Origin of the sequence: Amycolatopsis sp. NBC_01286 (assembly GCF_035982555.1) — a bacterium.
Taxonomy (GTDB): Bacteria; Actinomycetota; Actinomycetes; order Mycobacteriales; family Pseudonocardiaceae; genus Amycolatopsis.
Genome location: NZ_CP108428.1, coordinates 4,752,501 through 4,867,843 on the forward strand (window position 1 = coordinate 4,752,501; position 115,343 = coordinate 4,867,843).

The following is a 115,343-nucleotide window of genomic DNA, read 5'->3' on the forward strand; positions in this document are numbered from 1 at the left end:
AGGGTTCCTGGGCCAGGCTAATCCGCCCAGGGTAAGTCGGGACCTAAGGCGAGGCCGACAGGCGTAGTCGATGGACAACGGGTTGATATTCCCGTACCCGAGCATGTGCGCCCATGACGAGGCGTTTGATACTAACCACCCAAAGCGTGCCGGTGATGCCTTCGGGCGGAGTTGGCATTGTGGAGCGTGGGACCTGATTTCGTAGTAGTCAAGCGATGGGGTGACGCAGGAAGGTAGCTCCGCCAGGCGATGGTTGTCCTGGTGTAAGCGTGTAGGAGAAAGCATAGGCAAATCCGTGCTTTATATACTCTGAGACGTGATGCGTAGCCGTTTGAGGTGAAGTAGAGTGATCCTATGCTGCCGAGAAAAGCCTCTAGTGAGTGCATGCACGGCCCGTACCCCAAACCAACACAGGTGGTCAGGTAGAGAATACTAAGGCGATCGGGTGAACTGTGGTTAAGGAACTCGGCAAAATGCCCCCGTAACTTCGGGAGAAGGGGGGCCAAACATCCTGAAGTCCTTTACGGACTAGGGGTGGGTGGCCGCAGAGACCAGCGGAAAGCGACTGTTTACTAAAAACACAGGTCCATGCGAAGTCGCAAGACGATGTATATGGACTGACGCCTGCCCGGTGCTGGAACGTTAAGAGGACCGGTTAATCCCTTCGGGGGTGAAGCTGAGAATTTAAGCGCCAGTAAACGGCGGTGGTAACTATAACCATCCTAAGGTAGCGAAATTCCTTGTCGGGTAAGTTCCGACCTGCACGAATGGCGTAACGACTTTCCGGCTGTCTCAACCACAGGCCCGGCGAAATTGCACTACGAGTAAAGATGCTCGTTACGCGCGGCAGGACGGAAAGACCCCGGGACCTTTACTATAGTTTGGTATTGGTTTTCGGTTCGGCTTGTGTAGGATAGGTGGGAGACTGTGAAGCGGTGACGCTAGTTACTGTGGAGTCATTGTTGAAATACCACTCTGGTCGAATTGGGAATCTGAACCTCGGGCCATGATCTGGTTCAGGGACAGTGCCTGATGGGTAGTTTAACTGGGGCGGTTGCCTCCTAAAGAGTAACGGAGGCGCCCAAAGGTTCCCTCAGCCTGGTTGGCAATCAGGTGTTGAGTGCAAGTGCACAAGGGAGCTTGACTGTGAGACAGACATGTCGAGCAGGGACGAAAGTCGGGACTAGTGATCCGGCACCACCTGGTGGAAGGGGTGTCGCTCAACGGATAAAAGGTACCCCGGGGATAACAGGCTGATCTTGCCCAAGAGTCCATATCGACGGCATGGTTTGGCACCTCGATGTCGGCTCGTCGCATCCTGGGGCCGGAGTAGGTCCCAAGGGTTGGGCTGTTCGCCCATTAAAGCGGCACGCGAGCTGGGTTTAGAACGTCGTGAGACAGTTCGGTCCCTATCCGCCGCGCGCGTAGGATACTTGAGGAAGGCTGTCCCTAGTACGAGAGGACCGGGACGGACGAACCTCTGGTGTGCCAGTTGTCCCGCCAGGGGCATGGCTGGTTGGCCACGTTCGGAAGGGATAACCGCTGAAGGCATCTAAGCGGGAAGCCTGTTCCAAGATGAGGTATCCCACCCTTTGTGGGTTAAGGCCCCCAATAGACCATTGGGTTGATAGGCCAGATATGGAAGCACAGTAATGTGTTGTCGAGTTGACTGGTACTAATAGGCCGAGGACTTGTCTACGAAGGTGTTACGCATCCACTCTACGGTTCTGAAACACCACACGGCCCTCGTGTTTTTGGGGGGTGTGGGTGTTTGATAGTGTTTCGGTGGTTTTAGCGTCAGGGAAACGCCCGGTCCCATTCCGAACCCGGAAGCTAAGCTTGACAGCGCCGATGGTACTGCAACCGAAGGGTTGTGGGAGAGTAGGACACCGCCGAACATTTCGTTGGGAGAGGGCCTGGCCCGGTCGAGAACACTAGTTCTCCCGGGCCAGGCCCTTTCTTTATGCCCAAAACCGGGTCGCCGGCACCGCAGCACCCGGTCGACCCCAGCCGTGTCGCTTCTCCCATCACACGTGTCGGCTCCTGAATCACGCGAGCCGGCTCTCCAATCACACGAGTTGCCCCTTCAAGCACGCGGGCCGGCGGTCTGGCCGCGTGGTGACCCGTGAATCACGGGTGTTGACTGCCTGATCATGGGTGTCGACTTGCGGATCGCAGGTGGCCGGCGCTTCGGTCGCGGGAGCCGACCATCGAGGTACGCGAGCCGACCGTCTAGATACGCGGGCCGACTGTCTGAGTACGCGAGCCGACCGTTCGGGAGGTGAGCCGACCGGCCGGGTACGTGAGCCGACTGCCTGGGTACGCGAACCGACCGGCTGAGTACGTGAGCTGACCAGCTGGGGACACGAGCCGACTCTTCGGGCGCGCGAGCTTGCTCTCGCGCGGTGCGCGAGTTCCGTCCTCAATCACGCGAGATCCGGCCAGAATCACGCGGGATCCGTGCGGGATCACGCGAGTTGCGGCTCCGATCATCCCGGCACCCGGCACCCGGCACCCGGCACCCGGCACCCGGCACCCGGCACCCGGCACCCGGCACCCGGTCTCACGCCCTCACGATTCGAGTGATGCCCGCCGGATCACCGGTGATGCCCGCCCAGTCACGAGAGACGCCCCGCGGATCACGTGTGACGCCCATGGGATTACTTGAAACTGGCCTTCCGCTGCTCGGAGCTGGGTCTCCGGCACCCGAATCCTTTGCCAGTAAGCGTGATCCGCGTGATCGGACACGGTATTGACGTGATTGCCGGCGGAACTCGCGTGATCCGAGACGGAACTCGCGTGATTGGGCGGGCATCTCGCGTGATCCGAGGCGGATCACACGTGATTGGAGGGGCATCTCGCGTGATTGGCGGGGCATCACCTGTGATTGGGGAGCCGACACGGGTGCCTGGAGTTGACCCGGGTGATTGGGAAGACGACATGCGTGATGAGAAGTCGGCGTGGGTGATGGGAAGTTGGTGCGGGTGATGGTGGGGCGAGCGGAGGACTGGGGTTAGGGGGTGGGGCGGCGTAGGAGGTAGGTGTCCATGATCCAGCCGTGGTGTTCTCGGGCCGCCGTGCGCGTTTCGCGGATTTTGGTTGCCAGCGCGGGAGTCAGTGGGCCTGAGATGAGGATTTCGTCTGGGGTGCCTACGTACGCTCCCCAGTAGATCGTCAGGTCGTGTGATGTATAGCGGTCGAAGGTCGTGTGGGCGTCCAGGAGGACGAAGACGTCGTCGACGTCGGGAGGCCAGCCTGTTGCCAGGAGTCGGCCTGTCGTGAGCTGGACTGCTCGGCCGATCTGGTTCATCGTTGTGCGGTGGCGGGCCACCAGCGCCGAGATGCTGCTGATGCCCGGGATCACCTCGTACTCGAACGTCACCCGGCCGCGGGCCAGCACCGTCTCGATCAGTGCGATCGTGCTGTCGTACAGCGATGGGTCGCCCCACACCAGGAAGGCGCCCGTCTGAGACGTGGCCAGCGAAGAGAGGATCACGCTCTCGTAGACCTCGGCGCGGGCCGCGTGCCAGTCGGCTACCGCTGCTCGGTAGTCCGCCGGCTTGCGGTCGCGGGGTGGGTCCGCGACCAGGACCACGCGGTACGGGCGCGTCACGTACCGGTCGAGGATCTCCTCGCGCAGCCGCACCAGGTCGGCCTTCTCCTCGCCCTTGTCCAGCACGAAGAACACGTCGACGCGGTTGAGGCGATCCACCGCCTGCACCGTCAGGTGCTCCGGGTCGCCGGCGCCGATCCCGATCGCGTAGATCTTCCGCATCCCGCGAGTCTGCCGGGGCCGGTGGAACACCCCTACCCCCGATGGGTATAAAGGAGGGAGAACGAAAGGAGCCGTCGATGACCGAAGCGACGTACACCGTCGAGGGCATGACCTGCGGACACTGCGCCACCTCCGTGCGCGAGGAGGTCTCCGAGCTCGCCGGGGTCAACGGCGTCGACGTCGACGTCGAGAGCGGGCGCGTCACCGTGACCAGCGACACCCCGCTGACGACCGACGCCGTCGCGGCCGCGGTCACCGAGGCCGGCTACCGCCTGGTGGCCTGAGCGCCATGACCACCGCGCAGTCCGAACGCGTCGAGCTCGCCATCGGCGGGATGACCTGCGCCTCCTGCGCGTCCCGCGTCGAGCGCAAGCTCAACAAGGTCGGCGGCGTGACGGCGACGGTGAACTACGCCACCGAGAAAGCCCAGGTCAGCTTCCCCAGCGGCCTCTCGGTCGGCGAGCTCGTCGGGGTCGTCGAGGCCGCCGGGTACTCGGCCCGGGTACCGGAGGCCGACGCGGCCGACGACTCGACGTCGCTGCGCAAACGTTTGCTGCTCTCCGCCCTGCTCACCGTCCCGGTGCTGGCGCTCGCGATGGTGCCCGCCTGGCAGTTCGACTACTGGCAGTGGGTCTCGCTGGTCCTCGCCGCCCCGGTCGTGACGTGGGGCGCGTGGCCGTTCCACCGCGCCGCCGCGGTCAACCTGCGGCACGTCACCGCCACCATGGACACCCTGATCTCGCTCGGCGTGCTCGCGTCGACGGCCTGGTCGCTGTACGCGCTCCTGTTCGGCATGGCCGGCGAGATCGGCATGCGCCACGAGTTCACGCTGGTCAGCTCGGGCATGACCGGCGACAGCCTGTACTTCGAGGTGGCCGCCACGGTCACCACGTTCATCCTGGCCGGCCGCTACTTCGAAGCCCGGTCCAAGCGCCGCGCGGGCGCCGCCCTGCGCGCGCTGCTGGACCTCGGCGCGAAGGACGTCACCGTCCTCCGCGACGGCGAAGAGCGCCTGCTCGCGGCCACCGACCTGCGCGTCGGGGACGTCTTCGTCGCCCGGCCCGGCGAGAAGATCGCCACCGACGGCGTCGTCACCGAAGGCCGCTCCGCCGTCGACACCAGCATGCTCACCGGGGAGTCGACGCCGGTCGAGGCCGGTCCGGGGGACGCGGTCACCGGCGCGACCGTGAACGTCGGCGGGCGGCTGCTCGTCCGCGCGACGCAGGTCGGCGCGGACACCCGGCTCGCGCAGCTGGCCCGCCTGGTCGAGGCCGCGCAGACCGGCAAGGCCCAGGCTCAGCGCCTCGCCGACCGGGTGTCGGCGGTGTTCGTGCCGGTGGTCGTCTTCGCGGCGCTCGCCACGCTGGTCGTCTGGCTGGCGACGGGCGGCCGCGCGGATCAGGCGTTCACCGCGGCCGTCGCGGTGCTGATCATCGCCTGCCCGTGCGCGCTCGGCCTCGCGACGCCGACGGCGCTGCTCGTCGGCACCGGCCGCGGCGCGCAGCTGGGCATCGTCATCAAGGGCCCCGAGGTGCTCGAGTCCACCCGCCGCGTCGACACCGTCGTGCTCGACAAGACCGGCACCGTCACCACCGGCCGGATGACGCTGGTCGAGGGGGACGGCGAGGTCCTGCGGCTGGCCGGCGCGGTCGAAACGGCGTCCGAGCACCCGGTCGCCCGCGCGATCGTGACGGCCGCCCGGGAGCGGTTCGGCCCGCTCCCCGCCGTCACGGGCTTCCGCAGCACCGCCGGGCTCGGCGTCACCGGCGTCGTCGAAGGCAAGCAGGTCAGCGTGGGCCGGGGGTCGTTCGTCGGGGCGGCCGGGACGTCCGGCGTGCACGTCGCCTGGGACGGCGAGGTCCACGGGACGCTGACCGTCGCCGACACGATCAAGCCGACGTCCGCCCAAGCCGTCGCCGAGCTGCGCGCGCTCGGCCTGCGGCCGGTGCTGCTGACCGGGGACGACGCCGGCGTGGCCCGGGCGATCGCGGCCGAGGCGGGGATCGACGAGGTCGTCGCCGAGGTGCTGCCCGAGGGCAAGGTCGACGTCGTGAAGCGGCTGCAGGCCGAAGGGCGCGTGGTCGCGATGGTCGGCGACGGCGTCAACGACGCGGCGGCGCTCGCCCAGGCCGACCTGGGGCTGGCCATGGGCACCGGCACCGACGCGGCCATCGAGGCCGGCGACCTGACGCTCGTGCGCGGCGACCTGCGCGCCGCCGGTGACGCGATCCGGCTGGCCCGCCGGACGCTGGCCACCATCAAGGGCAACCTGTTCTGGGCGTTCGCCTACAACGTCGCGGCGCTGCCGCTGGCCGCGCTCGGCCTGCTCAACCCGATGATCGCGGGCGCGGCGATGGCGTGTTCCTCGGCCTTCGTCGTGAGCAACAGCCTCCGCCTGCGCCGGTTCCGCTGAGTCACCCCGCCCGATACGTGGGGTGGGTATACTCGGTCGCGGAGGATTGCCGACAGACGCGGGGACGGGTGGGCCATGACGGGTTACGGCAACGAGCGAGAGGCCTACCTCAAGCGCCTGCGCCGCATCGAAGGGCAGATCCGCGGGCTGCAGCGCATGGTCGAGCAGGACAAGTACTGCATCGACATCCTGACCCAGGTCTCCGCGGCGACGAAGGCCCTGCAGTCGTTCTCGCTGGAGCTGCTCGACGAGCACCTCGCGACCTGCGTGGTCCAGGCCGCCGCGGCCGGCGGTGAGGAAGCCGACCTGAAGGTGCGGGAAGCCTCGGACGCGATCGCGCGGCTCGTGCGCTCCTGACCAAGGCCGAGTCGTGAGTGGTTAGGGCGGTTAGAACCGCCCTAACCACTCACGACGAGCCGCGGCAGATCAGCGGACCAGCACGGCGAGGGTCAGGCCGCCCGCGTTCGTCGTGAAGTGGACGATCACCGACGCCAGCACTCCGTGGCCCTTGTGGCGCCACCAGTGCAGGAGGATGCCGGCGGCGCCCGCCGCGGCCATCGCCAGGATCTGGAGCACCACCACCGGCGTCGTGCCGAACACCGCGTGGACCGCCGCGTTGCGGCCGATCGCCAGGGCCGGCAGGTAGTGCCAGAGGCCGAACAACGCCGCCGCGCCCAGGATCGGCGGCCAGCGCCAGCGGTCGTCCCGCGCGCCGAGCAGGGCCGGCAGCACGCCGCGGAACGCGATCTCCTCGATCAGCACCGTGCCGAACAGGATCCGGCCGCACGTCAGCCAGATCAGCTGGCCGAAGTCGGGGGTGCCGACGCGGCCGTCCTGGTAGACCGTCCGCAGCGCCGGCACGGCCAGCGCGATCCCGAACACCACCGCGACCAGCCCGGCTCCGGCCAGTCCGACCAGGGCGGACCGCCGGAACGAGCGCAAGCCCAGGTCGGACCACGACAACCCGGCCCAGCGCGCCAGGCCGATCAGCACCGACGCGGCCACCAGCCCGCACACCGGGTACGCCCAGCCGGGCAGCACGCGGTTGGCCAGTGTGGTCGACGCGGCGAGCGTCACGACCGCCGCGACCAGGGCGAACGCTCGGATCAAGGGATGATGTCCCGCGAGTCGAGCGCGTCGGTCAGCCGTTCGCGCAGCTCGGCCGCGGTGGCCCGCGGGTCGATCTCCGACGGCGGCGAGAGCACCTTCGAGATCACCGTCGACAGGTTCTGGTACGCCGGGGTCAGCGGCCGGACGGCGGCGTCGGACAGCGCGGCCAGGATGTCCGGCTTCATCGGGAACTGGGCCGCCATCGTCGAGCCGGCGTCGGCCGGGTCGAGCGGCGCCGGGTCGTCGTAGACCGAACGGGTCGTCGGGGCCAGGCCGTCCTCGATCGCCTGGTACTTCTGGCTCGCCGGGCTGCGCAGGCACAACGCCGCGTCGAACGCCTCCGCCCGGTGTGGCGAGTACGTGCTGATCGCCAGGTTGAAGCCGCCGATCGTGACGCGGCTCGCGCGCCCCGGCACCACCGACGGGTATCTGGCCCACTTCACGTGCGCCAGGTCCTGCGGCTTCTCCTTCGCGTAGGACGCGTAGACGTACGGCCAGTTCAGCTCCAGCGCACCCTGCCCGCGCTGGAACGCCTGCCGGACTTCGTCCTCTTTCGAGTTGCCCAGCGACGGGTCGGTGATCCCGGCCGTGGTGAGCGTCTTCAGCAGCTCCAGCGCGCGGACGGCGCCGTCGTCCATGAGCACGGACTTGCCGTCGCCGGACAGGATGTGCCCGCCCGCCGACGCGACCAGGGTGTTGTAGAACACCACCAGCCCCTCGTACTGGGCGCCGGTGAACAGGATGTTCGCCGGCTTCCCGGCCGCTTTCAGGGCCTGGGCCTGCGTGATCATCTCGTCGAACGTCTTCGGCGGCGACGGCGTGAGCCGGTCGTCGTACCAGAGCAGCTGGACGTTCGTGTGCTTCGTCGCCGCGTACAGCTTGCCGTTCCAGCGCGCGGTCGAGAGCGGTCCGGGCAGGACGTCCCGCGTCGCCTCGGCCTTGGCCGCGCCGGTCCACGGCACCACCCAGCCCGCCTCGGCGAACTCCGGCACCCAGGTGACGTCGAGGCCGAGCACGTCCAACGACGGGTCTTCCGCGGCGAGCCGGCGCACCATCTGCTCACGCTGCCCGTCCGCGCTGCGCGGGAGCTTGTGGTACTCGATCCGGTAGCGGCCGGCGGCGGCCGCGTTGCAGGTGTCGACGACGTGCTGGAGGTTGTTCTCCGGCGAGACGTACAGGTTGATCGTCAGGCCGGAGCCGCTGCCGCACGCGGTGACGGTGCCCGCGACCAGCACAGCGGCCAGCGTGATCGTCGTCGAGCGCATGGGCGTCCCCTCACCTCGGCCGGGCGATCACCCGATCATGGGTGCTGCCCGGCCGGGGGACAAGGGGTCACCCGACCGCGTCGGAAAGATCGTCGGCCGGTGAGCGTCGCTGGACGGGCACCCGCTTGGCCATCGGCAAGGTGGCTTCGGGGTCGGACGGCCCCTCGTCGAGGGCGACGGCCGCTTCGGCCAGCAGGCCCCGGCAGCCGAGGAGGCTCGCGTGGAGCTTGTCGCGGACGTCGTTGAGGGCCGCGACCTCGCGTTCCGCGGCCGTGACCAGGGTTTCACCCTTTCGGGTGGCGTCGGTGATCAGCTGCCCGGCCGTGGCCCGGGCCGTGGCGAGCTCGGATTCGCCCGTGGTGACCAGGGTTTCCTTGCGCCGGGTGGCTTCGGCGACCAGCTCGGCGGCCTTCGCGCGGGCGGCGGCGTCCTGCTCGGCCAGCTCGCGCGTGGCTTCGGTGCGGCGGGCCGTGATCGCTCGCGTGTGATCCTCTTCCTGGCGGGCCCGGCGGTGCGCCGCGGCTTCGTCGAGCTCACGGCGGCGCTGCTCGGTCGCCCGCAGGAGTTCCTCGTGCTCGACGCGCTGCTGCGCCCGCTCGGCTTCGGCCAGAGCGAGGACTTCGTGTTCCTTCTCGGTGAGCCGGACGGCCTCGAGCTCGGCGTCACGGCGGATCCGTTCGGCGTTTTCCCTTGCCCGCCCGGTGATTTCGGTCGCTTCCTCGCGGGTGAGCTCGATCATCCGGCGCGAGCGCTCCTGCAGCGCGTCCGGTGCGATCGGGGTCCGGCTGATCCGGTCGATCTTGACCCGGAGCTCACGGTTCTCGTCGGCGAACGCGGCCGCGCGCCGGGCCGCGGCGTCGCGTTCGTCGGTGAGTCTGCGGATCTCGGCCTCGGCCCACTCGACGTATTCGACGACCTGCGCGCGGTGGAAACCGCGCCACGCCTGGTCGAATCCGGGCTGCGTGCGCGCCACGTCCTCGCCACCGCCGGGGGCCATGCCTCACCTCCGAATTGGATGGTTTCTCCTCGGCCGCACGTTTTCCTTGTGGTGCCGGGGATTTCCGTGTGCACCCCAGTGTGCCGCAAACCGGCCCCCGCGCGCTGCCCGGGCGGGCGATCATTCGTCGAGCGGTTCCCCGGCGCCGGTGGACGTGCTCCGGACGCCGGGCAGTTCGGCCAGTTCGGCGGCGAGGTCGTAAAGATCACCCCGGCCGTCGAGGCGCAGGGTGACGACCGCGATCCGTTGCCCCTCCTCGGAAGTAGACTCGTGGTCGACCTCCACGTGGTGCACCGACCAGCCGCGTCCGGTGCACGTGGCGAGCGCCGCGCGGAGCACGCCTTGGCCGTCGACGTAGCTCAAGCGCACCACCGGCGGCTCCTTGCGGTGGCGGGCGACGAACCGCTGCAGCGGCGGCAACCCGCGCGTCACCACGAAGTGCCCGATCGTCGTGCCGACCGCGAGCACCGGCAGCCCGGCACCGCACGCCGTGCCGACCGCGGCGGTGAGCCAGATCGTCGCGGCCGTGGTCAGCCCGCGGACGGCGTCGCGGCGCACGAAGATCAGCCCGGCGCCGAGGAAGCCGATGCCGGACACGATCTGCGCGGCGATCCGCGACGGGTCGAGCGCGATGCCGCTCGTCGTGAGCAGGTCGGCGAAGCCGTACTTCGACACCAGCATGAACACGGCCGAGCCGACGCCGACCAGGCTGTGCGTCCGCAGGCCGGCGGCCTTCATGCCGGCTTCGCGTTCGAGGCCGATGGCGACGCTGAGCAGCAGCGCGAGCACCACCGGCGGCAGCAGCTGCCACTGCGCCGACGTGGACCACAGAGTGGTCAAGATCACTACCTCCCGAGGTCTTCGGTGCCGGCACGCGGGGAGAACCGCCGGGGCCGTCACCAGGGGATACTGGGTCGAGAGCACCGATCGTGCCAGGGTGGGGTGGAGCGCGTGACAGCGAGTCGGCCGGTTCCGGCCCCGGACTTCGTGGGCTACCCGGAGGTGCGGCGCGGCGTCCGCGCGCTGCTGGAGGCGCGGCCCGGCACCCACCTGCGCCCGGTGCCCGCGTGCCGGGAGTGGACCGTCACGGACCTGGTCGCCCACGTCGTGGAGATCGCCGAGCGGGTCCTCGGCCAGGGCGGCACCCCGTTGCCCGCGCCGGCCGTCCCGGCCCTGCTCGACCGCTGGGACGACGTCGGCGAGCAGCTCGACCGCCGGCTCGCGGCGGCGGACGGGCGCAGCGGCGAGATCATGGTGATGGACGCCTACACCCACGAGCTGGACCTGCGCGCGGCGCTGGACGTGCCGCCGCCGGCGGAGCACCTGGCGTGGGCGCCGAGCTTCGAGGTGCTGGTCAGGGGCTTTTCCGGCGCCGTGTCGGCCGGTGGTCTCCCGGCGCTGCGGCTGCGCACGACCGGCGGTTCGGAGTGGACGGTCGGGCGCGGCCGGGTGGCCGGGACGCTGACGGCACCGGCGCACGACCTCTACCGCGCCCTGGCCGGCCGCCGGTCACCCGCGCAGCTGGCGGCGTTCGAGTGGACCGGGAACCCGGCGTGGTGGCTCCCGGCTTTCACCTGGGGCCCGTTCGTGCCGCCCGCGCACCCCGGGGTGTAGCTGGACCGCTGGTCGAATGCGGTTGCCGACGGGCGTCGATGCGCTGTGTGAACTAGAACCTGCTGGTCAGCGGCTTGCCGGTCGCACGTGTCGTCGCGGAAGCGGAACCGAAAAGACCGCGCACCCGGGGCAGGCCCGGGGTGCGCGGTCTTCGGCTTGGTTCAGGCGGCTTCGGCGGCGGTGCTCGCGACCGCGGTCAGGCGGACCGGGAGGGTGCGGTGGCCGTTCATGATGAACGTCGGGAGCGGGGGCAGCTCCTCGGCGGACACGGCGAGGGTCAGCGCCGGGAAGCGGTCGAACAGGGCGGACAGGCCGACCTTGGCCACCATCCGGGCGATGCCCGCGCCCAGGCAGTAGTGCGGGCCGTAGCCGAAGGACAGGTGCTCCTTGTCCTCGCGGGCGATGTCGAACGTGCAGCGCGACTCGCCGTGCAGCTCCGGGTCGCGGCCGATCGCGGCGTAGTTGACCAGGATCGGGTCGCCCTTCGGGATGACGACGTCGCCCAGGTCGATGTCCTCGACGGCGTAGCGCAGCGGGAGGTTCGCGATGGGCGACTCCAGCCGCAGCACCTCGTCGATGACGGCGTCCCAGTCGGCCTCGCCGGACTTGACCAGATCGAGCTGCTCGGGGTGGCTGAGCAGCAGGGTGATCGCCTTGTCGAAGAAGTTGATCGTGGTCTCCGAGCCGGCGCCGAGGATCGCGAAGATCGTGTCGGCCAGCTCCTGCTCGGACAGCCGGGAGCCGTCCTCGTCGCGGGCGGCGATCAGGTCGCTGGTGATGTCCGCGCCCGGCTCGACGCGCTTGAGCGCGACCAGGTCGGCGATCGCGGTGCGCCAGCCCACCAGGACCCCCTGCGCCTGCTCCGGGGTGATCGTGGTGTCCAGCATGACGTCGAGGACCTTCGCGGCCGCGACCCGGGCCTCCTCGGACATCCCGATCAGGTCGGCGACCAGCATGCCGGGCAGCGGGTAGGCGAACCGCTCCTTGAGGTCCACGACCTCGCCGGGCGGCACCGCGGCCAGCGCGTCCAGCAGCACGGTCGCCAGGTTCTCCACGTGCGGGCGGATCTCTTCGGTCCGCCGCGAGGTGAACGCCTTGCCGATCAGCCGGCGCAGCCGGTGGTGGTCGCGGCCGTAGGTGGTGGAGACGTTGTCCATCGCCACCCAGCTGATCAGTTCCCAGTCCGGGCGGAGCTCCCCGTTGGTGAACGCCGGCCAGTGGTTGCGGGCGCTCTTGGTGACGTTCGGGTCGGTCAGCAGCTTCTTGATGACGTCGTGGCTGTTGACCGACCAGACGAGCACGTCGCCGGGCAGCGTCACCTGGACGGCGGAGCCCTGCGTGCGCAACTCGTCGGCCTGGCCGTGGATGTCACGGCCGCTCGGATCCAAGGCGGGACAACGGTTTTCCATGGGGTGACTCCTGAATCTGTGCGGACCTGTCAGACCGTTCGCTCGGCCGTCACGAACACGAAGATGCCGGCGGCGAGCCACTGCCCGCCGATGTCTTGTTCCGATCCTGCCGAGGCCGGTCCGGGAGCTCGTCTTCATTGTTGCGAATTCCGTTGTGTCACAAGGAGAATGCGCACTGTTCCGGCGTGAACGGCCAGCGCAAGGCGGGAGATGCGGCGTGCGGCGCCGGGGTGTGACGCTGGCCGCATGACTGAGTTCAAGGGCAGGACAGTTCTCATCACCGGCGGTGGGAGCGGCATCGGTTTTGCCACCGCGAAAAAACTGGTCGAAGCGGGCGCGAACGTGGTGCTCGCCGGGCGGCGCATCGAGAAGATCGACGCCGCGGCAAAGGATCTGGACCCCAGCGGCGAGCGGGTCCTCGCCGTGGGCACCGACGTGTCCCGGCTGGACGACCTGGACGAGCTGGTCGAGCAGATCAAGCGTCGTTTCGGCCGGCTGGACGGCATCTTCGCCAACGCGGGAGTGGCCATGGCCTTCTCCATCCCGCGGGAGTTCACCGAGATCGAGTTCGATCAGATCGTCGGTACGAACTTCAAGGGCGCCTTCTACACGATCCAGAAGGCCTCGGCGCTCTTCGACGAGGCCGGCGGCGCCGTCGTGGTCAACGGCACCGTCCTCGTGCAGCACGGCATGGGGCTGGCCATGGGGCTGGCGACGGCCTACTCCACGACGAAGGCCGCCGTGACCAACCTGGCCCGCGCCCTCGCCGCCGACCTCGGCAGCCGGGGGATCCGGGTCAACGCGGTCACCCCCGGGTTCATCGACACGGAGATGTTCGACGAGCTCGCCCCGATCGACGAGGTGCGGGAGATCTGCCGCCGCCAGGTGCCGATCGGCCGGCTCGGCCAGGCCGACGAGGTCGCCGACGCGGTGACCTTCCTGCTGTCGCCGCGCGCGGCGTACATCACCGGGCAGGCGCTCGGGGTCGACGGTGGCCTCGGTGGCTCCCTGCCGATGAGTGGCGCCGCGGCCTGACCACCCCTCGGCGTACTCGGGCCGGAGCCGTTCCAGCGACGTCCCAGCGCGGGGCGCACGGGGAACGAATCCACACGGTCACAACGAGTACGAGACGAGGAACAACATGCCAAACCGTCGGGACTTCCTACGACTGGGCGTAGGTGCCGGCGCGGCCGCGGTGCTCGGCACGACCGCGGCCGCGGCCGCGAGCGGCGCGGTGTCGTCCGGTCGCGGCCGAGCGATCGACTGGAAGGCGTTGCGTCGCCACGTCGCGGGCGACGTGGTCCTGCCGGGTGAAGCGGACTACGACCGGGCTCGCGTGGGGGCGAGCTCGCAGTTCGACGCGATCCGGCCGCAGGCGGTCGCGTACTGCGAGTCGAGCGCCGACGTGGCGACGGTCCTGCGCTTCGCCGGGGACAACGCGCTGCACCTGGTTCCGCGCAGTGGCGGGCACAGCTTCGGCGGCTACTCGAACACGACCGGGGTCATCCTGGACGTCTCCCGGATGAACAGAATCCAGGTCAACGGCGCCACCGTCACCGTCGGCTCGGGGACGCAGCAGATCGACGCGCTCGCGGCGCTGTCCCCGCGCGGGCTCATGCTCGCCGGCGGCCAGTGCGCGACGGTCGGGGTCGGCGGTTTCCTGCAGGGCGGCGGGATCGGGATGCTGACCCGCAAGGCGGGCCTTGGCGCCGACCGGATGGTCGGCGCCGACGTCGTGCTGGCCGACGGCCGGAAGGTGCGCGCGTCCCAGCAGGAGAACCCCGACCTGTTCTGGGCCCTGCGCGGCAACGGCGGCGGCAACTACGGCGTGATCACGAGCTACGAGCTCGCGCCCGTGCCGGTCACCTCGATGGTCAACTACACCGTCGCCTGGCCGATCGACGTGGCGAAGCAGGTCATCGAGACCTGGCAGCCGTGGGCGATCGGCGCGCCGTGGGACCTCGCCGCCTCGATGTCGGTGTACACCCCCGACGCCGCGACCGTGCCCTCGGCGGTGGTCGCCTACGGCGCGTGGTTCGGCACCCAAGCCGCGCTCGAGAGCCTGCTCGACACCCTCGTCGCGCAGGTCGGGGTCGCGCCGACCGCCCGTGTGGTGGGCCAGAAGGCCCCCCGTGACGCGATGCTGGAGTGGTACGGCTGCAGCCAGCTGACCACCGACCAGTGCCACCGGGTCGGCTACTCGTCCGCGGGGCAGATGCCGCGGACGAACTTCTACCGCACCCGCAACCGGATGTTCGGCGGTCCGGCGCCCTCGGTGGACGCGCTGCTCGCGGCCTACGAAGCCGACCCGCGCCCCGGGCAGTTCAAGATGCTGTACTTCGAGACCCTCGGCGGCCAGGCCGGCGTCCCGGACCGGCGCGCGACCGCCTACGTCCACCGGAACAGCCGGATGCTGTGCGGTTACTCGGTTTCGCTGAACAACCCGAACTACGTCGCCGAGGACGCCGCGGCCGGCGAGCAGTGGCTCACCGGCGGCTTCGCCGCGCTGGACCGGCACTCCCTCGGCGAGAGCTACCAGAACTTCATCGACCCGGCGCTCCCGAACTGGCAGGCCGCCTACTACGCGGAGAACTACCCGAAGCTGGTCGCGGTCAAGCGGCGCTACGACCCGCACCGCTTCTTCCACTTCGACCGCGCCATCGGCTGAAGTCCCGCACCACAGCAACGAAAAGACCGGCCGGCCCGAGTGGGCCGGCCGGTCTTTTCTTCGTACCGCGGTGTTTCCGGATCAGACCACGTGCACGTCCGGCACGTACAGCAGCCACTTGCCGCCGTCCGCGACGAACTCCTGCTCCTTGGCCATGATCTCCTCGGCGTGGTTCCACGCGAACAGCAGCGCGTAGTCGGGCCGGTTCTCGGCGAAGTCCGACGGCGGCCGCACCGGGATGCGCTGCCCCGGCGTGACGAGCCCCTGCTTCGCGTCCGTCGAGTCGCTGATGTACTCGACCAGGTCCGGTCCGATGCCGCAGAAGTTGAGCACCGTGGCGCTCTTCGCGGTCGCGCCGTAGCCGACCACGCGAGCGCCCGCGGCGCGCAGCTCGGTCAGCTTCGCGACGAGGGCGGTCCGGATCTCCAGCACGCCCTCGGCGAACGTCTGCAACGTCGCGGGGGACGTGAGCTCACGCTCGGCCTCCTCCGCCAGCAGCGCCTCGACCGCCGCCGACGGCGTGCGCGCGCCGAGCCGGGCGATCGTGTAGCGCACCTCGCCGCCGTGCACCGGCAGCCGCCGCACGTCCACGAGGTCGAAGCCGAACCGGTTCGCCGCGGCCCGCACCGAGCGCGCGGAGAAGAGGTAGAAGTGCTCGTCGTAGATCTGGTCGAACGACCGCTTCGCGACGATGTCGCCGAGGTAGGGGTCCTCGAAGACGAACACGCCGTTCGGCGCGAGCAACGCGTCCACGCCGCGGAAGATCGAGTCCAGGTAGGGGATGTGGCAGATCGTGTTGGCCGAGTAGATGACGTCGGCCGGCCCGTCGGCGGCGGCGGTCTCCCGGGCCGTCGACTCCTCGAAGAAGTCGCCGCGCACCCGGATGCCGGCCGCCCTGGCCATCTCGGCCGGGTGACCGGACGGCTCGAAGCCGAGGTGGCGGACGCCGGCGTCCCGGATGGTCCCGAGCATGACGCCGTCGTTGCTGCCGATCTCGACGATGAACGGGTCGTCGCCGGCCAGCTCGGTCTCCAGGAAGTCCCGGGCCACGCCGCTGAAGTACTCGGTCATGTACCGCGAGCCGGACGAGGTGAACGGGTAGTCCTCGTGGAACATCTCCTCCCGCGGCACCTCCTCGACCAGCTGCACCATCGTGCACGTCGTGCAGTGGCCGACGGCGAGCCGGAAGAAGAACTCGCCGGAGGTGTCCTCCGGGGTGCGGAAGCGCTGGGATACGGGCTGGCTGCCCAGGTCGAGGAACTCCTCGACCTGGCCGCCGCACACCCGGCAGCTGACGTCGGATGGGGTAACGCTGTCCCGATCGGTCACGGGGTAATCCTCCTCGTCGTTCGTTCGATGGCGCGGCTCAGAGGTCCGCGATCACGTCGCGGAGCGCGCCGATCACCTTGTCCTGGGTGTATTCGGGCAGCGACGGGTACATGGGCAGCGAGAAGATCTCGCCGGCGAGCCGTTCGGTGACCGGCAGCGAGCCGGTGGCGTAGCCGAGGTGGGCGAACCCGGTCATCGTGTGCACCGGCCACGGGTAGCTGATGTTGAGCGCGATGTCGTAGGCGGCCAGCCGTTCGATGATCGTGTCGCGCTGCGGGTGGCGCACGACGTAGACGTAGTAGACGTGCTCGTTGCCGGGCGCGGTGACCGGCAGCCGCAGCCCGGGGAGGTCGCCGAGTCCCTCGGCGTAGCGGTCGGCGATCGCCCGCCGGGCCGCCACGTAGTCGTCGAGGCGGCGCAGCTTGCGGCGCAGGATCTCGGCCTGCAGCTCGTCGAGGCGGCAGTTGTGGCCCGGCGTGCCGACCACGTAGTACTGCTTCTCCATGCCGTAGTAGCGCAGCCGGCGCAGGTTTTCGTCCACTGTGGAGTCACTGGTGAGCACCGCGCCGCCGTCGCCGTACCCGCCGAGGACCTTGGTGGGGTAGAAGGAGAACGCGGCCGCGTCGCCCATGGTCCCGGCCGGGCGGCCGTGGTGGCGCGCGCCGTGCGCCTGCGCGCAGTCCTCGAGCAGCACCAGGCCGTGCTCGTCGGCCAGCCGGCGCAGCGGGGCCATGTCGGCGCACTGGCCGTAGAGGTGCACCGGCAGCAAAGCCTTGGTGCGCGGCGTGATCGCGGCCGCGACCTGCCCGACGTCCATCAGGAAGTCCTCTTCCCTGATGTCCACGAACACCGGTGTCGCGCCGGCGCCGTCGATGGCGAGGACGGTCGGGGCCGCCGTGTTGGACACGGTGATCACCTCGTCACCTGGGCCGACGCCGAGGGCCTGCAGCCCGAGCTTCACCGCGTTGGTCCCGTTGTCGACGCCCGCGCAGAGCCCGCCGCCGTGGTAGTCGGCGAACTCCGCCTCGAACCCGCTCACGCTCGGCCCGAGCACGAGCTGACCCGACTCGAAGACCGTCGTGACCGCGTCGATCAGCTCGGCCTTCTCCATCTCGTATTCCAGCAGGTAGTCCCAGACCCGAGTCGTCACGTGAGCTCCTTCTTCGTCGCCTCCGCGGACCGTGCGGCCCGGACGTTCATGTAGTTGCTGTCGTGATCGAGCCCGAGGGCCTGCGCGCTGAGGTAGTCGACGGCGTCCGGGTAGGTGTAGGGCTGCATGAAGCAGCCGGCGCGGGCGTCGCGGTAGAGCCGGGCGAGCGGGTGCCCCGCGGTGAACGAGGCGCCGCCGGTCAGCGTGAGGCAGTCGCCGACGATGTCCGGCACCACCTTGTTGACGTGCTGCTTGGCGTACTGGAACGGGAGCATCATGAGCCGGCCCCGCTCGTCGAGGTCCCCGCTGAGGTCCACGTTGGCGATGTCCGCGTTGGCCAGTGCGGAGCCGACGGTGGCGCGGACGCTGTAGAGCCGCGTGTCGATCTCGGCGACGAGCGTGCGGACCGCCGCGGCCGGGGTACCCTTCCGGCGCGCCACGGCCGCCACCGCGATGTCGCGCGCGGCCTGGGCGACCCCGACGTAGACGCCGAGGTTCGCGCAGGAACTGACCGTCTGCCCGGCGAGCCCCACGTCGCTGCGCGTCCCGACGACCCCGCGCAGCAGCACGTTCTCGTCCGGCAGCAGGCAGTTCTCGAAGACGATGTCCACGGTGCCGGACGCCCGCATGCCGAGGCCGTCCCAGTTGTCGATGATCGTCATCCCCGGGGTGTCCGCGGCCAGCACCGGCGCGGCCAGCCGGTGCGGCTCGCCCTCGACCCGCGTCTCGGCGGAGACGATCACGTGCTTGGCGATCCCGGCCATGGTCACCAGCGTCTTGCGGCCGTTGAGCACCCAGCCCTCGCCCGACCCGGCCCGGGTCAGCGTGGTGACGCCCGAGTGGTGGTCCTTCACGCCGCCGCACACCGGATCGCCCGCGGCCATCAGCTTCAGCACCTGCGCGGCCAGCTGCTGGGCCGCCGGGGAACCGTGCTTCCACTCGTACTGGAAGGTCAGGCCGCGGCTGAACTGGGCGTGCAGCACGAGGGCCGTCGACGCGTCCGCCTCGGCGACCCGGCTCAGCGCGACGGCGACGTCGTAGAGGCTGCGCACCCCGAGGCCGCCCAGCTCGGCCGGCACCGTGCCGCCCAGCACGCCGTTGCGGCCGTACGCCTCGATGACGTCGACCGGCAGCGTGCCCGCGCGGTCGTGGTCCGCCGCACCGGCTCGCACGGCCGGGAGGTGCTCGTCGATCAGGTCGAGCAGCGCGCGCCCCTCCTCGGTGACCGGCTGGTAGAGCGCGCCGGATGCCCGGTGGATCACGGTTTCGGTCAGCATGTCGTCCCCACAGCTCCTTGTGCGCGGTCCGCGCTCAGTCGAAGAGGCGCACGGCCCCGGTGTTGATGGCCGCCAGCAGCGTGCGCGCCTGGATGTTCACGTAGTGGCCGTGCCGCATCAGCGAGCTGAGCTGGTTCGGCGTCACCCACTGGTAGCCCTCCGGCGGCTCCAGCGGCGCCTGTGCTTCGTCGGCCTCGACGATGAGGTAGCGGTTCTCCGCGTTGAGCAGGCGGCCGCCTTCCTCGGACTGCACCGAGGTGTAGCGGACGCGTTCCGGTGCGGCGTCGAGGACCAGGTTGAGGAACCGCGACCGGGACGACCCGTCGAGCGGGTGGTACTGCGGGGTGCACTGCACCGTCGGCCCCATCTCGACGCCGTTGCGGAACCCGCCCTCGGCCCGCGCGTGCACCAGCAGGTGCGGCACGCCGGCGAAGTGGCGCAGCACGAAGGCGGTGAGTCCGAAGTGGACGGGCTCGAGCAACGGCTGGCTCCACTGGGTGACCTCCCGGCTGTCGGCCCGCACGGACACGGCGACGACCCGGAAGTACCAGTCCCGCTCGTGCTTGACCGTCCACTCGTCGCTCGTCCAGTCGCCGACGTCGTTGAGCGGGATGTGCCGGGCGTGCACGTCGTAGCGGGACCGCTCCGCGGTGAACCACGAGAGCACGTCGGCGTCGGAGTGCAGCGCGCCGTCCTCGGCCACGTTCGCCGGGGCGCAGGCCAGGACGGTGCGGGTGTCCATGTTGATCACGTTGTCCTGCCACAGCAGGTCGCCGGCCTGGCCGAGGGTCAGCCAGCAGAAGTCCTCGCGCGCGGGGACGTCCTCGTCGACCTCGATGATCATGTTCCGGTTCACCTTGCGGGAGAACCAGGAGCCGTGCTCGGACTGCAGCACGTCCGCGATCACCTTGCCGCGCCCGGGATCGAGGAAGTACTCGAGGTAGGGCACCGAGGCGCCCTTGTGCACGCCGGTGTAGTTGCTGTGGGTGGCCTGCACGGTCGGCGAGAGCTGCAGCGGGTTCGGGTTGCCCGGCTCCATCTTGGCCTGCAGCAGGCAGTGCAGGACGCCGTCGAACTCCTTGACGAGGATGCCGAGGATGCCCACTTCGGGCTGCACGATGATCGGCTGCTGCCAGTGCCGGTAGGAGCTCGGCGAGCCGCCGTCCACCGTGACGTCGAGCCCCTCGATGGTGAAGAACTTCCCGCTGCGGTGCGCGAGGTTGCCGGTCTCGGGGTGCGTGGACCAGCCGTCCAGCTCGGTGAACGGGATCCGGTCCACCTGGTAGCGGTGGGCCCGCGCGCGGCCGGCGAGCCAGCCGGTGACGTCGGCGGTGTCGTGCAGGTGGTCGCCGTGCTTCGCCGCGGCGGAGCGGGCGAGCCGATCGGGCAGCGACAGGTCCTCGCGAGGCTCGAGCCGGACCGGCGCCGCGGCGCGCTCGCCGGGCGGCACGATCCGGGCGAACCGGCCGACCACGGAGTCGCTCAGCGCGGTGCCCCGGACCGACGCGCCGTCGAGCACGATCGAGTCCGTGAGCGTGGCCGCGTGGATCACGCAGTCCTCGCCGACCGCGGTGTTCGGGCCGATCTCGCTTTCGGCCACGACGGTGTGGGCGCCGACGATCGCCGGCCCGACGATCCGGGACCGGACCACCCGCGCCCCGCGCTCGACCACGACCGGGCCGACCAGCTTCGTCTCGGCGTCGACGGCCCCGGCGACGTCACGGTGCAGTTCGCCGAGCAGGTGCCGGTTGCACTCGAGCACCGCGTCCGGGGACTCGACGGCCCGCCAGAAGCCGAAGTACTCCTGCGCACCGACTTCGACGCCCCGCTCGTGCAACCAGCGGATCACGTCGATGATGCCGGGCTCGGCCGCGTCGCCGGCGGCGGCGGAGACGGCCGCGGCGGCGTCGTGGATCCCGGCGGTGAAGAAGTACGCGCCGATGACGGCCAGGCCGTCGCCGCCGGCGTCCGCGAGGTGCTCCGGCAGGCAGCGCACGAGGCCGTTGTCGCCCACTTCGGCCACGGCGAACGCGCTCGGGTCCGGCACCTTGTGCACGAGCAGCTGCGCCACCGGCCGGGTGGAGCGGAACTCCGCGGCCGCCGCGCCGAGCCCGTCGGCGAGCAGGTTCGCGCCGGAGTACAGCAGGAAGTCGTCACCGTCGAGGAAGTCCCGGGCCGCGGCGAGGGCCGGCAGGATCCCGGGTGGACCGTCGTGGGGGAGCACGCGCACGCCGTTGCCGACCGCGCCGAAGTTCTGCGACTCGCGGTCGTCGATGACGATCCCGATGTCGCTCACCCCGATGTCGCGGACGGTCTCCAGGACGTAGTCGAGCAGGGGCTTGTTGGCGATCCGGACGAGCTGGGCGGGCGTGGACCGATCGAGCGGGTGTCGCCAGTCGTCCCAGCCGCCCGGCAGCACCAGAGCCTTCATTAGCCCGTCCCTTAGTCGCCGTTACGGAGGAGAACTTCCTGTACACACAGTGAACTCGCCGGTGTTCGGCAGGCATCTCCCGACTTGCCTTTCGTCCACGGCAACGACTTCTCGCGACAGCGCAACTCCGGAGATGCCCGGGACAGCGCCGGGAAGAAGGGTGGTGGCATCTGCCCGAGAAGAGGAGCGATCCCCATGACCGAGCCAGAACGTCCACTCGTCGCCGTGCTCGGCGCGTCCGGCTTCATCGGCTCGGTGGTGACCGCGGCGCTCGCCGAGCGGCCCATCCGGCTGCGCGCGGTGGGTCGCACCCGCAGCGTCGTGCCGGCCGGCGGCGCCGCCGACGTCGAGATCCGCACCGCCGACCTGACCGTCCGCGAGGAACTCGCCGACGCGGTGGCCGGCGCGGACGCGATCGTCCACCTGGTCGCCCGCACCACCGGCTGGCGCGAGCCCGGCGCCGAGGCGGCCGGCGAGCGCGTGAACGTCGGCGTGCTGCGCGATCTGCTCGACGTGCTGCGCGAACGGCGGGACCCCGGCAAACCCGCGCCGGTCGTCGTCTACACCGGATCGACGTCCCAGGTCGGAGTGCCGCCGCGGACCCGCCTCGACGGCACCGAGTCCGACCTGCCGGAGATCCCGTTCGACCGGCAGAAGCTCGCCGCCGAGCAGCTGCTGCTGGCGGCCGGCGCGGCGGGCGTCGTCCGGGGTGTGTCGCTGCGCCTGCCGACGGCGTTCGGGCACAGCCCCGTCACCGGCGCGCTGGACTCCGGGGTGCTCACCTTCATGGCGCGCCGCGCGCTCGCCGGCGAACCGATCACGATGTGGCACGACGGGACGGTGCAACGCGACCTGCTGTACGTGCGCGACGCCGCGAGCGCGATCGTCGCCGCGCTGGACCACGCCGACGCGCTGGCCGGGCGGCACTGGCTGATCGGCACCGGCGTCGGCGCGCCGCTCGGCGACGTCTTCCGCACGATCGCCGCGCTCGCCGCCGAACGGACCGGGACCGAGCCGGTGCCGGTCGTGTCGGTCGAGCCGCCCGGCGTGGTGTCGGAGACCGACCTGCGCAGCGTGGTCATCGACGCCGGCGCGTTCCGGGCGCGCACGGGCTGGCGCCCGGCGGCCGACCTGAACGAGGCGTTGCGGGCCACCGTCGAAGCCGCCTGACGCACACCAGGAGACGTCCGGGTGGACGTCCCGGTGCTGGACTGACCGCACGAAAGCCCTGCAGGAGGAGCCACGCATGCGAGTTCTCTTCGCGCCCGTCCGCCACCCGAGCCGCTCGCCACAGCTCTTCCCGCACCCCGGGGCGCTTCCCGCCCTCGCCGAACTCGCCACCAAGCACCGGAGCGGATCGTGACCGAATCGGACACCTCGCAAACGCTGTCCCTGCAACAGGAATTCATCAACGCGCTCGACAAGGGCGACGAGATGGGCTCGTTCGGCCCGGCCTACGTGCTGGCTTCGGCGTGGCGGCTGCGCGGGCCGGTCGACCCGGCCGTGCTGGCCGGCGCGCTGGACGACGTCGTGGCCCGGCACGAGATCCTGCGTACTCCGGTGTCGCGCGGGACGTCCGTCGCGCTGCCGGCGGACCCGGCGCCGGCGCCGGTGCAGCTCGCCGTGCACGACCTGAGCGGGACGCCGCTCGACGAGCGCGACCTGCGCGGTGAAGAGCTGCTCAACGCCGTCGAGGCGGGGCGCTACCCGGCGACCGAGCTGCCGCACCTGCGTGCCGCGCTGGCCGTGTTCGCCCCCGACGACGCCGTGCTCGTGCTGCTGGTCCACCACCTCGTCGCCGACGGCTGGTCGATGGGCGTGCTCATGCACGACGTCGCCCACTTCTACGCGGCACGCAGTGGTCACGACGTGCCCGCGCTGCCGCCGGCCCGGCAGTACCACGAGTTCGCCGCCGCGCAGCGCGCCGGCCTCGGGGACAAGTCGGTCGCGAAGGCCGTGGCGTACTGGGGCGAGCAGCTGGCGGGCGCCGAGATCTCGGTGATCCCCGCCGACCGGCCGTTCGCCGGGAAGACCGCGGTCTACGCGGCCCAACGCTTCCTGCTCGACGCCGAGCTCACCACCGCGACGTCCAAGCTGGCGAAGTCGCTGCGCGCCTCGCCGTTCATGGTGTTCCTCAGCGCGTACAACCTCCTGCTGCGCGAGCTCACCGGCTCCGACGACATCGTGGCGGCGTCGTTCAGCGCGGGCCGCGGGCTCGGCGACTTCCACCACGCGGTGGGCCCGTTCCTCAACTTCGTGCCGCTGCGCACGAAGCTCGCCGGCAGCCGCACGTTCGCCGACGTCCTCGACCGCACCCGGACGTCGTGCCTCGGTGCCTACAGCCACGAGCTGCCGTTCCCGCTGATCGCCGGGGCGGCCCCCGATCTGATGGGGCCGGCGATGGCGCCGGAGCGCGACCTGCCGGCGTTCGAGCTCCTCCAGTTCCCGGCGGACAAGAGCAGCGAAACGGTCGGCGGGCTCGCCGTCACCGAGCTGCGCCGGCGGCTGCTGTCCCAGGACGTCAGCAGCGGCATCCCGGACGGGATCGTGTGGGCCCTGGACGTGCTGCCCACCGGGGAGACCGTCGCCAGCCTGAAGTTCGACACCAACCTCTTCGACGCGGACACCATCCGGAGCTGGGGGCACACGTTCGAGCGGATCCTGCGCGCGGCGGTGACCGATCCGGACGCCGCGTTGCCCGAGTGGTCGCCGGCCGTTGCGGAGACAACGGAAACGCTCGCCGCCAACCCGGCCGCCGCGGCCCTCGCCGCCGCGCTGATCGAAGCCGAGGACGCCCGCAAGGGTGAGCTGGCGATCCTGCTCGGTCTCGCCGTCGAAGCCGAAGAAGGACAGCCGGCGGGTCCCGTGACCGCCGCCGTGCGCGCCCACCTCGACGGTTACCTGTCGATCTGGCGGGAGACCACGGACGAGGCGCTGTCGCTGGCGCTGCTGTACCTGGTGGCGCACTTCCCCCAGGACCGGTCCCGGGTGCTCGACACGGCGACGACGTTGCCGCTCGACCCGGAGGACCTGTCCCGGCTGGGTCGCGCGCTGGCCGAGCTGGACCCGGACGACCCGGACATCGGCCGGGTCTTCCCGCACCCGGCCGCGTGGGAGCTCGACGAGGCCGCGCGCCGGTTCGACCGGGCGCGGATCAGCGCCCTCGGTGCCGAGAAGATCGCCGAACTCTGGCAGGAGGACACCGAAACCGTGCTCGGCCACCTCGGCGTGAAGGCGCGCTGGGCGGTCCGCAACGGACCGGTGCTGCCCGCGTCGTCGGACTCCGTGCCGGACCGCGACCTCCAGCCGGCCGCCGCCGGAGCGGAACTGCTGGCGCAGCACGCGGCGGCGTTCCGCTGCCCGGGCTGCGGTGGTTCGCTGCGGCTCGAGGGCAACCTCGCCACGTGCGAGGCGTGCTCGAACGCCTACCCGGTCGAGAAGGGTATCCTCGACCTCACCGCCCGCGTCGGCGAGACCGGTGACGACTTCCTGCTCAAGCTGGCGCAGGTGCCGAGCATGGGGCACTACTACGAGGCGCACGCCCGGCCGAACTTCGTGCGGTTGTGCGGATCCAACTGGGCCGGTCAGGTCCTGCCGTCCGACGAGGACGACTACATCGCCACGCACGTGCGTCCCGTCGACGGCCCGGTGCTCGACCTGGCGGCCGGTGCGGGCCGGTGGACCGAGGTGCTGGCGAAGACCGTCGGCCCGGAGCGGGTCATCGCGCTCGACCTGCTGCTGCCGATGCTCGTCACGTTGCGCGGCCGGCTTCCCGAGGTGCCCGCCGTGCTGGCGAGCGCCGCCACGTTGCCCTTCGGTGACGCGTCGCTCGGCGCCGTGCTGTGCTGGAACGCGTTGCAGGCCTTCCCGGCCCAGGCCCCCGCGGCCATCGCCGAGGTGGCCCGCTGCCTGCGCCCGGGCGGGACGTTCACGGTGCTGACGTTCCGCAACTCCGACGACCCGGTCTACCGGTACTTCGCGCGCCGGCACCGGTTCCCGGCGCACAACGACGGCCTGACGCTGTTCGACCGGGACGAGCTGGTCGGCTGGCTGACCGACGCGGGGCTGGAGATCGAGGACGAGACGACGCCCGGCACGTTCCTGATCATCAACGCCGTGCGTCCGTGAGATCCACGGTCCCGCGGGGGCAGCAGCGCAAACCCCGGCCGCCGGCCACACTTGCCCGCCCGATCGAGCATCGGGTGTGGTCGTGGCCGGTGGCGGGGCTGCTGCTGCTCGCCGCGGGCGTGGTGCTCCACCTGAGTTTCATGTTGCCGCACTTCCTGCCGGAGTTCGTCGACCCGGCCGTTCCCGCGGTCCGGGTGCTGCACGGCTCCTTCGGCATCCTGGCCGTGCTCACCGCGTTCGTGCAGATCTGGCCGGGACTGCGGCGGCGGTGGCCGCGCCTGCACCGGTGGAGCGGTCGCGCCTACGTCTTCGCGGGCGTGCTGCCGTGTTCGGTCATGCTCGTCGGGTTGCTGTTCGCCATCGGCAACCCGGCGAACACGGCCAGCTTCTTCTGGGGCACGGTGTGGGCGGTCACGACCGCGATCGCCTGGCGGGCCGCCCGGCGGGGCCAGATCGACAAGCACCGGCAGTGGATGTCCTACAGCGTCGCGCTGACCCTGGTGGTCACCACGAGCGCCGGGCTCGTCGTCGCCGCGCCGCTGCTCGCCCCGCTGGTCAGCCCAGCCCTCGTCGTCGACTCGATCGACTGGCTGCCGTGGGTGCTGCACCTCGCCGTCGCCCACTGGTTCGTGGTGCGTGGCAAGAGCGCGTCCCGGGCGAAGAGCGTGCCGGTCGCCGGTGACCCGGTCGTCATCGACCTCGCGCAGCGAGCCGCCGGCCGGCGGCGGCGTCCGGGCGAGCACGAGGCAGCCGCGGCGTGACGGCACCCGCGCGGCGGGCCGGCGCAAGGCTGGAGACGCCGCGCGATCTCGAGAGCAAGCAGACTGAACACCAGTTGGTCCACGAGGCGAGGAGCGGATGATGCGGCACACCTCGATCCCGCACTGCTTCGTCGAGCAGGTGCACCGGACGCCGGACGCGGTCGCACTGTCCGAAGGGGACACCCGGCTGACCTACCGCGCACTGAACGAACGCGCGAACCAGGTCGCCCACCGGCTGCTGGACGCGGGCGTGACCGCCGGGGAGCCGGTCGCGCTGGCGATGACGCGGTCGGTCGAGCTGGTGGTCGCGATACTGGGCGTGCTCAAGGCCGGCGCGAGTTACCTTCCGGTGCACGAGGCCTATCCGGTCGAACGCGCGCAGGACATCCTCGACCGCGCGAACGGCCCGCTGCTGCTGGCCGACGCGCCGGCCCGGATGCGTGGCCTGCCGCGCGCGGAGCGGGTCGTCTTCGCCGACGACCCGGCGGAGTTCGCCGGACAGTCCACAGTGGACCCCGTGCTCGCGGACGCGGACGGCGGCCAGGTCGCCTACGTCATGCACACGTCCGGGTCGACCGGTGAGCCGAAGGGCGTCGCCGTCACGCACCGCGGCGTGCTCGGCCTGGCCCTGGATTCGTGCTGGGACACCGGCCACCACGAGCGGGTGCCGATGCTGGCGCCGCACGCCTTCGGCGTGTCCACCTACGAGATCTGGGTGCCGTTGCTGCGCGGCGGGACCATCGTGCTGCCGCGTGTCGCGCTCGACGTCGACGGGTTGCGCACGCTGGTCGCCGAGGAGTCGATCACCGCGATGCACCTGACGGCCGGGTTGTTCCGGGTCGTCGCGGACGAGGCGCCGGAGGTGTTCGCCGGGGTCCGCGAGGTGCTGACCGGCGGCGACGTCATCGCGCCCGCGGCCGTGCGACGCGCCCTCGAAGCCTGCCCCGAGCTCGTGGTCCGCGCGATGTACGGCGCCACCGAACTGTCCTCGTTCGCCGCGCACTTCCCGATGACCGCGCCGTTCGCGGAGCCCCGGACCATCCCGATCGGCTACCCGATGGACGACGTCCGCCCGCACGTGCTCGACGACGAGCTGCGGCCGGTCGGCCCGGGCAAGGTCGGCGAGCTCTACATCGGCGGCCCCCGGCTGGCGCTCGGCTACACCGGTCGGGACGACCTGACGGCCGAGAAGTTCCGCGAGGACCCGTTCGAGGGGCCGGGAAACCGCGTCTACCGCACCGGGGACCTGGTGCGGACGCGGACCGACGGCGTGCTCGAGTTCGTCAGCAGGGCGGACAGCCAGGTCAAGATCCGCGGCTACCGCGTCGAGCTCGGCGAGATCGAGTCGACGCTCGCCACGCACCCGTCGGTCGTGCACGCCACGGTCGTCACGCGCGAGACCGAGCTCGGCGGGCACCGCCTGATCGCCTACGTGGTGTTCCCCGCCGGGACGGACCCGGTGCCGGCGACCGTGGAGCTGCTGGCCGACGCGGCGCGCCGGCTGCCCGACTACATGCTGCCGTCGGTCGTCGTCCCGCTCGACCGGCTGCCGTTGACGCCGAACGGAAAGCTGGACCGCGCCGCGCTGCCCGAACCGGACTCCGGGACGTCGGCGAACTACCGGCCGCCGGTGACCGAGCGCGAGGCGGTGCTGTGCGCGGTGTTCGAGGAGGTCCTCGACGTCGGCCGGGTCGGCATGGACGACAGCTTCTTCGATCTCGAGGGCAACTCGCTGCTCGCCATGCGGCTGATCAGCCGGATCGTCACGCGGTTCGACGTCGAGCTCACCATCGCCGACTTGTTCAACGCGCCGACCGTGTCCGACCTTTGCAAGCTCCTCGACGACCGGGGAGTGACCAACGATGAGTGAGCGACGGGCCGACCCGGCCGAAACGGGAGGAAATGTGAGCGCGGAGTCTGTGAACGACGTTTGGTACGTGAACGGCGTCGAAATGAGGCGGGGGATCGCCGAGGATTTCCGGAGTGCGCGCGACGCCGCCCACATCTACAACTCGGCCGTGGCCGCTTGGGCGATCTGCGCGGCCTGGGAGGTCGGCGCGCTGGACGAGCTGAACGAGAACCGCAAGCTCGACTCCGCGGAGTTCGCCGAGGCGCACGGCCTCGACCCGCTCTCCACGCTCAGCATGTTCCGCGCGCTGGCCTCGGTCGAGATCGTGCGCCGGATCGAGACCGTCGTCATCGCGACCGAGAAGTTCGACGAGATCTACCGGACCAAGTCGTTCTTCCACTGGCTGAACCGCGGCAGTGCCGCGTTGTTCCGGCAGATGCCCACGGCGCTGGTCGAGAAGAACCGCGTCGGTGACTACTACGAGCGGGACGCCGCGGCGATCGCGTACGCCTGCCGGGACATCAGCGCCATCACCTACGACCAGACGTTCTACGCGGCGCTGAGCCGCATCGACTTCCCGTTCACCGTGGTCGCCGACCTCGGCTGCGGCAGCGGCGGCCGGCTGATGGACATGCTCCGCCGCCATCCCGGCACCACGGGGTTCGGCATCGACATCGCCGAGCCGTCGCTCCAGGTGGCCCGGGCCGAAGCGACGGAAGAGGGCTTCGGCGACCGCGCCCGGTTCTTCCAGGACGACGTGCTGAACCTGCAGGAGCGGCCGGAGTTCCGCGAGGTCGAGGTGCTGACCTGCTTCATGATGGCGCACGACTTCTGGCCGCGGGAGCAGTGCGTCGCGACCCTGCGCCGGCTGCGGGAGCTCTTCCCGAACGTCAAGCGGTTCCTGTTCGGTGACGCGACGCGGTCGGTCGACGTCCAGGACACCGATCTCGGCGTGTTCACCCTCGGCTTCGAACTCGGGCACGACCTGATGGGCACGTTCCTGCCCACCCTGCGCGACTGGTGCTCGGTCTTCGCCGAGTCGGGCTGGGACCTGTTGCGGGTCAACAGGATCGAGGTCGCGGCCGGCGAAGTGATCGCGGAACTCGCCTGACTGACGGGGAGCCCCAGTGACGACACTCGCGGCGGCAGTAGCCCACGAACTCGCGGCCGGCGGCGTCCGGCACGCGTTCGGCGTCGTCGGCGGCGGGAACATCCTGGCCGCCGCCGGCCTCATCGAACGTGGCGTGCACTACGTCGCCGCCCGGCACGAGGGCGGGGCCATGGCCATGGCCGACGCCTACCACCGGGTGAGCGGCGCGGTCGCGGTCTGCACGACCTCCCACGGCGCGGGCATCGCCAACACGGCGACGGCGCTGGCCGAGGCCGCGCGGCACGGGAGCGGCGTCGTGGTGCTGTGCGGTGACAGCCCGGTGGGCGGCCTGCGCCGCTGCGACGTCGACCAGACGGTGTTCGCGCGGGCGCTCGGTGCCGAGGTCGTGCGGGTGCAAAACGCAGGCACCGCGCGGGCCGACGCGGCCGAGGCGCTGCGCCTGGCCCGCACGCTGAACCGGCCCGTGCTGCTGTGCCTGCCGAACGATCTGCTGAACGCCGAGGTGCCGGGCGGCCCGGTGTCCGTGACAGCCGTCTTGGCTGCCGAGGCCGAGCGGGTGCCGGCCGCGCCGGCGGCGGGTGACGTCGGCGCGGTGCTGGATCTGCTGGCCACCGCTCGCCGCCCGCTGATCCTCGCCGGGCTGGGGGCGTGGCGGGCCGGCGCCGCGAAACCCCTGGCGGACCTGGCCGCCCGGACCGGCGCGCTGCTGACGACGACGGTGATGGCGAACGGCCTGTTCGCCGGGAACCGGTACGCGCTGGGGATCTGCGGCGGCTTCGCCGCGCCGCCGGCCGTCGAGCTGATCGGCCAGGCCGATCTGGTGCTGGTGTTCGGCGCCGACCTCGACCCCTTCACCCTGCACGGCGGGCGGCTGCTCGATCCCGGGGCGACGGTGGTCCGGGTCGACACCGCGGCGCGCATCCGCACCGCCCCGGTGTCGCTCGAGATCACCGCCGACGCGTCCGTCACGGCGTCGGCGCTGACCGACGCGGTGAACGCGGCGAACCTGCCCGCGTCGGGCTGGCGGGAGGCGACCGAGGACCTGCTGCCGTGCGGGACCTGGGCCGATCAGGCCCACCCGGACGCGAGCACGCCCGGCCGGATCGACCCGCGCACGCTGACCGAAGCCCTCGGCGAGCTGCTGCCCGCCGAACGGACGGTCGTCTACGACGGCGGGCACTTCATCAGCTGGCCGTCGATGTACTGGTCCGTGCCCGACCCGGCGGCGATGGTGTTCATGGGCGGCGCGTTCCAGGCCATCGGGCTCGGCTTCGGCGGCGCGGTCGGGGCCGCCGCCGGGCGTGCCGACCGGCTGACCGTGGTGGCGCTCGGCGACGGCGGCTCGCTGATGGGGCTGCCCGAGCTGGACACCCTGGTCCGCGCCGGGTCACCCGCGCTCGTGGTCGTCTACGACGACGCTTCTTACGGTTTCGAAGCGCACCTGTACACCCCGCGGGGCGCCGATCCGCGCACCGCGTCGTTCGCCGACACCGACTTCGCCGGCGTGGCCCGGGCGCTGGGCGCCGAAGCGGCCGTGGTGCGCACGGTGACCGACCTCGACGCCGTGCGCGACTGGCAGGCCCGCGGCTCCCGCGGCGTGCTGGTGCTCGACTGCAAGGTCGTGCCGGACGTCATCGCCCCATTCCTGTCCGACCTGATCGCCGGGCACTGACCACACGGAAGGAGTCCGCGATGGCACCGAAGACCGTTTCGCTCCCGCACGAGCCGGGTTTCGCAGAAGCCACCCAGGTCTTCAACCTCGCCGCCGTGCCGGAACCGGCGGCGGCGCTGACGGCGCACACGATCGACGACATCCGCGCGGCGCTGCGGTACGCCGAGGCCACCGGAGCGCCGGTGCGGATCCTCGCCACCGGGCACACGGCGGGCGCGCAGCGTCCGATGGCCGGCGCGGTGCTCGTCAAGACCGCCCTGCGCGGCGAGGTCGAGATCGACGCCGCCGCCCGGGTCGCCCGGGTGCCGGCCGGCACCCGCTGGGGAGCGGTCGTCGAGGCCGCCGCCCCGCACGGGCTGACCGCCCCGCACGGCTCCTCGCCGACCGTCGGCGTCGTCGGGTACTCGCTCGGCGGCGGGATGAGCGCCTACGGCAGGCGGTTCGGCCTGGCCGCCAACAGCGTCCGGGCGATCGAGCTGGTCACGGCGGACGGCGAGCTGCGCCGGGTGGACGCCGGCACCGACGCCGAGCTGTTCCGGGCGTTGCGGGGTGGTGGCGGCGGCTTCGGCGTCGTCACCGCGATCGAGATCGCCCTGTTCCCCGCGTCGTCGGTGCACACCGGCGCCGCGTTCTGGCCCGCGAAGCACGCCGCCGAGCTGCTCGCCGCGTGGCGCGCGTGGACGCTGACCGCGCCGGACGAGGTGACGACGTCGCTGCGGGTGCTGAACCTGCCCCCGCTCCCCGACGTGCCACCGGTCCTGGCCGGCGGGCCGGTCCTCTGCCTCGACGGCGCGGTGCTCAGCACGGACGACGACCACGAGGCCACGGCCCGGCGGCACACCGCCGAGCTGCTCGACCCGTTGCGCGCGATCGCCGAGCCGGTCATGGACACCTGGCACCGGGCCGAACCGGCCGCCGTACTGGCGGCGCACATGGATCCGACGGATCCGGTCCCCGTCGTCGGCGAGCACATGCTGCTCGGCGAGCTCGACGACGGTGGTGAGGCCGCGTTCCTGCGGGTGCTCGGCGAGGGCTCGGGCTCACCGCTCGTGGCGGCCGGGCTGCGTCAGCTCGGCGGCGCGTACTCGCGGCCGGACCCGGCCGGCGGCGTGCTGAACCACCTGGACGCCCGGTTCTCCTACGCCGGGTCCGGGGTGCCGATGGGGCCGGTGACCGTCGAGGCGCTGCGGAAGCACGCCGCGGTGGTGCGCGCGGCGCTGAGCAAGTGGGACACCGGGCGGACGGTACCGTCGTTCGTCGAGCACGTGGAGCAGCCGCAAGGGCACCTCAGCCCGGAGCAGATCGCCGAGGTGGACGCGGTGCGCGAGCGGGTCGATCCCGCCGGCCGGTTCCGCGGCGACATAGCCCCGAATGCCACAGCACTCGGCTAAGTGGAGTACACCGCAATTTCGGAGAAGAATCAGTTGGCCACAGACGGTACAACAGGAAGGGCGCACAGAAGGGTGTGATCCCACGGGGCCGCTCGCGGGACCCGACGACGCGAAAGAGTGCATCATCATGGACACAAGCGCTGGACCGACCGGGTTGGCCGGTCGGAAAGAGTTCATCGGGCTGGCGGTGCTGGCCCTGCCCACCATTCTGGTGGCGCTCGATATGAGTGTGCTGTATCTGGCGCTGCCGCATTTGAGTGGTGATCTCGGGGCCAGCAGTGTGCAGCAACTGTGGATCACGGACATCTACGGCTTCCTGGTCGCCGGCCTGCTCATCACGATGGGGAACATCGGCGACCGGATCGGCCGCAAAAAGCTGCTGATGATCGGCGCGGCCGCGTTCGCCGTCGTTTCGATATTGGCGGCGTACTCCACGAGCCCGGAGATGCTGATCGTCATGCGGGCCCTGCTCGGGGTCGCCGGATCCACGATCATGCCTTCCACCATGGCGCTCATCGCCGCCATGTTCCCGAACCCCAAGCAGATGTCCATGGCCATGGGCGTCTGGATGGGTTGCTTCATGGGTGGCACCGCGCTCGGGCCGATCATCGGCGGCGGGCTGCTCGAGTTCTTCTGGTGGGGTTCGGTGTTCCTGATCGGCGTGCCGGTCATGGTCATCCTCCTCGTGGTCGGACCGAAGGTGCTGCCGGAGTTCAAGAACCCGGCCGCGGGCAAGATCGACCCGGCCAGCGTCGTGTTGTCGCTGCTGGCGATCCTGCCGGTCATCTACGGCCTCAAGCAGATCTCGCACGACGGGCTCTCGGCGGTGTCGATCGTCGCCGTCGTCGTCGGCGTGGCGTGCACGATCACGTTCCTGCGCCGGCAGAAGCGGATCGACAGCCCGCTGCTCGACCTGACGCTGTTCAAGAACCGGACGTTCAGTTCGGCACTGAGCATGACGGTCGCCTCCGGGTTCATCGCCGGCAACCAGCTCTTCGTCTACATGTACCTGCAGTCGGTCTCCGGGCTGTCGCCCGTGGCGACCGCGCTGTGGCTGGTGCCGCCCGCGCTCTGCACGCTGGTCATGATCCAGCTGGCGCCGCTGATGGCCCGCCGGATCCCGCCGGGCCGGCTGATGGCGGTGGGCCTGGTGGTCTCGGCCATCGGGTACCTGCTGCTGACCCAGCTGGACAGCACCGGCAACAACATCCCGTTGCTGCTCACCGGTCTGATCATCGCGAACATCGGCATGGGCCCGCTGGCCGGGCTCGGCGCCGCGCTGGCGATGCAGTCGGCTCCGTGGGAGAAGTTCGGTGCGGCGGCCGGGATGACGTCGACCTCGGGCGAGTTCGGTGTGGCGATGGGCGTCGCGGTGCTCGGCACGGTGGGTACCACGCTGTACCGGAACACCGTCGTGGTCGATCCGGCCATCCCCGCCGCACAGGCGCACGCGGCCGGGGAGAGCATCGCCGGTGCCCAGTCCGTCGCGGGCAGCCTGCCCCCGGCGGAGTCCGGGAACCTGCTGAACAGTGCCTACGAGGCCATCACGAGCAGCGTGCACGGCACCGCGATCGGCAGTGCGATCATCATCGCGGCGGCCGCGGTCATCGCCGCGGTCGGGCTGCGGCACCTGCCGGCCACCGGGCAGCAGCAGGCGCCCGCACCGGAAGCGGCCGCCGAGCCGGACGCCGAGGCCGCGGACACCGCGGACACGGCCGCCGAGCCGGCGGCGCGAAGCTAGAAAGCGCGTGCGGGCGGGGAATCCGGTGGCGACGTCGTCGCCGGGTTCGACCCGCCGGCACCTGTGCACCACCCTGAGGCCGTCGCTCGCGAAGGGCGGCAGCCGCCGGCTCAAGGACCGCGACCTCGGTCGCGGTCCTTGAGCCAGTGCAACCGAAGAACCGAAGATCACCACAGGCGAGAAAGGACATGCGATGGCTGACGCGTCATCAGCGACCACCAAGGAATTCGGGTTCACCCGGATCATCGACGCCCCGCGCGAGCGGGTCTTCGAGGCGTGGACCGACCCGGACCAGCTCGCCGCGTGGTGGGGCCCGACCGGGTTCAGCACCGCGCGGTCCACCGTGTCGATCGACGCCCGGCCCGGTGGCGAGTGGGCCGCCACGATGAAGTCCGACGGCGAGGACGGCACCGAGGTTCCGTTCCACGGCGTGTACAAGGACCTGGAGTCCCCGTCGGTGCTGTCGTTCACGCTGATCGACGACAACCACGTCGACGCGGACAACGCCGAGCTGATCGTGGTCGCGTTCAACGACCAGGGTGAGAAGACCGAAATCGTCTTCAAGCAGATCGGGCACCTGCCGGACGAGCAGATCGAGCCGAGCCGTCAGGGCTGGCTGAGCTTCATGGAGTCCCTGGCCGACTACCTCGCGCAGGCCTGAGCCGACCGGTGCTTTGGTCGGTGTGCGCTCATCGCACCCGATCAAAGTGCCGGGCTCGTCCGGCAATCGTGGAGATGTCCGGTCCGGTCCGGCCGTGTGACCATGTGGGTGTCGCTTTCCGGGTTACGCGGTGAGGAGCTCGAATGGGCAAGGTCGTGATCGACGTATGGGTGCCGGACAATACGTTTCCGGGCTGGATGGAGCGCTGGTACCAGATCGGCGCCGAATTCGAGAAGCTGCACCCCGAATACGCCATCAAGGTAACGGCCACGAGTTTCTGGAACGCGCCGCTCGAAGTCGCGCAGGCCGCCGCGCAGGGTAACCCGCCGGCCGTGTCCGAGCTGTATTCCTACCTGGGCCAGTCGGCCCGCGACATGACCCGCCAGGACGGCCGTCCGCTGTTCACCTCGCTGGAGAAGGCGATCGACGGCCGCACCGAGATCGGCGGCGAACCCGTCGTGGCGGGCGACGTCATCGCACCGTTCCGCGACTACTTCAGCCACCAGGGCGACCTGTTCTCGATGCCGTCGGTCGGCACGACGAGCCTGCTGTTCGCGAACACCCGCCTGCTCGAGGCCGCCGGTATCACCCGGCTGCCGGAGACGTGGGACGAGGTCACCGCCGCGTGCGAAACGCTTGCGGGCGCGAAGAACCCCCCGAAGCACCCGATCACCTGGGCGAACCACGCCATGCTGTTCCAGCAGGCGGTGGCCACGCAGGGCGGGCAGCTGGTGAACAACGACAACGGGCGCTCCGGCCGGGCCACGAAGATCGAGCTGGCGTCGAAGGAAATGCTGACCTGGGTCGAGTGGTGGCGCGAGCTGCACCGCGACGGTCACTACCTGCACACCGGCGCGATTCCCGGCTGGATGGAGAGCTTCGCCCCGTTCGCCGAGCAGCAGGCCGCCATCCGGCTCTCGTCGTCGAACGACATCAACTACACGCTGCGCGCGGCGGAAGGTGCCGGCTTCGACCTCGCCGTCGGCATCTTCCCGTTCAACGACCACGTTCCCTACGCCGGCAACCACGTCGCCGGCACGTCGCTGTGGCTGACGAACGGTCTCGACAAGGCCACCGAGGACGGCGCGCTCGCGTTCACGCAGTTCCTGCACAACCCGCGCAACGCCGCGGACCGGCACAAGGACAACAGCTTCGTCCCGATGACCTACGGCGCGTTCGACCTGCTCGAGAGCGAAGGCTGGTTCGCCGAGCACCCGTACCACCGGGTGGCGAGTGACCACCTCCACGCCGCCCCGGCGAAGGCGACCCCGGTCGCGAGCGGGGTGCCGAAGGTGCGGGGCGCCGTGTTCGGCAACTTCGCGGGCACCCAGGACGTGATGAACCGGGCCGTGCAGGACGTGCTGGAGACCGAGATCGACCCGGCCGAGCGGCTCGCCGCGGCGACGCGCGAAGCGCAGGGCCTGCTGGACGACTACAACGCCTGGGCGACGGGTCCGGCGCCGCGCGACCCGGACGCGGCCCCGCACAGCAGCCTGAAGGTGGAGCACTACGCCGGCGTGGTGGCCGGGAAGGACTACGGCGGCCGCGACCTGGAACGCATCGTCAACAAGGACTGACGCGGTACGGAACCGACCGGGGCGCGACATCCCACACGAGAACGGGCCTGACCGGCTGGTCAGGCCCGTTTTCTCATGTCTAGCCGGCGACCCAGTCCATGTGCTCGATCCAGTGGTCGAGCGACGCGCGGTCGCCGTAGAGGTCCAGGTTCCGCGCGGCGTCCAGGGGACGGCGCCGGGTCAGCACGAGCAGCAGCTCGGCGGCCGGCCCGCGGACGGTGGCGTCGGCTTCGGCGTGCGCGCGCTCCAGGACGACCAGGTCCGGTGTCCGGCGCACGAGCCATTCGTGCGCGGTGTCGGTGGCGTGGAAGTGCAGGACCCGGCCGGTGTCGCGGATCGCGTCGACGAACTCCGGCCGCGCCTGCGCGTAACCCGGCGACGTCATCGTCTCCAGCCAGTCGTCGATGGTCGCGGCGGCGTGGTCCGGCGACACGTCGTAGTGCTCGCCGAGCGCGCCGGCGGCGTCGGCGCGGTGCACGGTGATCTCACCGAACAGCCGCCGCGCCCAGAACGGCACACCCGAGTCCCCGCCGGAGGGGTCCCACACCGGCGTGCTGTCGTCGACCGAGCCGAACGCGTCGGCCGCCGCGGCCGCGGTGCCGGTCAGCCACGCGCGCCAGCCGGCCGGATCGGCGGGCCCGGTGTCCATGGCGGCCAGCGCGGCACTGGGGTCGGTCAGCCGCTGCCCCACCAGCGTCGCCACCATCCGCTGCGTGCCGCCGACGTGCCCGACGAGCTCGGCGAGACTCCACTTCGGGCAGGTGGGCACCCGGGTCGCCGGGTCCTGGCCCTGCACCCACTCGGCGAACGTCTTCGTCTGCGCGACGACGGATTCCAGGTGCGCGGAGGTGTCCACGGTCTTCGCCTCGATGTTCGCTAGACGCCAGTAGCACTCCGTATCGGACCAGCACGGTGCGTGGCTGTCAACCCGGAACGGCGGCGAACGCGCGAATACCGCCCGAGCGTGTAACAGCACGCTGGGGCGGTATCCGAAGTGCGGTTGGCGCTCAGGCCTCGTAGGGGCTGACGGTGACCGGGATGCCGTTGAACACCGCGTTGCCCGAGGGGACGTCCACGACGAGGTCGCTGGTCAGCGCGTTCGCGTTGACGCCGGCGTTCTCCTCGGCGACCCGCTGGCGGCCGCCCTTGTGGCCCCAGCCGTGGGGGAGGCTGACGACGCCGGGCATGACCACGTCGGTCGGCTCGACGTCGACGATCAGCTCGGACACCGCCGACCGCACGACGGCCCGCTCGCCCAGCCCGTACTTGGCCATGTCGGCCGGGTTGACGTGGAGGGTGCACTTGTTGCTGCCGCCGACCAGGGACTTCACGTTGTGCAGCCAGCTGTTGTTGGACCGCAGCTGGCGCCGCCCGATCAGCAGCATCTCCGGCACCGGTTCCGCGGCCTTGGCCCGCAGCCGGGCCAGGTCGGAGACGATCGCCTCCGGCGTGAGCTCGACGCGGCCGGACGGGGTGGTCAGCAGCTCCTTGAGCCGCGGCTCGAGCGGGCCGAGGTCGATGCCGTGCGGCTGCTCCTTGAGCTTCGCGAGGGACAGCCCGTACGAGCCGAACTTCAGCAGGGTGTCGAGGATCTGCTCGACGCCGTCGTCGCCCTCGATGGTGGCCCGCAGGTCCGCGACGTCCATGCCCTCGACCGGGGAGCCGGGCATCTGCGTCGCGCCCGTCAGCAGCTGGCCGATGAACCCCTCGTCGATCGCGGACGTCGGCGCCGCCAGGGGCGCGCCCGCGGCGATCAGCGTCAGCCGCGCCAGGATCTCCGCCTCGGACCGCTGGTCCTCGTCCAGCGGCAGGGCCGCGGGCGAGTAGCGGGTGTAGTTGCGCACCATGACCATCTGCATCAGGAAGTCGTAGTGCGGCGCCTGCAGCATCCGCGGCGGCGGCAGGATCACGGTGGCGTGCTTGGTGGTGTCGTTGAGGTACGGGTCGACGGCGACCATGAAGTCGAGCTGGTCGAACGCCTTCCCGATCCGCGGCCCGTTGGGCGCGGCGACGACCTGGTTGGCCCCGATGTTGATGAGCGCCCGGACCTGGCCTTCGCCGGGGGTCTCGATCTCGTCGGCCAGCGTGGCCGTCGGCAGCTCGCCGAGCACCTCGGGGTACCCCTTGACGCGGCTGTGCCAGCGGGCCCACTCGAACGGCTGCCCGGTGCGGAACACCTCGAGCGCGGCGGTCTTGGCGAACATCGTGCCGCCGGGGTTGTCCAGGTTGCCGGTCAGGATGTTGATCACGTCGACCAGCCACTGGGTCAGGGTGCCGAACTCCACCACCGACCCGCCCATGCGCGAGTACACCGCGGCCGTCGGCGCCGCCGCCAGGCCGCGGGCGATGCGGGTGATGCCGTCGGCCGGCACGCCGCAGGCGTCCGCGACGGCGTGCGGCGGGAACTCCTTGACCAGCTCACGGAGTTCGTCGAGGCCGTTGACGTCGAGCGTGACGGTCGCGAGGTTCTCCTCGAGCAGCGTGTGGACGACGCCCAGCAGCAGGAAGGGATCCGTGCCCGGCCGGACGAAGAAGTGCTCGTCGGCCATCGCCGCGGTGCGGGTGCGCCGCGGGTCGACCACGACCAGCTTGCCGCCCCGCTTCCGCAGCGCCCGCAGGCGTTTGGGCATGTCGGGCGCGCAGAACAGCGAACCGTGTGACTCCATCGGGTTCGCGCCGATGACCAGGAGGTAGTCGGTCCGGTCGACGTCGGGGACCGCGATCGCGAAGGGGTCGCCGTACAGGTGCCCGCACACGACGTGCTTGGGCATGTGGTCGATGGTGCCGGACGAGTAGACGTTCTTGGACGCCAGCGACTGGATCAGCGGCATGCGGTACAGGAACCCGGCCATCGTGTGGTAGGTCGGGTTGCCGAAGAAGACCGCGACCGCGTCCCGGCCGTACTTCTCGATGACGCCGTTGATGCCGCGCTCGACCGCCGCGAACGCCTCGTCCCACGAGGCCTCGCGCCACTCGTCGCCCTCCCGGATCATGGGGTGGCGCAGGCGATCGGGGTCCTCGTCGAGGCGGCCGATGCTCGCGCCCTTGGGGCAGAGGTAGCCGCCGGTGAACGGGTCGAGGTCGTCACCGCGCACCGACGTGACGCGGCCGGTGACGTCGAGGTCGATCTTGAGACCGCAGACGGAGTCGCAGATGGGGCAGGTGCGGTGCGCGGTCGTCATCCTCGGGCCACCTTGGGATCGCGGTCGGCTTGCTTGGTTCCCTCCCAGGATGACCGCGTCGCGGCGGGTTGTCTTATCCGCACATGCCCTCTGGCCGCCGGGTGCGCGGCCGGACGGCTCGGCAACACTAGAGAAGCCACGGATTGCCGGAACGGCGACCATTCTCCTATGGAGCAGATGGTTCTCGTGCCGGGTGGTGAGTTCCTGCAGGGGTCGCCGCCGTGGCTGGTGGACTGGATGTTGGAGGCGGACCAGCCGCTGCCGCGGGACTGGTTCGGTGACGAGACGCCGCAGATCAAGCGGGCGGTCGCGCCGTTCTGGATGGCGCGGCACCCGGTCACCGTGGCCGAGTTCGCCGAGTTCGTGCGGCAGACCGGTTTCGTGACCGACGCCGAACGGCGTGGGTTCGGCCTGATCTACGACGACTTCGGCTGGACCGAGCACGAGGGGGTGTGGTGGCGCGAGCCGGGCGGACCCGGGATCGTGCCGGACGACTACGACGACCACCCCGTCGTCAACGTGTCCTGGGACGACGCCAACGCGTACGCGGACTGGGCGGGCCTGCGGTTGCCGACCGAGGCGGAGTGGGAGTTCGCGGCGCGCGGCGTCGAGGTCCGGATCTGGCCGTGGGGCGACGATTGGCAGGGCGACAACGCCAACACCGCCGAGTACCACGCCGGCAAACTGACCACTTTGGACTCGTGGCGGGAGTGGTGGCTGACGCTCTACGCCAAGCGGGGCCCGGTGCCGTTGAGCACGCCCGTCGGCGCGTTCTCCGGCCGTGGCGGCGACAGCGCCCACGGGTGCGCCGACATGGCGGGCAACGTCTACGAGTGGACCTCCACGCTTTCCCACCTGTACGACGAGTCGACCCGGTGCGATCCCACGATGCACGCCACAGTGGGGCGCTACCGGGTGATCCGCGGTGGATCCTGGATGAATTTCCGCTACCAGGTCCGCTGCACGGAACGGATGCACGGCGATCCGTTGGGCTGGTCCAGCTTCGCGCATGGGTTCCGCTGCGCGAAGGACGCATAAACACACGGAGGAGTCACCATGATCACGATCATTGTGCCGGCGGTGTGGTCCCCGGAACGGCGGACCGGCTACAAAGTGGACGGATCCGGTTTGCTGTACGACGTCATGCGACGTTTCGTCGACGAGAACCCGGTGTTCCGCCGCCGCCTGATCGGCACCGACGGCTCGCCGGTGAAGTACGTGAACATGTTCGTCGACGACGAGCTCATCATGCGCAACCACCGCGACAGCACCGAGGTCGCGGCCGGCAGCACGGTCACCATCATCTCCCCGATGGCCGGCGGCTGAGCCGGCCGTCCACCACGAAACGGCCCGGTCACCTCGATCCGAGGTGACCGGGCCGTTTCGTGCGTGCCGGGGAGAGCCGGTCCGGCACGCACGAAACCCCCGGTCGGCGAACCGACCGGGGGTTTCGCGTGCTGGCGGCGTTTCAGGTCATCGGAGGTCGGCCGGCACCTGCGCCTGGTGCCGCTCGACGAGCCGGACCAGCTCGGGGATCAGCTCGGCCGGGCTCGGCCGGTCGGCCCACGCCTTGTGCAGCGCCTTGGCGCCTTCCCGGTACGCCGGGTCGGTCAGCAGCGCGTCGATCTTCGCGCGGATCTCCTCGACCGACTCGGTCTGGTGGTTGACCCGCAGCCCGGCGTTGTGGTCGGTCATGTACTTCGCGCAGACCCACGAGTCGCCGTGCCGGTCGGCGTTGCTGACGCTGATGTTGTCGCCGTCGCCGCTCCAGATCATCCGGTGCTTCTCGTCGGTGTCCAGGATGATCTGCGGGATGCCGGCCGAGTGCGCCGCCCAGAAGGTGCCGGTGGCGCCGTGCGAGATGATCGCGTCGCAGGTCGGCAGCAGCTGGATCAGCGGGACGTAGTCGACGACCTGCACGTTGTCCGGGATCGTCTCGACCTGCTTGAGCTGCTGCTCGGTGACCGTGGCGATCACCTCGACGTCCAGCTCGCCCACCGCCGCGAGCAGCTTCGGCAGCCGGGGGTCGCCGTCGACCTGCCACAACCGGTTGGACAGCCCGAGGGTCAGCGCGATCCGCCGCTTCGCCGGCCGCCCGTAGAGCCACTCCGGCTTCTGCGCCCCGCCGTTGTACGGGATCGCCCGTACCGGCGCCGCGGTGATGTTCTCGGACATCCGCAGCTCACGGGGCAGCGGGTCGATCGTCAGCTGGCCGAGCAGCAGGTCGTCGTCGATCTCGACGCCGTAGCGCTTCGCCACCGGCTCGAGGTCCTCGACGATCGGGTTGCCGCCGATCGCGGCGACCGCGTCGTTGCCCTTCTGCGCGTACAGCTCCAGCGACCAGGCGCCGTAGTCCGGGCTGATCAGGATCCGCGCGTGCGCGGCGCCGGACGCGCGGGCGATGATCGCGCCGAACTGGAACCAGTTCTCCCACAGCACCAGGTCGGGCTTCCACGCCTTGGCGAAGTCGACGAGCCCGTCGAGCGTCGCCTGCGGCTCGGTCGGGATGGACATCCGGTTGTTGAACGCGAAGAACTGGTAGAAGGCGTCCCAGCGGTCGCGGGTGGCGTCGTCGAGCCCGAACGCGTCGGCGAACCGGTCCATCTTCTCGAGGTCGGGCACGCCGACCTTCCGCAGGTTCGCCGGGGTCAGCGGCGTCGGCACGCCGTTGCTGACGGCGGTCAGACCGGCCGCGACCAGGGCGGGCTCGGCTCCCGGCGGCGCCGCGACGACGACCTCGTGGCCGGCGTTCTGCAACGCCTGGGCGTAGGGAACGAGCGTGTAGAAGTGGCTCGGATGGGGCACCGTCGCGATCATCACGCGCATGGCTTCGTCCTTCGGTCGATCTCGGTGGGCGGTCGGACGGCGGGGCGCCGTCCGGCCCCGCGGTGTCGAGCCAGGACGGGCGTGCTTCAGCGCGGCGCGAGCGAGCCCGGGCGAGAAACACGCGTCCGCTGGACACTCAGCAGCCTGCCAGGGGCCGTCCGCCGCAACATCTCTTCGAGTGCGCACCTGGTCGTCGTGGGTTTGCGGCCCGGTTCGTGCGTCCACAATGGACTACCGGAACCGGCCGGGCGTCCGCAATGCGGGAGATGACCCCGCACGGCCGCGAATGTGACGCTGACCTTCGCGTGGACGGCGGGTTTGGCGAGTTTCCCTTCCACTGGATGTACCGGATCAGGACTGACGAGATCACCAAATTCTTAGGTATCAAGGAGGAATCCGTGATGAGCCACAACGCTGGATCGCGCGCGGTGGTGCTCGGTGGAAGCATCGCCGGGTTGTTCGCGGCACGAGTGCTCGCGGATGCCTACGACGAGGTGCTCATCGTGGACCGTGACGTACTGGTCGGGACGAAGGGCGTGCGCCGGTTCTGCCCGCAGAGCCAGCAGGCCAACGGCCTGCAGGCCAGGGGCGTGCACGCCATGGAGGAGCTGTTCCCCGGCATCACGCAGGAACTGGTCGACAACGGCGCGCCCAAGGGCGACCTGGCCGGCACCTGCCGCTGGTACACCCAGGGCTACCGGCTCAAGCAGCACCACGCCGGTCTGCCGGCCCTCGGTGTGCTCCGGCCGGTGCTGGAGTGGCACATCCGCGAGCGCGTCCAGGCCATCCCCAACGTCTCCTTCGTCGAGCAGCACGACATCCTCGGGCTCGAGACGACGGCGGACAAGAGCCGGATCACCGGCGCCCGCGTGCAGGCGCACGGCAAGAAGACCGAAGAGGTCCTCGAAGCCGACCTGGTGGTCGACGCGACCGGCCGCGGCTCGCGGACCCCGGTCTGGCTGGAGCAGCTCGGTTACGCGAAGGCCGAAGAGGAGCGCAAGAAGATCGACCTGGTCTACGTGACGCAGCACTACAAGCTGCGTCCCGGCTGCGACCCGTTCGGCAAGGACACGGCCATCAACCAGATCGCGCACCCGGGCCTGCCGCGGGGCAACGTCTTCTTCAAGGTCGACGGCGGCCTGCTCGAGCTGACGACCTACGGCCTGCTCGGCGACCACCCGACGACCGACCAGAACGAGCTCTACGAGTGGATCCGGTCGCTGGGGGCCAAGGACGTCTACGACGTCCTGCGCTACGCCGACCCGGTCGACGCGCCGATCGCGTTCCGGTTCCCGACGACGCTGCGCCGGCACTACCAGAAGCTGGAGCGCTTCCCGGAGGGCCTGCTCGTCACCGGCGACGCGGTCACCTGCTTCAACCCGGTCTACGCGCAGGGCATGACCGTCGCCGCGCTGTGCGCGCTCACCATGCGCCAGCACCTGCACAGCGGCGCCGGCCCGATCCCGCTCGACTACTTCCAGGACCTGGCGAAGGACGCGATCGACCAGGCGTGGGAGATGACCAACACGATCGACCTGACCTTCCCCGGGGTGAAGGGCGAGCGGACCCGGCAGGTCCGCATGGCGCAGAAGTTCCTGAAGAAGACGCAGATCGCCGCGACCCGGGACGGCAAGGTGGCCGCCGCGTACTTCAAGGTCGCCGCGTTGATGGCGACGCCGGATTCGCTGATGCGCCCCGGCATCCTGCTGCGCGTGCTGTGGAAGTCGATGTTCGGCCCGTCGAAGGAGAGCCTGCGGCCGCACGTCTGGCAGGCCCCCGCGGACGTGGAGCCGGTGTTCACGGCCGCCGCCGACGTGCGCAAGGCGGCCTGACCGGCCGAGGGTGAGCCGCCGCCGGACGTCCCGTCCGGCGGCGTCCCCGTCACGATCGGCCCGATTCCGGGCACTAGCGACGTTTCTCGAGAGAAGGCTGGGTTATGACTGCGGTCAGGAGTGTGTCCGAAGAGGACTACCCGTCGGCGCCGGAGCCGGGGTTGACGCCGGGGGAGGCGATCGCCCGGGCCGAGCGGATCGCGGCGACCCTCGTCGACCGCCAGGCGGAGACCGAGGAGCGCGGGTACTACGCGCTCGACACCCACGACGAGTTCCTCCGCGCGGGCCTGTACCGGTTGCTGGTGCCGCGGCGGTACGGCGGTTACGAGTTCGACCTCGAGACCCACGCCCAGGTGGTGTCCGCGCTCGCCAGGGGCTGCCCGTCGACGGCGTGGATGTACACCTTCGGCGCGTCGCACGCGCTCCTGGCGGCGACGCTGTTCTCCGAGACCGCGCAGGACGAGCTGTTCGCGAACGGCGACTTCATCTGCCCGGCCACGGTCGGGATCTCCGGGTTCGCGCAGCCGGCCGACGACGGCGGCTGGATCATCGAGGGCGTCCACCCCTACAGCTCGGGTTCGCCGTACGCCACGCACTTCATCGGCCACACCCTGGTGGCCGGTCCGGAGGGCGCCCCGCCGATCCCGATGCTGTTCGTGGTGCCCCGCGCGCAGTGGCGGCGGCTGGACGACTGGGGCGCGCAGCTGGGCCTGAAGGGCAGCGGCTCGCACAGCGTCGCGATCGAGAAGGCGCACATCCCCGCGCACTTCGGCCTGGTCGGCACGCACATGGGGATGACGTCGGTCGTCGACGGCACGCCCGGGCAGGAACTCCACGGCAACGCCATGTACGGCGGCGGGGTGCTGAGCTCGGTGCAGTTCCCGCTCGCCGCGATCGCGATCGGCATGGCCACCGGCGCGCTGGACGCCTACGGCGGGCTCATGCGGGAGCGCACGACGCTCTTCCCGCCGATCACCTCCCGCACGGAGGACCCGGACTACCAGTTCCGCTACGGCGAGGCCGCCGGCAAGATCGCGGCCGCCGAAGCGGCGCTCTCGGGCGCGGTGCGGCAGTGGACGGCCACCGCCGAGCGCGGGCCGGGCGCGTTCACCCGCGAGGTGGACCTGCGGCTGTCCCTGATCAGCCGCGAAGCGGTCCGGCTGTGCTGGAGCGCGGTGTCCGAGCAGCTGTTCCCGACCGCGGGCTCGAGCTCGGTCCGCGCGGGTGCCCGGCTCGAACGGGTCTGGCGGGACATGTCCACCCTGCACAGCCACGCCGGAGTCAGCATCTTCCTGGCCAGCGCGGCGAACCGCGAGCTCGCCCGCCTGGTCTTCGACGTGACGAACTGACCCCATGCCGGCACACGAGGGTGATGATCAGATGACCGAGCAGACGACCCGGCCGCTCACCGGCGACGAGTACATCGAGAGCCTGCGCGACGACCGCGAGGTCTACCTGTACGGCGAGCGGGTCAAGGATGTGACCGAACACCCCGCGTTCCGCAACCCGGTGCGGATGGTCGCCCGGCTCTACGACGCGCTGCACGATCCCGAGCACCGCGACGTGCTCACCACCGCGACCGACGCCGGCGGCCCCGGGGGCTACACCCACCGGTTCTTCACGACGCCGCACAGCGCCGAAGACCTCGTCGCCGACCAGCAGGCGATCGCGTCGTGGGCGCGGATGAGCTACGGCTGGATGGGGCGCAGCCCCGACTACAAGGCGTCGTTCCTCGGCACGCTCGGCGCGAACGCCGACTTCTACAACCCGTTCGCCGACAACGCGCGCCGCTGGTACCGGGAGTCGCAGGAGAAGGTCCTCTACTGGAACCACGCGATCGTGCACCCGCCGGTGGACCGGCACCGGCCGCCGGAAGAGGTCGCCGACGTCTTCGTCCACGTGGAGCGCGAGACCGACTCCGGGCTGATCGTCAGCGGGGCGAAGGTCGTGGCGACCGGGTCCGCGCTCACGCACTACAACTTCATCGCCCACTACGGGTTGCCCATCAAGGACAAGAAGTTCGCGCTCGTGGCGACCGTGCCGATGGACGCGCCGGGCATGAAGCTGATCTGCCGCCAGTCCTACAGCGCGGCGTCCGCGGTGACCGGGAGTCCCTTCGACTACCCGCTTTCCTCGCGGCTGGACGAGAACGACACCGTCCTCGTGCTGGACAAGGTCCTCGTTCCGTGGGAGAACGTGTTCATCTACGGCGACGTCGCCAAGGTGAGCATGTTCACCGGGCAGTCCGGGTTCATCGAGCGGTTCACCTTCCAGGGCTGCACCCGGCTCGCGGTGAAGTTCGAGTTCCTGGCCGGCCTGCTCGCCAAGGCACTGGAGATCACCGGGGTCAGCGACTTCCGGGGCGTGCAGACACGTCTCGGCGAGGTGCTCGCCTGGCGCAACCTGTTCTGGGGCCTGTCCGACGCCGCGGCCCGCAACCCGGTGCCGTGGCGCAACGGCGCGGTGCTGCCCAACCCGCGGTACGGCATGGCCTACCGGTGGTTCTCCCAGCTCGGTTACGCGCGGCTGCGCGAGATCGTGCTGCAGGACGTCGCGAGCGGCATGATCTACCTCAACTCCAGCGCGCAGGACTTCCGGAACGAGGACATCCGGCCGTACCTGGACAAGTACCTGCGTGGCTCGCACGGCATCGACGCGGTCGAGCGGGTGAAGGTCATGAAGCTGCTGTGGGACGCGGTCGGCACCGAGTTCGGCGGCCGGCACGAGCTCTACGAGCGCAACTACGCCGGCAGCCACGAGAACACCCGGCTGGAGCTGCTGTACGGGCAGATGGCCGACGGCCAGCTGGACGGCTACAAGGCCCTCGTCGACCAGTGCCTGTCCGAGTACGACCTGGACGGGTGGCAGGTGCCCGACCTCGCCTCGTTCGACGAGCTGGGCAAGGCGGGCCGCGACCTCTTCGGCTGAGCCGATGCTGGACAGACCCGGGGCGGGCCGTTCGCGGCCCGCCCCGGGTCATGTGCGTGCCCGCGACCGGCCGGACGACGTCGGACAGCTCGCGGTGAACGCAGGACAGTCCGGTAAGGACGTTCGAGGATCCCGGCGACACCATCACGCACGCTGCGGAGCGGGCGCGACGAGTTTGGGTATGGGTCGCCGATGGGTGGGCCGGAGAAAGCCGGGTCAGCCGCCGGGCGGGGTGACCGTCAGGAACGCCGCCAGGGCGAGGACGACCACGCTGAGCAGAACCTCCGTCGACACCGCCAGACGGAGGCGGCGCAGGTCCGTGGTGAGCGTCGCGGTGCCGCCCGGCGCGGGGGTCGCCATCCGGCGGACCGCGCGGCGGGATCGGCTCGCCACGGCCAGCAGCGCCGCGAAGCCCGCGATCTTCAGCAGCACCAGCAGCCCGAACCGGGTGGTCCACAACGACGTCAGCGACGGCATGATCCGCAGCGCCAGTACCGCGCCGCTGAGCGCGATCGCCGTCACCGCGCCCGCCGCCAGCCTGGAGAACCGGGCCGCCACGCCGGCGACGTCCTCGCCGTCGGCCGGGCGGTACAGGCACAGCGCCAGCTGGACCAGGCCGCCGGCCCAGATCGCGATCGCGCCGAAGTGCACCAGGTCCGCGCTCACCGAGAAGTACATGATCGGGTCGGTCACCGGGTGCCCGGTCGCCGAGAACGTCAGCAGGACGAGGAAACCGGCCACCATCGCCAGGTTCTCGAACCGCGGCCGCAGGCGGTCCGACGGCCCCAGCAGCCGGGCCGTGCACACCGCCAGGGCGCCCACCGCGACCAGGCGCAGCAGCAACAGCTTCCCGTACGCGACGCGGAGCGTGTCGGCCAGCAGGGCCGGGTCGGCCACCGCCGCCAGGTCGCGCCCGGCCGCGTACGGGCCCTGCAGCACGAACGCCGCGGCCGCCATCACGCCGACCAGTCCCGCGCCCCAGCGCAGCAGCCGCCGCGCCCGGCCGTCGGTGCGCGCCGCCGGGCGGCAGAGCAGCACGAACGCCAGCCCGCCGAGCAGGACGACGCCGAGGTAGGCCAGCCAGCGGACCGCCGTCGACACCGCGTCGACCGCCGGGTCCGTGCCGGTGGCGGCCGAGACCGCGCCCGCCGACGTCACCAGCGGGCCGGTGCCGACGACGAACGCGAACGTGCCGCGCACGGGGTGCGAGTCGGCCGAGACGAACGCGTACTCCACGAGGTAGCTGCCGTCGGGCAGGCCCGGCTCGAGCCGCACCGCCACCTGCTCGGCGACGTCGCCGGGCTGGAACACCGGGCCGGTCTCCGCCTGCTTCCCGGACAGGTCCACGACCTTGATCGAGCCGGGCTGGATGCCGATGTTCTCCGACAGCGTCACCGACACCAGGGACGGCGCCGCCGTCAGGCGGGCACCGTCCCCGGGGGTGGACGAGATGATCTCGACGTGAGCCGAAGCGGGAACGGCGCCGACCACCAGCAGGCCGAGGACCAGGGCCAGCAGGGCCAGCGCGCGTTTCACGACGCGGCGAGCGCGGTGTGCCGGGGCAGCCCGCAGGTGCAGCCGGTCAGCTCGTGCTCCGCGGCCGAGGCCCGCCGGTGCAGCACGATCGCGACGATCATCGGGATGGTGACGATCGTGTTGTAGAACAGGTGCAGCTCCACCCGCGGGATCAGCAGCTGGATGATGCTGGTGGGCACCTTCTGCCCGGCCAGCCGCCAGCCCGACTGCGCCTGGATGAACAGCAGCAGGTGCTCGATGTGGTGCCAGAACTGGATGCCGAGGGCCAGGTTCCACCACTGCCGCGAGCGGCCGGCGAAGCCGTGGCGCAGGACCCACAGGAACACCAGCATCACCAGCGCGTAGCCGTAGTGCAGCCACTCCTGCGAGATCAGCCACGGGAACGGCATGCCCAGCACGCCGCGGGCCCGCGAGGTCGGCCAGCCGAAGCCGTAGATCTGCACGGCCTGCACGATGTGCTCGGCCCAGTGCCCGATGACGATCACCATGAACACGGCGAGCGCGCGGTGGTGGTACCGGCTGTTGAGCGCGGCGAGGAACCCGGCGGGGCGGGTGATTTCGGACGTCGACATGCAGACCCCAGTATCCCGAAAAGGACGTTTCGCACGGATCTTAGCTTTCGCCGGAGGGCAATCCGTTCCTCCGGATTGCCCATCTCGTGGCGAAAAGTGCGGCGGTGTGGCGGATTGCGCCGACGGGCGTCAGTGCACGGCCAGCCCGGTCGGGCGCTCCGGAGCCGGCGGGATGTGGAACAGCCGGGTGAACAGCTCCAGGTGCGCCGGGTCGCCCTCGACGTGGACCTGACCGCCGGACAGCGCGTCCTGCGCGGTCAGGCTGCCGTTGAGCAGGTCCAGGATCGCCGGGCCCTGCGGCTCGATCACCAGGTCGGGGCTGGGCAGCGAGCCGGCGGAGACCTTGAGGGTGCCGTCGTCGACCAGCGCGTGCACGATCATCTCGCCGCCGAGATGGCGCAGCTCGTAGTTGACGTGCACGCCCGCGGCCTCCTCCTCGCGGAAGGTCGTGTAGAGCGACAGGATCGCGGTGTCGATGCTGAACGCGTCGTCCGGCTTCGGGTAGCCGAGCGAGCGGGCACCCCACAGGCCGAGGTCGAGCACGATGTGGTCGAGCTCGCAGCCGTACTCGGTGAGCTCGTAGACGACGCCTGCGTCCAGCTGCGACAGGACGCGGCGGCGGATCACACCCGCCTCCTCGAGCTCGTTGAGCCGGGAGGTGAGGATGCTGACCGGGATGCGCGGGAGGGTCTGCCGGAGGTCGTTGAAGCGCTTCGGACCGAGCACGAGGTCCCGCACGACGAGCAGCGACCATCGTTCGCCGATGATCTCGAGCGCCCGGGCCAGGCCGCAGAACTGTCCGTAGGTGCGAGCAGAGGTGGGCATACTCGGTTCCTCACTTTTTCGGGTGCCTGGCCGGCTGCCGTCCGAGTCGCGCGGTGCCGCGGGCTCGGTTACGGTTCCGGCGACGTGCCGTGCCGCCACGGGCGTCGCTGTCCACGGTGACGGCCCAGGCCTCGCGCTGCCAGTGAGCCGCGCACCGGCCACCCCTGTGTTTCACAGGTCGAAACATGCGTTTCGCACGACTTCTCCGTGCTTTTGCACACTGGCCGGGCCCCGGCCTGCAGGAGCAGGATTCGGGTCCTCGTTCAATCCTCCCGACTGCCGGCAGGAGAGCCCCATGCGCACAACAGCGGTGGACGTGCGGGTACCGGACGACGGCGGGCCCGCCGCGGCCACGCCCGCTCCCGCCCCGACCCCGGCGTTCCGGCGGCACCTGCGGGCGGAGGTCCACGCGGGCAAGGGCGCCTACCTGTTCTCCGAGCAGGGCGTCATCGCGATGCACGGGGCCAAGATCGAATCGCTGGCGGCCCTGCTGGACGGCACGCACGACCTCGACCGGCTGCTGAGCGGCCGGCCGGGGGGAATGGCCCCGGAGGAGGTCGCCGCGCTGCTGACCCAGCTGGTCGACGCCGGCCTGGTGACGTTGCGCAAGCCGGCCGGGGGCACCCGGCCGGGTGACGAGCGCGCGCTGGCCTACTGGGACGCCTGCGGCATCGACGCCGACGTCGTCGCCGCGCGGCCGGGCACCGCGGCGCTGATCGCGGTGGGCGACAGCGCCGCCGGCACCGACCCCGGCGCCGTCGAGCGGGCGCTGGCCGACGCCGGTATCGAGGTGCTGCCCGCGGACGCCGGTGTCGCCGACCTGTCGATCGTGCTGTGCGCCGACTACCTCGACCCGCGCTTGGCCGTGATCGACGCCGAGCACCGCCGGACCGGGCGGCCCTGGCTGCTCGCGCGCCCGTCCGGGGCCCAGGTGTGGATCGGCCCGGTGCTCCAGCCGGGGGAGGCGTGCTGGCACTGCCTGACGCACCGGCTGTGGGGCCACCGGCACGCCGAGGCGTGCGTGCAGGAAGAACTCGGCCACGCCGGCCCGGCGCACCGCCCGGTGTCGGCGCTGCCGTCGCTGACCGCGGCCGCGGCGCACCTGGTCGCGCTGGAGGCGTCCAAGTGGCTGGCCGGCTACCGCCATCCCGGCCAGCAGTGCGTGTGGACGCTGGACACGCTCGACCTGCAGGGCCGGCTGCACGAGCTGCGCCGCCGCCCGCAGTGCCCGGACTGCGGCGACCCGTCGCTGGTGGCCGGGCGCACGGACCGCCCGGTGGTGCTGCAGCCGGCGAAGAAGGCGACCACCGGCGGTGGCGGGCACCGGACGACCACCCCGGCGGAGATGCTGAGCCGGCACCGCCACCTGGTCAGCCCGGTCACCGGGATCATCAAGGAGATCCGGCCGGACCCGGCCGCGCCGTCGTTCGCCAACGCCTACCGCTCCGGGCCCAACGTCGCCCGCGGGGTCACCGGGATGGCCGCGTTGCGCGCCGGGTTGCGCTGCGAGAACGGCGGCAAGGGCGTCAGCCCGCTCGACGCCGAGGTCAGCGCCCTCTGCGAGGCGGCGGAGCGGTTCTCCGGCAACTTCCAGGGCGACGAGCTCCGCATCCGCGGCTCCTACGCGCAGCTGGGCGAGGAAGCCGTCCACCCCAACGAATGCATGCTCTTCGACGACCGGCAGTACCGCGACCGCGCGGCCTGGAACCGCGCCCACGCGGAGTTCCAGGGGGTCCCCGCGCCGTTCGACCCGGCGGCCGAGGTCGACTGGACGCCGGTGTGGTCGCTCACCGGGCAGCGCCGCCTGCTGCCGACGTCCTACCTGTACTACGGCATCCCGCGGGAGCACGCGACGCCCGGGGTGCGCGCGGACTCGAACGGCGCCGCGGCGGGCAGCAGCCTGGAGGACGCGATCCTGCAGGGCGCGCTGGAGCTCGTCGAACGCGACGCGGTGGCGCTGTGGTGGTACAACCGCACGCCGGTGCCGGGCGTCGACCTCGCGTCCTTCGGCGACCCGTGGCTGGAGGAGATGTCGGCCGGCTACGCGACGCTCGGCCGGGAGCTGTGGGTCCTCGACGTGACGTCCGATCTCGGGATCCCGGTGGCCGTCGCGCTTTCGCGGCGGACCGACGGCCCGCACGAGGACATCATGATGGGCTTCGGCGCCCACCTCGATCCGCGGATCGCGGTGCGCCGGGCGGTGACCGAGCTCAACCAGATGCTGCCCGTCGTGCAGGCCGCGGGCCACGACGTCGACGACCCGGACGCGCGGCGCTGGCTCGCGTACGCCACCGTCGCCAACCAGCCCTACCTGCGGCCCGCGGCCGGGCAGCGGATGCGGGCCGCGGCCGACTTCCCGTACGTCAACCGGTCCGATGTCCGCGACGACGTCGAGGCGCTGGCCCGGCTGCTCGGCCAGGCGGGTCTCGAGCTGCTCGTGCTCGACCAGACCCGGCCGGACGTCGGGATCCCGGTGGTCAAGGTGCTCGTCCCGGGCCTGCGGCCGTTCTGGGCCCGGTTCGCGCCCGGCCGGCTGTTCGACGTCCCGGTCCGGCTCGGCCGGCTCGACGCGCCGACGCCGTACGAGGGCCTCAACCCGTTCCCGATGTTTCTTTAAGAGTCCCGCGGGAGGCTCAGTGCTCGTTGTTCCGCCCTAGGAGAATACCTTGCTTGCAGACGGCCTGGAGGGCAGTCCGGAGACCGTCCGGCTGTGGTCCCTGAGCGAAGACACCCTGCTGGAAGCGGGGGAGGACGACACGCTCGTCGCGATCACGTGGTGGGGCGAGTACGAGCTGGCGAGCATTCCCGAGGCGGTCCGCGAGTCGCTGAGCCGGCTGCTGCTCGGCCCGGTGTCGATGGCCAACCTGGCCTCGTCGGCGCGCGGTGGTGCCGAAGCCTGGGCCGGCACGCTGCGCCGGGTGCTCAACCGGCTGGCCGGCTCGGTCGTGCACTCGCTCGCGCTCAACGACGGCCGCGGTCCGCTGCTCTCGGCGATCCCGGTCACCCAGTCCCCGGTCTTCCAGGCCGAGCCGGTGCCACCCGGCCGGCAGGTCAAGCTGTCCCGGTTCTCGGCGATGCGCCCGGACGGCGGTGGCCTGCTGCTCGAGTCCCCCCGCGCCCGGTACCGGGTCGCGTTGCTGCGGCCGCCGGCGATGCTCGTGGTCTCGTCGCTGGCCGGTCCGGTCACCGTCGCGCAGGTCGCGGAGATCACCGGGCTGGCCGAGCCGGTCGTGGCCGACATCATCGCGTTCCTGGTGGCCGCGGGGGTGGCGCTGCTGGCCGACGACTGGGCGCGGTTCACCGAGGACACCGACGGTGACCTGGCCGTCTGGTCGCCCGGCGACCTGCTGTTCCACGCCCGGAGCCGGACCTGGCAGAAGGGCGGCCCGACGGACCCGGGGGCGCACCGCGAGGGCGCCGAGCCGCCGGTGGTCAAGCAGACCGCGGCCGGCTCGACCTTCCCGCTGCACCGGCCCAGCCCGGCGATGCTCCAGGCCAACGACCCGACCCTGAGCGAGCTGCTCGAAGACGACCACACCTGCCCCGAGATGACCGAGCGCGCGTTGTCCGCCGAGCAGATCGGGGAGCTGCTCTTCCGCGCCGCGCGGGTGCGCTCGGTCGGCCCGGCGTACCTGCCCGGCGGCCCGGCCCACGAGGCCTCCCAGCGGCCCTACTTCAGCGTCGCCTGCCTGTACGAGCTCGAGATCTACGTCGCGATCAACCGCTGCGTCGGCCTGGCGCGGGGGATCTACCACTACGACCCGCTGTGGCACACCCTGACGCTGACCAACGACGACGCCGGTGGCCTCGACGGCCTGCTCGACCTGGCCATGGTCGGGGCCGGCAGCCACCGCCGGCCGCCGGTGCTGCTGACGATGACCGCGCGGATGTCGCGGATCGCCTGGGTGCTGGGGAACGCCGCGTACGCGACGACGTTGCTGCACGTCGGCGCCCTCCAGCAGGTCCTCTACCTGACCGCGAAGGCGATGGGGCTGGCCGCGCACGCCGTGCCGGTCGACGCCGGGGACCGGGTCGACCGCTCGCTGAAGCTGGAGTGGCCGGCCGAGGTGAGCGTCGGCGAGTGCGTCCTGGATTTCCCGCCGTCGCGGTGACCTCCCGTTTTCCCGGACTTCCCTGTTACCTTGGAGTCTCCGGGATCCAGGGGGTATCTGGGAGGGCTCGTGGTTCAGCCGATACCGATTCGCGGGACGCGGCTCCAGGGGCCGGCCGCCGAGCCGCCTCCCGCGTTCGAGGACGAGCGGTCCGAGACCCGCACGCTCGTGTTCGCCGCACAGGTGGCGGCCGCGATCGGCGTGGCGTCGCTGGCGTCCCTGCCCGTGCTGACCGGCTCCCAGCCCGGGCTCGTCCGGCTGGCCGCGCCGGTCTGCGCCGCGGTGCTGGCGGTGGGGTACCTGGCCGGTTTCGGCCGCGGCCGGGTCCGGCGGCCGGTAGTGGTGCTGCTCCTGCAGGCGGTGATCGGCTTGATGCCGTTCGGTGCGTCGTGGAGCGTGGCCGGCGGGTTCTTCGCCGGGAGCGTGCTGCTGACGTTCCGGCCGGTCCTCGCGGTGCCCGGCGCGTTGCTGGCGTGCGCCGGCGCGGCGGTGGTCCCGGCGTTGCCGGGTGGCTCGGTCGCCGCCGGCCTGGCGGGCGCGGTGTCCACCGGGGTCGCCACGCTCGCCCTGTTCGGGCTGGGCACGGCCGCGCGGCTGGTGGCCGAGCGCGGCGAGCAGGTGCGCGAGCTGAAGCGCCAGGCCATCACCGAGGAACGCAAGCGGTTCTCCAGCGACCTGCACGACCTGCTGGGGATGAGCCTTTCGGCGATCACCCTGAAGGGTGAGCTGGTCGACCGCCTCGTGCTCGGCAGGCCGGGCCAGGCCAAGGAGGAGCTCGGCGAGCTGCTGGTGATGTCGCGGCGCGCGCTGGCCGACGTCCGCACGATCGCCGCCGGCTACCGCGACCTGTCGATCGAAGACGAGTGCCGGGCGGCGGCGGCGGTGCTGAGCGCGGCCGGCACCCGGGTGACCGTGGCCCGCTCCGGGCTCGGCGGCCTGCCGCCGCAGGTCGCCACCGTGCTGGCCATGGTGCTGCGCGAAGGGGTGACGAACGTGCTGCGCCACAGCAGCGCGAGCTGGTGCGCGTTCTCCGTCAGCACCGAAGACGGAACGGCCTGGCTGGAGATCGTCAACGACGGCGCCGCGGGCGCAGCCTGCGACGGCGCCGACTCCGGCGCCGGGCTGCGCAACCTCCGCGACCGCGTACAGGCCCTGGACGGCGCCCTGACGACGGAAACGGGCCCGGACGGCACCCACCGCCTGCTGGCCGCGATCCCGGTGCGCTCAGGCCCGCAACTCGCCCGCCGCCGCCGGGCAAGCTGAGCGGCTGAGCTGAGTGGAGTGTTGCGTGGGCGAGTTGAGCGCCTGAGCTAAGTGGACGCGTTGCGTGCTCGGGCTGAGCGGGCGAGCTGAGCGCTCAAGCTGAGCGCCCGAACGCCCGGGCTGCGCTGGCAGGCCGCGGGGGCGAGCTGAACATCCGCACTGAGCGCCCAAGCGCTTCCCGAGGTCCGGTCACATCGGACCGGTCAGAGCCACTCGGCTTCGGTGGCGATGCGGATGGCGTGTACCCGGTTGCGGGCGTTCAGCTTGGTCACCACGGCGGCCAGGTAGTTGCGCACCGTTCCCGCCGAGAGGTACAGCTCCGCGGCGATGTCGGCGACCGTGCGGCCCTTCGCGGCCAGGGACAGGATCTCGAGCTCGCGCGGGGTGAGCGGGCAGTCGTCGGTCTCCCAGGCCGCCAGCGCGAGCTCGCTGTCGATGAACCGGCGTCCTATCGCGACCGAACGCACGGCGTTCGCCAGCTTGTCCGACGGGGCGTCCTTCAGCAGGAAGCCGTTCACCTTGGCGTCCAGCGCCCGGCGCACCGTGCCCGGCCGGCCGAGGCTGGTGAGGATCAGCGTGTGGCAGTCGGGCAGGCTCTCGTGGATTTCGATCGCCGCGGACAGCCCGTCCTTGCCCGGCAGGTCGATGTCGATCACCGCGACGTCGGGCATCGCCGCTTTCGCGGCGGGCAGGATCTGGTCGCCCGAGGACACCTCGGCCACCACTTCGATGTCGGACTCCAGGTTCAGGAGGGCGACCAGGGCGCCGCGAACCATGTGCATGTCCTCGGCCAGCAACACCTTGATCACGCCGGTACCTCGCCCCCCAGTTCAGCGACTCCGTGTGGTGATTGTACGTCATTCGTCCCCGGTGCCGGTGTTTCGCGGACGCCGCTCGATCGTCCGGGTGAGAACGTCCGGAATTCCGCGGTTCCCGCCGGAGCGGACCCGTGACGCGCGAGACCCGCCGTCCGCGCGGTGCGGACGGCGGGTCCACGGCCGGAAAAGCGCGCGTTCAGCTCGCCATCGGCCGGGATATCGCGGGCTGGCGCAGGTCCGGCAGCGCCAGCAGCACGGGCGGGTCGAAACCGTCCCGCGGCCGCATCCGGACGTCCGCCAGGCTCGCGGTGACGCCGCGGTGGATGGTCAGCGGTCCGGTCAGGCCGGTGAAGGGCCGCAGCGCCGTGTCGTCGGGCGCCGTGGTGCCGTAGGCGTGCGACAGCACGAACCACGAGCCGAGCGGAACGTTCGTCAGTGCGTAGGGCCCGGGCCGGGGCAGGATCACGTGCCGGGCCGGCGCGCCCTCGGTGATCCGGGCGGCGAAGAGCCCGATGAACACCGGCCCCACCTCGGCCGGCAGGGGCACCCGCAGCTGGCCCCGGATGGTCGCCTCCGAGCCGGGGCCGGCCTGCCGGTCGGACAGCCGCGGCGCGGTGCCGCCCAGCTGGCGGTAGCCGGACGGCGAGACGCCCACGCTGCCGCTGAACCGCGCGCTGAAGGTGCCGACGCTGTTGTAGCCGACCTGGTGACTGATGTCGGCCACCGAGGTCTCGGTGGTCGCGAGCAGGCGTTTCGCCTCGGCCAGCCGCAAGGCGGACAGGAAGCGGCCGGGCGAGAGCCCGGTGACCCGGAGGAACACCCGGGTGAAGTGGAACTTGCTGAACACGGCCGCACGGGCGAGGTCGTCGATCGTGAGCCGTTCGTCCAAGTGGTTGCGCATGGTCACGATGGCGCGAGCCACAGCTTGCCGGACGATCTCATCCATCGCGGGCCGTCCTTCCGACGTGGGAGCCGCCCTCCGGGCCTTCCCGACGAAGGCATCCGCTGCGGGCACTTGATTTCGACCAAAACTGTAGATCTGCGGACGTCTACTTCTTAAGTGCTCTGTGCACCGGTGCGCGTGGGTTTCGCCGATGGTCGACATGCGTTTCGCACATCCGGGTCCGGCGGCCGCCGGACCGGGTAGTCCAACCATGACGAGATGTGCGTTCTGCACGCTGCGTAGCGGCGGGCCGTGACCGACCGGACGCGGATGGTGACGAAAGCCCCCGGATCGCTCCCGCGTCGATGGTTTGTTAGCCCATTCGGAGTCTCTCCCGAGCCGCGCGGAGCATGTGTAAGCCACAACGGCCCGGTGACACCGGCACTGGTTGTCAACGCATCCCTGAGCGACGATTTGTGGCACGTGGAGAATTCATCTTCGTCACTGGGGAGAACAACAATGACTGCACATGTTTCCGCCGACGTTCGCGCGCTTTTCTCGGATATGGGCATCGAGTTCGACAAGACGGCCACCGACCTGGTGATCGAACAGTTCGGACAGTGGCAAGAGGCCACCTCGGGCAGCCCGGCCCGAACCTGTTTCTGCCGGGCGGACGTCCTGGAAGCCGCCTGAGCGTCGTTTCCGCAGTTCCGCACCCGGCCCGTCGCTTGTGGACCGTCGCACAGTCCACAAGCGGGGCAAGCCGGAAAATTTCCCACCACGCTCGTTCGAGCCTCCGTCACCGGTCACCACAGGTAGCTGTCCGGTTGCGGATAGATCTTTTCCTCGAGCCGTCCCGGTGGGTGCCCGGACATTTCGCGATGCCGGCGCCAGTGGTGCCCGAATGGTGCAACCGATTCCTCGGGCAGAATGTTTAACTGGGGTTCTGGGGAATCGTGAGTGCGGAGGCATCCGTGATCAGAGTGCTCGTCGCAGAGGACATGCACATCGTGCGTGGGGCGCTGGTCGCCCTGCTCCGGCTGGAGCCCGACATCGACGTGGTCGCGGAGGTCGCGTCGGGCCTCGACATCGTGCCGATGGCCCGCGCGAAAGAGGCGCAGGTGGCGGTCATCGACATCGACCTGCCGGGCATGGACGGGCTCACCGCCGCCGGTGAGCTGCACGAACAGGTCCCGGACTGCCGGACGGTCATCCTCACCAGCCTCGGCAGACCCGGGACGCTGCGCCGGGCGCTGGACGCCAAGGTGGGGGGCTTCCTGCTCAAGGACGCGCCCCCGGACAAGCTGGCCAACGCCGTGCGGGGGGTCCTCGCCGGCCGGCGCATGGTCGACGGCGACCTGGCGCTGGCGGCCTGGGACTCGGTGGACTGCCCGCTCACCGCCCGGGAGCTGGACGTCCTGCGGATGACCGCGCAGGGCTTCGGGACGGTCGAGGTGGCCGCCCGGCTGTACTTGTCCGCCGGGACCGTCCGCAACTACCTCACGACGGTCGTCGCGAAGCTCAACGCCCGCAACCGGGTCGACGCGATCCGCATCGCCGAAGAGTCCGGCTGGCTGTGACCGCGGAAAGGTCTGGACCGAGTGGTTCAGACCGCGTGGTTCAGACCGGGACGACGGCCCGCAGCCGGAACCGGCCGTCCGGCTCGATCCCGGCGGTGAGCTTGCCGCCGAGGTCGGTCACCCGGTGGGAGAGGTTGCCGATCCCGCTGCCCGGGGACGCGTCGGCGGGCACGGCGACCGTGCCCGCGAGCCGCGGTGCGGGCACCCCGGCCGCCGCCTGTTCTTCCGAGCGGGTGGCGGGAACGCGGGCGGCGTCCCGCTGGACACCGTCGTTGACGATGTCGAGGCAGATCCCGTTGCCGGTGCGGCGCATCGCGATCTCGCAGCTCTCCACCTTGCTGTGGCGCAGCACGTTCGTGATGCCTTCGCGCAGGACGACGGCCAGTACCGTGCGCACCGTCGTGGGCAGCTCGTCTTCGAGCATCTCCATGCGCACCTTGACGTCCGCGGCCACCAGCACGGACTTCGCGGTGCGGGATTCACTGTCGAGGGACAGTTCCCGGTAGCCGCTGGCCACCGACCGGACGTCGGAGAGCGCCTGGCGGGTCAGGCCGAGGACCTCCGTCAGCTCCTCTTCGGCCCGGCCGCGGTCCAGCGGCAGCACCCGGGCGGTCAGCTCGCTCTTCAGCGCGATCGCGGACAGGCTCATGCCGAGCAGGTCGTGCAGGTCGCGGGCGAAGCGCAGGCGTTCCTCGGCGAGGGCCATCTCGGCCAGGCGCCGCCGGGTGCTGTCCAGCTCGGTGACCAGCCGGACCAGCCACAGCAGCCCGAACACGGCCAGCCCGGTCATCACGGTCGCGGCGGTGTAGAACACGGTGGAGGTGATGTCGGCGCCCGAGATCCGCTGGATCTCCGCGTAGGCGGCGATGTTCAGCGCGAAGAACGCCCAGCCCAGCACCGGCGGCAGGACCAGCAGCGCGCTGCCGATCAGCAGCCCGGGCAGGCTGACCCAGTTCTGCCCCAGCGGCAGCAGCGGGAGGTAGATCAGGCAGGCCTGGACGAACAGCATCCCGTAGCTCTGCGCCGAGCGCAGCTGGGTCGTCGGGCGGTTGAAGTAGGAGAACTGCAGGGCGAGCAGCGCCGCGATCGAGCCGACGACCAGGGCCAGGTCCCACGGCTGGTCGGTCAGCTGGAGCTCGTGCACGGTCGCGCCGAAGGCCATCATCGCCATGGTGAGCGGCAGCAGCCTGCGGATCCGCTTCGACTCGATCTGCGTCCGCTGCTCGCCCTCGTGCGGGGTGGGGGTGCCCTGGCGGCCGGGCACGGGCAGCTCGACGCGCAGCCGGAACCGGCCGTCCGCGTCGATCTTCGCGCTCGCGGTGCCGCCGAGCGCGGCGAACTCCCCGGGCAGGCTGGTCAGCCTGCTGTCCGGTGAGAGCGCCGGGGCGTCCGCCGTCATGCCGTCGTTGACGATCTCCAGCGTGACCTTGCCGTCCTGGTGCCGGACGTCGATCTCGCAGTGCTCGACGTCGCTGTAGCGCAGGACGTTCGTGACCCCTTCGCGGAGCACCTTGGCCAGCAGCGTGCGCGTCTGCACCGGCAGGTCACCCTGGTCGAGGTGGATCTGCACGGCGATCTCGGAGCCCGACAGCAGCGATTCGGCCGTCCGGGACTCCTTTTCCAGCGACAGCTCGCGATAGCCGTGGGAGATCGCGCGGACGTCGGACAGGGTGCGCTGGGCGGTGGCGGTGATCTCGGCGAGCTCGGCCTTGGCGCGGTCCACGGACTTCCGCATCAGCCGGTGCGCGAGCTCGCCCTTGAGCGCGATCGCCGACAGGCTCATGCCGAGCAGGTCGTGCAGGTCGCGGGCGAAGGCCAGCCGCTGCTCCGCGACCGCGCGCTGGGCCAGTTCGGTGCGGGCCTCGTGGAGGTTGTGCACCATGCGCGCGAGCCGGGTCAGCAAGTAGAAGACCAGGCTGTAGAACACCGAGCCGGCCGCGTTGTACACGATGCTCAGCGGCGAGGCGTCGAAGAACCAGTAGATCCAGGCGACGCTGAAGAACACCGCGGTCAGTGCCGGCCCGGCGTACCGCGCCGGCAGGGCGAGCAGCACCGCCCCGCCGACGAAGACGGGCATGTCGGCCCACAGCAGCCCGAAGGTCAGGAGGGGGACGTAGGCCAGCACGACCATCACGGCGACCAGGATCAGGCTGGTGGCGGAGTCGTGCCGGACGGCCGGGCGGCTGAACCAGAGCAGCTGGATGGCCAGCAGCCCGCCGATGCCCAGCAGCGCGTAGGCGCCGCGCACGAAGCCGACCGGGCCCGGCAGCAGCAGCAGGTTGACCAGCCCGATCACGCTGAAACCGGCGACGACGGCGACGACGATGGCCGAGGCCAGGTAGGCGGCCAGCCGGGGCCGCCGGTCCGCCGCGGTCGTGCCGCGGGGTTCGGCGGTCACCGAACGTTCGGCGGCAGACTCGAGTGCGGTGACCGGAGACAATCAGGTGCCCCCTCCGGGATCGGCGCGGCGACGTGCCTGCCGGGACGCCCGGTCCGGGCGCGGTGTCGCTCTCTTACGGGTGGCTCTTTTACGGCTGATCTTAACGTACCAGAGCACACCGCAAGCGAAGAGAAGCGCGGAACACCGTTCCGACGACGGATTCGGCCGAATGGCCGCCACGGAGCGGCGAAGACCGGTCAGCGGCCGGCCGGCGCCGGCGGATAGCCGCCCTGCTCCGCGAGCAGGCCCAGGAACCCCAGCCGCGGCACGGTGACCGACCCCATGTGCAGCACCCGCCCGCCGGCCAGCCGGAAGAAGCTCAGCCCGGACTCGTCGTCCCACGAGTCGCCGCCCGCGCCGGGCACGTACCGGGTCGCCGGGAAGTCGTCGGTGAACGCCGTGCCGGCGGCCGAGTACGCGGGCACGCCCCAGCCGAGGTAGCGCCGGTACTGCTCGACCTTCGCGTAGGGCGCGTGGGAGACGAGCGCCAGCTGCAGGCCGGGCCCGTGCAGGGCGGTGGCGATGTCGGCGAGCGGCACGACGTCCGCCGGGCCGCTGTGGTCGGCCATCGGGTGGTGCACGGCCAGGCGGTCGTGCCTGCCGAACAGCCCGGCCAGGGAGACGAGCCCCCGCGGGCCCTCGAACAGGTGGTGCGCCCCGGCCACGACCCGGGGGCGGTCCAGCTCCAGCACGGTCGGCTTCGTCATGACTCGTCCTCCCTGGCTGCGGTCCCTCTTCGGAGTGTGACCGCGCTGCACGGGCGGGCCCAGCGTTCGCCACCGGAACCGCAAGCTGGGAGACGCGCTCGGCCTTCGTGCCAGATTCCGGCAAAGTCGTTCCAGTGCTTGTCACGCGCTGTCCGGAAGGGCCGGCACACCGCCCGGAGCGGCCGACGCGGTGGCGGGAGCGGTCAACACGCCGCCCGCAGTGGCCGGCGCGGCACGCGGCGTCGACGGCGGAACCGCAAGCTGGGAGACGCGCTCCGCCGTTCCGGGCGCCGTGCCGGTCGTCGACGTCGTCGCCGGGGCTGCTCGACGGCCGTCGTGCCGGGGTTCCAGGTGGCCCCTAGGCTCTGCGTTCATGGCACGCTATTTCGACCTGCACCCGGAGAACCCGCAGCGCCGGGCGCTCGGCCAGGTCGTCGAGATCCTCCGGCACGACGGGCTGATCGCCTACCCGACCGACTCCTGCTTCGCGCTCGGGTGCCGGCCGGGCAACCGCGCCGGGCTCGACCGCATCCGCACCATCCGCAAGCTGGACCACCGGCACCACTTCACCCTGGTGTGCCAGGACTTCGCGCAGCTGGGCCAGTACGTCCACGTGGACAACGCGGTGTTCCGCGCGATCAAGGCGGCCACCCCGGGCAGCTACACGTTCATCCTGCCCGCCACCAAGGAGGTGCCGCGGCGGCTGATGCACGAGAAGAAGAAGACGGTCGGCGTGCGCATCCCGGACCACCGCGTCACCCAGGCGCTGCTGGCCGAGCTCGGCGAGCCGCTGCTCTCGAGCACGCTGCTGCTGCCCGGCTCGGGCGAGCCGATGACGCAGGGCTGGGAGATCAAGGAAGAGCTGGACCACCAGCTGGAAGCGGTGCTCGACTCCGGCGACTGCGGGGTCGAGCCGACCACCGTGGTCGACTTCTCCTCCGGGGAGCCGGAAATCCTGCGCGTCGGCGCGGGCGACCCGGCGCTGTTCGAGTGACGCTTCGAGCGACGCTCAGCCTTCCAGTAGTTCCAGCCACTCGGCCGTGCGCCCGCCGGTGAAGGTCAGCGCGAGGTCTTCGGCGTAGCGGCGGCCGGTCACCAGGAGGCAGAAGTCCTCGGCCGGGCCGGCGACGCGATCGGTGGCGTCCTCCGGCCCGAAGTCCCACCGCGCGCCGGACGGGGCCCGCAGCTCGAACCGGAACTGCTCGGCGGGCGGCGTCGCCTGCCGGCGCAGGTAGGCGCGGTCCCTGGTGCGGACGCCGTAGTAGGCGACGTGGCCGATGGAGTCGTCCCGCCGGGGCCGGACCCCGAACGCGTCGGCGATGTCCTGGCCGGCGGCGAACACCTCGGTCAGCACGGCCGCGGCGAGCACGGACGGGCGCAGCGGGCCGTCGCTCCACGGCAGCTGCTGCTCCTTCGGGGCGGCGGCGAGCAGGGCGGTGGCCTTCCGCTGCTCGAGCAGCCACGTCAGGATCGCCTCGTCGAGCGAGTCGTAGGAGATCTGCGGGGTCACGCCGAACACGCCCGGGTTCTCGACGCTGAGCCGGACCAGCCGCGCGGTCGACGTCAGCCGGGCGAAGTACCCGGTGATGTCGGGTCCCGGACCGGGGCCGCGCCCGTGGCGCTCGGCCAGCTCGGCCAGCGCCTCGGTCTCGGCCTGCAGTTCCGTGAACACGTCGGCCATCGGTGCCACCTCCTGGTGCCGGGAAACCGCGACTGCCCCGGTTCAGGCTGGCAGGCGCGACCGCGATGACTCCACTTCCCGCTTGCGGCGTGGCATCACGGGCACCGCGCGCCTCGGCTAGGGTCGGGCCGCGGACCAGGCGCGGTGGCCGAAGGGAGCCGGGACGTGAAGTACCTGCTGGCGATGTACCTGAACCCCGACGTGATGGCGAAGCTGTCCGAGCGGGACATGGACGCGATCACGACCGGGCACGGGGAGTTCATCCGCACGATCCGGGAGTCCGGCGAGATGATCAGCACGCAGGCGCTCGGCCCGGCCGGTGAGACCACCGTCGTGCGCGGGCGCCCGGGCCCGCCCGCGGTCACCGACGGCCCGTTCCTGGAGACCAAGGAATTCCTCGCCGGGTACTACCTCGTGGAGTGCGTGAGCAGGGAACGCGCGGTCGAGCTCGCGGCGATGATCCCGGACACCGCCTTCGACGGCCTCGGCGTCGAGGTGCGCGAGGTCGTCTTCTTCGCCGGCGCCGAAGCCGAAGTCCCCATGGCGTGACCGCCGTCGCCGAGGTCCTGCGCCCCCTGGTGCCCTCGGTGCTGGGCGCGCTGGTGCGCCGGTACGGCCGGTTCGACGCGTGCGAGGACGCCGTCCAGGAGGCCCTGCTCGCGGCGAGCGAGCAGTGGCCGGCCGAAGGCGTCCCGGACAACCCGCGCGGCTGGCTGGTCACCGTCGCGTCCCGGCGGCTCACCGACCAGTGGCGCAGCGAGAGCGCGCGACGCCGGCGTGAGGAGTCGGCCGCCGCGCGCGAACCGGTCGCCGCGGTACCCGGGCCCGGCGAGGAGCAGCCCGCGAACGCCGACGACACGCTGACCCTGCTGTTCCTGTGCTGTCACGCCGCGGTGTCGCAGCCGTCGCAGGTCGCGCTCACGCTGCGGGCGGTCGGCGGGCTCACCACGGCGCAGATCGCGAAGGCGTTCCTGGTGCCGGAGGCGACCATGACGCGGCGCATCACCCGCGCGAAGGAGGCCATCGCCGCCGCGGGCTCGACGTTCGGCGCGCCGTCGCCGGACGACTTCCCGGAGCGGCTGCGCGTCGTCCTCCAGGTGCTCTACCTGATCTTCAACGAGGGTTACACGGCGACGTCGGGGGAGGACCTGCTGCGCGTCGAGCTGACCGCGGAGGCGATCCGGCTGACCCGCGCCGTGCACGCCCTGCGCCCGGACGAGGGCGAGGTGACGGGCCTGCTGGCGCTGATGCTGCTGACCCACGCGCGGCGGGCGGTGCGCACCGGCCCGGACCGCGAGCTGGTGCCGCTGCCCGAGCAGGACCGCGGCCGGTGGGACGCGGCGATGATCGCCGAGGGCGCCGGGCTGATCCGGTCCGCGCTCGGCCGCGGACCGGTCGGGCCGTACCAGGTGCAGGCGGCGATCGCGGCGCTGCACGACGAGGCGCCCAGCACCGAGGAGACCGACTGGCCGCAGATCGTCGAGCTCTACGGCGTGCTGGGCGAGCTGATGCCGAGCCCGGTGGTGACCGTGAACCTCGCGGTCGCCCTCGCCCAGGTACTGGGGCCCGACGCCGGCCTGGCCGTGCTCGACGAGCTCGACGGCGCGCCCGGCGTCGGTGCCCGGGCCGACGCCGTGCGGGCCCACCTGCTCGAACGCGCCGGTGACCCGGCCGCCGCGCGCGAGCACTACCTCCGGGCCGCGGACCGGACCGACAGCGGGCCGGAACGCCGGTACCTGCGGGCCCGTGCGGACCGGGCCGGCCGGGCGGAACCCCGGCCCTGACCCGGTCGCCGGGTCAGCGGACGACGATGCCGGTCGCCGGCTCCGGTGCCGCGGGGATGTGGAACAGCTGCGCGAACATCTCGAGGTCCGCGACGGCCCCTTCGATGCCGAGCTTGCCGGTGCGGGTCGCGTCGGCGGCGGTCAGCCGGCCGCTCATCAGGTCCAGCAGCGCGGTGCCGGCCGCCGCCTCGATCACCAGCTCGGCCCCGGGGAAGCGGCCCTCGCCGACCTTGACCGCGCCGTTCTCGACCAGCGCGTGCACGATCATCCGGTCGTCGTAGCGGATCTCGAAGTTGATCTGCACGTTCTCCGCGGCGTCGGAGCGGAACGTGGTGTAGAGCGACAGGATCGCCGCGTCCAGGGTGAACACCTCGTCGGCCTTCGGGGCGTTGAGCGAGCGGGCGCCCCAGAGCCCGAGGTCGAGCACGATGTGGTCGAGCTCGCTGCCGTACTGGGTCAGCTCGTAGACCAGGCCGGCGTCGAGCTCGGCGCGGACGCGGCGGCGGAGCACGCCGGCGGCCTCCAGGTCGTTGAGCCGGGCCGACAGGATCGACGGCGGGATCTTCGGCAGACCGGCCTGCAGCTCGTCGTAGCGCTTCGCGCCGAGCACCAGGTCACGGATGATCAGCAGCGACCAGCGCTCGCCGACGAGCTCGAGTGCGCGGGCGATGCCGCAGAACTGTCCATAGGTACGCGTGTGCGGAGCAGACATCGGACTTCCTCACTTCGTTCTCGGGCGTGCGACGGAAACGGCCGGAGCCGGGCAAAGCGGTGGGTCAGCGGTGATCCCCTTCGGAGATCAGCTCGCGGTGCAGCACCTGGAGGTCGTCACACGGCTCGACACCCAGTTCGCCGGCCAGCCGCGACCGCAGCCGGCGGTAGACGGCCATCGCGTCGGACCGGCGGCCGCTGCGGCCGAGCACGCGCATCAGCTGGCCGTGCAGTGCTTCGTCCAGCGGGCTGCCGGTGGCGAGCGACCGCAGCTCGCCGATCAGCTCGCGGTGCTTGCCGCTGATGATCTCCGCTTCGATCCGCAGGTGCAGCACGCTGCGCCGCTGCTCCAGCAGTTCCGTGCGGTAAGCCGACAGCACCGGTCCACAGTGGACGTTCGCCAGCGGCGGCCCGGACCAGAGGTCGAGCGCCGCCCGGTAGGCGTCGGCCGCCGCGGCGTGGCGTCCGGCGTCCTGGTGCTCGTGGCCGAGCTGCTGCAGCCGGATGAACCGGTGGGTGTCCACTCGCGTCGGGTCGATGTAGAAGGTGTAGCCGGACTGCTTGGTGGCCAGCATCTTCTCGCCGTCGGCGGCCAGCCCGTTCTGGTCGATGCACCGGCGGAGGTGGTAGACGTAGGTGTGCAGTGTCGTGCGCACCGTCCGCGGCGGGTTGTCCGACCAGAGCTCCCGGATGAGCGTGTCGATGTGTACCATCTTGCCCGGGCGCAGCACGAGCACGGCGAGCAGCTGCAGCACCTTGGGCGTGGTCGGCGCGTAGTCGACCCCGCCACGCAGCACTTCCAGCGGCCCCAGGACGGTGAACGTCACCCCGGTGTCGTCCGGCGGTGGCGGCGATTCGGAGTACATGACTGGCCTCCAGCGTATTCAGTGCGCCCCCGCACTCCCCAGTGGTGCCGCTCGTGTCGCGGGACGGCCGACACCGAGCTTCTCCCTGAATGTGACAGAGAGCCGGACCGGCGGCCAGTGAGGCACCCACCAGAGTCGAGGTGCGTTTGTCGGGTGCTCACGTGCGTCACGCAGGTTCGCGGTGTGCGTTTCGCACGGTCCGCCATTCGGCCTACCCTGGTCGTCCGTTTTCGCGGGTGTTCGCCGGAACGGACCAGGCACGGGCGCGCCGGGACCGCCCACTCCACGCGTGCGGGCGTCCCGCACCCGCGCGCCGTGCGTTCCACACGGTCCGGTCGATGTGGATTCCCCGTGGCCGCCCGGACGCCGTCCGGCCGAGTGCGTTTCGCCTGGTAGGCCTCGACCGCTCGTCAATCGAACTGCAAGCAGCGGCGTCTTCCCTGGGCACCAGGAGAACTGCCATCAGGGGAATTCGAGGTTGGACGCATGATGTTGCGGTCTATAGCTGCTGTCGGATACGAGAGCGAATTCGACGATGAGCCCCGGGCACCGGCCATCGAGCGTGTGGAGAAGTCGGTCCGGCCCGCGGTGCTGCAGGCGATTTCCATGATCCAGGAGCGCTACTACGAGCCCATCACGCTCGGGGACCTGGCCTCCGAGGTGTTCGTCAGCCGGTTCCACTTCTCCCGGATGTTCGCCCACGCCACCGGCGTGACGCCGGGCCGGTTCCTGACGGCCGTGCGCCTGTTCGAGGCGAAGCGGCTGCTGCTGACGACGTCGCTGAACGTCTCCGACATCGTGTGCAGTGTCGGCTACAGCAGTGTCGGCACGTTCACCAGCCGGTTCTCGCGGGCGGTCGGGCTGACCCCGACGCAGTACCGCGAACCGCAGGTGGCCGAGCTGCTCGTGGCGATTTCGCCGACGCTGCAACGGCTTCCGCCGCTGCGCACGCTGCGCGCGGCCGGTCGCAGCTGTGCTTCGCTGCAGTCGGGCACGGGTGTGCTGTCGATGCGGCTGGACATGCCGGGCGACGCCGCCCCCGCGGACACCCTCGTCGGGCTCTTCGCCGACCCGGTGCCCCAGTGCGGTCCGGTCGCCTTCGGCGGCTCGGCCGGCATGAGCTCGGGTGAGCTGACCATCCACGGCGTGCCCGCGGGGCGGTGGACGGCGATCGCCGTCGCGCAGCACCAGCCGGGCCTGGGCGGGCCGCGCTTCTCGATCGGCTACTCGACCGTGACCGTGACGGCGGAGGGCCTGTCCACCGGCCGGGTGGGCCTGCGCGCGCCGGCCGCGACCGACGCGCCGATCGCGATCACCCTGGCCTCGAAGCAGTCGCCGTTCACCCAGCGCATGCGCGCCGCTCAGCACCCGCACCTGCGCGCCGTCGCCTGATCCGCCGGAGAGAAGAGGACGACCACGTCATGTCCACGGTAATCGGAGTCCTCCGGAAGCGGTTCCTGGCTCCTTCACTGGCTTCGGTCGGGTTCGCCGAGCGCGGCTTCCCGGTCACCCACACCGACGCGACGGCCCGGCTGGAGGCGGTGCCGCAAGCGGTCGTGTGCGGGTTCGAATGGGCCATCGAAGGTGCGCCGCTGTGGGAGATCGAGCGCCGGCTGGCGCTGGTCGAGCCCGAACAGCGCGGCTTCGCCTACGAAGGCGCGACGATGGGCTACACGATCCTCGACGCCATGCCGGGCGGCGGCCGCGACCGCACCCGCGCGCTGCTGGAAGGGCCGGGGCGCCCGCACATCTTCCTGACCTACATCGGGATCGGCTTCGCGATGGCGCGGCTGCCGCGGCCACTGTGGAAGAACATCCTGCCCGAGCTGACCGGGGTGGCCTACCACCCGGTGATGAGCTGGCTCGCCGTCGACGGCTACGGCTTCGACCGCGCCTACTTCGACACGGACAAGTGGGTGGGCGAGCAGGCGGACCCGGTGCCCTACCCGTGGGCGGGCCGGCCGGAGTACTTCGGCCGGGCGTTCGACCAGGGGGTCGGCCGCGCGCTGTGGTTCATCAACGGCGGGAACCCCGACGCCGTGGCCGAAGCGGTCGGGCGGTTCGCCGAGGCCCGCCGGGCGGACCTGTGGAGCGGGGTCGGGCTGGCCTCGACGTTCGCCGGCGGCAGTGACCAGTCCGGCCTGGCCCGGCTGCGCCACGCCGCGGGGGAGCACTACGACCAGCTCGCGCTCGGCGTCGTGTTCGCGGTGAAGGCCCGCACCTACGCCGGGTACGTGCCCGCGCACACCCACCTCGCCGCCGGCGTGCTCACCGACCTCGCGGTCGGGCAGCTGCAGGCCATCTCCGACCGGACGGAGGCGGTCGGCGACGACGGCGGCCCGCTCCCGCGCTACGAGCTCTGGCGGGCCGCGATCCGGGCGGAATTCCGGCCGCACGCACACCGAGCGGCGAGCTGAATCCGCGCCCCGGCAATCCGGCGGCAACGGTGGAGTAGACCGTCCGGAGTGGAATCTGTGACAGTTGATTCGAGTATCGGAAGATGTTCGTAGCCCGAAAGGGGAATGCGGTGGGCGACGGTTGGCGCGCATTGAGGCGCCGGATCCTGACACCGGACGACTCGGAGACGTCGCTGGACAAGCGTGGTTTCCACAAGAAGAGCCCGCAGGCTCAGGAACTGCTGGAAACGGTGGGGAAGAAATTCCTGCTCGGCTACGCGCACGCCGTCGAGTCCCGCAACCCCGCGCAGTGCGAGGAATGGCTGGAACGCATTCCGGTGCAGTTCCGCGGATTCGCCTACGAGGGCGCGGGAATGGGCTACGCGATGCTCGACGGGCTGCCTTTCGGCGGCCGGCGGCACGTCGACGACTTCATCGCCGGTCCGGGCGGAGCGCGGCAGCACTACATCATCCTGGTCGGCGCCGGCTGGGCGATGGCGCGGCTGCCGCGCTTCGCCTGGCCGAAGGCCGACCGGTTCGACCCGCTGCTGCGGTGGCTGGTGCTCGACGGCTACGGCTTCCACCAGGCGTACTTCAAGACCGAGAAGTACGTCCGGCAGCAGTACCAGGAGCCGGGCTTTCCCTGGCCGGCCAAGGAATACAGCGGTTACGCGCTGCGGGCCATCGACCAGGGCATCGGCCGGGCGCTGTGGTTCATCTGCGGCACGGACGTCGACCTGGTGACGAAGACCATCGCCGGGTTCGACCCGGCTCGCCACGGTGACCTCTACGCCGGGGTCGGCCTCGCCTCGACCTACGCCTGCGGCGTCAAGGAAGACGAGCTGACCGAGCTGGCCCGCCGCGCGGGCGAGCACCGCGGGCAGCTCGCCCAGGGGAGTGCGTTCGCGGCCGACGCGCGGGTGACCGCGGGCCTGCTGCTCCCGGAGACCGAGGTCGCCACCCGGGCGATCTGCGGCCTGCCCGCCGAGCGCGCCGCGGCGATCACCCGGGAGGTGTGGCCGGCGGCTGTCGTCGACGGCGAGCTCCCGGCGTTCGAGACCTGGCGGCAGCGGATCGCCGATGAAGTGCTGACTCACGGAGGAGTGAACAAATGACCGCGACCTCGCGCTGGCTGCGCCGGCAGCTGGCGGGCATCGTGGCGATCGCGCTGGTGCTGACGATGTTCTTCGTCGCGCGCCTGCCGACCGTCTCGGCCGCCGAGCAGGACCAGCTGGCAGCCAACTTCCACTTCACACCGATGACGATCGCGCTGCCCGCCGCGGCGAAGTCGCAGAACGTCCGGACGCTGAACAAGCAGTACGAGGCCATCTCGGCCTGGATGTCCTCGACCGGCGCCGGCATCGCGATGAACGACCTCGACGGTGACGGCCTGGCCAACGACATCTGCCTGGTCGACCCGCGCAGCGACCAGGTCGTCGTCACGCCGGTGCCGGGCCAGGGCCAGGACCGCTACGCGCCGTTCGCGCTCGACCCGGCGCCGCTGCCGACGTGGGACTACATGGCCCCGATGGGCTGCGTCCCCGGCGACTTCAACGAAGACGGCCGGATGGACGTCATGGTCTACTACTGGGGGCGCACGCCGGTCGTGTTCCTGCAGAAGGCCGGCGCCACCAAGCTGGCTCCCGCGGCGTTCCAGCCGACCGAGCTCGTGCCGGGCAACCTGCGCGGCGCCGACGGCAAGTACAACGGCCCGCTGTGGAACACCAACGCGGCCACCATCGGCGACTTCGACGGCGACGGCCACGTGGACGTCTTCATCGGCAACTACTTCCCGGACAGCAAGGTCCTGGACCCGAACGCCGACGGCGGCATCACGATGAACCAGTCGATGTCGCACGCGACCAACGGCGGCGGCAAGTTCATCTACCGCTGGACCGGGGCCACCGCGGGGACGAACCCGTCGGTGTCCTTCGTGGACGCGTCGACGAGCATCCCGGCCAACGCCCGCACCGGCTGGTCGCTGGGCGCCAGCGCCACCGACATCGACGCCGACGGCCTGCCGGAGCTCTACATCGCCAACGACTTCGGGCACGACCACCTGCTCTACAACAAGTCCAAGCCGGGCGCCATCGAGTTCGGCGAGGTCACCGGGGTCCGCGGGATCGCCGACCCGAAGTCGAAGGTGCTCGGGAACGACTCGTTCAAGGGCATGGGCGTCGACTTCGGCGACTTCAACCACGACGGGCTGTACGACATCTTCGTCAGCAACATCACGACCTCGTGGGGTGTCGAGGAGTCGAACTACCAGTTCGTGAACACCGCCAAGGACCTCACGGACCTGCGCGGTCAGCTGCAGAAGGGCGTGGCACCGTTCCACGACGAGAGCGGCGAGACGCGCACGGCGTGGTCCGGCTGGGGCTGGGACCCGAAGATCGAGGACTTCAACAACAGCGGTGACGTCCAGATCGCGCAGGCCACCGGCTTCATCAAGGGGCAGGTCAACCGCTGGCCGCAGCTGCAGGAGCTGGCCGTGGCCAACGACGGCATGACGTCGAACCCGTTCTGGTGGCCGAACGCCCGTCCCGGTGACGACCTCGCCGGCGACCAGACGCTGCACTTCTTCGTGAAGCGCACGGACGGCACCTACGTCGACCTCGCGCCGAAGCTGGGCCTGGCCGTCCCGGTGCCCACCCGCGGCATCGGCGTCGGCGACGCGGACGGCGACGGCCTGCCCGACTTCGCCGTCGCACGGCAGTGGGAGCAGCCGATCTACTACCACAACGACAGCCCGAAGACCGGCAAGTTCCTGCAGCTGAAGCTGACCACCGATGCCCCCGTGGCGCCGGGGCCCCTGCCGTCGGCCGGTTCGCCGGCGATCGGCGCCGAGGCCACCGTGACCACGGCGGACGGCAAGAAGTACGTGGGCCGCGTCGACGGCAGCAGCGGGCACTCCGGCCGCCGCAGCTTCGACGTCCAGATCGGACTGGGTGCCGATGTCACCGGTCCGCTGGCGGTGCACCTGCTCTGGCGGGACCGCACCGGGAAGCCGCACACGCAGGACCTGAAGCTCGCACCGGGCTGCCACTCGTTCCAGCTCGGCACCCAGGCGAAGGAAGAGAAGTGACGTCATGGTGACGCCCATAACGACCAAAGTGGATACTGCACCGCCGAAGCGGACCAACAAGGTCATCACGGCCCTGCGCCGCTTCGCCATCTCGATCACGATCTTCAACATCCTCGGTTACACCGTGCTCGGGTTCGAGCAGCCGTGGATCTTCCCGTTCGTCGCGCTGGCGGTCTCCTACACCACGGAAATCGTGCTGGAGACCATCAACGCCCGCGTGACGAACCGGCCCGTCCGCTACCGCGGCGGCGGGTTCAAGGGCCTGGTGGAGTTCCTGTTCCCGGCGCACATCACCGCGCTGGCCCTGAACATGCTGACCTACGTCAACGACCACATCTGGGCGATGATCTTCGGTGTCATCGTCGCGGTCGGCACCAAGTGGGTGCTGCAGGCGCCGGTGTTCGGCCGGATGCGGCACTACATGAACCCGTCGAACTTCGGCATCACCGTGATGCTGCTGGTGTTCCCGTGGGTCAACATGACGCCGCCGTACCACTTCTCGGAGAAGGTCGACACCTGGATCGGCTGGCTGATCGTGGCCGTCATCCTGATCTCGGGCACGGTGCTCAACTCGCTGCTGACCGGCCGGATGTGGCTGATCGGGGGCTGGCTGTCGTTCTTCGTCATCCAGGCCGTCCTGCGCGGGGTGCTCTTCGGCACGGCCATCCCGGGTGCGCTGGCGATGGGCACCGGGATCGCGTTCGTGCTCTACACGAACTACATGGTGACCGACCCGGGCACCACGCCGTCGAAGCCGGCTTCGCAGTTCGCCTTCGGCGCCGGTGTCGCGATGATGTACGGCTTCTTCACCGCCGCGCACATCGCCTACGGGTTGTTCTTCGCCACCGCGTCGGTGTGCTTGATCCGCGGGCTCTTCCTGTGGGGCCTGCACTTCTCGAACAAGTCGCGGATCAAGTTCGAGGCCGAGCAGGCCGCGCAGAAGGCGAAGCTCACCGCGGCACCGCCCGTCCCGGCCGGTGACGAGAAGCCGCTCGCGGCGTGATCCCGGAAACGCGGAACGCAACACTCCGCTTCGGACAGTGAGGAGGCAGGCCGGTGGCCAGCGAAGAAGAAGTCCAGGTGCTGACCCTGGAAGCGTACGCCGACACGATCGTGCCGGGGGAGAAACGCTCCCCGGACGACCACGCGGTGGCCGGGGTTTCCCCGGGGGCCGGCGCGGTCGAGGCGGGCGCGCTGGAGCTGCTGAACTACGACGCCACCGGCATCACCGCCGGCCTGCCGTACCTCGCGCAGTCGCTCAACGACCACGCGAAGACCTACGCGGGTGAGGTCGAGCTGGAGCTCGACTCCGACCTGCCGCCGTTCGTAGCGCTGCCGTACGAGCACCGGCGCGCCCTGGTGACCCGGCTGACGAAGCCGGGTCACCCGGAGAAGGAGGGCTGGGTCAGCCTGGCCCTGTTCTGCAACATGGCCTACGACACCGCCCCGCACCGGCACACCGCCGAAGCGCTGGCGGCCGGGCACCCCGGCCTGCTCGCGCTGGGCTACCGGCTGCCGGACGCCGACGGCCTGTGGCGGTTCCCGAAGTTCTCCTACGGCCGCAAGCTGGCCGAGCCGCATCCCGACACCACACCTTCGGGGAGTCCCGCATGAGCGCGATCGAGAAGACCGACGTCGTCATCGTCGGCAGCGGCTTCGGGGGTTCGATCCCGGCCTACCACCTCGCCGCGGGCGGAGCCAAGGTCGTGGTGCTCGAGCGCGGGCCGTGGCTGGCCGCGGACGACTTCGAGCACGACTACATGCTCGGCTCGAGCTACACCCGGGTGTTCGACTTCGTCGCCGGCGACGGGATGAGCGTGCTCGGCGGCAACTGCGTCGGCGGCGGCAGCGTGGTGTACTTCGCCGCGATGCCGCGGGCGCCGAAGTTCGTCTTCGACCGCCAGGGCAGCATCGGCCGCCGCATGTGGCCGGCGGAGATCAGCCGCGACTCGCTCGAGCCGTGGTACGACCGGGTCGACGAGTCGATCCCGGTGTCGCGCCAGGACTGGAACGACGTCAGCTACGCGGGTGGGCTGTGGGCCGCGGCCTGCAACCACTCGGGCCGCACGGCGAACCCGGCCCCGGTGGCGGTGGACAACGCCCGCTGCACCAACTGCAACTTCCAGATGGCGGGCTGCCGGTTCGACGCGAAGCGCTCGATGCTGACGAACTACCTGCCCGCCGCGCTGGCGCACGGTGCGCAGATCCGGCCGCTGCACGAGGTGGAGCGGCTGGAGCGGACCGAAGACGGCGGCTACCGCGTCCACTACGACCTGATCGACGAAGAGGACTACCGCATCCACAACGGATCCGGCGTGATCGAGGCGAAGGTCGTCATCATCGCCGCCGGCGCCGGGGCGACGCCGGTGATCCTGCAGCGGTCCGAGGCCTCGCTCGGCCGGATGCCGCACGGGGTCGGCCGGTACTTCTCCGGCAACGGGGAACGGCTCAACACGGCCATCATCAACGAGGACCGCGTGCGCGAGGTGCTCGGACTGTCCCGTGAGGACGGTGCCGCCTACGCCGCGAACCACATCGGCAAGGGCCCGACCGTGGCGAACTGGGACAAGCTCGACGGCTCGCTGCCCGAGTACGAGCGGTACTCGCTGGAGCAGCTGTACTTCCCGCCCGGGCTCGGCACGATCCTCGCGCAGGCGCCCGGCGGTGAGGAGCCGCGCTGGTTCGGCGCGGAGAAGAAGGAAATCCTCAAGCAGTGGTCGAGCTGGCTGACCATCTTCCTGATGACCGAGGACGACAACGAAGGCGTCTTCGGCACCCCGCCGCCGACCGGGAACGCGTACCGGATCTCGCAGCAGATGCTCGGCCGCGGGCCGTTGCGCTACGACCCGACGCCGAACACCCTGCGCGGCTGGGCCCTGGCCGACGCCGACTGCAAGGCCATCATCGAGAAGGACGGCCTGGCGAAGGTCGCACCGTGGACCAACGACGTCGTGGGCGCCTACACCGTGCACCCGCTGTCGTCGTGCCGCATCGGTGACGACGCGGCGACGTCCGCGCTGCACCCGAACCACGAGCTGCGCGATCACGCGGGCATCTTCGTCACCGACAGCGCTTCGGTTCCCGGCGCGCTGACGGTGAACCCCGCCATGACGATCGCCGCGCTCGCCGAGCGGTCCGTGCCCGGCATCGTCCGCGCCCTGAACGAGCGCGGTGTCGACGTCAAGTACGGCGCGCCCGCTCCCGACGGCTCCATCACCGGCCGGCGCGCGGTGTCCAAACTGGACCTCGTGGCCGGCAGCTGAACCCCGAACGAGAGGACGGAACAACGTGACTGACACGACGGCTGTGCTCGCCGACCTGACCGCCGAGGCCGCCGAGGTCGACGCGCTCGTGGCCGGCCTCACCGAGTCCGGGTGGGAGACTCCCTCGCCCGCGCCGGGCTGGCGGGTCCGGGAGCAGATCGCCCACCTCACCTTCATCCTGCGCATCGCCGGCTTCGCCTCGGCGCAGCCGGAAGCGTTCGTCGCGATGACGAAGTCGCTCACCGGCGGCCTCGACGCGGCGGTCGAGGCCGCGCTGAAGGAGTTCGAAACCGACCCGGGCGAAGTGCTGCTGGCCAAGTGGCGCGGCGAGCGGGACACCGCGATCAAGGCGCTCGCCGCGGTGCCGGGCGACCAGCTCGTGCCGTGGCTGGTGAACCCGCTGCCGCCGTACGTCCTCGCGTGCGCCGGGATGATGGAGCTGTTCGGGCACGGGCAGGACATCGCCGACGCGCTCGGCGTGACGCCGGTGCGCACCGACCGGCTGCGGCACCTGGTCGGGTTCGCCGTCCGCGTCTGGGACTTCGGTTACCAGGCCCGGAACCTGACACCGCCGGAGACCGAGTTCCGGTTCGAGATCACCGGGCCCTCGGGCGCGCTGTGGACGTTCGGGCCGGCGGACTCGCCGGAGCGGATCACCGGCTCGGCCGAGGACTTCTGCCTGCTGGTCACCCGCCGGCGGCACCGCGACGACCTCGACGTGCGCGCCGAGGGAGCGCTGGCCGACGGCTGGCTCGACATCGCGCAGGCGTACCGCGGGCCGGCCGGCGAAGGCCGGACGCCAGGCCAGTTCGGCCGCTGAGCGGTACCGGATCAGGCGAATTCGAGGATGCGTGTCGCCGGGTGCTGTCCCGGTGACCGCGGGCATGCAGAAAGAAGACACGACCGGAACACCGGGTCATGCTGAACCGGGGCCGGTAATCGGGGCACGAGTAGCCAGTGGGAGTGCGGTGGCATGAGCGGTGAGCGGATTTCGATCGTGGGTATCGGTCTCCGGTACCCGGACGCGGGTTCACCGGAGGAGCTCTGGGAGAACGTACTGGCCGGTCGCCGGGCGTTCCGCAGGCTGCCCGACGAACGGATGAATCGGGCAGACTACTATTCGCCAGACCCCAAGGCACCGGACCGGTTTTACGCACAGAAGGCCGCGGTGCTGCGGGACTACGAGTTCGACCGGGTCGCCCACAAGGTCGCCGGGAGCACGTTCCGGGCCACCGACACGACCCACTGGCTCGCCCTCGACGTCGCCGCGCAAGCGCTGGCCGACGCCGGGTTCCCCGAAGGCGAAGGCACGTCGAAGCCCGCCACCGGCGTGGTCATCGGCAACAGCCTCACGGGTGAGTTCTCCCGCGCCAACGTGATGCGCCTGCGCTGGCCCTACGTCCGGCGCACCGTCGCCGCGGCGCTGGCCGGGCGCGGCTGGGGCGACGACGAGACCGGCGACTTCCTGCGCGAGCTGGAAATCCAGTACAAGGCGCCGTTCCCGGAGATCAACGAGGACACCCTGGCCGGCGGCCTGGCGAACACCATCGCCGGGCGGGTCTGCAACCACTTCGACTTCGGCGGCGGCGGGTACACCGTCGACGGCGCCTGTTCCTCTTCGCTGCTTTCGGTGGTGAGCGCGGCCAACGCCCTGACGCAGGGCGACCTGGACGTCGCCGTCGCCGGCGGTGTCGACCTGTCCATCGACCCGTTCGAGGTGATCGGGTTCGCGAAGACCGGCGCGCTGGCCAAGCGCGACATGAAGGTCTACGACGCCGACTCCAACGGCTTCTGGCCCGGCGAGGGCTCGGGCATGCTCGTGCTGATGCGTGAAAGCGACGCGATCGAGCAGGGCAAGCGGATCTACGCCTCGGTCACCGGCTGGGGCGTGTCCTCCGACGGCAAGGGCGGCATCACGCGGCCCGAGGCCGCCGGGCACCGGCTGGCGCTGAAGCGCGCGTACACCCGCGCCGGCTACGGCGTCGAAACCGTGTCCTACTTCGAAGGTCACGGCACCGGCACCGCGCTCGGCGACGCCACCGAGATCGAGGCGTTGTCGACCGCCCGCCGGGACGCCGACCCGCTGGCCAAGCCGGCGGCGCTGTCCACGATCAAGGGCAACATCGGGCACACCAAGGCCGCGGCCGGTGTGGCCGGGCTGATCAAGGCCACCCTGGCCGTCTACCACCAGGTCATCCCGCCCGGCACCGGGCACTTCGACCCGCACGAGTCGCTGACCGGCGACGCGGCCCGGATGTACGTGCCGAGCGAGGCCGAGCTGTGGCCCGCGGAGCACCCGGTGCGCGCCGGCGTGTCCGCGATGGGCTTCGGTGGGATCAACTCGCACGTCACCGTCGCCGAGGGGCCGCACGCGCCCCGCCGCGACGAGCTCGACGAGCGCTCCCGCGCCCTGGTCGCCGGCCGGCAGGACGCCGAGCTGCTGCTGCTCGACGCCGACGACGTCGCCACCCTGCGCGGACGCCTCGCGGCGCTCCTCGAATCGGTGCCGAAGCTGTCGTTCGCCGAGCTGACCGACCTCGCCGGCAGCCTCGCCGCCGAGCTGTCGGGCAAGCCGGTCCGGGCCGCGGTCGTCGCCGCGAACCCCGAGCAGGCCGAGCGCAAGCTCACCCGGCTGCTCGAACTGCTCGAAGAGGGCGACTCGGTGTTCGAGAGCACCGACGGCATCTTCGCGAGCTCGCGGCCCACCGCGCCGCGGATCGGGTTCCTCTTCCCCGGCCAGGGTTCCGGCCGCGGCGGGGACAGCGCGGTCCGCCGCCGGTTCGACGTCGCCCGCGAGCTCTACGACGCGGCCGCGTTGCCGACCGACGGCGACCAGGCCTCCACCGAGGTGGCCCAGCCGCGGATCGTCACCGGCTCCCTCGCCGGGCTGCGGGTGCTTCGCGCCTTCGGCGTCGAAGCGAGCTCCGCGACCGGGCACAGCCTCGGCGAACTGACCGCCCTGCACTGGGCCGGCGCGGTCGGCGAGCGCGAGGTGGCCGAGCTGGCCAGGATCCGCGGCCGGGTGATGGCGACCGAGGTCGGCCCCGGCACGGGGGCGATGGCCGGTATCGCGGCGTCGCCGTCCCGGACCGAGGAGCTCGGGCTCGGCACCGACGTCGTCATCGCGGGCTACAACGCGCCGCAGCAGACGGTGATCTCGGGACCGATCGCGGCCGTCGACCGGGTGGTCGCACTGGCCAAGGCCCAGGGCGTCGGCGCGACCCGGATCAAGGTGTCGCACGCGTTCCACTCCCCGGCCGTCGAACCCGCCGCGACCGCGATGATCGAGCGGCTCGGCGAGTTCAGCTTCGAGCGGCTCCAGCGGCCGGTGATCTCCACGGTGACCGGCGACGTCCTGCACGCCGCCGAGAACCTGCCGGAGCTGCTGTGCGAGCAGATCGTGCAGCCGGTCCGGTTCCGGGAGGCCGCCGCGAAGGTCGCCGAACGCAGCGACCTGGTGATCGAGGTCGGTCCCGGCCGGGTGCTCACCGGGCTCTTCGAGGACATCGCACCGCGGACGCCGGTTTTGGCGTTCGACACCGACAGCACCTCTCTCGGCGCCGTCCTGCGGGTGCTGGGCGCGGCGTTCGCGCTGGGCGCTCCGGTCACCCCGGAGCGGCTGTTCGCCGGCCGCGTGGTCCGGGAACTGCCCGCCGACGGGGTCTACCGGTTCCTGGCCAGCCCCTGCGAGGCGGCTCCGGCGATCGACGCCGAGCTCGCCGCGGAGCAGGCTGCCGCCGGTGCCCGGCCCGCCGAGGCGGAAGCCGCCGACACCGAGAGCACCACGCTCGACCTGCTGCGCAGGCTCGCCGCCGAGCGCGTCGAGCTGCCGCTGGAGACGGTCACGGCCGACACCCACCCGCTCGACGACCTGCACCTTTCGTCGATCACCGTGGGCCAGCTGGTCAACGACGTCACCCGGGCCCTCGGCCGGCCCGCGCTCGAGGGCATGCCGAACTTCGCCACCGTCTGTCTCGGCGATCTCGCCGAGATGATCGACGAGCTGGCGCAGACGGCGAAGCCGGCGGACGCGGCGGGCAAGGGCGAAGCACCGGGCATCGGGCCGTGGGTCCGGCCGTTCGCGGTCGAGTACCTGCCCGCGGCCCTCCCGGCCGCGGACCTGCCCTCGGGCACCGTGTCCGCGCAGTGGCAGGTCTTCGCCACCCCGGGCAACCCGCTCGCCGAGCCGCTGCGGACGGCACTCGCCCGCAGCGGTGCGGGTGAGGGCGTGCTGCTCTGCCTGCCCACCGACTGCGACGCCGGGCACGTCGGGCTGTTCCTCGAAGCCGGCCGGGCCCTGATGGCCGCGCCCAACGGCACGCGGTTCGTCGTGGTGCACCACGGCTACGGCGCCTCCGGCCTGGCGAAGACGCTGCGCCTGGAGGACCCGTCGGCGAAGACCACGATCGTCGACCTGGCCGACCCGACCCCGGCGGAGCCGGCGGCGATCGACCGCGCGGTGACGACGGTGGTCGCCGAAGTCGCGGCGACGACGGACTTCGTCGAAGCCCGCTACGGCTCCGACGGCGGCCGCACGGTCCCGCGGCTGGTCGGCTTGCCGGCGGCGGCCTCCGGTCCCATCCCGGAGACCCTCGACAGCACCGACGTCATGCTGGTCACCGGCGGCGGCAAGGGCATCACGGCGGAGAGCGCGCTGGCACTGGCGAAGGACTCCGGCGCGAAGCTCGCGCTCCTCGGGCGCAGTGACCCGGAAACGGACCCCGAGCTGCTGGAGAACCTCGACCGCATGGAGGCGGCGGGCATCCGCTACGTCTACGAGCGGGCCGACGTCACCGACGCCGCGCAGATCGCCGGCGTGGTCGCCCGCGTGGAGGCCGAGCTGGGCCCGGTCACCGCGGTCATGCACGGCGCGGGCCGCAACGAGCCGGCCGCGTTGTTCAGCCTGACCGAGGACGCCTTCCGCAAGACCATCGCGCCGAAGATCGACGGTCTCAACGCCGTGCTCGACGCGGTCGACCAGGACCGCATCAAGCTGCTGGTGACCTTCGGCAGCATCATCGGCCGCGCCGGCCTCCGCGGTGAGGCGCACTACTCCACGGCCAACGACTGGATGACCGAGGCGACCCTGCGCTTCGGCCGGGAACACCCCCGGGCGCGGGCGATCGCGCTGGAGTGGTCGGTCTGGTCCGGCACCGGCATGGGCGAGAAGCTCGGCGTGGTCAGCGCCCTGATGCGCGACGGCATCACGCCGATCCCGCTCGACGAGGGCATCACCATCCTGCGCCAGCTGCTTTCGGACCCGGCCACGCCGCCGGTGCTCGTCATCTGCGGCCGCATGAACGGGCTGCCGACCCTGCCGATCCAGCGGCGCGAGCTGCCGCTGACCCGGTTCATCGACCGGACGGTCGTGCACTACCCCGGGGTCGAGCTGATCACCGAGGCCGAGCTGTCCGCGGGCAGCGACCCGTACCTGACCGACCACCTGCTCGACGGTCAGCTGCTCTTCCCGGCCGTGCTCGGCATGGAGGCGATGACCCAGGTCGCGTCGGCCACCGTCGGTCGCGGCGGCACCCCGGTGCTGGAGGGCGTCGAGTTCCTGCGCCCGATCATCGTCTCGCCGGGTAAGTCGACCACCATCCGGCTGGCCGCGCTCGCCCGGGACGCCGACACCGTGGACGTCGTGATCCGCAGCGACGAGACGGGCTTCAGCGCCGATCACTTCCGGGCCCGGCTCAACTTCGCCCGGCCGGAGTCGCTCGGCGAGACCACCCTGCGGGACGTCGCGCTGCCGTCGGTCCCGGTCGACCCGATCCGCGAGCTGTACGGCTCGGTCCTGTTCCAGGGCAAGCGCTTCCAGCGCGTGCTCGGGTACCGGCGGGCCAGCGCGCGGCACGCGGTCGCCGAGATCTCGACGTCGGCGAACGTGGCGTGGTTCGCGCCGTTCCTGCCGCAGGACAAGCTGCTGGCCGACCCGGGCACCCGGGACGCGATGATGCACGCGATCCAGTGCTGCATCCCGGACGCGACGTTGCTGCCGCAGAGCATCGAGAAGCTCTACCTGGCCGCGCCGGGCGAGCAGCACGACGAGTACGTCCTGCTCGACGCGCGCGAACGGTCCCAGGACGGCGACAGCTACGTCTACGACCTGGACGTCCGCAACCCGGACGGCACGCTCGTCGAACGCTGGGAAGGGCTGATGCTCCGCGCGGTGCGCAAGCGCGACGGGGCGGGGCCGTGGGTGCCGTCGATGCTCGGGGCCTACCTCGAGCGTGCGTGCGAGCGGCTGCTCGGCGGCCGGCGATCGGTGGTGCTGGAGCCGGACCCGGCGGACCGCGTGTGCGAAGGCATCGCGGAGCGGCGCGTCCAGACGGCGCTGGCGGCGAGCCGCAGCCTCGACCGGCCGGTCGAGGTGCGCTACCGACCCGACGGCAAGCCGGAGATCGACGGGGCCGAGGTGACCGCGTCGCACACCGCGCAGCTGACGCTGGCGGTCACCGGCTCCGGGCAGCTCACGTGTGACATCGAGAGTGCGATCGAGCGGACCGACGAGGACTGGACCGGACTGCTGGGCGAAGAGCTCGTCGCCGTCGGCCGGCTGCTGGCCGCGGACACCGGCGAACCGGTCGCGGTGGCCAACACCCGGGTCTGGAGCGCGCTGGAGTGCGTGCGCAAGACCGGCGGGATGACCCAGGCCCTCACGGTCCGCCGGGTCGAGGCCGACGGGTGGGCGCTGCTCGCCTGCGGCGACGCCCTGATCGCGACCTGGTCGACCACGGTCGACGACCGGCCGGCCCCCGTGGTCTTCGCCGTCCTCCACGCAGAGGGGAACCGAGAATGACCGGCTACTACGAGCTCCGCCACACGGTCGGCTTCGAAGAGACCAACATGGTGGGCAACGTCTACTACGTCAACTACGTCCGGTGGCAGGGCCGGTGCCGCGAGATGTTCCTCGTCGAGCGGGCTCCGGCGGTACTGGCGGACATCCGCGGCGACCTGAAGCTCTACACCCTCAAGGTGGAGTGCGAGTTCTTCGCGGAGATCACCGGCTTCGACGAGCTGTCCATCCGGATGCGCCTCGAGGAGCTGACCCAGACGCAGCTGCAGTTCACCTTCGACTACGTCCACCTGCACCCGGACGGCGAGCGGTTGGTGGCGCGCGGACGTCAGCGGATCGCCTGCATGCGGGGACCGAACTCGGCGACCGTGCCGGTCCGGGTGCCCGAGGCGCTGCTGGAGGCGTTGGCGCCCTACACGACGGCTACGGCGCGCAACGGCAAGGGAGTCTAAATGGGCCACCCAGGAGCAGGCCCCGCCGAGCGGACACCGCTGCAGCGGGTGCCGACGTCGGCGGCGCGCCGCGGGCTCAGCCCGCAACCGGCACTGCGCCAGGTGATGGCGCAGTTCGCGACGGGCGTCACGGTGCTCACGGCCGGCGGCGCGGACCCGCACGGGATGACCGCGAACGCTTTCTCGTCGGTGTCGCTGGATCCGCCGCTCGTGCTGTGCTGCGTCGCCAAGGCGGCCCGGATGCACAGCTCGATCGTCGCCGCGGGCTCGTTCGCGGTGAACATCCTGGCCTCGGACCAGCAGGCCGTGTCGAAGTACTTCGCCGACTGGAAGCGGCCCGACGGGCTGGCCCAGTTCGACGCGGTCAGCTGGACGCCGGGCGGCAAGACCGGGGCACCGCTGTTCACGGGTGCCCTGGCCTGGCTGGAGTGCGAGCTGGCGCAGGTCATCGAGGGCGGTGACCATTCGGTCTTCCTCGGCCGGGTGGTCGCCACCGGCCGGGGGGCCGGCGAGGACGCCCTCATCTTCTACAGCGGCGGCTACCACGACGTGGACGGCCGGGTCGCGTGAACCGACGCCGGCCCCGAGCACTACCGGGGCCGCACGAAGGAGAGGGAAAGTCATGACTGCCAACAACACGGGTCGCACGGACGCCGCCGCGGCCACCTCGCGGTATGTCGAGCCGGTGGAAGCGCCGGTCGACCTGACCGTGCGGCCGATGCCGCGGCTCGGCCGGGGCATCGTCTGGTCGGACGTCGTCGCCGAGATGGAGCGTGACCTCGAGGAGCGGCTGGGCGAGGCCGCGTAAGCGGTTCCCCGGACGGCCTCGCGCCACGAAGCCGGGCCCGGCGGGACACCGACCCTCAGCGACGGTGTCCGCGCCGGCCCCGGCTTCGTCCCCTTGACGGGCGCCGGGTCTCGCGGTGACCGACGGCGCACCGGTGATAGCTCGAACGGCTACGGCGGATCCTTCCGCCGTAGCCGTTCGGGTTTCCGGCGTGTGGTCCCGCGGACAGCCCACAGGACATCCGGCGAGGCCGGCACGAATCGTGCCGGCCTCGCCGAGTCGGTGGTACGACATCCCGGCACACCGCCCGCAACGGCCGGCACGGCAACGAGAACGGCCGGCACACCGCCCGGCGTGGCCACCACGGCACGCGGCGTCGACAGCGAACCCGCCTGCCGGTGTGTCGGCCGTTCTCGTCCGCGCTGCTCCCATCGCGGCCAAGCGGAAATGCCGCGGGCGCAAGGGTTTCCACGCAACAAAGAAGGCCTCCCCGCCCTCTCGGGTGGGGAGGCCTTCCGTCTACCGCAGGGTCACGCGTGGTCGGCGACGGCCCCGGCGAGCAGGCTGCTGACCCGGCGGGCCGCGGCCATCCCGGCCCACGCGGTCAGCTCGATCAGGGTGTCGTCGCCGGGCGCGGTGCGGCGGAACGCCTCGACGAGCCCCTCGTCGACCTGGTAGGACGCCAGCGCCGTGGCCAGCGCCAGCCGACCGGCCGGCCGGTCGGCCTCGGCGAGCCCGGCGACCGCCTCGTCGAGCCAGGACCGGCTGAGCCCCGGCGCCTGCCCGTCCCAGGCGGCCAGCCGCTCCCGCACCAGCGTGCGGACGCCGGCGGGCACCGAACGGGCACCCGCCGCTTCGGCCACGGCGTAGGCGCGGGCGAACGCGTCGGCGATCACCGGGTTCCCGCGCGCCCAGCCCAGGTCCTCCGGTGCCGGAGCGGCCGGGAGCAGCTCCAGTGACGCTCCCGGCCGCGGTCCCGACGTCGCCGGGGGCCGCAGCACGCCGCCGAGCACCCGCCGCGCCTGCGGCTTGGCGGACTCGGGGACGTGCGCGGGGAACGGCGAATCCCGGAGGTACACGTTCACCATGCGGTTGTAGTACTGGAACGCCACGGCGACGCCGATCAGCTCGGGCGCGTGCGCGGCCGAGAACGGCGGTGCGGGCGCCGTCGTCGTCGCCGACGCGCGGGCCCACGCTTCGAGCGCCGCCCGTTCGGAGCCGCCGGACTCGCCGGGGCCGTCCGGGATGGCGGCGAGCGTCATGCCGTGCACGTCCACGCAGTACGGGCAGCTGTTGGCCGCCGACACCCCGGTGGCCACCGCCTCCTTGGCCGCGCGCCCGGCCGGGCCGGGCACCAGCAGCGTCTCCCGCAGGATCAGCCAGGCCGCGGCCATCGACTCCGGCGCCGCGGAGTGCAGCGCCGTCGGCGGCGCGAGCATCCCGAAGTCCTGCTCCACCTGCCGGTAGACCGCGGCCACCAGGCCGCGGGCCCGGCGCCGCGGCACCACGCCGACGTGCCGGGTGTCGCGCAGGGACTTGCGCACGGCGAAGCGGACGAGACCCGCGATCATCGGGTGCTCGCGCGTGCGATCACGGCGCCCACCACGAAGTCCGGGTACTGCTCGGCGATGGCGTCCACGTCGGGCAGGACCGTCACGTCGCCGAGCCCGGCCGCCTCGAACGTGGCCCGCCAGGCGGCCGGGGTGAGGAAGCCGTGGGTCGGCCGCTTCACCGGGTCGGTGATGACGTCGGTGAAGCTGTCGAGGAAGTCGAAGATGATCTCGGCGTGGATGGGCCGGGCGAGCTTCGTCGGCCGCACGCATTCGGACACCACGACCGCGCCGCCCGGCTTCAGCGCCTTCGCCGCCTCGGCGACGACGAAGTCGAGATCGGGCGCCACGTGGAAGCAGTTGACCGCGTACACGGCGTCGAACGTGCCGGGCTCGACCCCCTGCGCCTCCCAGGGCAGCGTCATGTCGATGCGGGCCGACTCGACCGTCGTCGACGGCGACGCGGCGGCCGCGGCCGCCTTCTCGCCGTGCCGGGCGAACGTCTCGGCGACCTCGGTGAACCGGTAGCGCGTGACATCGGAACCGAGCGTGCGGAGCACCTGCTCGGCGCCGCTGCCGCAGCCGCCGCCGATCTCGAGGATCTCGAACGGGCCGCCCGCCGCCGGCACGAGGCGGCTCAGCGCCTCCGCGCCGACCTTGTTGTTGATCGAGTACAGCAGGTTGTCGTTGGAGAAGTACTTCAGCCACAACGGAAGCTGCGCGGGCGCGAAGAGGATCTCGTCACCGGTCGCTTCGCCCGCGAAGAACGTCTTCGCCTCGTCGACGAGCGTCCGCAGGATCTCGACGGCGACGGCGGCACCCGGCTCGCGCGCGGCGAGCTCGGCGGCGACGTCGTCGAACGACGGGACGGCCACCGTGCCGGGCACGTACCGGCCGCCTTCCCGGGCGAAGATCCCCGAGTCCGACAGCTTTTCGTACAGGAAGTGCAACGGGATCGTCCGGCGCCACGGGATCGACAGCTCCTGCTTGGCCTGCGGGACCGAGGTTCCGGAGGCGGTCGGCAGGGCGCCGATCGCGGAGAGGATCCGGTGGGCGGTGGCGTCGACGAGGCGGGCGAACGTCTCGTTGGCCGCCAGGAAGCGGAACGGGAAGTGCTCCCGGACGCCCTCGTCGGCGATGGCGGCTCGCAGCTTCGCGAACTCCGCCGCCTTCGGGTGGTCTTCGGGCCGGCCGTAGCCGTTCTCCGCCTGCTCAGTCATGTTCACTCACTTTCGCGATGTCCGGCGGTCAGGCCGCGGCACGGCCGAGGTCCGGGAACGAGTGGACGGTCAGGGGCAGCCCGCCGCCGAGGCGCAGCGACATCATCGGCTCCGGCTTGACCGCGAACCCAGGCACGGTGTCGAACCGCAGGTCGCGCATCAGCGTGGAGATGATGAAGGTGGCCTCCATCATCCCCAGGTGGTTGCCGACGCAGAACCGGGGACCGGCGCCGAACGGGATGTGCGCGTAGCGCGGGCGATCCGACGTCACGTCCGGGTCGAACCGCTCCGGGAGGAACCGGTCCGGCTCCGGCCAGTACCGCGGGTGCCGGTGCAGGATGTACGGGCAGATCAGCACTTCCGAGCCCGCGGGCACGTGGTACCCGCCGACCTCGTCGTCGGCCAGCGCCCGGCGCGGCAGGATCCACACCGGCGGGAACAGCCGCATGGCCTCCTGCAGCACCATGTGCGTGTAGCGCAGCCGGGTCAGGTCCTCGTAGGCCGGGCGACGGTCGCCGTAGACCGCCACCGCCTCCTCGTGCAGCCGCTCCCGGACCTCCGGGTGCCTGCTCACCAGGTCCAGCGTCCAGCCGACGGTGCTGGCCGTCGTCTCGTGCCCGGCCAGCAGCAGCGTCACCAGCTCGTCGCGCATGCGGCGGTCGGCGACCCGTTTGTCGGATTCCTTGGCGGTGGAGGCGATGAGCCGGGTCAGCACGTCGTCGCCGGTCGCGGACGGCCGGGCCTTCCGCTGCTCCACGAGGAGCCCGACGACGTGCTGGAGGTGGTCGCGGCCGGCGCGGAACGCCCGCTGCCCCTTGAGCGGGAGCCACCGCGGCACCATGCCCAGCGTCTCCATCTCGAACATGGCCTGGTCCTGCACGGCCTCGAAGGAGTGCTCGACGGCGTCGAACGCGCTGAGGTCGGTGTCCAGCAGGGTGCTGCCGAGCACGCCGAGGGTCAGCGCGGTGATCTCGGACAGCACGTCCACCGGCGCCCCGGAGTCCCGGTGGGCGGTGAGGCGCTCGACCAGGCTGAGGGCCTCGTCGATGATCACGTCGGCCTGCGCGGCGATCCGCTTGTGCTGGAACACCGGCTGGATGGTGCGCCGCTGTTCCTTCCACAGCGCGCCTTCCGACGTCAGCAGCCCGTCGCCCAGCGCCCGCTTGGCCTCGGTGTAGCCGATGCCCTTGTGGTAGTTGGCCGCGTTGTCCGCGAGCACGTGCTTGGCGTGGTCGGGGTGGTTGAAGATGTAGAGCGTCTTCGGGCCGATCGACACCCGCACCGCGTCGCCGTATTCGCGGACGGCCTCGCTCATCAGGCCGATCCGGTCCGAGCGGAGCTTGCGCAGGATCCCGGGGGCGGCCCGGCGCGGCGGTCCCGGGGGAACGCGGCGGGGGCTGCCGGTCATGCCGTCGGAGTGGTCGAGCCGGGCGTGGGCAGGCCCTGCTTCGAGGTGCTGTTCTGGTAGGCCGCGAGCCGCCACTGGCCCTCGGTCCGCACGGCCAGCCAGGAGGAGCGGATCGCCTGCGCGGCCGACACCTCGGTCTCACCGGCGGCCAGCACACCGCCGGACGACAGCAGCAGCGCGACGTCGGGGCCGAGGAAGCGCAGGCCGATCGGCTTGCCGACGACCTGGGTGCCGGCGTACGGGCCCTCGAAGGCCTCGGCGAAGTACTCCTTGATGTCCTGGCGGCCCTGGCGGAAGACGCCGGGCAGGATCAGCGTGCCGTCCTCGGTGAACAGGTCGGCGATCGACGCGGCGTCCTGGTGCGCCCAGGCCGCGAGGAGCCGCTGGGGGATGACTCCGATGGCCGCCTGGTCGGCGGCCGGCACCTCGGTGGTCGTCATGGCGCTTCCTTTCGGGCGAACGGCGGGACGGCGGCGGGCGCGGGAAACCGGCCGGACGGCGCGGCTTCCCGGTCACTCGTCCACGTTCGCACCGCGCACCGCCCGCCCACGTCTCCCGCAGTGCGGCGGTGCCGGGCCCGCCCGGGCGCCGCAGCGCAAGTTCGGAGATGAGCCCGGCGGGTGTCCCGGGGCAAACTGGAAGCTGTTTGGGCCGGGGTGTCAGCACGGCCCGGCACGGGCCGGGGCCCGCTACCCGTCTCGGGTAACCCCGCGGACGTTTGGTTGGGAGGCCGGCGGATGGCGATGCGCCTCCAGCTCATCGAGGGAACCGAACTGCTCGACAGGTGGGCCGAATCGGCGTCACAGGCTCAGCGAAATGTCATGTACGAAGCATTGTTCGCCGTCGGCGACGGTTCCGCATTCCTCATTTATGACATTTTCGGCGATCCCGGGGACCGCGGTATTTTCGTGGTCGCGGTGCGACCCGATCTGGTCCTCAAGGTCCTGCTGCGGCGCGCGGACTCCTCGTTCGCGATTCGCTACGTCGGCCTGCCGGACAGCGAAGCCGCCGGTCTCGGCGGTGAGGTCGGGCCGCCCGTGGAGGAGCCCAGTAGCCCGGAAGGCGGCTAGGCCGAACGGCCTAGCGCCGCCCGCCGGGCGGCGGACGCGCGTCACGCTCTGTCGATGTGTTCCTCACCTTGACAGCGTCTCTCGGCGTGTGAAAGCCTTTTCTTGTTTGCGGGTCGGTCCGCATTCTGGGGGATCCTTGGTTAAAAGGAGGACGGACCATGTCGTCACCCGAGTTGCCCGGACTGGATGTCCACGGACGCGTGCGGGCTCGTGACATCCAGATGACCGGAACGGCCGATCTGGGCCGCCGCGTCCTGATGATCACCGGCGCCATCGACACGACCGACCACGACGTCTCGATCAGCGTCACCCTGCCGGAGCCGGGCCGCTGGCAGGTGATCAAGGCCGAGACGAACCTGACCGACCGCACCTGGGTGGCCATGCAGGCCGTGCTCGACGAGGACTCGACGTTCGTCGACGACCCCGGGACCGCGGTGATGTCCCCGCAGTTCGCGAAGAGCTTCATGACGCCGGACCAGCGCCGCCTCACCTTCTACGACGGTGAGGTCCGCCCGGGCGAAGCGGTGCTCAAGATGTATTCGATGGAGACGAACGGCCGCAAGCCGGGGTACTTCTACTCCCGTTACAGCCCGATCGCCTCCGACAGCGCCGAGCAGTCGGAAGCGACGCTGAGCCAGCTGGTCAGCGACGGGATGCAGCAGCGTCCGGTGATCGAGCTGATCGTGCCGATCACCGTCGTCGGTTGAGCCCGGCGGGCACGGCTGTGGGTGCCTCGTGATCAAGTTCGTGCCGGAGCCGCACCTGCTCGAGTCGCCGCGCGGGCGTGACTGGCCGCGGCTGCCGCGCCCGGCCGTCCGCGACCGGCGCGAGGGGCCGGCGAACTCCGCCGAAGTCGTCATCGTCGGCGCGGGCCCGGCCGGGCTCGCGGTCGCGTCCGCGCTGTGGCACCACGGCGTGCGCGACGTCGTCATCGTCGACCGGGACGGCCGCCCGTGCGGCCGGTTCTTCGACCGGATCGACCGGCTGGGCCAGCGGGTCCTCCGCTCGCCGTACGAGCACCACCCCGGCGTCGAGGGGTACCGCGACTGCGAGCTGCTGGACTTCGCGCGGCTGCACTGGGCGCGCCTGAGCGCCACCGAGCGGCGCGAGGTCCGGATGGCCCAGGCGGGGCACCGCTCGGTCGTGCCCGTCGACGTCTTCGAGGCCTACTGCGACCACCTGGCCACCAGCCACCACGTCGTGGAGAACACCTGGCCGGGGTCGGTGCGCGAAGTGCTGCCGACCGACGACGCGGTGACCGTGCGCGCGAACCGGTTCACCGTGACCGCCCGGCACGCCGTGCTCTGCCTCGGCGAAGAACGGCGTCCGGCGCCCGAAGCCTGGTGGGGTGGCGGCCGGCCGCCCGCCGGAGTGTCCTATTGGGACGAACCGGTGGCGCCGGGCGGGGAGAGCCAGGTCGTGGTCGGCGCGGGCCTCACCGCGGCGCACCTGATCGCCGGCGCGCTCGAGGCTGGCCGGCAGGTGCACTGGGTGGTCCGCGAGGCCGGCGAGCACTACCAGTGCGCCGACGTCAACTCGTCGTTCTTCCGCCCGGAGGGCCGGGCGCGCTTCGACGGCGTGGACCGGGCCGGGCGGCTGGACCTGATGCGCCGCTTCCGGCGGGCCTCCATCATGTTCGAGTTCCGGCCCCTGCTGCAGCAGGCGGAAGCCGACGGACGGCTGGTCGTGCACCGCGGCGAAGCGGTCAAGGAAGTCGACGCGGGCGTGGTCTGCCGGCTGGAGAGCGGCCGGACGATCAAGGCGGACACCGCCGTGCTGGCGCTGGGCACGACCCCGTCGATCGGCAGCGGCCTGCTGCCGTCGGCGGTCGTGGGCGAGCGCGACGGCTGGCCGGACCTGGACGAGCGGACGCTCCGCTACACCCGCGCCCCGCGCGTGTCGGTGGTGGGCGCGGCGGCCGGACTGGTGTTCGGCCCGGCCGCGCGCAACATCGACGGCCACCGGGTGGCGACCGCGCGGGTGGCCGCGTCGATCGCGCACGGCCTGCGCCACGGCCTCGTCCCGGCGGTGGCCGGTGCCCGATGACCTCCGGTTCGCGCTGGCCTCGATCGACGACCCGGACGGCACCGAGGTGGGCGTCATCCTGCTCGGCCTCGACGCGGAGCGGCTGCTGGCCGGCGTCGGGTCCGCCCGGCTGGCCGACGACGACACGGCGCTGGTCACCCAGGCCGTCGACCAGGCCCGGCACGAGGTGGCCGGTCCCCGTTACGCCGACCTGATCGCGGCCGGGCGGGCCCGCTGGCGCGCGGTCCGGGCGTCCCTCGCGAGCCTGCCCGTCGCGGCGAACCCGGCTTCCCCGCGGCGCGCCTGGGCCGAGACCGCCGCGCACGTCGCCGCCGCCGTCCCCGGCGCCGGACCGGCCTCCATCAGCTACCTGACCGCCTGCACGCTGCGTCGCCGGGAGGTCGACCGGCTCGCCGACGAACGAGGAGAACCCGATGTCCCACTTGAAGGCCCTGCCGGCTGAGACCGCCCTGCTGGACGTGTTCCGGGCCTACCCCGGCCCCGCCGGGCCGCTGCTGGACCTGCACGAGCAGGTGATGCGGGCCGAATCCCCCTTCACCCCGGGGGAGCGGGAGCTGATCGCGGCGTACGTCTCGGGCCTCAACGGCTGCGACTACTGCCACGGCATCCACACGGTCACCGCGGAGGCGTTCGGCGTCCCCGAAGGGCTGCTCGCCGCCGCGGTGCAGGACCTCGAGTCCGCGCCCGTCGACGAGAAGATGCGGCCGGTGCTCGCCTACGCCGGCAAGCTGACCCGCACGCCGTCCCGGGTGACCGAGGCCGACGCCGAAGCCGTGTTCGCCGCCGGCTGGGACGAGCGAGCGCTGCACGACGCCGTCCTGGTGTGCGCGCTGTTCAACTTCATGAACCGGATGGTCGAGGGCGTGGGGCTGCGCGCCGACGCGGCCTACGCCGAGGTGTCGGGCCGGCGGCTGCACGAAGTCGGCTACGCGGGCTTGGGGAAGGTGCTCGCCGCGGAGAGCTGAGCCGCGCGCCGCCGGAATCGAGCACGACGGCGGGTGCGCAACCGTGGAGACGCAGCTAGCGGCCGCCCTGCCGGATGCTCGGTTCCTCGGGCCACCGCCACGGTGGTCGCGGCCGGCGGAAGGTGCGGAATCATGGTCGTCGTGATGGCTGCCGATGCCACGGAAAATGACGTCGAGGAAATCGTCGACCGGGTGGCGGCCGCGGGCGGCGAAGCCTTCGTCAGCCGCGGCGTGAGCCGGGTGGTCGTCGGGCTCGTCGGCGACGTCCACCGCTTCGAAACGCTCAACATCGGCGCGATGCCGGGCGTCCACAGCGTCACCCGCATCTCCGCCAAGTTCAAGCTGGTGAGCCTGGAGCACCACCCGCAACGGTCCACGGTGTACGTCCGCGGCGTGCCGATCGGCCCGGACACGGTGACCCTGATCGCCGGGCCGTGCGCGGTGGAGACCCCGGAGCAGACGCTGGAAGCGGCGCGGATGGCGCAGGCCGCGGGCGCGACCTTGCTGCGCGGCGGCGCGTTCAAGCCGCGCACGTCGCCCTACGCCTTCCAGGGCCTCGGCGAGCTGGGGCTGAAGATCCTGGCCGACGTGCGGGCCGAGACCGGTCTCCCGGTGGTCACCGAGGTGGTCTCCGCGCACGACGTCCCGATGGTGGCCCGGTACGCGGACATGCTGCAGATCGGCACCCGGAACATGCAGAACTTCGGGCTGCTGCAAGCGGTCGGCGAGGCCGGCAAGCCGGTGCTGCTCAAGCGCGGCATGAGCGCGAGCATCGAGGAATGGCTGATGGCCGCCGAGTACATCGCCCAGCGCGGCAACCTCGACATCGTGCTGTGCGAGCGGGGGATCCGCACGTTCGAGACCGCGACCCGCAACACCCTCGACATCTCCGCCGTGCCGGTGGTCCAGCGGCTTTCGCACCTGCCGGTGATGGTCGACCCGTCGCACTCCGGCGGGCGGCGCGACCTGGTGCTGCCCCTGTCGCGCGCGGCGGTCGCGGTCGGCGCGGACGGCGTGCTCGTCGACTGCCACCCCCACCCGGAGCAGGCGCTCTGCGACGGCCCGCAGGCCCTGGTCGCCGAAGACCTGCGGATCCTGCAGAGCTCCCTGGAAGACCTCGCCGCCGTGCTGGGCCGCCAGTCGCCGGCGTGGCGGACCCGCAGCGCCGGCTGAGCGGACCCGGGCGCGCACTCGGATGTCAGTTCCCCCAAGGGATTGCGCACCGGCGACCCATCGCTTCGCCACGGAGGAGGGCATCTCCGGCGATGCGAGCACGCAGCAGCGGCGGAGATGTGCCGGCGTGCCACCCGTTCCTAGTGTCGGGCAGGCACATCTCGGCGGCTCGACGGGGAGACACGCATGCGAGTACTGCTCACGTCCGCGGCCCTGTGCGGGCATTTCTACCCGCTCGTCCCCCTGGCGTGGACGTTTCGCGGTCTCGGCCACGACGTACTGGTGGCCGTCGCCGACGACTTCGTCCCCGAGGTGCTGCGGGCCGGGCTCCCCGCCGCCTCGTGCGGCCCCGCGGCGGACTTCGCCGGCCTCGCGGTCGGCGGCGCGACCGACCGGCTGTCCGCGCGGCGCTACGGCAACGGCCGGGTGTTCGGCCGCAACGCCGCGCGCAACCTGCCGGGCCTTCTGTCCATTGTAGACTCGTGGCGGCCGGACCTGGTGCTCGGCGAGCGGGCGGAGGCGGCGGGCCCGGTGGCCGCCGCGGCGGCCGGCGTACCCGCGGTCGAGCTGCAGTGGGGCATCCCGCTGTTGCGCGAGTACCGCATCGCGGCGGAGGACGAGCTCGAGCCGCACCTGGACCGCCTGGGCGTGGCCGCCGCACCACCGCCGATGACGGTGCTGAACCCGTGGCCGCCGAGCCTGCGCCGCTCGCACGCCGTGCGCCAGCGCCGGATGCGCAACGTGCCCTACGACGGCCAGGCCCGGGTGCCCGACTGGGTGTGGCAGCCGCGGAAGCGGCCACGGATCTGCCTCACCCTGGGCACCGTGCTGCCCCGGTTCGGTCCGGGCGGGGGAGCGGAGGTCGTCATGCCGATGCTGCACGCGCTGGCCCGCCTCGACGTCGAGGTGGTGGTGGCGGTCGAGGACGAGGTCGTCGCCGCCTGGCCCCCGCTGCCCGAAGTGGTGACCCACGCCGGCCGGCTACCGCTGTCCCACGTGCTCAGGGCGTGCGACGTCACCGTCCACCACGGCGGCCAGGGCACATCCCTGACGGCTCTCGGAGTGGGCACCCCCCAGCTGGTACTACCGGTGTTCGACGACCAGCTGGACAACGCGGCGGCCGTAGTGTTGTCGGGCGCCGGCCTGAGCCTGCCGCCGGGCGAGGCGGACCCGGCCGTGGTGGCCGACCGCTGCGCCGAACTGCTGGAAAGGCAGGCGTTCCAGCAGGCCGCGGCGGCGATCGCCACGGAGATCGCGACTCAGCCATCCCTGGCTGCAGTGGCGGTCGACCTGACGGCCCTGGCGGGTCCCACGCGCCGGTTGAACGCCGCATGACGCGGCTAGCAGTCGATCACTGCCTCTCGCTCTCAGCGGGGGCAGTTTGCCTTCCTCGCGCCCACGGGTTCCCGTCTGTTCGGCGTCGGCGCTGGGCTACGGCCGCCTGCCGACCAGGCTGACAAAGCCCGGCCACACTGGGAATCGGGGAGCCGAAGGGTGAATTCCCTTCGGCCGCAAGAATCTCGGCGGTCCGGGCGGGCCTGGCGCAAACGAGGAGATGCGCGAACCGGGTCCTCGGGGGAGCCGGCGGGTGAAACTCCTTTCAGCTGCAAGAATCCCGGAGATCCGGGCGGACCTGGCCCAAACGAGGACGCGTGAACCGGTTCCCGGGGGAGCCAGCGGGTGAAACTCGTTCCGGCCGAACGAATCCGGAGTTCCGAGCGGCCCAGGCGCAAACGAGGAGATGCGCGAACCGGGTCCCCGGGGGCAGCCTGGAAGGGGAAGTTTTCCGGACGCCGGCCCGGTTTCGCGCGACTGGTGTTCCTTCTCGTCCGCTCCCTTTTGGAGGATATCTTGGCCACCACGATCCCGACGCGCGAGGAAATCGTGCGCAAGGTGTCGGATCTGCTCCCGTCGCTGCGCAGCCGCGCGGCGTCGGCCGAGGAGAACCGGCGGCTGCCCGAGGAAACGATCGAGGCGCTGGCCGACGCCGGGGTCTTCAAGCTGCGTCGCCCCAAGCACTTCGGCGGGTACGAAGCGGACACCCGGACGATCACCGAGGTCGCCACCGAGCTCGGCCGCGGCTGCGGCTCGACCGCCTGGGTCGCGTCGGTGTACTGGATCCCGACCTGGATGGCGTGCCAGTTCCCGGACGACGTCCAGGAAGAGGTGTTCTCGACCCCGGACACGCGCATCTGCGGCACGCTGAGCCCGACCGCGATGGCCACGCCGGTCGACGGCGGCATCGTCGTGAACGGCAAGTGGGGCTTCATCAGCGGTGCCCACCACGCGCAGTGGCAGGAGATCATCGCGATCCTGATCCCGTCGGACGGCGAGCCGTACCCGGTGACGGCGCTCGTGCCGATGTCGGACCTGCTGATCGTGGACGACTGGGACACCGCGGGCCTGCGCGGCACCGGCAGCGTCAGCACGTTCGCGAAGGACTTGTTCGTCCCGCAGGAGCGGGTGCTCCCGCTGCCGGTGGTGCTGTCCGGCCAGGGCGCGTCCCAGCGTAACGCGGACTCCCCGATCTACCGCCCCCCGCTGATGCCGGTCGCGGCGGCGTCCTCGACGGGCGCGATCGTCGGCATGGCCAAGGGGGCCATGGACGTCTTCCTGGACCGCCTGCCCGACCGCAAGATCACGTACACGAACTACGAAAGCCAGCGCGAGGCCCCGATCACCCACTTCCAGGTGGCCGAGGCGACGCTCAAGCTCGACCAGGCCGCGTTCCACGCCTGGCGCGCGGGTGAGCTCGTGGACCGCAAGTCCGACGAGGGCACCGAGTGGAAGCTGGAGGAGCGGGCCCGCACCCGCGCCGACGTCGGCAGCGTGATCCAGCTGTCCAAGGAGGCCATCGGGATCCTCGCCAACGCCAGCGGCGGGACGTCCATCTACAAGGGAATCCCGATCCAGCGCATCAACCGCGACATCCTCGCGGTCAACCAGCACGCGCTGATGCACCCGAACACGAACTTCGAGCTGTACGGCCGCGTCCTGTGCGGCCTGGAGCCCAACACGCTGTACGTCTAGTCCCGGTCGAGACGGGGCCGCTACCCGCATCCGCGGGCAGCGGCCCCGTTCCGCTTCCTGGAGGTCCGATGTTGGTAGGCATCACGGGCGGCACGGGATACGTGGGCGCCCACTCGGCGGCGGCCGTGCTGCGGGCGGGTCACCGCGTCCGCCTCCTCGTCCGCGACGAGTCCGCAGTGGAGCGTGCGCTGGCACCCCTAGGCGTGGACGCGGGAAACGTGGACGTCGTCACCGGCAACGTCCTGGACCGCTTCAGCGTGGACCGCCTGGTCCGTGGAACGGACGCCGTTCTGCACGCGGCATCGGTGTATTCGTTCGACAGCCGCGCACGCCACGAACTGGCCCGGACGAATGTCGCCGGCACGGAGCAGGTCCTGGAAACGGCCCGCCGAGCCGGAATCGGCCGCATCGTGTACGTCTCCAGCTTCGGAGCGCTGCTGCCGTCCCCCGGCAAGGTCCTAGGCCCGGATTCCCCGGTCGGCCGCCCTCGCGAGCGATACCTGGCGGCGAAGGCCGCGGCGGAATCGGTGGCCCGCGCCCACCAGGAGGCGGGAGTCCCGCTGACGATCACCTACCCACCGGCGCTGCTGGGCCCCCACGACCCCAAGCTGGGCGACCAGGTGACGCGGCTCCGCAACACGTTGCGCCACTTGATGCCGATCTGGCCGACGGGCGGCCTCCCGATGGGCGACGTCCGCGACACAGCAGCCCTCCACGCGACGTTGATCACGGGCTCAGGCCCGGCCGGCGGCCGCCACTTCGGCCCCGGGCGGTACGTGAGCACCCGCGAGTTCATGGCAACGCTGCGAGAGGTGACGGGCCGGGCCCTACCCGCGATCCACCTACCGGCCCGGGCGATGCTGCCGCTGGGCGTGCTGGCGGACTGGGTGCAACGGGCATGGCCGTGGCACATCCCGGCCGAGTACGGCGCGATCTACACCTGCGCTTGCGCAGCTCAGGTGCCCGGCCAACCGGGCCGCCCGCTGGGAGAGACGCTGGTCGACACGATCCGCTGGCTACACGGCGAGGGCCTGCTCCCAGGCCGAGCTGCGGGAGCCGCGGCAGCCGAGGGATTGCGCGCGGCTTGAGGGACGTGGAGCGCGCGGTCTCCGCGTGCTGCGCACGCCTACCGCGCCGGGGAGAGTTGCTCGGTCTGACCGCATCCCGCTTGCCTGCGGTGCTGGGGAAGCCTGTTGGACTTGACCGCATCACGCTCGCCTGCCGCTCCTGGGATAGCTGCTGGAGCTGAGCGCTTCGCGCTCGTCGGCCGCGCTAGGGAGGCCTGCCAGGCGGCTTGACCGCATCCCGCTCGCCTGCCGCGCCGGGGATGGATGCTGGGTCTGACCGCATCCCGCTTGCCTGCCGTGTCAGGAAGGCTTGTTGCCGGAACCACCCGCAAACGCCACCCCGTCTCAGACCGCGGCCTGGTCGGCCGGACTCGACCGTTTCGCGCTCGTCGGCCGCGCCGGGACGCCTGCAGGACTCGACCGCATCGCGCTCGCTTACCGCGCCGGGAAAGCTTGCTGGTTGACTGCACTGCGCTCGCCTCCAGCACCGGGGAAGCCTGCTGGTTGACCGCACCGCGCTCGCCCGCCGCGCCAGGGGAGCGCTGTCGGGCTTGACCGCTTCGCGCTCGCCTGCCGAGTGAGGGAATCTGCCCGGACTTGACTGCGCCGCCCTCGGCAGTCCCTGGCCAGCGGGCTGGGTGCGAGCGGGAAGCGTGGCCATCGGTTCCGGTGGCCGAGTCCTCTTCCTGACTCGTCGGGCCGCCTGCCCGGAGCTGCCACCCGGGGCGTGGCCGTGGCAAGGCGCGCTCGGATGGGCCGGTGGGCGCCGGGCAGTGTCAGGCGGCGTCCGATGTGGAGTGCGGGCCCTCCGTTGCCTGCTCGGGCGTTCGGGGGTCGGGTTCGGCGGTGGGCGGGGTGCGTTCGGCCAGGTAGCGGAGCTTCGTCAGGTGGCGTCGGACCAAGCCTGCTCGGTGGGCTTCGTCGAAGGCTGTGCGGGTGATGGCGTTCTCCCTTCGCCGGCGGTGGCGGCCGCCTGGGGATTCCTGGTTCACCGTGGGCGTCTTCCTTTCTGTGTTTCGCTCGATCGGCTTGCTCAGCGGGCGTTGGCCTGATCGCTCGGCGTGACGGTTCGGCTGCGGAAGGGCGCGAGCGACCGCCGAGCCGGTCAGGTAACAAGGTTGTCTCGGATGGGTTCGGCCGGGGAGCGTTGGGCCACCTGGACGCACACGCGGTGCGACTTCCGGGCTCAGGCAACCGGGAACGAAAACGGTGACCGTCCACAGTGGGAGCACGGCCGAGAAGGGGCGGTGTGGGGCCGATCACTTCGCGCGGTGGACGTCGTGCGCGCTCGCGCACGACGTCTTCCCTGGTGGCGCCCCCGGCAGGACTCGAACCTGCGACCTAGAGATTAGAAGGCTCTTGCTCTATCCAGCTGAGCTACGAGGGCCCGCGCCGACGGACCGCGCCGACCGTGCCGGTCGCCCGGCATCGGCAGCTTAGTCGTCGCCATCCTCTCGATCGTTCGACACCGGCGAATCGTTTCAGGTCTCGTTCGACGGAATTTCGGAGTTCGGCGGCGTCGAGGTCAAAGCGGTGCGGCGCCCCGAGGTCGCGGACCGGTGCGCGAAAGTGGTGCGGACCTTTCCGCGCGGTGGTCGAGGATCCGCGGGTTCCACCCGGTCGGGTGAGGTCCCGGCCGTGGGGCCGGGAGGGTGTGGCGGGGCATGGTGTTCGACCCTTTCGAGGAGCGGCGCGCGGACTGCCGGTGACGCGCGGGAGTTGGCTGGTGGAGGTGCTTCGGACTGTCAGGCTGGCGGCGCGGGCGATCGGCCCGGCGCCGTGAGTCGGGTGTGGTCACCGGTAAGGGATGGTTACGGGCTTGCTCGCCCCTGGTGGCCGGGGTTTGTGGACGACTGGTGGTGCGCCGGGGCCTTGGCGCTGGGTGTCTGCGGCGCCTGGGTGGTGGGCCCGTGGGCGCGCCCTGCCGCTGGGCGCGCCCACGGGTGGGGCCGCTTCGGGGCAAGCGGCCCCCCGGGGCTCGGCTGTCGCCTGGCGAGCCGGCTCGCTCCATGGAGCTGGCGGTCTGCCGGGCCCTGGTCGGGGATTGCCGCTCCTGAGGTCGCGCGAGACGGCTCGGGAGCAGCAGGTGGTCGCAGAGGGACCACGTTCGGTGGCTTCGCTTGGAAGCGCTGGTTCGCGGCCGGGCGGCCACGGCTGGACGCTTTGATGCGCCCGGGCCCTGGCCCGCGGTCGGCTTGGCCTTGGGCGCAGACCAGGCGCTGAGAAGATCGCGCGAGGTGCGGTCCTGTCCGGTGCTGCGGTCGGATCGGCTGAGTCTTGGTCACGGGCGCACGCCGGGCTTTCGCCCGATCGCGTGGAGTCTGATCCGGCCGGCCGGTCGCGTGGGCCGCGGTCGAGGGCCGCCGTCGCTGGTGCTGAGCGCGGGCTGGTTGCCGGGCTCGGTGGTCGGCTGCGTGGACCGCGGCCCGCAAGGGGTGGTGCGGGCTACTCCCAGATCTTGATCGCGCGGACCACGAACGGGGCGTTCGGGACGTACGTTCCCGCACCCGGGTAGGTGATGAAGTCGCCCTCTGTTGTGCATTCCTCGCTCTGGTAGACCGTGACGTCGCGGCTCATCAGGTTGACGAACGACGATCCGTCGAATCCCTCCGGCAGGGGAATGCAGTCCTCGGGATTCGCGGTGCGCAGGTCGAAACGCTGGGCGTCACCCGAATAGTGGTCGGCCGACCAGATGCAGAATTCGCCCTTCTTGCAGACCGGGTCCGGCTGGGACGGGGCGGCCTGGGCGACTCCCGCGCTGGTCAGGAGGCCGATCGTGGCCAGGAGCAGCAGGTGCGGCAGGCGGGCGCGGAGGCGGCGTGAAGACATCGTGGATCCCCTCGGGAGTGCGGCCGGTGGGCCGCGGTGAATGTGTGATTCCAGGTTGGCGGTTTTGCGGGGAGTTGTCAGTACGCACTTTCGAATCTGTGGACAACGGACGGAAACGAGAATGGTTGTCCACAGATCTGCGAATGGTCTTGATCAACAGGCGTGGCAGTGCTAGGCGCGCGCTGTGCGGCGCGGATCACCAGCTCCACGGGGCACTTCGGCGGGGCCGCCTCGGGGGCGCTGTCCGCAGCAGTTGCTCGCGCAGCGGCGTGGACAGCTGGTCGGGCCGGGATGCAGGCGTTCGACACCGTGGCGCGCGAGACCCCGGACGGCGGCGCTCGGCATCTGCCCAGTCCTCCTTGCCTCAGCGTCACCGAGGCGCTTCAGTCACGCTGAGGCGAGAAAGGAGAGTCCGATGCGGGATCGGGTCGCGGTGTTCACCGTGTTCGCGCTCAACGGGCTTGCCCTGGGCTCCTGGGCCTCGCGCACGCCCGCTTTGTCCGCGCACGTGCACGCCTCACCAGGGGTTTTCGGGCTCGCGCTGCTCGGTGCCAGCGTCGGCATGCTCGCCGCCGCGTCCGTTGCCGGGCGGCTTGTCGAACGGGCCGGGGCCCGGGCGGTCGTCGCCGGGAGCACCGTGCTCGCCGCCGGCTCGCTGGTGCTGATCGGGTTCGCGCCGGACGTTCCGCTGCTGGCCGGTGCGCTGCTCGTGATCGGGGTCAGTGTCGGGCTGCTCGACGTCGCGATGAACGTCGCCGCGGTCGCCGTCGAACGGCGCGTCGGCGTGGCGATCATGCCCGTGTTCCACGCCGGGTTCAGCTTCGGCGCGCTCGCCGGGTCGCTGGCCGCGGGCCTCGCCGCCGGGCACGGCTGGTCGCCGGCGCGTCACCTGACCGTCGCCGCGATCGTGGCCGTCCTGGTGCTGCTGGTCGTGGTCCGCGCTGTCCCCGGCAGCCGGCCCGAGCAGGCGAAAGACGCCGCACCGGGCCGGGCGCCCATCCGGCGTCCGGTGCTGTGGCTGCTCGCCGCGGTCGCGTTGTGCTCGGCCATCGCCGAGGGCGCTTCGTCGGACTGGTCCGCCTTGCTGATGACGGCCGAACGCGGGGTCGGCCAGGGGGCCGCGGCGCTGGCGTTCGCCGGTTTCCAGCTGGTCATGGCCCTGTCCCGGCTCGCGGGGACGTGGGCACAACGCCGCTTCGGCCCGACGCGCTGCCTCGCCGCGGGGTCCGCGCTCGCCGCGATCGGGCTGCTCGCGACGGCCACCGTGCCCGTCGCCGCGGCCGGTTACGTCGGGTTCGCGCTCGCCGGGGCCGGGCTCGCCGCGTCGTTCCCGCTCGCGCTGAGCCTCGCGGGTGACGCCGGGAAGCGCGGGGACGGCACCGGCGGCGAGCGTGAGATCGGCTTCGTCACGGCCATCGCCTACACCGGTTTCCTCGGCGGTCCGCCGGTCATCGGCGGCATCGCGCAGGTGAGCGACTACAGCGTGGCCTTCGTGTTCGTCGCGCTCGTGGCGGCCCTGATCCTGCCCGCCGCGCTGGCCGCCCGCCGGTCGCGACGGCGCGAGGACGCGGCCGCGATCGTCGGCCGCTAGCCGTTCCCGATGCGAAATCCGTGCCGCCAACCGGGTTTCAGCCACGCCCCGGGCGTTGACAGGCTCGCGGTGGGAGAGGCAAGCTGAGCCCCGTCGGTAAACTGAAATGAATACGGCGACGTTTCCATTTCAGGTCGGCTGATCGGGGTAGGGGCCTCGGTCGCGGGAGGGACGTCGTGAGGGTTGTACTGCTCGGCGGCGCGGGGGCGCTCGCCGGCGTGAGCGGGCGCTTCGGGCCCGGGCTTTCGCTGGTCCAGGGCGCCGTGCCGCGGCTCGTGCTGATCCCGGTCGTGTTCCGGCTGGCGCTGTTCGTGCAGGTGGTGTGGGCCGCGGACACCGTCACCACGCCCGTGCTCTGGTTCGGGGTGGCCGGCTACCTGGTGCCGAACCTCCTCGAGATCGCCTGGGTCTTCCGCCGCACCACCGGCATCCGGCCGGTCCTGGCCGCCGACACCACGTACACGGTCGTCACGAGCGTGGCCGCGGCCCTGTTCGCGGCGCACCCGTCCTTCGCCGACCTCCTGACCCTGACCTGGCCGAACATCATGGGCACGGTCATGATCTGGACGCTCCTGCGCGGCGCGCTCGCCGGTGGCGCCGCGATCGCCGCGGCGGTGCTCCTGCGGTACGTGCTGGCCGCGCTGTCCGGCACGGCCGCGCCCGCGACGTGGATCCTGCTCGCGCTGGTCGCCGCGGCGGCGACGTCGCTGGCCATCGTGGTGCTGGTCGCCGGCTCGATGCGGTTCGCGCTCGGGCTGGGCGAGCAGCGCGGCCGGGCCGCCGAACGCGAACGGCACCGCCGCGACGTCCACGACACCGTGCTGCAGGTGATGGAGGCGCTCGCGCTGCCCTCGCCCGGCGACCTGCGCGACCCCGGCGCCAGCCTCGACCAGGTCCGCCGCACCGCCCGCGCGCACGCGCTGCGCCTGCGGCTCAGCCTCGAAGGCGACGCGCCGGCCGAGCCGGGCGGCCTGGAGCACCGGCTCGGCGCGCTGGCGGTCGAGATGACGGCCGAGGGGCTGCGGGTCGACCTCGTGGTGCTCGCGAAGGTCACCGACGTCCCCGAAAGCCTCGTCAACGCGCTTCACGACGCCGCCCGCGAAGCCCTGCGAAACACGTTGAAGCACGCGAGGACGCCTCGAGCCGTGGTGTGCCTCGAAGAGACCGGAGGCGTCGTGACGGTGTCCGTGCGCGACCACGGGACGGGCTTCGACCTCGGCGCCCGCCGCGCCGGGTTCGGCATCGAGAACTCGATCCACGCGCGGCTCGCCGAGATCGGCGGCGCGGCCCGGATCGACTCGGCGCCGGGCCAGGGCACCCGCGTCGTGCTGAGCGCCCCGCTAGAGCTGCGTTTCCCCGTCGGGTGAGTCCCGCCACTGGCCGAACGGCCGGTCGAGCGTCCACTTCCCGTCGTGCTCCTCGAGCACGCGGTATTCGCAGGTCCCGGGGTTGGACAGCGACTCGAAGAGTTCGACGCTCCAGCCGAACAACCGGCGGCACAGCAGCCGCAGCGTGAGGCCGTGCGAGACGATCAGCACCGTCTCCGGGTGACGTTCGTCGCGCCGGTGCAGGTCCGAGAGGAACCCCGCGACGCGGTCGTCGACGTCGGCGCCGGACTCGCCGAACGGCAGCCGGTAGTAGAAGTGCCCGAACTCGTTGCGCCGCGCCTTCTGGACCTCCTGGTCGGCCGGGTCCTGGAGGTTGCCCCAGTCCTGCTCGCGCAGCCGCGGCTCCTGCAGCAGCCAGTCGCACGAGGCCTCGATGTCCAGCAGCCGCAACGTCTCCCGCGTGCGCAGGTAGGGGCTGACGTACACCGCGGGGCGCGCGCCGCCGAGCAGCCGGGCGATCTCCGGCGCCACCGCGGCGGCCTGCTCGCGGCCCGCGTCGGTCAGCGGCAGGGCGTGGTCGGGGATCCGCGTGTAGGCGCGCTCGTCGACGTTGCCGAGCGACTCGGCGTGCCGCAGCAGGATCATCTTCACGCACTCCATCCTGCCCGTCACACGGACGTCACCGCGGCTGGGCATACCCTCTGGGACGTGTCCAGCGAGCCCGTGACGAAATCCGGCGTGCCCCCGCGTCGCCGGGCCAGTGTGCTGCCCCTGCTCTCGGTCGGCGTGCTGCTGGCGGCCGTCGTCGCCGTCGGGCTGATCGCGCTGACCGGCGGTGCCGGTTACGTCATCGCGGGCTTGCCGGACCCCGGGCTGGTCACCAAGTACGGCATCACCGTCGTGCGCGTGCTGTCCGAGGCCGCGTCCGTGATCTGCGTCGGTTCGCTGCTGCTGGCGGCGTTCCTGGTGCCGCCGCAGAAGTCCGGCACGCTCGGTCCCGAGGGCTACGGCGCGCTGCGCGCCGCCGGGATCGCCGCGTGGGTCTGGTTCGCCGCGGCGCTGCTCTCGGTCGCCTTCACCGCCGCCGACACCGCCGGGAAGCCGTTCGGCGACGTCCTGGACCCGCAGACGCTGCTCGACCTCGTCGGCGCCATCGAGCAGCCCAAGGCGTGGCTGTGGACGGCGCTGATCGCCGTGCTGGTCGCGCTCGGCTGCCGGCTCGCGCTGTCCTGGGGCTGGACGGCGGTGCTGTTCTTCCTGGCCGTCGGCGGGCTGGTGCCGGTCGCCGTCACCGGCCACTCGGCCAGCGGCGGCTCGCACGACGTCGCCACCAACAGCCTGCTGTTCCACCTGGTCGCCGCGTCGCTGTGGGTCGGCGGGCTGATCGCGCTGCTGGCGCTGGGCTACCGGCGCGGGGCGCACCTGAGCCTGGCCGCGCAGCGGTTCTCGCGGCTGGCGCTGGTCTGCTGGATCGTGATGGCGATCTCCGGCGTGATCAACGCGCTGGTCCGGATCGGCCTGAACGACCTGTTCACCACCGACTACGGCCTCCTGGTCGTCGCCAAGACGGTGGCCCTGCTGCTGCTCGGCGTCTTCGGCCACCAGCAGCGCCGCAAGGGCGTCGCGGACCTCGTCGACGGCAGGGGCGGCGGGCAGCTGCTGCGCCTGGCCGCGGTCGAGATCCTCATCATGTTCGTCACGCTCGGCATCGCCAGTGGGCTCGCCAGGACGCCGCCCCCGGCCGACGCGGTCACCCAGCCGTCGACGACCGAGCTGCTGATCGGCTACAACCTCGACGGCGAGCCGACGCTGTGGCGGCTGCTCTTCGACACCCGCTTCGACCTCGTCTACGGCACCGCGGCCCTCGTCCTCGGCGTGCTGTACCTGGCCGGCGTCCGGCGGCTGCTGCGCCGCGGCGACACCTGGCCGGTCGGCCGCACGGTCGCCTGGATCACCGGCTGCGTGGTGCTGCTGATCGCGACGTCGTCGGGCATCGGCCGCTACTCGCCCGCGATGTTCAGCGTCCACATGGGCAGCCACATGCTGCTCTCGATGGTGACGCCGGTGCTGTTCGTGCTGGGTGGCCCGGTGACGCTCGCGCTGCGCGCGCTGCCCGCCGCGGGCAAGGACGACCCGCCGGGGCCGCGCGAGTGGCTCGTCGCCTTCGTGCACTCCCCGGTGTCGCGGTTCCTGACCCACCCGGTGGTCGCGCTGGCGCTGTTCGTCGGCTCGTTCTACGCGCTGTACTTCTCGGGGCTGTTCGACAACGCGCTGAGCTACCACTGGGCGCACCTGGTGATGAACGCGCACTTCCTGCTCGCCGGGTACGTCTTCTACTGGCCGGTGATCGGCGTCGACCCGGCGCCGCGGCGGCTGCCGTACCTCGCAAGGCTCGGGATGATGTTCGCCGCGATGCCGTTCCACGCGTTCTTCGGCGTGATCTTGATGAGCAAGCAGACCGTGATCGGGCAGGCGTTCTACAGCCAGCTGCACCTGCCGTGGGTCTCCGACCTGCTGACCGACCAGCGGCTCGGCGGCGGCATCGCGTGGGCGGCCGGCGAGATCCCGGTGCTGCTGGTGCTGATCGCGCTGCTGGTGCAGTGGGCGCGTCAGGACGAGCGCGAGGCGAAGCGGCGCGACCGGCGCGAAGCGGCGACCGGCGACGAGGAACTCAACGCCTACAACGCGATGCTGAAGAACATGGCCGACGGGAAGCGCGCCGAATAGTCTCGACTTCCGGTTGAGCTTGAGACTCCGGCGATCGGCCGTTCCGGTGATCCGCGGCTGACTTTCGGTAGCCCGACGGTGACCGGCGTCAGGTCGCGATCAGGTGCGCTCTACGATCGTGCGTATGGCCGAGTTCATCTACACCATGAAGAAGGTGCGCAAGACCGTCGGGGACAAGGTCATCCTCGACGACGTCAGCACCGCGTTCTACCCCGGCGCCAAGATCGGCGTGGTCGGGCCGAACGGTGCCGGTAAGTCCACCGTTCTCAAGATCATGGCGGGGATCGAGCAGGCCAGCAACGGCGAGGCGTTCATCCATCCCGGGTCGAGCGTCGGCATCCTGATGCAGGAGCCGGAGCTCAACGAGGAGAAGACGGTCCGCGGGAACGTCGAAGAGGGCCTCGGCGAGATCAAGGTCAAGCTCGACCGGTACAACGAGGTCCTCACGCTGATGGAGACCGAGTACACCGAAGAGCTGATGGAGGAGATGGGCCAGCTCCAGGAGGAGCTGGACCACGCCGACGCCTGGGAGCTCGACTCGACCGTCGAGCAGGCGATGGACGCGCTGCGCTGCCCCCCGCCCGAGGAGGCCGTCACCCACCTGTCCGGTGGTGAGCGTCGCCGCGTCGCGCTGTGCAAGCTGCTGCTGTCGGCGCCGGACCTGCTGCTGCTCGACGAGCCCACCAACCACCTGGACGCCGAGAGTGTCCTGTGGCTGGAGCAGTTCCTCTCCCGCTACGCCGGCGCCGTCCTCGCCGTCACCCACGACCGGTACTTCCTGGACAACGTGGCCGAGTGGATCATGGAGATCGACCGCGGCCGCGTCGTCGGGTACGAGGGCAACTACTCGACGTACCTGGAGAAGAAGCAGGAACGCCTCGCGGTCCAGGGCAAGAAGGACATGAAGCTCGCGAAGCGCCTGAAGACCGAGCTGGAGTGGGTCCGGTCGAACGCCAAGGCGCGCCAGACCAAGTCCCGGTCGCGGCTCGACCGCTACGAGGAGATGGCGGCGGAGGCGGACAAGCACCGCAAGCTCGACTTCGAAGAGATCCAGATCCCGCCGGGCCCCCGGCTCGGCAGCGTCGTGGTCGAGGTCGACAAGCTCAAGAAGGGCTTCGACGAGCGCGTCCTCATCGACGGCCTCTCGTTCGACCTGCCGCGCAACGGCATCGTCGGCGTGATCGGCCCGAACGGCGTCGGCAAGACCACGCTGTTCAAGACGATCGTCGGGCTCGAGGAGCCGGACGACGGCATCGTCAAGATCGGCGAGACGGTCAAACTGTCCTATGTGGACCAGAACCGCGGCGGGATCGACCCGAAGAAGACCGTCTGGCAGGTCGTCTCCGACGAGCTGGACTACATCCACGTCGGCCAGACCGAAATGCCGTCGCGGGCGTACGTCTCGGCGTTCGGCTTCAAGGGCCCGGACCAGCAGAAGCCGGCGGGGGTGCTCTCCGGTGGTGAGCGCAACCGGCTCAACCTGGCGCTGACGCTCAAGCAGGGCGGGAACCTGATCCTGCTCGACGAGCCGACAAACGACCTGGACGTCGAGACCCTGGGCTCGCTGGAGAACGCGCTGGAGCAGTTCCCCGGCTGCGCCGTGGTGATCTCGCACGACCGGTGGTTCCTGGACCGGGTCGCGACGCACATCCTGGCCTGGGAAGGCACCGACGAGAACCCCGCGCAGTGGTTCTGGTTCGAGGGCAACTTCGAAGGGTACGAGAAGAACAAGGTGGAGCGGATGGGCGCCGAGGCGGCCCGCCCGCACCGTGTCACCCACCGCAAGCTGACCCGCGACTGAGGGGGCGGGTTTCCCCGTGGAAGCCAGCAAGCAGCACTTGACGGGCCCGCTCGCGCCGCCGACCGCCACCTCCGCCGGAGGACGCGCGTCGACGGGCACCGAGAGCGGGCGATCCGCCAATGCCGGGGGAACCCTCTCCGCCGTCGGCCGGCTCATCGAGCGGGCGGACGCGCTGCACCTTCGCGCGCCCGAGCTCGCTCTGGTCCTCGGCGAGCGCGCGGCCGCGCTGGCCGAGGCCGCCGGGGCCGACGAGCAGTGGATCCGGGCCGAGAGCCTGGTCGTGTCCGCGCGCGTCCGGCTCGGCGACCGGCCGGCCACGGTCGGACGGGCGGTCGCGGCGTTGCGCGCGGCCGAGCACGCCGGGTACGGCGACATCGCCGCCCGGCTGCGCATCGACCTCGCCGTCTGCGCCCGCAGCCTGGGCGTGCCGCTGACCGGCCTGTCGGCGCTGCGCCCGGTGCTCACCGACCCGGTCGTCTCGCCGGTGCACCGCGCCGCCGCGCTGACGCACCTGGTCGGCTGCCTCGCGCAGATCGGCCGGAAGTCCGAGCTGGACCGCGTGCTCGTCGAAGCCGACAAGCTCGTGCTGGGCGACGACTCGCTGGGCGCCGACACCCAGTTGCTGGTGCGGGCGCTGCTGCGGGTCGGCACGGCCGCGCACCGGCGCCGCCACGGCGACCTGACCGCGGCGGCCGACGCCGCCCGCACCGGGCTGGGCTTCCTGGAGAAGCTCGACAACCCCTCCGACGACGGCGGGCTCGTCCGGATCCGCCTCGTCCTGCTGCTGGTCGGCACGCTGCTCGACCGCGGTGACAGCGAAATGGCGTACGAGATCGCCGAGCCGATGCTGGCCGAGCCCATGCGCGCCGCCGGCGTCGCGCCCGCGAGCTGGCTGCGGCTGGCCGTCGCGACCCGGATCCACCTGCCGTCGGGCTCCGGCGAGGCCGCGATCGAGCTGGTCCGCGAAGCCGTCGCGAGCACCGACCGGCACGGGCTGTCCGCGGTCACCGCACGGCTGTGGCTGGAGCTGGCGCAGCTGCACGAACGCTTCGGCCAGGCCGAGGAAGCCATCGCGTGCCTCTACCGCTCGCGCGCGGCCGAGCAGCTGTACGCGCGAGCCCGGCGGCAGGCGTGCAACGTCCTGGCCGGCGAGTTCGGCACCGGCGAACCGGCGTCGATCGACCTCGACGAGGTGCTCAAGGCGGTGCCGTCACGGCCGGTCCCGGTCGTCGCGGCCGAGCCCGCCCCGGCGCCGGCCCCCGCCGTGCGCGAACCGGCTGCCCCCGCCCCGCAAGCTCCGGCTTGGTCGTTCGGCAGCCGCGAGCCGGAATCCGGGACGCCGGCGCCCGCGTGGTCGTTCGAACGGCCCCGGGCGACCGCCGACGCGGCCGAGACGACGTTGCTGCCGGCGGTGCGGGACGAACCCGCGCGGCCGGAGCCGGTGGTCGTCGAGCGTCGCCCGGAGCGGCCCGCGACCCGGCCGGAACCGATCGAGGTCCGCTCGGCCGAGCGTGCCCCCCAGCCCGCGGCGCCGGAACCGGCCGAGGTTCGTCCGGCGCGGGAGCGACGCCTGGAACCGAGCGAAGCCCGCGCGGCCGAGCCCGGCCGTCGGCCGGAACCGAGCGAGGCCCGCCCGCCGTGGCAGCGCGCGGGCACGGGCGAGAACCGGGCCGTGGAAGCGCGGCCGCAGTCCCGGGCCGAACGGCGGTCCGCGTCCGAGCCGCGCCTGGATCCCATCGAGGTGCGCTCGGCGAAGCCGGAGTTCCGGTCCGAGCCGGTCGAGGTCCGCCCGGCGCAGCCCGATTTCCAGTCTGAGCACGACGAAGTCCGGTCGAAGCCGGAGTTCGGCTCGGAGTCGGCCGACTTCCGGTCCGGGCGGCGAGCCGCGCCGGAAACCGGCCGGTCGGCCGCGCCCGAGTCCAACGGCCATTCGGCGCCGCAGCCCGCCGCCGAGGCGCCCACCGGAAACGGGAAGGCCAAGTTCTCCTGGGCCGCCGTCGCCGAGGCCCGGCTGCGGGAGACCGCCGCCGAACGGGAGTCGGCACCCACGCGCGTGACGCCGGCCCTGCCGCTCGCGCCCGAACCCGCGGCCGAGCGGGAACCGGTGCGGCGCGAGCCGCAGCCCTCGACCCGGCACGACTCCGAGCACGGTTCGCAGTCGGTGCTGGACCGGCTCGGGATCTCCGCTTCGGGCGGTGGCGGGGGCCGCGGCCGCCGCCGGGCCGAGGACGCCGAAAGCCCCCGCGAGGAGCCGGCGCCCGAACCGAAGCGGCCGGAGGCCCTCGCGCCGGCACCGCGTCCCGAGGACTACAGCGACGACGCCGAGCCGTGGCTGCCGCGGCTGCGGATGCCGCCGTCGCTGGAGCCGATGGAGGACTTCGGGCACTGGACGCCCGCGACGGCGCCGTTCCCGGAGAGCTACGCGCGCGCCATCGCCGAGGACGAGCCGCCGCCGGACGCCGGTCTCGCCGACCTGCTGGCCCGCGCGCTCGCCGAGCACCAGGCGGGCACGGCCAGCGCCGCCGCGCTCGTCAAGCAGCTGGGGTCGGAGGACAACGGCGGCCGTCGCAACGGGCACGGCCGCAACGGCCACGGCGCCGAGGTCCCGGACACCCGCCGGCACGGCTCGTCCGACTGACCCGCTCCGCGCCGACGTCGAACACCGCCACCATCGCCGGGTTCGTGTCGGCCGCAGCGGCGAACGCCGTTCATTCGGTGAGACACCGTCTTTCGTCGCCGACTCGCCGGCGGCCCGGGAGAGTGGGATGCGTCGCACTTCGCTGTCGGTGACCGGCCGTCACCGTTCGCCGAGCGGCTCGGGACCCTCCGTCGCGCGGGTCTGCTGAACCGATCATGTAGCCACCGCGCTGCGCACCGGCCGGTGCGCGCGGCTGGTCAGCGCCGCGGGAAGGCCCGCAACACAACCCGTCAGTAGCTTGACCGATCACGCGAATCCGCAGGCCCATAAGGGTTTTCCGGCGCCCGGCAAGCTCCGGGTCTTCGTGTGTTCCTCCAGCCCGGCGGATTAGTGTGGGGTGGCCGGCGTTCAACGCCGAACCCGGCGCGGAGTCACCCACGCATCTTGGAGAGTTGCCTCGAATGAGCTCGACCGGAGTCTCGTCCCCACCCGGAACCGGAGCCGTCACCGAACCCGAGTTCGGTCCCCCGCGCTCCACCCTCAGCCCGGAGCAGATCAGGGACGACCTGATCGACGCCGCCGCCGGGCTGGCCCCGGAGATCGGCGAGCTCATCCGGCTCTACTACCGGCACATCCCGGCCGAGGAGATCGTCGGCGACGAGCCGGTTAACCTGGTCGGCGCGGTCCGCTCGCACCGGCAGCTGGCCCAGCAGCGGATGCCGGGCCGCCCCGCCGTGCGGCTGCTGAACCCGACCGTCGCCGAGGACGGCTGGGCCCGCGAGGCCACCGTCGTGCAGGTCGTCACCGACGACATGCCCTACCTGGTCGACTCGATCGCCGCCGAGTTCGCCCGCGACGGCGTGCAGGTGCAGCGGATCGTCCACCCGATCGTCGTCGTCACCCGCGACTTGACCGGTGAGCTGCTGGAAGTGCACCCGGACGCGGACCCGGCGCAGCCGCCCGCGAACTCGGCCGCCGAGTCGTGGATGTACATCGAGATCGACTTCGTCACCGACCCGCACCGGGCCCGCGAGCTCGACAACCGGCTCTCCAGCGTGCTGGGCGACGTCCGCGAGGTCGTCGAGGACGCCGAGAAGATGGCCCAGACGGCCTGCCAGCTCGCCGGCGAGCTGGAGACCGACCCGCCGCAGCTGCCCCAGGCCGAGGTCGCCGAAGGCGCCCGCCTGCTGCGCTGGCTGGCCGACGGCCACTTCACCTTCCTCGGTTACCGCCGCTACGAGCTGGTCGAGAACCCGCACCCGGACTCGGACGAGCCGGCCCTGCGCGCGGTGCTGGCCTCCGGCCTCGGCGTGCTGCGCCAGGACAGCCTGGCCGCGCGCGGCCTCACCGCCGGCCCGGACAGCTCGACGACCGCGCTCGCGCCGTCGCTGCTGGTGCTGACGCAGGCGAGCGCGCCGTCGACCGTGCACCGGCCGGTCTACCCGTACTACGTCGGCGTGAAGACCTTCGACGCCGAGGGCACCGTCACCGGCGAACACCGCTTCCTCGGCATGTTCACCACCACCGCGCTGCACGAGAACGTCCTCGACATCCCGGTGGTCTGCGACCGCGTCCGCGAGGTCATCCACCGCGCCGGGTTCCCGATGGAGTCGTTCTCCGGCCAGCGGATGCTCGAGGTGCTGCAGAACTGGCCGCGCGCGGACCTGTTCTCCGCCGACACCGATTCGCTGTACTCCACGACGACCGGCGCGATCACGCTGTCGGACCGCCGCCGGCTGCGGCTGTTCCTGCGCCGCGACCCGTACGGCCGCTTCTACTCGTGCCTCGTCTACCTCCCGCAGGACCGCTACACGACGCGCTCGCGGCTCGCGATGCAGGAAGTCCTGCTCGAAGAGCTCGAAGGCACCCAGCTCGAATACAGCGCCCGCATCGGGGAAACCGTGCTGGCGCAGGTGCACTTCATGGTCCACACCGATCCCGCGCGCGGCCAGGAGCCGGACACCCCGCGGATCCAGGACCGGCTCAACGACGCCGTCCGCAGCTGGGACGACCGGATGGTCGAGGCGGTCCTCGACGAGCGCCGGGAGCGTTCGGACGGCGGCGTCGCGGTCGGGGTCCTCGGCGAGGAGTCGGCGACCGAGCAGGGCCAGCGCTACGCCGGCGTCTTCCCCGAGGGCTACAAGGAGGACTTCTCCGCCGAGGAGGCCCTCTCCGACCTGCGCGCCCTCGACTCGCTCTCCGACGAAGGCGATCTCGCGCTGTCGTTCTACCTGCCGGGCGACGCCGAGCCCGGCGAGCGGCGGTTCAAGCTCTTCCTGCGCGGTGAGGGCGTGACGCTGTCGAAGGTCCTCCCGGTGCTGCAGGCGATGGGCGTCGAGGTCGTCGACGAGCGGCCGTACGAGCTGCACCGCGAAGACGGCGGCCCGTGCTGGATCTACGACTTCGGCCTGCGCATCAGCCAGAAGATGCTGGGCCAGCAGCCGGACGACGCCGCCGTCGCCGAGCTGCGCGATCGCTTCCAGGACGCCTTCGAGGCCGCCTGGCGCGGCGACGCCGAGGTCGACGGCCTCAACGGCCTCGTCCTGCGCGGCGGGCTCACCTGGCGCCAGGCCGCCGTGCTGCGCGCGTACTCGCGGTACCTGCGCCAGGCCGGCAGCGCGTTCTCCCAGGACTACATCCAGAACACGCTGCTGTCCCACACCGAGGTCGCCACGAAGCTGCTGCGGCTGTTCGAGGTCCGCTTCGACCCGTTCCTCTCGGACGCCGACCGCGAGGCCGCGACCGACGGCCTGGCCGGCGAGCTGAACGCGCTGATCGACGAGGTCACCAGCCTCGACGAGGACCGGATCCTGCGCCGGCTGATGGCCGTCATCCGGGCCACCCTGCGGACGAGCTACCACGTCACCGACGCCGAGGGCGCGCCGCGGCCGTACCTGGCGATCAAGCTCGACCCGAGCGGCGTGCCCGACCTGCCCGAGCCGCGGCCGCGGTTCGAGATCTTCGTGTACTCGCCGCGCGTCGAAGGCGTGCACCTGCGCTTCGGCGAGGTCGCGCGCGGCGGCCTGCGCTGGTCGGACCGGCGCGAGGACTTCCGCACCGAGATCCTCGGCCTGGTCAAGGCGCAGGCGGTCAAGAACGCCGTCATCGTGCCGGTCGGCGCGAAGGGCGGCTTCGTCGTGAAGCGCCCGCCGGTCCCGACCGGCGACTCCGGCATCGACCGCGACGCCCAGCTCAACGAGGGCATCGCCTGCTACCGCATGTTCATCTCCGGCCTGCTCGACCTGACCGACAACCGCGTCGAGGGCAAGACCGTGCCCGCGCCGGGCGTCGTCCGGCACGACGCCGACGACTCCTACCTGGTCGTCGCGGCGGACAAGGGCACCGCGAAGTTCTCCGACATCGCCAACGAGATGTCGGCGCAGTACGGCTTCTGGCTCGGGGACGCCTTCGCCTCCGGTGGCTCGGTCGGCTACGACCACAAGGCCATGGGCATCACGGCGAAGGGTGCCTGGGAGAGCGTCAAGCGGCACTTCCGCGAGCTGGGCAAGGACACCCAGGCCGAGGACTTCACCGTCGTCGGCATCGGCGACATGATGGGCGACGTCTTCGGCAACGGCATGCTGCTGTCCGAGCACATCCGGCTGGTCGCGGCGTTCAACCACATGCACGTCTTCCTCGACCCGATCCCGGACGCGGCGGCGACCTACGCGGAGCGCCGCCGGCTGTTCGACCTGCCGCGCAGCTCCTGGGACGACTACGACCGCTCGCTGATCAGCGAGGGCGGCGGCATCTACTCCCGCTCGGCCAAGTCGATCCCGGTCAGTCCGCAGGTGCGCGAGGCGCTCGGCCTCGACGCGAGCGTCACCGCGCTGGCGCCGATGGACCTGATCCAGGCCATCCTGCTGGCGCCCGTGGAGCTGCTGTGGAACGGCGGCATCGGCACCTACGTCAAGGCGGAGACCGAAACCCACGCCCACGCCGGCGACAAGGCCAACGACGCCATCCGCGTCGACGGCAAGCAGCTGCGCGTCAAGGTGTTCGGCGAGGGCGGCAACCTGGGCCTGACCCAGCTCGGCCGGATCGAGTTCGCCCGCGAGGGCGGCAAGATCAACACCGACGCGCTGGACAACTCGGCCGGCGTCGACTGCTCCGACCACGAGGTCAACATCAAGATCCTGCTCGATCACCTGGTGCAGACCGGGAAGCTCGAGCAGGCCCAGCGCAACGCGCTGCTGGAGGAGATGACCGACGAGGTCGGCGCGCTGGTGCTGGCCGACAACTACCGGCAGAACGCGGTGCTCGGCGTCAGCCGGGCGCACGCCGGGCCGATGGTCTCGGTGCACGCGCGGCTCGTCGCGTCGCTGGTCGCCGAGGGCGCTTTCGACCGCAAGCTGGAGGCGCTGCCGAGCAACTCGGAGTTCCGCGAGCTGGAGAAGGCGGACAAGGGCCTCACCTCGCCGGAGCTGGCGACGCTGCTCGCGCACGTCAAGCTGGAGCTGAAGGACGAGCTGCTGGCCAGCGACCTGCCCGATTCGCAGGTCTTCGCCGGCCGGCTGCCGGAGTACTTCCCGAAGCCGTTGCGCGAGCGGTTCGCGCCGGCGATCGGCGAACACCCGCTACGCCGCCAGATCATCACCACGCTGATCGCGAACGAGGTCGTCGACGGCGGCGGCATCTCGTTCGTCTACCGGCTGATGGAGGAGATGAACGCGACGGCGACCGACGCGGTGCGCGCGTACGCCGTCGTGTCGCGGGTGTTCGACCTCCCGTCGCTGTGGAGCGCGATCGACGCGCTGGACAACGTCGTGCACACCGACGTCGCCGATGAGATGACGCTGGAGACGCGGCGGCTGCTCGACCGGGCCGCGCGCTGGTTCCTCACCAACCGGCCGCAGCCGCTGGCGCCGCTGGCGGAGATCAACCGCTTCGGCCGGGTGCTCAACGAGCTGGTGCCGAAGCTCGGCGACCTGCTGCGCGGGCGGGAAGCCGAGTCGGTGCAGGCGAAGGTGGCGGAGCTGACCGCCGGGCACGTGCCGGCCGAGCTGGCCCGCCGGATCGCCTTGCTGCTGCACACGTTCGGCCTGCTCGACGTCACCGAGGTCGCGGAGCTCGCCGAGCAGCAGATCGGCGTCGACGCGACGCACAGCCCGGCCGAGACGGCGGAGCTGTACTACGCGCTGTCGGCGCACCTGGACGTCGACAAGATGCTCACCGAGATCAGCGCGCTCGAACGCGGCAACCGCTGGCACGCCCTCGCCCGGCTCTCGCTGCGCGACGACGTCTAC

85 protein-coding genes, 1 tRNA gene and 2 rRNA genes (2 of these 88 cut by a window edge) are annotated in these 115,343 nt (G+C 71.5%); 58 read left to right on the forward strand and 30 right to left on the reverse strand.

Annotation, left to right across the window (positions count from 1 at the left end):
• Both OG570_RS22835 and rrf read left to right on the forward strand, forming a co-directional pair.
• Positions 1–1,699, forward strand: a 23S ribosomal RNA gene (locus OG570_RS22835) (it extends 1,423 nt beyond the left edge of the window).
• An 82-nt stretch (positions 1,700–1,781) separates the two neighbouring features.
• Positions 1,782–1,898 (forward strand): 5S ribosomal RNA (rrf, locus tag OG570_RS22840).
• A 1,115-nt stretch (positions 1,899–3,013) separates the two neighbouring features.
• On the opposite strand, the gene cobF is transcribed toward rrf, so the two are convergent.
• Positions 3,014–3,775: a precorrin-6A synthase (deacetylating) gene (cobF, locus tag OG570_RS22845; RefSeq protein WP_326959153.1), complete on the reverse strand. Its 762-nt coding sequence runs from the start codon at positions 3,773–3,775 to the stop codon at positions 3,014–3,016.
• 77 nt (positions 3,776–3,852) lie between these two features.
• Here cobF and OG570_RS22850 point away from each other — a divergent pair, with 77 nt between their 5' ends.
• From OG570_RS22850 to OG570_RS22860, 3 genes are all read left to right on the forward strand, one after another.
• The gene (locus OG570_RS22850; protein ID WP_247055618.1) at positions 3,853–4,059 is read left to right on the forward strand and encodes a heavy-metal-associated domain-containing protein; all 207 of its coding nucleotides are present in this window, start codon (positions 3,853–3,855) and stop codon (positions 4,057–4,059) included.
• 5 nt (positions 4,060–4,064) lie between these two features.
• The gene (locus OG570_RS22855) at positions 4,065–6,188 is read left to right on the forward strand and encodes a heavy metal translocating P-type ATPase (RefSeq protein ID WP_326959155.1); all 2,124 of its coding nucleotides are present in this window, start codon (positions 4,065–4,067) and stop codon (positions 6,186–6,188) included.
• Between the two features lie 75 nt (positions 6,189–6,263).
• Positions 6,264–6,545, forward strand: coding sequence for a metal-sensitive transcriptional regulator (locus OG570_RS22860; protein WP_247055614.1), 282 nt, complete (start codon positions 6,264–6,266; stop codon positions 6,543–6,545).
• Positions 6,546–6,614: 69 nt separating this feature from the next.
• On the opposite strand, the gene OG570_RS22865 is transcribed toward OG570_RS22860, so the two are convergent.
• The 4 genes from OG570_RS22865 to OG570_RS22880 form a co-directional block, all read right to left on the reverse strand.
• Positions 6,615–7,298, reverse strand: a complete 684-nt coding sequence (locus OG570_RS22865) for a CPBP family glutamic-type intramembrane protease (protein ID WP_326959157.1) — start codon at positions 7,296–7,298, stop codon at positions 6,615–6,617.
• Positions 7,295–8,563 carry an ABC transporter substrate-binding protein gene (locus tag OG570_RS22870; RefSeq protein ID WP_326959159.1) on the reverse strand — a complete coding sequence of 423 codons (1,269 nt, stop codon included), beginning with the start codon at positions 8,561–8,563 and terminating at the stop codon, positions 7,295–7,297. Before OG570_RS22870 ends, OG570_RS22865 begins: the two co-directional genes overlap by 4 nt.
• A gap of 67 nt (positions 8,564–8,630) precedes the next feature.
• On the reverse strand, positions 8,631–9,560 hold the full coding sequence (locus OG570_RS22875) for a M protein (RefSeq protein WP_326959162.1): 930 nt from the start codon (positions 9,558–9,560) through the stop codon (positions 8,631–8,633).
• A gap of 120 nt (positions 9,561–9,680) precedes the next feature.
• Positions 9,681–10,400: an MgtC/SapB family protein gene (locus OG570_RS22880; RefSeq protein WP_326943509.1), complete on the reverse strand. Its 720-nt coding sequence runs from the start codon at positions 10,398–10,400 to the stop codon at positions 9,681–9,683.
• A gap of 111 nt (positions 10,401–10,511) precedes the next feature.
• Here OG570_RS22880 and OG570_RS22885 point away from each other — a divergent pair, with 111 nt between their 5' ends.
• Positions 10,512–11,174: a maleylpyruvate isomerase N-terminal domain-containing protein gene (locus OG570_RS22885; RefSeq protein ID WP_326959164.1), complete on the forward strand. Its 663-nt coding sequence runs from the start codon at positions 10,512–10,514 to the stop codon at positions 11,172–11,174.
• Positions 11,175–11,335: 161 nt separating this feature from the next.
• Here the strand turns inward: OG570_RS22885 and OG570_RS22890 are convergent, their stop codons facing one another.
• On the reverse strand, positions 11,336–12,583 hold the full coding sequence (locus OG570_RS22890; RefSeq protein WP_326959166.1) for a cytochrome P450 family protein: 1,248 nt from the start codon (positions 12,581–12,583) through the stop codon (positions 11,336–11,338).
• Between the two features lie 246 nt (positions 12,584–12,829).
• Between OG570_RS22890 and OG570_RS22895 the strand changes: the two genes are divergently transcribed.
• Positions 12,830–13,618, forward strand: coding sequence for an SDR family NAD(P)-dependent oxidoreductase (locus tag OG570_RS22895; RefSeq protein ID WP_326959168.1), 789 nt, complete (start codon positions 12,830–12,832; stop codon positions 13,616–13,618).
• Between the two features lie 106 nt (positions 13,619–13,724).
• Complete coding sequence (locus tag OG570_RS22900; protein ID WP_326959169.1) at positions 13,725–15,251, forward strand: FAD-binding oxidoreductase; 1,527 nt, start codon at positions 13,725–13,727, stop codon at positions 15,249–15,251.
• 81 nt (positions 15,252–15,332) lie between these two features.
• Here the strand turns inward: OG570_RS22900 and OG570_RS22905 are convergent, their stop codons facing one another.
• Genes OG570_RS22905 through OG570_RS22920 form a run of 4 tightly spaced genes read right to left on the reverse strand, consistent with a single transcriptional unit; the run spans position 15,333 to position 21,438 of the window.
• On the reverse strand, positions 15,333–16,580 hold the full coding sequence (locus tag OG570_RS22905) for a class I SAM-dependent methyltransferase (RefSeq protein WP_247055595.1): 1,248 nt from the start codon (positions 16,578–16,580) through the stop codon (positions 15,333–15,335).
• Between the two features lie 37 nt (positions 16,581–16,617).
• Positions 16,618–17,730 carry a DegT/DnrJ/EryC1/StrS family aminotransferase gene (locus tag OG570_RS22910; protein ID WP_247055593.1) on the reverse strand — a complete coding sequence of 371 codons (1,113 nt, stop codon included), beginning with the start codon at positions 17,728–17,730 and terminating at the stop codon, positions 16,618–16,620.
• Positions 17,727–19,007 (reverse strand): acyl-CoA dehydrogenase family protein, encoded by a 1,281-nt coding sequence (locus OG570_RS22915; protein ID WP_247055590.1) that lies wholly within the window; start codon positions 19,005–19,007, stop codon positions 17,727–17,729. The genes OG570_RS22910 and OG570_RS22915 overlap by 4 nt, the downstream gene beginning before the upstream one ends.
• Before the next feature lie 34 nt (positions 19,008–19,041).
• On the reverse strand, positions 19,042–21,438 hold the full coding sequence (locus OG570_RS22920) for an NDP-hexose 2,3-dehydratase family protein (protein WP_326943503.1): 2,397 nt from the start codon (positions 21,436–21,438) through the stop codon (positions 19,042–19,044).
• A gap of 195 nt (positions 21,439–21,633) precedes the next feature.
• On the opposite strand from OG570_RS22920, the gene OG570_RS22925 reads away from it, so the two are divergent.
• From OG570_RS22925 to OG570_RS22970, 10 genes are all read left to right on the forward strand, one after another.
• Positions 21,634–22,608: an NAD-dependent epimerase/dehydratase family protein gene (locus OG570_RS22925; RefSeq protein ID WP_326959171.1), complete on the forward strand. Its 975-nt coding sequence runs from the start codon at positions 21,634–21,636 to the stop codon at positions 22,606–22,608.
• A gap of 189 nt (positions 22,609–22,797) precedes the next feature.
• Positions 22,798–25,566 (forward strand): condensation domain-containing protein, encoded by a 2,769-nt coding sequence (locus OG570_RS22930; protein WP_326959173.1) that lies wholly within the window; start codon positions 22,798–22,800, stop codon positions 25,564–25,566.
• Positions 25,563–26,327: a DUF2306 domain-containing protein gene (locus OG570_RS22935; protein WP_326943500.1), complete on the forward strand. Its 765-nt coding sequence runs from the start codon at positions 25,563–25,565 to the stop codon at positions 26,325–26,327. Before OG570_RS22930 ends, OG570_RS22935 begins: the two co-directional genes overlap by 4 nt.
• 100 nt (positions 26,328–26,427) lie before the next feature.
• Positions 26,428–28,197: a non-ribosomal peptide synthetase gene (locus tag OG570_RS22940; protein ID WP_326959176.1), complete on the forward strand. Its 1,770-nt coding sequence runs from the start codon at positions 26,428–26,430 to the stop codon at positions 28,195–28,197.
• A gap of 67 nt (positions 28,198–28,264) precedes the next feature.
• Complete coding sequence (locus tag OG570_RS22945; RefSeq protein WP_326943498.1) at positions 28,265–29,287, forward strand: class I SAM-dependent methyltransferase; 1,023 nt, start codon at positions 28,265–28,267, stop codon at positions 29,285–29,287.
• 16 nt (positions 29,288–29,303) lie between these two features.
• Positions 29,304–30,959 (forward strand): thiamine pyrophosphate-binding protein, encoded by a 1,656-nt coding sequence (locus OG570_RS22950; RefSeq protein WP_326959178.1) that lies wholly within the window; start codon positions 29,304–29,306, stop codon positions 30,957–30,959.
• Between the two features lie 20 nt (positions 30,960–30,979).
• Positions 30,980–32,350 carry an FAD-dependent oxidoreductase gene (locus OG570_RS22955; RefSeq protein ID WP_326959180.1) on the forward strand — a complete coding sequence of 457 codons (1,371 nt, stop codon included), beginning with the start codon at positions 30,980–30,982 and terminating at the stop codon, positions 32,348–32,350.
• A gap of 154 nt (positions 32,351–32,504) precedes the next feature.
• Entirely contained in the window at positions 32,505–34,091 is a 1,587-nt protein-coding gene (locus OG570_RS22960; protein WP_326943495.1) for an MFS transporter, read from the forward strand.
• 193 nt (positions 34,092–34,284) lie between these two features.
• Complete coding sequence (locus OG570_RS22965) at positions 34,285–34,752, forward strand: SRPBCC family protein (protein ID WP_247055569.1); 468 nt, start codon at positions 34,285–34,287, stop codon at positions 34,750–34,752.
• A gap of 143 nt (positions 34,753–34,895) precedes the next feature.
• Positions 34,896–36,329, forward strand: coding sequence for an extracellular solute-binding protein (locus tag OG570_RS22970; protein ID WP_326943494.1), 1,434 nt, complete (start codon positions 34,896–34,898; stop codon positions 36,327–36,329).
• Between the two features lie 79 nt (positions 36,330–36,408).
• Here the strand turns inward: OG570_RS22970 and OG570_RS22975 are convergent, their stop codons facing one another.
• Together OG570_RS22975 and OG570_RS22980 are read right to left on the reverse strand one after the other, a co-directional pair.
• Complete coding sequence (locus OG570_RS22975; RefSeq protein ID WP_326959181.1) at positions 36,409–37,185, reverse strand: maleylpyruvate isomerase family mycothiol-dependent enzyme; 777 nt, start codon at positions 37,183–37,185, stop codon at positions 36,409–36,411.
• Positions 37,186–37,336: 151 nt separating this feature from the next.
• Positions 37,337–39,511 (reverse strand): molybdopterin-dependent oxidoreductase, encoded by a 2,175-nt coding sequence (locus tag OG570_RS22980; RefSeq protein ID WP_326959183.1) that lies wholly within the window; start codon positions 39,509–39,511, stop codon positions 37,337–37,339.
• Positions 39,512–39,679: 168 nt separating this feature from the next.
• On the opposite strand from OG570_RS22980, the gene OG570_RS22985 reads away from it, so the two are divergent.
• Positions 39,680–40,549: a formylglycine-generating enzyme family protein gene (locus OG570_RS22985; RefSeq protein WP_247055561.1), complete on the forward strand. Its 870-nt coding sequence runs from the start codon at positions 39,680–39,682 to the stop codon at positions 40,547–40,549.
• Positions 40,550–40,567: 18 nt separating this feature from the next.
• Positions 40,568–40,837, forward strand: coding sequence for a MoaD/ThiS family protein (locus OG570_RS22990; protein ID WP_247055559.1), 270 nt, complete (start codon positions 40,568–40,570; stop codon positions 40,835–40,837).
• Positions 40,838–40,984: 147 nt separating this feature from the next.
• Here OG570_RS22990 and OG570_RS22995 read toward each other — a convergent pair whose 3' ends face one another.
• Positions 40,985–42,337 carry a nucleotide disphospho-sugar-binding domain-containing protein gene (locus OG570_RS22995; RefSeq protein ID WP_326959186.1) on the reverse strand — a complete coding sequence of 451 codons (1,353 nt, stop codon included), beginning with the start codon at positions 42,335–42,337 and terminating at the stop codon, positions 40,985–40,987.
• Between the two features lie 401 nt (positions 42,338–42,738).
• Here OG570_RS22995 and OG570_RS23000 point away from each other — a divergent pair, with 401 nt between their 5' ends.
• The 3 genes from OG570_RS23000 (at position 42,739) to OG570_RS23010 (ending at position 47,097) form a co-directional block, all read left to right on the forward strand.
• Positions 42,739–44,169 (forward strand): FAD-dependent oxidoreductase, encoded by a 1,431-nt coding sequence (locus tag OG570_RS23000; protein ID WP_326943490.1) that lies wholly within the window; start codon positions 42,739–42,741, stop codon positions 44,167–44,169.
• 104 nt (positions 44,170–44,273) lie between these two features.
• The gene (locus OG570_RS23005; protein ID WP_326943489.1) at positions 44,274–45,518 is read left to right on the forward strand and encodes an acyl-CoA dehydrogenase family protein; all 1,245 of its coding nucleotides are present in this window, start codon (positions 44,274–44,276) and stop codon (positions 45,516–45,518) included.
• A 31-nt stretch (positions 45,519–45,549) separates the two neighbouring features.
• Positions 45,550–47,097: a 4-hydroxyphenylacetate 3-hydroxylase family protein gene (locus tag OG570_RS23010; RefSeq protein WP_326943488.1), complete on the forward strand. Its 1,548-nt coding sequence runs from the start codon at positions 45,550–45,552 to the stop codon at positions 47,095–47,097.
• A 216-nt stretch (positions 47,098–47,313) separates the two neighbouring features.
• Here the strand turns inward: OG570_RS23010 and OG570_RS23015 are convergent, their stop codons facing one another.
• The 3 genes from OG570_RS23015 to OG570_RS23025 form a co-directional block, all read right to left on the reverse strand.
• Positions 47,314–48,633, reverse strand: coding sequence for a copper resistance CopC/CopD family protein (locus OG570_RS23015; RefSeq protein ID WP_326959188.1), 1,320 nt, complete (start codon positions 48,631–48,633; stop codon positions 47,314–47,316).
• The gene (locus OG570_RS23020) at positions 48,630–49,205 is read right to left on the reverse strand and encodes a hypothetical protein (protein ID WP_326959190.1); all 576 of its coding nucleotides are present in this window, start codon (positions 49,203–49,205) and stop codon (positions 48,630–48,632) included. The genes OG570_RS23015 and OG570_RS23020 overlap by 4 nt, the downstream gene beginning before the upstream one ends.
• A gap of 129 nt (positions 49,206–49,334) precedes the next feature.
• Positions 49,335–50,030, reverse strand: coding sequence for a helix-turn-helix domain-containing protein (locus OG570_RS23025; RefSeq protein ID WP_326943485.1), 696 nt, complete (start codon positions 50,028–50,030; stop codon positions 49,335–49,337).
• Positions 50,031–50,325: 295 nt separating this feature from the next.
• On the opposite strand from OG570_RS23025, the gene OG570_RS23030 reads away from it, so the two are divergent.
• The 3 genes from OG570_RS23030 (at position 50,326) to OG570_RS23040 (ending at position 55,405) form a co-directional block, all read left to right on the forward strand.
• Entirely contained in the window at positions 50,326–52,647 is a 2,322-nt protein-coding gene (locus OG570_RS23030; protein WP_326959192.1) for a TOMM precursor leader peptide-binding protein, read from the forward strand.
• 49 nt (positions 52,648–52,696) lie between these two features.
• The gene (locus OG570_RS23035) at positions 52,697–54,142 is read left to right on the forward strand and encodes a SagB/ThcOx family dehydrogenase (protein WP_326959194.1); all 1,446 of its coding nucleotides are present in this window, start codon (positions 52,697–52,699) and stop codon (positions 54,140–54,142) included.
• Positions 54,143–54,211: 69 nt separating this feature from the next.
• Positions 54,212–55,405, forward strand: a complete 1,194-nt coding sequence (locus OG570_RS23040) for a sensor histidine kinase (RefSeq protein ID WP_326959196.1) — start codon at positions 54,212–54,214, stop codon at positions 55,403–55,405.
• A gap of 203 nt (positions 55,406–55,608) precedes the next feature.
• Here the strand turns inward: OG570_RS23040 and OG570_RS23045 are convergent, their stop codons facing one another.
• Both OG570_RS23045 and OG570_RS23050 read right to left on the reverse strand, forming a co-directional pair.
• Positions 55,609–56,214 carry a response regulator transcription factor gene (locus OG570_RS23045; RefSeq protein ID WP_256475271.1) on the reverse strand — a complete coding sequence of 202 codons (606 nt, stop codon included), beginning with the start codon at positions 56,212–56,214 and terminating at the stop codon, positions 55,609–55,611.
• A 205-nt stretch (positions 56,215–56,419) separates the two neighbouring features.
• Positions 56,420–57,169, reverse strand: a complete 750-nt coding sequence (locus OG570_RS23050; RefSeq protein WP_326943481.1) for an AraC family transcriptional regulator — start codon at positions 57,167–57,169, stop codon at positions 56,420–56,422.
• Positions 57,170–57,538: 369 nt separating this feature from the next.
• Here OG570_RS23050 and OG570_RS23055 point away from each other — a divergent pair, with 369 nt between their 5' ends.
• Positions 57,539–57,799, forward strand: coding sequence for a hypothetical protein (locus tag OG570_RS23055; protein ID WP_326943480.1), 261 nt, complete (start codon positions 57,539–57,541; stop codon positions 57,797–57,799).
• Positions 57,800–58,080: 281 nt separating this feature from the next.
• Entirely contained in the window at positions 58,081–58,686 is a 606-nt protein-coding gene (locus OG570_RS23060; protein ID WP_247055533.1) for a response regulator transcription factor, read from the forward strand.
• 40 nt (positions 58,687–58,726) lie between these two features.
• On the opposite strand, the gene OG570_RS23065 is transcribed toward OG570_RS23060, so the two are convergent.
• Together OG570_RS23065 and OG570_RS23070 are read right to left on the reverse strand one after the other, a co-directional pair.
• A complete protein-coding gene (locus OG570_RS23065) occupies positions 58,727–61,126 on the reverse strand; it encodes a sensor histidine kinase (protein WP_442788294.1) in 2,400 nt (799 codons plus the stop codon).
• 197 nt (positions 61,127–61,323) lie between these two features.
• Positions 61,324–61,833 carry a DUF899 family protein gene (locus OG570_RS23070; protein WP_326959200.1) on the reverse strand — a complete coding sequence of 170 codons (510 nt, stop codon included), beginning with the start codon at positions 61,831–61,833 and terminating at the stop codon, positions 61,324–61,326.
• A gap of 373 nt (positions 61,834–62,206) precedes the next feature.
• Between OG570_RS23070 and OG570_RS23075 the strand changes: the two genes are divergently transcribed.
• Positions 62,207–62,827: an L-threonylcarbamoyladenylate synthase gene (locus OG570_RS23075; protein WP_247055530.1), complete on the forward strand. Its 621-nt coding sequence runs from the start codon at positions 62,207–62,209 to the stop codon at positions 62,825–62,827.
• A 15-nt stretch (positions 62,828–62,842) separates the two neighbouring features.
• Here the strand turns inward: OG570_RS23075 and OG570_RS23080 are convergent, their stop codons facing one another.
• Positions 62,843–63,514 carry a maleylpyruvate isomerase family mycothiol-dependent enzyme gene (locus OG570_RS23080; RefSeq protein ID WP_326943477.1) on the reverse strand — a complete coding sequence of 224 codons (672 nt, stop codon included), beginning with the start codon at positions 63,512–63,514 and terminating at the stop codon, positions 62,843–62,845.
• Between the two features lie 165 nt (positions 63,515–63,679).
• On the opposite strand from OG570_RS23080, the gene OG570_RS23085 reads away from it, so the two are divergent.
• Positions 63,680–64,063 carry a YciI family protein gene (locus OG570_RS23085; protein WP_326959202.1) on the forward strand — a complete coding sequence of 128 codons (384 nt, stop codon included), beginning with the start codon at positions 63,680–63,682 and terminating at the stop codon, positions 64,061–64,063.
• The gene (locus tag OG570_RS23090) at positions 64,060–65,298 is read left to right on the forward strand and encodes an RNA polymerase sigma factor (RefSeq protein WP_326959204.1); all 1,239 of its coding nucleotides are present in this window, start codon (positions 64,060–64,062) and stop codon (positions 65,296–65,298) included. The genes OG570_RS23085 and OG570_RS23090 overlap by 4 nt, the downstream gene beginning before the upstream one ends.
• A 13-nt stretch (positions 65,299–65,311) precedes the next feature.
• Here OG570_RS23090 and OG570_RS23095 read toward each other — a convergent pair whose 3' ends face one another.
• Together OG570_RS23095 and OG570_RS23100 are read right to left on the reverse strand one after the other, a co-directional pair.
• Positions 65,312–66,010: a helix-turn-helix domain-containing protein gene (locus tag OG570_RS23095; RefSeq protein WP_326943474.1), complete on the reverse strand. Its 699-nt coding sequence runs from the start codon at positions 66,008–66,010 to the stop codon at positions 65,312–65,314.
• Between the two features lie 64 nt (positions 66,011–66,074).
• A complete protein-coding gene (locus OG570_RS23100) occupies positions 66,075–66,875 on the reverse strand; it encodes an AfsR/SARP family transcriptional regulator (protein WP_247055522.1) in 801 nt (266 codons plus the stop codon).
• Positions 66,876–67,439: 564 nt separating this feature from the next.
• Here OG570_RS23100 and OG570_RS23105 point away from each other — a divergent pair.
• From OG570_RS23105 to OG570_RS23160, 12 genes are all read left to right on the forward strand, one after another.
• Positions 67,440–68,267 carry a helix-turn-helix transcriptional regulator gene (locus OG570_RS23105; protein WP_442788295.1) on the forward strand — a complete coding sequence of 276 codons (828 nt, stop codon included), beginning with the start codon at positions 67,440–67,442 and terminating at the stop codon, positions 68,265–68,267.
• A gap of 29 nt (positions 68,268–68,296) precedes the next feature.
• Positions 68,297–69,292 (forward strand): DUF1702 family protein, encoded by a 996-nt coding sequence (locus OG570_RS23110; protein WP_326959206.1) that lies wholly within the window; start codon positions 68,297–68,299, stop codon positions 69,290–69,292.
• An 83-nt stretch (positions 69,293–69,375) separates the two neighbouring features.
• The gene (locus OG570_RS23115; RefSeq protein WP_326959210.1) at positions 69,376–70,386 is read left to right on the forward strand and encodes a DUF1702 family protein; all 1,011 of its coding nucleotides are present in this window, start codon (positions 69,376–69,378) and stop codon (positions 70,384–70,386) included.
• The gene (locus OG570_RS23120; protein WP_326959212.1) at positions 70,383–72,356 is read left to right on the forward strand and encodes a CRTAC1 family protein; all 1,974 of its coding nucleotides are present in this window, start codon (positions 70,383–70,385) and stop codon (positions 72,354–72,356) included. The genes OG570_RS23115 and OG570_RS23120 overlap by 4 nt, the downstream gene beginning before the upstream one ends.
• 4 nt (positions 72,357–72,360) lie before the next feature.
• On the forward strand, positions 72,361–73,359 hold the full coding sequence (locus tag OG570_RS23125) for an enediyne biosynthesis protein (RefSeq protein WP_326943470.1): 999 nt from the start codon (positions 72,361–72,363) through the stop codon (positions 73,357–73,359).
• 53 nt (positions 73,360–73,412) lie between these two features.
• A complete protein-coding gene (locus OG570_RS23130) occupies positions 73,413–73,970 on the forward strand; it encodes a DUF5987 family protein (protein WP_247055514.1) in 558 nt (185 codons plus the stop codon).
• Positions 73,967–75,619, forward strand: coding sequence for a GMC family oxidoreductase (locus OG570_RS23135; RefSeq protein ID WP_326959214.1), 1,653 nt, complete (start codon positions 73,967–73,969; stop codon positions 75,617–75,619). The genes OG570_RS23130 and OG570_RS23135 overlap by 4 nt, the downstream gene beginning before the upstream one ends.
• Positions 75,620–75,644: 25 nt before the next feature.
• On the forward strand, positions 75,645–76,439 hold the full coding sequence (locus OG570_RS23140) for a TIGR03084 family metal-binding protein (protein WP_326943468.1): 795 nt from the start codon (positions 75,645–75,647) through the stop codon (positions 76,437–76,439).
• Between the two features lie 153 nt (positions 76,440–76,592).
• A complete protein-coding gene (locus OG570_RS23145; RefSeq protein WP_326943467.1) occupies positions 76,593–82,418 on the forward strand; it encodes a type I polyketide synthase in 5,826 nt (1,941 codons plus the stop codon).
• Entirely contained in the window at positions 82,415–82,867 is a 453-nt protein-coding gene (locus OG570_RS23150; RefSeq protein ID WP_247055506.1) for an acyl-CoA thioesterase, read from the forward strand. Before OG570_RS23145 ends, OG570_RS23150 begins: the two co-directional genes overlap by 4 nt.
• Entirely contained in the window at positions 82,868–83,437 is a 570-nt protein-coding gene (locus OG570_RS23155) for a flavin reductase family protein (RefSeq protein ID WP_247055503.1), read from the forward strand.
• Positions 83,438–83,489: 52 nt separating this feature from the next.
• Positions 83,490–83,675 carry a DUF6222 family protein gene (locus OG570_RS23160; protein WP_247055501.1) on the forward strand — a complete coding sequence of 62 codons (186 nt, stop codon included), beginning with the start codon at positions 83,490–83,492 and terminating at the stop codon, positions 83,673–83,675.
• 509 nt (positions 83,676–84,184) lie between these two features.
• Here OG570_RS23160 and OG570_RS23165 read toward each other — a convergent pair.
• The 4 genes from OG570_RS23165 to OG570_RS23180 are packed head-to-tail and all read right to left on the reverse strand — an operon-like array spanning position 84,185 to position 88,272.
• Positions 84,185–85,225, reverse strand: coding sequence for a carboxymuconolactone decarboxylase family protein (locus tag OG570_RS23165; protein WP_326959216.1), 1,041 nt, complete (start codon positions 85,223–85,225; stop codon positions 84,185–84,187).
• Positions 85,222–86,424 (reverse strand): class I SAM-dependent methyltransferase, encoded by a 1,203-nt coding sequence (locus OG570_RS23170; protein ID WP_247055497.1) that lies wholly within the window; start codon positions 86,422–86,424, stop codon positions 85,222–85,224. Before OG570_RS23170 ends, OG570_RS23165 begins: the two co-directional genes overlap by 4 nt.
• A gap of 28 nt (positions 86,425–86,452) precedes the next feature.
• On the reverse strand, positions 86,453–87,832 hold the full coding sequence (locus OG570_RS23175) for a cytochrome P450 (RefSeq protein ID WP_326943464.1): 1,380 nt from the start codon (positions 87,830–87,832) through the stop codon (positions 86,453–86,455).
• Positions 87,829–88,272, reverse strand: a complete 444-nt coding sequence (locus OG570_RS23180) for an SgcJ/EcaC family oxidoreductase (protein ID WP_326959218.1) — start codon at positions 88,270–88,272, stop codon at positions 87,829–87,831. Before OG570_RS23180 ends, OG570_RS23175 begins: the two co-directional genes overlap by 4 nt.
• A gap of 297 nt (positions 88,273–88,569) precedes the next feature.
• Here OG570_RS23180 and OG570_RS23185 point away from each other — a divergent pair, with 297 nt between their 5' ends.
• The 9 genes from OG570_RS23185 (at position 88,570) to OG570_RS23225 (ending at position 97,204) form a co-directional block, all read left to right on the forward strand.
• Complete coding sequence (locus OG570_RS23185) at positions 88,570–88,902, forward strand: DUF6235 family protein (protein ID WP_326959219.1); 333 nt, start codon at positions 88,570–88,572, stop codon at positions 88,900–88,902.
• 221 nt (positions 88,903–89,123) lie between these two features.
• Complete coding sequence (locus tag OG570_RS23190) at positions 89,124–89,609, forward strand: DUF6423 family protein (protein WP_326960128.1); 486 nt, start codon at positions 89,124–89,126, stop codon at positions 89,607–89,609.
• 28 nt (positions 89,610–89,637) lie between these two features.
• A complete protein-coding gene (locus OG570_RS23195) occupies positions 89,638–90,948 on the forward strand; it encodes an FAD-dependent monooxygenase (protein WP_326959221.1) in 1,311 nt (436 codons plus the stop codon).
• Positions 90,938–91,390, forward strand: a complete 453-nt coding sequence (locus OG570_RS23200) for a DUF6187 family protein (RefSeq protein WP_326943460.1) — start codon at positions 90,938–90,940, stop codon at positions 91,388–91,390. The genes OG570_RS23195 and OG570_RS23200 overlap by 11 nt, the downstream gene beginning before the upstream one ends.
• Positions 91,362–91,913 (forward strand): carboxymuconolactone decarboxylase family protein, encoded by a 552-nt coding sequence (locus OG570_RS23205; RefSeq protein ID WP_326959223.1) that lies wholly within the window; start codon positions 91,362–91,364, stop codon positions 91,911–91,913. The genes OG570_RS23200 and OG570_RS23205 overlap by 29 nt, the downstream gene beginning before the upstream one ends.
• 144 nt (positions 91,914–92,057) lie before the next feature.
• Entirely contained in the window at positions 92,058–93,086 is a 1,029-nt protein-coding gene (gene aroF / locus OG570_RS23210; RefSeq protein ID WP_247055480.1) for a 3-deoxy-7-phosphoheptulonate synthase, read from the forward strand.
• Between the two features lie 186 nt (positions 93,087–93,272).
• Positions 93,273–94,421, forward strand: a complete 1,149-nt coding sequence (locus OG570_RS23215) for a nucleotide disphospho-sugar-binding domain-containing protein (RefSeq protein ID WP_326959225.1) — start codon at positions 93,273–93,275, stop codon at positions 94,419–94,421.
• Positions 94,422–94,937: 516 nt separating this feature from the next.
• The gene (locus OG570_RS23220; RefSeq protein WP_442788296.1) at positions 94,938–96,116 is read left to right on the forward strand and encodes an acyl-CoA dehydrogenase family protein; all 1,179 of its coding nucleotides are present in this window, start codon (positions 94,938–94,940) and stop codon (positions 96,114–96,116) included.
• Positions 96,117–96,184: 68 nt separating this feature from the next.
• A complete protein-coding gene (locus tag OG570_RS23225; protein ID WP_326959227.1) occupies positions 96,185–97,204 on the forward strand; it encodes an NAD-dependent epimerase/dehydratase family protein in 1,020 nt (339 codons plus the stop codon).
• A gap of 1,289 nt (positions 97,205–98,493) precedes the next feature.
• On the opposite strand, the gene OG570_RS23230 is transcribed toward OG570_RS23225, so the two are convergent.
• Together OG570_RS23230 and OG570_RS23235 are read right to left on the reverse strand one after the other, a co-directional pair.
• Positions 98,494–98,570 (reverse strand) — tRNA-Arg (locus OG570_RS23230).
• A gap of 1,058 nt (positions 98,571–99,628) precedes the next feature.
• Positions 99,629–100,012, reverse strand: a complete 384-nt coding sequence (locus tag OG570_RS23235) for a peptidase inhibitor family I36 protein (protein ID WP_326959229.1) — start codon at positions 100,010–100,012, stop codon at positions 99,629–99,631.
• A 415-nt stretch (positions 100,013–100,427) separates the two neighbouring features.
• Between OG570_RS23235 and OG570_RS23240 the strand changes: the two genes are divergently transcribed.
• Positions 100,428–101,603, forward strand: coding sequence for an MFS transporter (locus OG570_RS23240; protein ID WP_326959231.1), 1,176 nt, complete (start codon positions 100,428–100,430; stop codon positions 101,601–101,603).
• A gap of 176 nt (positions 101,604–101,779) precedes the next feature.
• The gene (locus tag OG570_RS23245) at positions 101,780–102,970 is read left to right on the forward strand and encodes a sensor histidine kinase (RefSeq protein WP_247055471.1); all 1,191 of its coding nucleotides are present in this window, start codon (positions 101,780–101,782) and stop codon (positions 102,968–102,970) included.
• Here OG570_RS23245 and OG570_RS23250 read toward each other — a convergent pair.
• Positions 102,944–103,582 carry a phosphoglycerate mutase family protein gene (locus OG570_RS23250; protein WP_326959234.1) on the reverse strand — a complete coding sequence of 213 codons (639 nt, stop codon included), beginning with the start codon at positions 103,580–103,582 and terminating at the stop codon, positions 102,944–102,946. The two genes, OG570_RS23245 and OG570_RS23250, sit on opposite strands and share 27 nt — an antisense overlap.
• Positions 103,583–103,639: 57 nt before the next feature.
• On the opposite strand from OG570_RS23250, the gene OG570_RS23255 reads away from it, so the two are divergent.
• The 4 genes from OG570_RS23255 to OG570_RS23270 form a co-directional block, all read left to right on the forward strand.
• Complete coding sequence (locus OG570_RS23255) at positions 103,640–105,658, forward strand: cytochrome c oxidase assembly protein (protein ID WP_326959236.1); 2,019 nt, start codon at positions 103,640–103,642, stop codon at positions 105,656–105,658.
• Positions 105,659–105,782: 124 nt separating this feature from the next.
• Positions 105,783–107,459, forward strand: coding sequence for an energy-dependent translational throttle protein EttA (ettA, locus tag OG570_RS23260; protein WP_247055465.1), 1,677 nt, complete (start codon positions 105,783–105,785; stop codon positions 107,457–107,459).
• Between the two features lie 16 nt (positions 107,460–107,475).
• Positions 107,476–110,097, forward strand: a complete 2,622-nt coding sequence (locus OG570_RS23265; RefSeq protein WP_442788297.1) for a hypothetical protein — start codon at positions 107,476–107,478, stop codon at positions 110,095–110,097.
• Between the two features lie 461 nt (positions 110,098–110,558).
• Positions 110,559–115,343 carry the 5' portion of an NAD-glutamate dehydrogenase gene (locus OG570_RS23270; protein ID WP_326959238.1) on the forward strand. The gene runs 207 nt beyond the window's last position, so only the first 4,785 of its 4,992 coding nucleotides appear in the window; it begins with the start codon at positions 110,559–110,561; its stop codon lies beyond the right edge, outside the window.

Bases quoted from the DNA above. Each gene is read 5' to 3' on its own strand.
- OG570_RS23225 (WP_326959227.1), top strand. From the start codon at position 96,185: ATGTTGGTAGGCATCACGGGCGGCACGGGATACGTGGGCGCCCACTCG.
- OG570_RS22985 (WP_247055561.1), top strand. From the start codon at position 39,680: ATGGAGCAGATGGTTCTCGTGCCGGGTGGTGAGTTCCTGCAGGGGTCG.
- OG570_RS23010 (WP_326943488.1), top strand. From the start codon at position 45,550: ATGACCGAGCAGACGACCCGGCCGCTCACCGGCGACGAGTACATCGAG.
- OG570_RS23095 (WP_326943474.1), bottom strand. From the start codon at position 66,010: ATGTCTGCTCCGCACACGCGTACCTATGGACAGTTCTGCGGCATCGCC.
- OG570_RS22955 (WP_326959180.1), top strand. From the start codon at position 30,980: ATGGCACCGAAGACCGTTTCGCTCCCGCACGAGCCGGGTTTCGCAGAA.
- OG570_RS22900 (WP_326959169.1), top strand. From the start codon at position 13,725: ATGCCAAACCGTCGGGACTTCCTACGACTGGGCGTAGGTGCCGGCGCG.
- OG570_RS22995 (WP_326959186.1), bottom strand. From the start codon at position 42,337: ATGCGCGTGATGATCGCGACGGTGCCCCATCCGAGCCACTTCTACACG.
- OG570_RS23005 (WP_326943489.1), top strand. From the start codon at position 44,274: ATGACTGCGGTCAGGAGTGTGTCCGAAGAGGACTACCCGTCGGCGCCG.
- OG570_RS23170 (WP_247055497.1), bottom strand. From the start codon at position 86,424: ATGACTGAGCAGGCGGAGAACGGCTACGGCCGGCCCGAAGACCACCCG.
- OG570_RS23190 (WP_326960128.1), top strand. From the start codon at position 89,124: ATGACCGGAACGGCCGATCTGGGCCGCCGCGTCCTGATGATCACCGGC.
- OG570_RS22855 (WP_326959155.1), top strand. From the start codon at position 4,065: ATGACCACCGCGCAGTCCGAACGCGTCGAGCTCGCCATCGGCGGGATG.
- OG570_RS22860 (WP_247055614.1), top strand. From the start codon at position 6,264: ATGACGGGTTACGGCAACGAGCGAGAGGCCTACCTCAAGCGCCTGCGC.
- OG570_RS23205 (WP_326959223.1), top strand. From the start codon at position 91,362: ATGTCCCACTTGAAGGCCCTGCCGGCTGAGACCGCCCTGCTGGACGTG.
- OG570_RS23235 (WP_326959229.1), bottom strand. From the start codon at position 100,012: ATGTCTTCACGCCGCCTCCGCGCCCGCCTGCCGCACCTGCTGCTCCTG.
- OG570_RS22915 (WP_247055590.1), bottom strand. From the start codon at position 19,007: ATGCTGACCGAAACCGTGATCCACCGGGCATCCGGCGCGCTCTACCAG.
- OG570_RS23025 (WP_326943485.1), bottom strand. From the start codon at position 50,030: ATGCCCACCTCTGCTCGCACCTACGGACAGTTCTGCGGCCTGGCCCGG.
- OG570_RS23165 (WP_326959216.1), bottom strand. From the start codon at position 85,225: ATGATCGCGGGTCTCGTCCGCTTCGCCGTGCGCAAGTCCCTGCGCGAC.
- OG570_RS23120 (WP_326959212.1), top strand. From the start codon at position 70,383: ATGACCGCGACCTCGCGCTGGCTGCGCCGGCAGCTGGCGGGCATCGTG.
- OG570_RS23240 (WP_326959231.1), top strand. From the start codon at position 100,428: ATGCGGGATCGGGTCGCGGTGTTCACCGTGTTCGCGCTCAACGGGCTT.
- OG570_RS23215 (WP_326959225.1), top strand. From the start codon at position 93,273: ATGCGAGTACTGCTCACGTCCGCGGCCCTGTGCGGGCATTTCTACCCG.
- OG570_RS22870 (WP_326959159.1), bottom strand. From the start codon at position 8,563: ATGCGCTCGACGACGATCACGCTGGCCGCTGTGCTGGTCGCGGGCACC.
- OG570_RS23135 (WP_326959214.1), top strand. From the start codon at position 73,967: ATGAGCGCGATCGAGAAGACCGACGTCGTCATCGTCGGCAGCGGCTTC.
- OG570_RS22895 (WP_326959168.1), top strand. From the start codon at position 12,830: ATGACTGAGTTCAAGGGCAGGACAGTTCTCATCACCGGCGGTGGGAGC.
- OG570_RS22875 (WP_326959162.1), bottom strand. From the start codon at position 9,560: ATGGCCCCCGGCGGTGGCGAGGACGTGGCGCGCACGCAGCCCGGATTC.
- OG570_RS22890 (WP_326959166.1), bottom strand. From the start codon at position 12,583: ATGGAAAACCGTTGTCCCGCCTTGGATCCGAGCGGCCGTGACATCCAC.
- OG570_RS23145 (WP_326943467.1), top strand. From the start codon at position 76,593: ATGAGCGGTGAGCGGATTTCGATCGTGGGTATCGGTCTCCGGTACCCG.
- OG570_RS23185 (WP_326959219.1), top strand. From the start codon at position 88,570: ATGGCGATGCGCCTCCAGCTCATCGAGGGAACCGAACTGCTCGACAGG.
- ettA (WP_247055465.1), top strand. From the start codon at position 105,783: ATGGCCGAGTTCATCTACACCATGAAGAAGGTGCGCAAGACCGTCGGG.
- OG570_RS23150 (WP_247055506.1), top strand. From the start codon at position 82,415: ATGACCGGCTACTACGAGCTCCGCCACACGGTCGGCTTCGAAGAGACC.
- OG570_RS23115 (WP_326959210.1), top strand. From the start codon at position 69,376: ATGTTCGTAGCCCGAAAGGGGAATGCGGTGGGCGACGGTTGGCGCGCA.
- OG570_RS22850 (WP_247055618.1), top strand. From the start codon at position 3,853: ATGACCGAAGCGACGTACACCGTCGAGGGCATGACCTGCGGACACTGC.
- aroF (WP_247055480.1), top strand. From the start codon at position 92,058: ATGGCTGCCGATGCCACGGAAAATGACGTCGAGGAAATCGTCGACCGG.
- OG570_RS22970 (WP_326943494.1), top strand. From the start codon at position 34,896: ATGGGCAAGGTCGTGATCGACGTATGGGTGCCGGACAATACGTTTCCG.
- OG570_RS22920 (WP_326943503.1), bottom strand. From the start codon at position 21,438: ATGAAGGCTCTGGTGCTGCCGGGCGGCTGGGACGACTGGCGACACCCG.
- OG570_RS23030 (WP_326959192.1), top strand. From the start codon at position 50,326: ATGCGCACAACAGCGGTGGACGTGCGGGTACCGGACGACGGCGGGCCC.
- OG570_RS23180 (WP_326959218.1), bottom strand. From the start codon at position 88,272: ATGACGACCACCGAGGTGCCGGCCGCCGACCAGGCGGCCATCGGAGTC.
- OG570_RS23110 (WP_326959206.1), top strand. From the start codon at position 68,297: ATGTCCACGGTAATCGGAGTCCTCCGGAAGCGGTTCCTGGCTCCTTCA.
- OG570_RS22980 (WP_326959183.1), bottom strand. From the start codon at position 39,511: ATGACGACCGCGCACCGCACCTGCCCCATCTGCGACTCCGTCTGCGGT.
- OG570_RS22990 (WP_247055559.1), top strand. From the start codon at position 40,568: ATGATCACGATCATTGTGCCGGCGGTGTGGTCCCCGGAACGGCGGACC.
- OG570_RS23125 (WP_326943470.1), top strand. From the start codon at position 72,361: ATGGTGACGCCCATAACGACCAAAGTGGATACTGCACCGCCGAAGCGG.
- OG570_RS22925 (WP_326959171.1), top strand. From the start codon at position 21,634: ATGACCGAGCCAGAACGTCCACTCGTCGCCGTGCTCGGCGCGTCCGGC.
- OG570_RS23000 (WP_326943490.1), top strand. From the start codon at position 42,739: ATGAGCCACAACGCTGGATCGCGCGCGGTGGTGCTCGGTGGAAGCATC.
- OG570_RS22965 (WP_247055569.1), top strand. From the start codon at position 34,285: ATGGCTGACGCGTCATCAGCGACCACCAAGGAATTCGGGTTCACCCGG.
- OG570_RS23080 (WP_326943477.1), bottom strand. From the start codon at position 63,514: ATGGCCGACGTGTTCACGGAACTGCAGGCCGAGACCGAGGCGCTGGCC.
- OG570_RS22940 (WP_326959176.1), top strand. From the start codon at position 26,428: ATGCGGCACACCTCGATCCCGCACTGCTTCGTCGAGCAGGTGCACCGG.
- OG570_RS23070 (WP_326959200.1), bottom strand. From the start codon at position 61,833: ATGACGAAGCCGACCGTGCTGGAGCTGGACCGCCCCCGGGTCGTGGCC.
- OG570_RS23155 (WP_247055503.1), top strand. From the start codon at position 82,868: ATGGGCCACCCAGGAGCAGGCCCCGCCGAGCGGACACCGCTGCAGCGG.
- OG570_RS23175 (WP_326943464.1), bottom strand. From the start codon at position 87,832: ATGACCGGCAGCCCCCGCCGCGTTCCCCCGGGACCGCCGCGCCGGGCC.
- cobF (WP_326959153.1), bottom strand. From the start codon at position 3,775: ATGCGGAAGATCTACGCGATCGGGATCGGCGCCGGCGACCCGGAGCAC.
- OG570_RS23160 (WP_247055501.1), top strand. From the start codon at position 83,490: ATGACTGCCAACAACACGGGTCGCACGGACGCCGCCGCGGCCACCTCG.
- OG570_RS23020 (WP_326959190.1), bottom strand. From the start codon at position 49,205: ATGTCGACGTCCGAAATCACCCGCCCCGCCGGGTTCCTCGCCGCGCTC.
- OG570_RS23075 (WP_247055530.1), top strand. From the start codon at position 62,207: ATGGCACGCTATTTCGACCTGCACCCGGAGAACCCGCAGCGCCGGGCG.
- OG570_RS23050 (WP_326943481.1), bottom strand. From the start codon at position 57,169: ATGGATGAGATCGTCCGGCAAGCTGTGGCTCGCGCCATCGTGACCATG.
- OG570_RS23100 (WP_247055522.1), bottom strand. From the start codon at position 66,875: ATGTACTCCGAATCGCCGCCACCGCCGGACGACACCGGGGTGACGTTC.